General features: G+C 68.1%; 101 protein-coding genes, 1 tRNA gene and 1 pseudogene (2 of these 103 cut by a window edge). 65 read left to right on the top strand and 38 right to left on the bottom strand.

What is annotated here, in order from left to right:
* The 4 genes from GPX89_RS30280 to GPX89_RS30295 form a co-directional block, all read left to right on the top strand.
* Positions 1-422, top strand: partial view of a zinc-binding dehydrogenase gene (locus GPX89_RS30280; protein ID WP_157391073.1) — the end only. It extends 691 nt beyond the left edge of the window; 422 of the gene's 1,113 nt are visible here — the last part of the coding sequence; its start codon lies beyond the left edge, outside the window; the stop codon is at positions 420-422.
* Positions 423-491: 69 nt separating this feature from the next.
* Positions 492-1,805: a vWA domain-containing protein gene (locus GPX89_RS30285; RefSeq protein WP_157391074.1), complete on the top strand. Its 1,314-nt coding sequence runs from the start codon at positions 492-494 to the stop codon at positions 1,803-1,805.
* 91 nt (positions 1,806-1,896) lie between these two features.
* Positions 1,897-2,142 (top strand): hypothetical protein, encoded by a 246-nt coding sequence (locus GPX89_RS30290; RefSeq protein WP_157391075.1) that lies wholly within the window; start codon positions 1,897-1,899, stop codon positions 2,140-2,142.
* A 73-nt stretch (positions 2,143-2,215) separates the two neighbouring features.
* Positions 2,216-3,163 carry an ARPP-1 family domain-containing protein gene (locus GPX89_RS30295; protein WP_157391076.1) on the top strand — a complete coding sequence of 316 codons (948 nt, stop codon included), beginning with the start codon at positions 2,216-2,218 and terminating at the stop codon, positions 3,161-3,163.
* 147 nt (positions 3,164-3,310) lie between these two features.
* Here GPX89_RS30295 and GPX89_RS30300 read toward each other — a convergent pair whose 3' ends face one another.
* Positions 3,311-4,219, bottom strand: a complete 909-nt coding sequence (locus GPX89_RS30300) for an LLM class F420-dependent oxidoreductase (protein ID WP_157391077.1) — start codon at positions 4,217-4,219, stop codon at positions 3,311-3,313.
* Positions 4,220-4,303: 84 nt separating this feature from the next.
* Between GPX89_RS30300 and GPX89_RS30305 the strand changes: the two genes are divergently transcribed.
* A complete protein-coding gene (locus GPX89_RS30305; protein WP_157391078.1) occupies positions 4,304-4,738 on the top strand; it encodes a MarR family winged helix-turn-helix transcriptional regulator in 435 nt (144 codons plus the stop codon).
* Between the two features lie 164 nt (positions 4,739-4,902).
* Here the strand turns inward: GPX89_RS30305 and GPX89_RS30310 are convergent, their stop codons facing one another.
* The 4 genes from GPX89_RS30310 to GPX89_RS30325 all read right to left on the bottom strand — a co-directional run bounded on the left by GPX89_RS30310 (position 4,903) and on the right by GPX89_RS30325 (position 11,321).
* Positions 4,903-6,975 (bottom strand): MMPL family transporter, encoded by a 2,073-nt coding sequence (locus GPX89_RS30310; protein WP_198347660.1) that lies wholly within the window; start codon positions 6,973-6,975, stop codon positions 4,903-4,905.
* 2 nt (positions 6,976-6,977) lie between these two features.
* Positions 6,978-7,358, bottom strand: coding sequence for a nuclear transport factor 2 family protein (locus tag GPX89_RS30315; protein ID WP_157391079.1), 381 nt, complete (start codon positions 7,356-7,358; stop codon positions 6,978-6,980).
* A gap of 57 nt (positions 7,359-7,415) precedes the next feature.
* Positions 7,416-10,871 (bottom strand): BTAD domain-containing putative transcriptional regulator, encoded by a 3,456-nt coding sequence (locus tag GPX89_RS30320; RefSeq protein WP_198347661.1) that lies wholly within the window; start codon positions 10,869-10,871, stop codon positions 7,416-7,418.
* An 87-nt stretch (positions 10,872-10,958) separates the two neighbouring features.
* Positions 10,959-11,321, bottom strand: a complete 363-nt coding sequence (locus GPX89_RS30325) for a hypothetical protein (RefSeq protein WP_157391081.1) — start codon at positions 11,319-11,321, stop codon at positions 10,959-10,961.
* Positions 11,322-11,628: 307 nt separating this feature from the next.
* On the opposite strand from GPX89_RS30325, the gene GPX89_RS30330 reads away from it, so the two are divergent.
* The 4 genes from GPX89_RS30330 to GPX89_RS30345 all read left to right on the top strand — a co-directional run bounded on the left by GPX89_RS30330 (position 11,629) and on the right by GPX89_RS30345 (position 15,923).
* A complete protein-coding gene (locus tag GPX89_RS30330) occupies positions 11,629-12,762 on the top strand; it encodes an LLM class flavin-dependent oxidoreductase (RefSeq protein ID WP_328602462.1) in 1,134 nt (377 codons plus the stop codon).
* An 8-nt stretch (positions 12,763-12,770) separates the two neighbouring features.
* Positions 12,771-13,424 (top strand): FMN reductase, encoded by a 654-nt coding sequence (locus GPX89_RS30335; RefSeq protein WP_157391083.1) that lies wholly within the window; start codon positions 12,771-12,773, stop codon positions 13,422-13,424.
* A 28-nt stretch (positions 13,425-13,452) separates the two neighbouring features.
* On the top strand, positions 13,453-14,415 hold the full coding sequence (locus tag GPX89_RS30340) for a DUF5996 family protein (protein ID WP_157391084.1): 963 nt from the start codon (positions 13,453-13,455) through the stop codon (positions 14,413-14,415).
* Positions 14,416-14,549: 134 nt separating this feature from the next.
* Positions 14,550-15,923 carry a bifunctional lysylphosphatidylglycerol flippase/synthetase MprF gene (locus tag GPX89_RS30345; protein ID WP_157391085.1) on the top strand — a complete coding sequence of 458 codons (1,374 nt, stop codon included), beginning with the start codon at positions 14,550-14,552 and terminating at the stop codon, positions 15,921-15,923.
* A 56-nt stretch (positions 15,924-15,979) separates the two neighbouring features.
* Here the strand turns inward: GPX89_RS30345 and GPX89_RS30350 are convergent, their stop codons facing one another.
* From GPX89_RS30350 to GPX89_RS30360, 3 genes are all read right to left on the bottom strand, one after another.
* Positions 15,980-16,732, bottom strand: a complete 753-nt coding sequence (locus GPX89_RS30350) for an alpha/beta fold hydrolase (RefSeq protein WP_157391086.1) — start codon at positions 16,730-16,732, stop codon at positions 15,980-15,982.
* Between the two features lie 109 nt (positions 16,733-16,841).
* Positions 16,842-17,591: an SDR family oxidoreductase gene (locus GPX89_RS30355; RefSeq protein ID WP_157391087.1), complete on the bottom strand. Its 750-nt coding sequence runs from the start codon at positions 17,589-17,591 to the stop codon at positions 16,842-16,844.
* Between the two features lie 55 nt (positions 17,592-17,646).
* A complete protein-coding gene (locus GPX89_RS30360; RefSeq protein ID WP_328602463.1) occupies positions 17,647-18,027 on the bottom strand; it encodes a hypothetical protein in 381 nt (126 codons plus the stop codon).
* 186 nt (positions 18,028-18,213) lie between these two features.
* On the opposite strand from GPX89_RS30360, the gene GPX89_RS30365 reads away from it, so the two are divergent.
* The 7 genes from GPX89_RS30365 (at position 18,214) to GPX89_RS45600 (ending at position 28,304) form a co-directional block, all read left to right on the top strand.
* Positions 18,214-18,771 (top strand): sigma-70 family RNA polymerase sigma factor, encoded by a 558-nt coding sequence (locus tag GPX89_RS30365; RefSeq protein WP_157391088.1) that lies wholly within the window; start codon positions 18,214-18,216, stop codon positions 18,769-18,771.
* A gap of 74 nt (positions 18,772-18,845) precedes the next feature.
* Positions 18,846-19,292 carry a QcrA and Rieske domain-containing protein gene (locus tag GPX89_RS30370; RefSeq protein WP_157391089.1) on the top strand — a complete coding sequence of 149 codons (447 nt, stop codon included), beginning with the start codon at positions 18,846-18,848 and terminating at the stop codon, positions 19,290-19,292.
* A gap of 338 nt (positions 19,293-19,630) precedes the next feature.
* Positions 19,631-21,250: an N-acetylmuramoyl-L-alanine amidase gene (locus GPX89_RS46310; RefSeq protein ID WP_157391090.1), complete on the top strand. Its 1,620-nt coding sequence runs from the start codon at positions 19,631-19,633 to the stop codon at positions 21,248-21,250.
* Between the two features lie 346 nt (positions 21,251-21,596).
* A complete protein-coding gene (locus GPX89_RS30380) occupies positions 21,597-22,613 on the top strand; it encodes an Hsp70 family protein (protein WP_328602464.1) in 1,017 nt (338 codons plus the stop codon).
* 155 nt (positions 22,614-22,768) lie between these two features.
* Positions 22,769-23,773 carry an AurF N-oxygenase family protein gene (locus GPX89_RS30385; RefSeq protein WP_157391092.1) on the top strand — a complete coding sequence of 335 codons (1,005 nt, stop codon included), beginning with the start codon at positions 22,769-22,771 and terminating at the stop codon, positions 23,771-23,773.
* A 15-nt stretch (positions 23,774-23,788) separates the two neighbouring features.
* Complete coding sequence (locus GPX89_RS30390) at positions 23,789-25,393, top strand: FAD-dependent oxidoreductase (RefSeq protein WP_328602465.1); 1,605 nt, start codon at positions 23,789-23,791, stop codon at positions 25,391-25,393.
* Between the two features lie 691 nt (positions 25,394-26,084).
* A complete protein-coding gene (locus GPX89_RS45600) occupies positions 26,085-28,304 on the top strand; it encodes an Hsp70 family protein (RefSeq protein ID WP_198347662.1) in 2,220 nt (739 codons plus the stop codon).
* Positions 28,305-28,859: 555 nt separating this feature from the next.
* Here GPX89_RS45600 and GPX89_RS30400 read toward each other — a convergent pair.
* The 3 genes from GPX89_RS30400 to GPX89_RS30410 form a co-directional block, all read right to left on the bottom strand.
* Positions 28,860-29,621 carry an SDR family NAD(P)-dependent oxidoreductase gene (locus GPX89_RS30400; protein ID WP_157391094.1) on the bottom strand — a complete coding sequence of 254 codons (762 nt, stop codon included), beginning with the start codon at positions 29,619-29,621 and terminating at the stop codon, positions 28,860-28,862.
* Between the two features lie 116 nt (positions 29,622-29,737).
* The gene (locus tag GPX89_RS30405; protein ID WP_157391095.1) at positions 29,738-30,385 is read right to left on the bottom strand and encodes an HAD family hydrolase; all 648 of its coding nucleotides are present in this window, start codon (positions 30,383-30,385) and stop codon (positions 29,738-29,740) included.
* A 24-nt stretch (positions 30,386-30,409) separates the two neighbouring features.
* Positions 30,410-30,976: a hypothetical protein gene (locus GPX89_RS30410; RefSeq protein WP_235948346.1), complete on the bottom strand. Its 567-nt coding sequence runs from the start codon at positions 30,974-30,976 to the stop codon at positions 30,410-30,412.
* Positions 30,977-31,112: 136 nt separating this feature from the next.
* Between GPX89_RS30410 and GPX89_RS30415 the strand changes: the two genes are divergently transcribed.
* Complete coding sequence (locus tag GPX89_RS30415) at positions 31,113-31,820, top strand: TIGR00266 family protein (protein WP_157391096.1); 708 nt, start codon at positions 31,113-31,115, stop codon at positions 31,818-31,820.
* A 284-nt stretch (positions 31,821-32,104) separates the two neighbouring features.
* Here the strand turns inward: GPX89_RS30415 and GPX89_RS30420 are convergent, their stop codons facing one another.
* From GPX89_RS30420 to GPX89_RS46315, 6 genes are all read right to left on the bottom strand, one after another.
* On the bottom strand, positions 32,105-32,794 hold the full coding sequence (locus GPX89_RS30420; protein ID WP_235948505.1) for a sirohydrochlorin chelatase: 690 nt from the start codon (positions 32,792-32,794) through the stop codon (positions 32,105-32,107).
* Positions 32,795-32,975: 181 nt separating this feature from the next.
* The gene (locus GPX89_RS30425; RefSeq protein ID WP_157391098.1) at positions 32,976-34,292 is read right to left on the bottom strand and encodes a sulfate adenylyltransferase subunit 1; all 1,317 of its coding nucleotides are present in this window, start codon (positions 34,290-34,292) and stop codon (positions 32,976-32,978) included.
* 100 nt (positions 34,293-34,392) lie between these two features.
* Complete coding sequence (gene cysD / locus GPX89_RS30430; RefSeq protein WP_157391099.1) at positions 34,393-35,331, bottom strand: sulfate adenylyltransferase subunit CysD; 939 nt, start codon at positions 35,329-35,331, stop codon at positions 34,393-34,395.
* Positions 35,328-36,038 (bottom strand): phosphoadenylyl-sulfate reductase, encoded by a 711-nt coding sequence (locus GPX89_RS30435; RefSeq protein ID WP_157391100.1) that lies wholly within the window; start codon positions 36,036-36,038, stop codon positions 35,328-35,330. Before GPX89_RS30435 ends, cysD begins: the two co-directional genes overlap by 4 nt.
* Positions 36,039-36,053: 15 nt before the next feature.
* Positions 36,054-37,844 (bottom strand): nitrite/sulfite reductase, encoded by a 1,791-nt coding sequence (locus GPX89_RS30440; protein WP_157391101.1) that lies wholly within the window; start codon positions 37,842-37,844, stop codon positions 36,054-36,056.
* Positions 37,845-37,963: 119 nt separating this feature from the next.
* A complete protein-coding gene (locus tag GPX89_RS46315) occupies positions 37,964-38,056 on the bottom strand; it encodes an Ms4527A family Cys-rich leader peptide (RefSeq protein WP_354835468.1) in 93 nt (30 codons plus the stop codon).
* Positions 38,057-38,429: 373 nt separating this feature from the next.
* Here GPX89_RS46315 and GPX89_RS30445 point away from each other — a divergent pair, with 373 nt between their 5' ends.
* From GPX89_RS30445 to GPX89_RS30480, 8 genes are all read left to right on the top strand, one after another.
* Positions 38,430-38,717: a hypothetical protein gene (locus tag GPX89_RS30445; protein ID WP_157391102.1), complete on the top strand. Its 288-nt coding sequence runs from the start codon at positions 38,430-38,432 to the stop codon at positions 38,715-38,717.
* The gene (locus GPX89_RS30450) at positions 38,714-39,070 is read left to right on the top strand and encodes a hypothetical protein (RefSeq protein ID WP_157391103.1); all 357 of its coding nucleotides are present in this window, start codon (positions 38,714-38,716) and stop codon (positions 39,068-39,070) included. Before GPX89_RS30445 ends, GPX89_RS30450 begins: the two co-directional genes overlap by 4 nt.
* 5 nt (positions 39,071-39,075) lie before the next feature.
* On the top strand, positions 39,076-41,037 hold the full coding sequence (locus tag GPX89_RS30455; RefSeq protein ID WP_157391104.1) for a hypothetical protein: 1,962 nt from the start codon (positions 39,076-39,078) through the stop codon (positions 41,035-41,037).
* Between the two features lie 67 nt (positions 41,038-41,104).
* Positions 41,105-41,479 carry a YbaB/EbfC family nucleoid-associated protein gene (locus tag GPX89_RS30460; protein ID WP_157391105.1) on the top strand — a complete coding sequence of 125 codons (375 nt, stop codon included), beginning with the start codon at positions 41,105-41,107 and terminating at the stop codon, positions 41,477-41,479.
* On the top strand, positions 41,476-41,811 hold the full coding sequence (locus GPX89_RS30465) for a WXG100 family type VII secretion target (RefSeq protein ID WP_157391106.1): 336 nt from the start codon (positions 41,476-41,478) through the stop codon (positions 41,809-41,811). Before GPX89_RS30460 ends, GPX89_RS30465 begins: the two co-directional genes overlap by 4 nt.
* Before the next feature lie 13 nt (positions 41,812-41,824).
* On the top strand, positions 41,825-47,368 hold the full coding sequence (locus GPX89_RS30470) for a toxin glutamine deamidase domain-containing protein (protein WP_157391107.1): 5,544 nt from the start codon (positions 41,825-41,827) through the stop codon (positions 47,366-47,368).
* Entirely contained in the window at positions 47,349-47,990 is a 642-nt protein-coding gene (locus GPX89_RS30475) for a pentapeptide repeat-containing protein (RefSeq protein WP_157391108.1), read from the top strand. Before GPX89_RS30470 ends, GPX89_RS30475 begins: the two co-directional genes overlap by 20 nt.
* A 127-nt stretch (positions 47,991-48,117) precedes the next feature.
* Entirely contained in the window at positions 48,118-48,885 is a 768-nt protein-coding gene (locus GPX89_RS30480) for a DUF6585 family protein (RefSeq protein ID WP_328602481.1), read from the top strand.
* Here the strand turns inward: GPX89_RS30480 and GPX89_RS30485 are convergent.
* Both GPX89_RS30485 and GPX89_RS30490 read right to left on the bottom strand, forming a co-directional pair.
* Positions 48,875-49,717: an immunity 49 family protein gene (locus GPX89_RS30485; protein ID WP_157391110.1), complete on the bottom strand. Its 843-nt coding sequence runs from the start codon at positions 49,715-49,717 to the stop codon at positions 48,875-48,877. The two genes, GPX89_RS30480 and GPX89_RS30485, sit on opposite strands and share 11 nt — an antisense overlap.
* Before the next feature lie 119 nt (positions 49,718-49,836).
* On the bottom strand, positions 49,837-50,037 hold the full coding sequence (locus GPX89_RS30490) for a hypothetical protein (RefSeq protein ID WP_157391111.1): 201 nt from the start codon (positions 50,035-50,037) through the stop codon (positions 49,837-49,839).
* A 400-nt stretch (positions 50,038-50,437) separates the two neighbouring features.
* Between GPX89_RS30490 and hemW the strand changes: the two genes are divergently transcribed.
* From hemW to GPX89_RS30520, 6 genes are all read left to right on the top strand, one after another.
* On the top strand, positions 50,438-51,628 hold the full coding sequence (hemW, locus tag GPX89_RS30495; RefSeq protein WP_328602482.1) for a radical SAM family heme chaperone HemW: 1,191 nt from the start codon (positions 50,438-50,440) through the stop codon (positions 51,626-51,628).
* 290 nt (positions 51,629-51,918) lie between these two features.
* Positions 51,919-52,725, top strand: a complete 807-nt coding sequence (locus GPX89_RS30500) for an alpha/beta fold hydrolase (protein ID WP_157391112.1) — start codon at positions 51,919-51,921, stop codon at positions 52,723-52,725.
* Positions 52,726-52,754: 29 nt separating this feature from the next.
* Positions 52,755-53,342: a thioredoxin family protein gene (locus GPX89_RS30505; protein ID WP_157391113.1), complete on the top strand. Its 588-nt coding sequence runs from the start codon at positions 52,755-52,757 to the stop codon at positions 53,340-53,342.
* Between the two features lie 121 nt (positions 53,343-53,463).
* Positions 53,464-54,507 (top strand): heat-inducible transcriptional repressor HrcA, encoded by a 1,044-nt coding sequence (gene hrcA, locus GPX89_RS30510; protein WP_157391114.1) that lies wholly within the window; start codon positions 53,464-53,466, stop codon positions 54,505-54,507.
* A gap of 35 nt (positions 54,508-54,542) precedes the next feature.
* Complete coding sequence (gene dnaJ, locus GPX89_RS30515; RefSeq protein WP_328602467.1) at positions 54,543-55,700, top strand: molecular chaperone DnaJ; 1,158 nt, start codon at positions 54,543-54,545, stop codon at positions 55,698-55,700.
* A 4-nt stretch (positions 55,701-55,704) separates the two neighbouring features.
* The gene (locus GPX89_RS30520; RefSeq protein ID WP_157391115.1) at positions 55,705-56,445 is read left to right on the top strand and encodes a 16S rRNA (uracil(1498)-N(3))-methyltransferase; all 741 of its coding nucleotides are present in this window, start codon (positions 55,705-55,707) and stop codon (positions 56,443-56,445) included.
* On the opposite strand, the gene GPX89_RS30525 is transcribed toward GPX89_RS30520, so the two are convergent.
* Positions 56,429-56,974 carry a hypothetical protein gene (locus tag GPX89_RS30525; protein ID WP_157391116.1) on the bottom strand — a complete coding sequence of 182 codons (546 nt, stop codon included), beginning with the start codon at positions 56,972-56,974 and terminating at the stop codon, positions 56,429-56,431. The genes GPX89_RS30520 and GPX89_RS30525 overlap by 17 nt on opposite strands.
* 232 nt (positions 56,975-57,206) lie before the next feature.
* On the opposite strand from GPX89_RS30525, the gene GPX89_RS30530 reads away from it, so the two are divergent.
* The 5 genes and pseudogenes from GPX89_RS30530 to era all read left to right on the top strand — a co-directional run bounded on the left by GPX89_RS30530 (position 57,207) and on the right by era (position 61,544).
* Complete coding sequence (locus GPX89_RS30530; protein WP_328602483.1) at positions 57,207-58,277, top strand: PhoH family protein; 1,071 nt, start codon at positions 57,207-57,209, stop codon at positions 58,275-58,277.
* A 22-nt stretch (positions 58,278-58,299) separates the two neighbouring features.
* Positions 58,300-58,857: an rRNA maturation RNase YbeY gene (gene ybeY / locus GPX89_RS30535; protein WP_326307067.1), complete on the top strand. Its 558-nt coding sequence runs from the start codon at positions 58,300-58,302 to the stop codon at positions 58,855-58,857.
* On the top strand, positions 58,854-60,179 hold the full coding sequence (locus tag GPX89_RS30540) for a hemolysin family protein (RefSeq protein ID WP_328602468.1): 1,326 nt from the start codon (positions 58,854-58,856) through the stop codon (positions 60,177-60,179). Before ybeY ends, GPX89_RS30540 begins: the two co-directional genes overlap by 4 nt.
* A pseudogene (locus tag GPX89_RS30545) lies at positions 60,172-60,489 on the top strand (cytidine deaminase); the annotation flags it as partial. The gene GPX89_RS30540 and the pseudogene GPX89_RS30545, both read left to right, overlap by 8 nt.
* Positions 60,490-60,602: 113 nt before the next feature.
* Positions 60,603-61,544 (top strand): GTPase Era, encoded by a 942-nt coding sequence (gene era, locus GPX89_RS30550; RefSeq protein ID WP_157391118.1) that lies wholly within the window; start codon positions 60,603-60,605, stop codon positions 61,542-61,544.
* Between the two features lie 72 nt (positions 61,545-61,616).
* Here era and GPX89_RS30555 read toward each other — a convergent pair whose 3' ends face one another.
* Positions 61,617-63,032: an amidase gene (locus GPX89_RS30555; protein WP_157391119.1), complete on the bottom strand. Its 1,416-nt coding sequence runs from the start codon at positions 63,030-63,032 to the stop codon at positions 61,617-61,619.
* A 429-nt stretch (positions 63,033-63,461) separates the two neighbouring features.
* Here GPX89_RS30555 and recO point away from each other — a divergent pair, with 429 nt between their 5' ends.
* The 4 genes from recO (at position 63,462) to GPX89_RS30575 (ending at position 66,839) form a co-directional block, all read left to right on the top strand.
* Complete coding sequence (recO, locus tag GPX89_RS30560) at positions 63,462-64,235, top strand: DNA repair protein RecO (protein ID WP_328602469.1); 774 nt, start codon at positions 63,462-63,464, stop codon at positions 64,233-64,235.
* 97 nt (positions 64,236-64,332) lie between these two features.
* Positions 64,333-65,553 (top strand): arylsulfotransferase family protein, encoded by a 1,221-nt coding sequence (locus tag GPX89_RS30565; protein ID WP_328602470.1) that lies wholly within the window; start codon positions 64,333-64,335, stop codon positions 65,551-65,553.
* A gap of 78 nt (positions 65,554-65,631) precedes the next feature.
* The gene (locus GPX89_RS30570) at positions 65,632-66,435 is read left to right on the top strand and encodes an isoprenyl transferase (RefSeq protein WP_157391121.1); all 804 of its coding nucleotides are present in this window, start codon (positions 65,632-65,634) and stop codon (positions 66,433-66,435) included.
* Positions 66,432-66,839 (top strand): hypothetical protein, encoded by a 408-nt coding sequence (locus tag GPX89_RS30575; RefSeq protein ID WP_407939500.1) that lies wholly within the window; start codon positions 66,432-66,434, stop codon positions 66,837-66,839. Before GPX89_RS30570 ends, GPX89_RS30575 begins: the two co-directional genes overlap by 4 nt.
* 165 nt (positions 66,840-67,004) lie before the next feature.
* On the opposite strand, the gene GPX89_RS30580 is transcribed toward GPX89_RS30575, so the two are convergent.
* Complete coding sequence (locus tag GPX89_RS30580) at positions 67,005-67,643, bottom strand: TetR/AcrR family transcriptional regulator (RefSeq protein ID WP_157391122.1); 639 nt, start codon at positions 67,641-67,643, stop codon at positions 67,005-67,007.
* A 103-nt stretch (positions 67,644-67,746) separates the two neighbouring features.
* Here GPX89_RS30580 and GPX89_RS30585 point away from each other — a divergent pair, with 103 nt between their 5' ends.
* Positions 67,747-68,715, top strand: a complete 969-nt coding sequence (locus GPX89_RS30585) for an ABC transporter permease (protein ID WP_157391123.1) — start codon at positions 67,747-67,749, stop codon at positions 68,713-68,715.
* A gap of 265 nt (positions 68,716-68,980) precedes the next feature.
* On the opposite strand, the gene GPX89_RS30590 is transcribed toward GPX89_RS30585, so the two are convergent.
* The 3 genes from GPX89_RS30590 to GPX89_RS30600 form a co-directional block, all read right to left on the bottom strand.
* A complete protein-coding gene (locus tag GPX89_RS30590; protein WP_328602471.1) occupies positions 68,981-69,394 on the bottom strand; it encodes a Fur family transcriptional regulator in 414 nt (137 codons plus the stop codon).
* A gap of 3 nt (positions 69,395-69,397) precedes the next feature.
* The gene (locus GPX89_RS30595) at positions 69,398-69,793 is read right to left on the bottom strand and encodes an ArsR/SmtB family transcription factor (protein ID WP_157391124.1); all 396 of its coding nucleotides are present in this window, start codon (positions 69,791-69,793) and stop codon (positions 69,398-69,400) included.
* Between the two features lie 90 nt (positions 69,794-69,883).
* Positions 69,884-70,360 carry a hypothetical protein gene (locus GPX89_RS30600; RefSeq protein WP_157391125.1) on the bottom strand — a complete coding sequence of 159 codons (477 nt, stop codon included), beginning with the start codon at positions 70,358-70,360 and terminating at the stop codon, positions 69,884-69,886.
* 206 nt (positions 70,361-70,566) lie between these two features.
* On the opposite strand from GPX89_RS30600, the gene GPX89_RS30605 reads away from it, so the two are divergent.
* The 8 genes from GPX89_RS30605 to GPX89_RS30640 all read left to right on the top strand — a co-directional run bounded on the left by GPX89_RS30605 (position 70,567) and on the right by GPX89_RS30640 (position 91,893).
* On the top strand, positions 70,567-71,958 hold the full coding sequence (locus GPX89_RS30605; RefSeq protein WP_328602472.1) for a glycine--tRNA ligase: 1,392 nt from the start codon (positions 70,567-70,569) through the stop codon (positions 71,956-71,958).
* A 192-nt stretch (positions 71,959-72,150) separates the two neighbouring features.
* A complete protein-coding gene (locus tag GPX89_RS30610; protein ID WP_235948351.1) occupies positions 72,151-72,861 on the top strand; it encodes a DUF6875 domain-containing protein in 711 nt (236 codons plus the stop codon).
* 9 nt (positions 72,862-72,870) lie between these two features.
* Positions 72,871-86,559: a non-ribosomal peptide synthetase gene (locus GPX89_RS30615; protein WP_157391127.1), complete on the top strand. Its 13,689-nt coding sequence runs from the start codon at positions 72,871-72,873 to the stop codon at positions 86,557-86,559.
* A gap of 231 nt (positions 86,560-86,790) precedes the next feature.
* Positions 86,791-88,224, top strand: a complete 1,434-nt coding sequence (locus tag GPX89_RS46025; protein ID WP_157391128.1) for a molybdopterin-dependent oxidoreductase — start codon at positions 86,791-86,793, stop codon at positions 88,222-88,224.
* 89 nt (positions 88,225-88,313) lie between these two features.
* Positions 88,314-89,264 (top strand): ABC transporter ATP-binding protein, encoded by a 951-nt coding sequence (locus GPX89_RS30625; protein ID WP_157391129.1) that lies wholly within the window; start codon positions 88,314-88,316, stop codon positions 89,262-89,264.
* Complete coding sequence (locus GPX89_RS30630) at positions 89,261-90,031, top strand: ABC transporter permease (protein ID WP_157391130.1); 771 nt, start codon at positions 89,261-89,263, stop codon at positions 90,029-90,031. Before GPX89_RS30625 ends, GPX89_RS30630 begins: the two co-directional genes overlap by 4 nt.
* Positions 90,032-90,109: 78 nt before the next feature.
* The gene (locus tag GPX89_RS30635) at positions 90,110-91,291 is read left to right on the top strand and encodes a sensor histidine kinase (RefSeq protein ID WP_235948353.1); all 1,182 of its coding nucleotides are present in this window, start codon (positions 90,110-90,112) and stop codon (positions 91,289-91,291) included.
* Positions 91,288-91,893, top strand: a complete 606-nt coding sequence (locus tag GPX89_RS30640; protein ID WP_157391132.1) for a response regulator transcription factor — start codon at positions 91,288-91,290, stop codon at positions 91,891-91,893. Before GPX89_RS30635 ends, GPX89_RS30640 begins: the two co-directional genes overlap by 4 nt.
* 113 nt (positions 91,894-92,006) lie before the next feature.
* Here GPX89_RS30640 and GPX89_RS45605 read toward each other — a convergent pair whose 3' ends face one another.
* Positions 92,007-94,004 (bottom strand): TPM domain-containing protein, encoded by a 1,998-nt coding sequence (locus tag GPX89_RS45605; protein ID WP_157391133.1) that lies wholly within the window; start codon positions 94,002-94,004, stop codon positions 92,007-92,009.
* A 61-nt stretch (positions 94,005-94,065) separates the two neighbouring features.
* On the opposite strand from GPX89_RS45605, the gene GPX89_RS30650 reads away from it, so the two are divergent.
* From GPX89_RS30650 to GPX89_RS30665, 4 genes are read left to right on the top strand one after another with little or no spacing between them, the layout of a single operon-like run.
* Positions 94,066-94,761, top strand: a complete 696-nt coding sequence (locus tag GPX89_RS30650; RefSeq protein WP_157391134.1) for an MBL fold metallo-hydrolase — start codon at positions 94,066-94,068, stop codon at positions 94,759-94,761.
* Between the two features lie 44 nt (positions 94,762-94,805).
* The gene (locus tag GPX89_RS30655; protein ID WP_157391135.1) at positions 94,806-95,465 is read left to right on the top strand and encodes a YdcF family protein; all 660 of its coding nucleotides are present in this window, start codon (positions 94,806-94,808) and stop codon (positions 95,463-95,465) included.
* A 3-nt stretch (positions 95,466-95,468) separates the two neighbouring features.
* On the top strand, positions 95,469-96,737 hold the full coding sequence (locus GPX89_RS30660; protein ID WP_157391136.1) for a deoxyguanosinetriphosphate triphosphohydrolase: 1,269 nt from the start codon (positions 95,469-95,471) through the stop codon (positions 96,735-96,737).
* Positions 96,738-96,766: 29 nt separating this feature from the next.
* On the top strand, positions 96,767-97,471 hold the full coding sequence (locus GPX89_RS30665; RefSeq protein ID WP_157391137.1) for a HalD/BesD family halogenase: 705 nt from the start codon (positions 96,767-96,769) through the stop codon (positions 97,469-97,471).
* Positions 97,472-97,473: 2 nt separating this feature from the next.
* On the opposite strand, the gene GPX89_RS30670 is transcribed toward GPX89_RS30665, so the two are convergent.
* From GPX89_RS30670 to GPX89_RS30680, 3 genes are read right to left on the bottom strand one after another with little or no spacing between them, the layout of a single operon-like run.
* On the bottom strand, positions 97,474-98,151 hold the full coding sequence (locus GPX89_RS30670; RefSeq protein WP_157391138.1) for an energy-coupling factor ABC transporter ATP-binding protein: 678 nt from the start codon (positions 98,149-98,151) through the stop codon (positions 97,474-97,476).
* Complete coding sequence (locus GPX89_RS30675; protein WP_198347663.1) at positions 98,148-98,696, bottom strand: biotin transporter BioY; 549 nt, start codon at positions 98,694-98,696, stop codon at positions 98,148-98,150. Before GPX89_RS30675 ends, GPX89_RS30670 begins: the two co-directional genes overlap by 4 nt.
* A gap of 33 nt (positions 98,697-98,729) precedes the next feature.
* A complete protein-coding gene (locus tag GPX89_RS30680) occupies positions 98,730-99,320 on the bottom strand; it encodes an energy-coupling factor transporter transmembrane component T family protein (protein ID WP_198347664.1) in 591 nt (196 codons plus the stop codon).
* 97 nt (positions 99,321-99,417) lie between these two features.
* Between GPX89_RS30680 and dnaG the strand changes: the two genes are divergently transcribed.
* A complete protein-coding gene (gene dnaG / locus GPX89_RS30685; RefSeq protein WP_328602473.1) occupies positions 99,418-101,331 on the top strand; it encodes a DNA primase in 1,914 nt (637 codons plus the stop codon).
* A 213-nt stretch (positions 101,332-101,544) separates the two neighbouring features.
* Entirely contained in the window at positions 101,545-102,105 is a 561-nt protein-coding gene (locus tag GPX89_RS30690; RefSeq protein ID WP_407939501.1) for a class I SAM-dependent methyltransferase, read from the top strand.
* Here GPX89_RS30690 and GPX89_RS30695 read toward each other — a convergent pair.
* Positions 102,090-102,335, bottom strand: coding sequence for a hypothetical protein (locus GPX89_RS30695; RefSeq protein ID WP_033086249.1), 246 nt, complete (start codon positions 102,333-102,335; stop codon positions 102,090-102,092). The two genes, GPX89_RS30690 and GPX89_RS30695, sit on opposite strands and share 16 nt — an antisense overlap.
* 188 nt (positions 102,336-102,523) lie before the next feature.
* On the opposite strand from GPX89_RS30695, the gene GPX89_RS30700 reads away from it, so the two are divergent.
* A tRNA-Asn gene (locus GPX89_RS30700) sits at positions 102,524-102,596 on the top strand.
* 108 nt (positions 102,597-102,704) lie between these two features.
* Here GPX89_RS30700 and GPX89_RS30705 read toward each other — a convergent pair.
* The gene (locus tag GPX89_RS30705; protein WP_157391139.1) at positions 102,705-104,003 is read right to left on the bottom strand and encodes a tyrosine-type recombinase/integrase; all 1,299 of its coding nucleotides are present in this window, start codon (positions 104,001-104,003) and stop codon (positions 102,705-102,707) included.
* Positions 104,004-104,028: 25 nt separating this feature from the next.
* Complete coding sequence (locus GPX89_RS46320) at positions 104,029-104,277, bottom strand: helix-turn-helix transcriptional regulator (protein WP_198347665.1); 249 nt, start codon at positions 104,275-104,277, stop codon at positions 104,029-104,031.
* Positions 104,278-104,848: 571 nt separating this feature from the next.
* Here GPX89_RS46320 and GPX89_RS30715 point away from each other — a divergent pair.
* The 4 genes from GPX89_RS30715 to GPX89_RS30730 are packed head-to-tail and all read left to right on the top strand — an operon-like array spanning position 104,849 to position 107,311.
* Positions 104,849-105,178, top strand: coding sequence for a WXG100 family type VII secretion target (locus GPX89_RS30715; protein ID WP_157391140.1), 330 nt, complete (start codon positions 104,849-104,851; stop codon positions 105,176-105,178).
* A complete protein-coding gene (locus tag GPX89_RS30720; RefSeq protein WP_157391141.1) occupies positions 105,175-106,476 on the top strand; it encodes a phage head morphogenesis protein in 1,302 nt (433 codons plus the stop codon). The genes GPX89_RS30715 and GPX89_RS30720 overlap by 4 nt, the downstream gene beginning before the upstream one ends.
* Complete coding sequence (locus GPX89_RS30725; protein ID WP_157391142.1) at positions 106,473-107,009, top strand: LpqN/LpqT family lipoprotein; 537 nt, start codon at positions 106,473-106,475, stop codon at positions 107,007-107,009. The genes GPX89_RS30720 and GPX89_RS30725 overlap by 4 nt, the downstream gene beginning before the upstream one ends.
* 14 nt (positions 107,010-107,023) lie before the next feature.
* Entirely contained in the window at positions 107,024-107,311 is a 288-nt protein-coding gene (locus tag GPX89_RS30730; RefSeq protein ID WP_157391143.1) for a hypothetical protein, read from the top strand.
* A 463-nt stretch (positions 107,312-107,774) separates the two neighbouring features.
* Here GPX89_RS30730 and GPX89_RS30735 read toward each other — a convergent pair whose 3' ends face one another.
* From GPX89_RS30735 to GPX89_RS30745, 3 genes are read right to left on the bottom strand one after another with little or no spacing between them, the layout of a single operon-like run.
* Complete coding sequence (locus tag GPX89_RS30735; protein WP_157391144.1) at positions 107,775-108,320, bottom strand: DUF3558 family protein; 546 nt, start codon at positions 108,318-108,320, stop codon at positions 107,775-107,777.
* Positions 108,317-110,752 (bottom strand): WXG100 family type VII secretion target, encoded by a 2,436-nt coding sequence (locus GPX89_RS30740; RefSeq protein WP_157391145.1) that lies wholly within the window; start codon positions 110,750-110,752, stop codon positions 108,317-108,319. The genes GPX89_RS30735 and GPX89_RS30740 overlap by 4 nt, the downstream gene beginning before the upstream one ends.
* The gene (locus GPX89_RS30745; RefSeq protein WP_407939502.1) at positions 110,752-110,973 is read right to left on the bottom strand and encodes a hypothetical protein; all 222 of its coding nucleotides are present in this window, start codon (positions 110,971-110,973) and stop codon (positions 110,752-110,754) included. Before GPX89_RS30745 ends, GPX89_RS30740 begins: the two co-directional genes overlap by 1 nt.
* Positions 110,974-111,204: 231 nt before the next feature.
* Here GPX89_RS30745 and GPX89_RS30750 point away from each other — a divergent pair, with 231 nt between their 5' ends.
* Positions 111,205-111,639 carry a hypothetical protein gene (locus GPX89_RS30750; RefSeq protein WP_157391147.1) on the top strand — a complete coding sequence of 145 codons (435 nt, stop codon included), beginning with the start codon at positions 111,205-111,207 and terminating at the stop codon, positions 111,637-111,639.
* A gap of 80 nt (positions 111,640-111,719) precedes the next feature.
* Here the strand turns inward: GPX89_RS30750 and GPX89_RS30755 are convergent, their stop codons facing one another.
* Both GPX89_RS30755 and GPX89_RS30760 read right to left on the bottom strand, forming a co-directional pair.
* Positions 111,720-112,085: a DUF397 domain-containing protein gene (locus tag GPX89_RS30755; RefSeq protein WP_157391148.1), complete on the bottom strand. Its 366-nt coding sequence runs from the start codon at positions 112,083-112,085 to the stop codon at positions 111,720-111,722.
* Positions 112,086-112,172: 87 nt separating this feature from the next.
* Positions 112,173-112,367, bottom strand: coding sequence for a hypothetical protein (locus GPX89_RS30760; protein WP_157391149.1), 195 nt, complete (start codon positions 112,365-112,367; stop codon positions 112,173-112,175).
* Positions 112,368-112,562: 195 nt separating this feature from the next.
* Here GPX89_RS30760 and GPX89_RS45610 point away from each other — a divergent pair, with 195 nt between their 5' ends.
* From GPX89_RS45610 to GPX89_RS30775, 4 genes are all read left to right on the top strand, one after another.
* Positions 112,563-112,691: a hypothetical protein gene (locus GPX89_RS45610; protein WP_268893387.1), complete on the top strand. Its 129-nt coding sequence runs from the start codon at positions 112,563-112,565 to the stop codon at positions 112,689-112,691.
* A 119-nt stretch (positions 112,692-112,810) separates the two neighbouring features.
* A complete protein-coding gene (locus GPX89_RS30765; protein WP_157391150.1) occupies positions 112,811-113,290 on the top strand; it encodes a hypothetical protein in 480 nt (159 codons plus the stop codon).
* Positions 113,291-113,317: 27 nt separating this feature from the next.
* On the top strand, positions 113,318-114,094 hold the full coding sequence (locus GPX89_RS30770; RefSeq protein ID WP_157391151.1) for a class I SAM-dependent methyltransferase: 777 nt from the start codon (positions 113,318-113,320) through the stop codon (positions 114,092-114,094).
* Positions 114,095-114,443: 349 nt separating this feature from the next.
* Positions 114,444-115,010 carry an Imm42 family immunity protein gene (locus GPX89_RS30775; RefSeq protein ID WP_157391152.1) on the top strand — a complete coding sequence of 189 codons (567 nt, stop codon included), beginning with the start codon at positions 114,444-114,446 and terminating at the stop codon, positions 115,008-115,010.
* Between the two features lie 75 nt (positions 115,011-115,085).
* On the opposite strand, the gene GPX89_RS30780 is transcribed toward GPX89_RS30775, so the two are convergent.
* Positions 115,086-115,343: the 3' portion of a TY-Chap domain-containing protein gene (locus tag GPX89_RS30780; RefSeq protein ID WP_157391153.1), read on the bottom strand. It continues 747 nt past the right edge of the window; 258 of the gene's 1,005 nt are visible here — the last part of the coding sequence; the start codon falls outside the window, past its right edge; the stop codon is at positions 115,086-115,088.

The raw sequence follows: 115,343 nt of genomic DNA on the forward strand, positions 1-115,343 counted from the left end.
TGGCCATGGCGAAGGAGCTCGGGGCCACCGAGACCCACACGCCCGAGCGGGTCGCCGAGGAAGGCGTTCGGGCGCGCTATGTGGTGGAGTGTGCGGGTCACCCGGCGGCCTTCGAAACCGCTTATGCGGCAACGGAGCCCGGTGGTACGACGATCACCGTCGGTCTGCCGGGTCCGCACTCGACCGTGACATTGCCGCCGCTGAGCATCACCGCCGAAGCCCGGACCATCGTGGGCAGCTACCTCGGGTCGGCGGTACCGTCCCGGGATATCCCGCGCTACGAGCAAATGTGGCGCGAAGGTCGGTTGCCGGTCGAGAAATTGATTTCATCCAAGATCGAAATTGATGACATCAATGCCGCGATGGATCTGCTAGCCGATGGGAAAGCGGTTCGTCAAATTATTATGTTCGACCATTCCTGATCTCCAGAGTGACTGCGCCGCACCGAAAATCAATGGATTTCATCGGTGCGGCGCTTTCATACTTCAGGAGTGAACACCGCAGTAATTCTCGACCACTTCCGCACCCACGGCGCGCCCCTGACGCTGTCCCGGGCCGGAGTCGTGGCGTGGGACGACGCGGAATTCCACCGGGCCGCCCACGCCGCCGATCCCGAGCGCTACGTACTGCTCGCCCTCGTGCCCGGCGTGCACGAGAGCCAGCGCGCCCGCGCTCTGCTGCGGACGCTGCTGAGCTCGCGCGCCGAGCTGCCCGAGCCCACCCGGGTGATCATCGACAAGGCCACGCGCGCCCTGCTTTTCGGCCTGCCGCCCGCCCAGGTGATCACCGTGCTGCTCGCGGCCCGGCGCCTGCGCGCCAACCACAAGCACGTCACCCGCGCCATTCTCGCCTTCGTCCTCGACCACCCGGACGCCGAGCTGCTCATCGCCGCCCGGCGACCCGCACTGGTGGATTGCTTCGAGCACGCGCTCGGCAAGAACACCGCGCGCGGCTGCCTGCGCCGGATCGCCGACGGCGACTCCGATTCCGTCGAACTGCGCCGAAAGCTGCTGCGGTTCAGTGCGAATCCGGGACGGGCCGTCGAACGAGTGCGCCAGCTGTACGCACCCGGCACCCACGGGGCCCCCGTGCTCACCGAGCCCGTGACCCCGCTGGAACGCAAGCAGGCCCGTGAGCCCATCGTCACCGTCACCAACCGCGGCGACATCGCCTCGACGCTGGTCCACCTCTACCGGGGCGGCTCGGCGACCGAACTGGGTCCCGCCGTGGCCGCTTACGTGCACGAGGCCGTTCGCGGCCTGCCGGTGCTCGCCGACCACATCGCCCTGGTCCTGGACACCTCGGAGTCCATGCGCGGCTACGGCGACCGGGAATGGGCGCTGCTGTCGCAGGCCGAGGCGTTGCGGCTGGTGCTGGCGCGACTGTGCGAGACGCTGACCGTCATCGAGGTGGGCGCGGCCCAGGCCGGGCCCACGGACCTGGCCACCGGGGTGCTCGACGCGCTCGAGGCCGACATCGGCGACGCGGCGTGCCCACCCGGGCTGATCGTGGTCGTCACCGACGGCTACGAGAATCGCCTCCCCGGCGACCTCGCCCGCGTCGCGGCGACCCTGCCGGCCATCGGCGTCCACACCCCGATCGTGGTGTGCCAGGCCATGTTCACCGGCAGCGACTCCCGCGCCCTGCGCGACCCGGCCCCGGCCCTGCCCAGCGCCGGCTTCTGGCATCAGGACGATTTCGCCGCCCTGCTGCCGTGGCTGTTCGCCCGCACCCCGGCGGGCGCGGACTGGATCCGCACCGCCGCCCACCACTATCTGGACAATCTGCAAGGAGTCACACCGTGACACGACCGACCCCGATCATGCCGCGCCGTCACCCGATTGCGCGGCCCGAGAACGAAAGTCGTCCCGAACCGCGACTGCGGCGAGTGGCCCTATGACCCGTCTCGACATCACAGGCGATGCCGGTCGTCATGGCTCGGATGGGCCGTGGCTGATCGCGGCGGGTGGCAGACCCGTGCCGTCCGTACCGGCCGCTGCGCCGGAAACCCCTGCGAGCCCGGGCACATCGCCCGGACGCGGTGTCCGGATGCTCGACCTGCTCGAGGCGGTCGTTCATCTCGGCGGGCCGCTCTGGTTCGAGCGCCCTCTGATCACCCAACTCAGCGTGTTGCGCGGATAGGCGAACTCTCGTTTCAAGACGTCCGCCGCGCTCGACGCGGACCTCGGTCCAGCGACCGATCAAGGAGCACATCATGACTCGTCTCGACACTCTCGTCCGCGCACCGGTCGACCTGGCCGGCTACCGGCTGGGCGCACCGCAGGTCGCGGGTGCGCTCACCATGGTTCCGATCCACGGTCCCGAGCGGCCCGGCATCGTGCCGCCGCGCTCCGGGCTGAAGCTGAATCGCGTGGTGGGATACGGCAGTGTGGAGCTGCACAATGGCGCGCCCTCCGGGGTCGCCATCGTGCCGCTGCACATCGGCTACATCCAGGAGGGTGCGCAGAATCACGCGCTGTGCTCGGCCGCGCTGCTCGGTGCGGGGGAGACGCGGGTGTTCGAGGACGCCTGCTGCGTGCAGGCCGCCCAGGGCGGCTACCTGCAGGGGCGGGACCAGTGGTTCTTCGTGCTGCCGGTGGAGCTGCGCGCCAAGGCTCTGGCCCTGCGTGGCCAGCCGGGGTATTCCAAGCTGTGGCAGGACATCTCGGCGGTGAACAGCGGCTACGGCCTGCCCGCCCGCGGCCACCTCGAGCAGATCCTCACCCGCAAGCGCGCGGTCCTCACCCAGTTCCGCAGCCGCCTGGAACTGCTCCCGGCACAGCTGGGCGCCCTGTTCTTCGTCGGCCGGAAGTTCGCGGGCCTCGAAATCGCCCCCGACCCGCGCTACTTCGCCGAAATGTGGATGCCCCTGGTGTGTTTCGCCTACGGCGTCGCCGCCTGGCAGTCCGAGCCCCCGCGCTCGGACCCCGAGCCGTTCGCCGCGACCGACCTCGCCGGTCTGCGATCCGAACTGACCCGAAGCCGCGACCACCACACCGAGGACCTGGCGTCCTGGATGCCCACCGACACCGAGATGTACACCATCGAAGACGACCGCTACCTCGACCTGCGCCTGCAAACCCTCACCGGCACCCAGGTGGCGGGCCAAGTGGTCACCGAACACGACCGCCCGATCTACGCATCCCTCTTCGCGGTCCATTGAACGCCTTGCACAACAACTGAATATCGAATCGAATAGTGAGCACGGGAACTGAGCCGGGCACGGCGGGATCCACCTTGATCCCAAATCAAGCAGAATCGCCCTGAAGCGAAAAACGCCCCGCCATCGCGTCGGCCGCCTGTCCCGTTCTTACTCTCCGATTTTCGTGAGCAATTCGGTGGCGTCGGCGAGCGAGGCTTTGTCCCATGCGCCGGGCGGCGTCACGAGGGCATGATCGATGCCGAGTTCGGCGAGTGCCCGCAGGTGGTCCGCGACGGGTTCGATGCCGTTGCTGAAATCGACCGTGGTGACCACTGTCTTCTCGATCTCGGCCGGGTCTCGCCCGAGGTCCTCGCAATGACCGCGCAGCACCTCGAGCTTGTGGGTGAGGTTGTCCGCGAAACCGCTGCCCGGTAGATCGAAGAGGTTGCAGGCGTCGGCGTATCGGGCGACGAGGCGGAGGGTTTTCTTTTCGCCGCTGCCGCCGATCAGGATCGGGGGATGGGGGCGGCGGACCGAGTTCGGCGAGTTCAACGGCCGGGACAGGTTGTAATGCTTGCCGTGGAAGGGGGTTTCGTCGCCGGACCACATCTGGTGGGCGATCTGCAGGGTTTCCTCCAGGAGCTGGAAGCGTTCGGCGAGGCGGGGGAAGGGGATGCCCAGGCCCTCCGCCTCGAAGGTGGTTTCGGGTCCCATCTGCGGCGGGTCGAAGGGGGCGCCGGCGCCGATGCCGAAATACATGCGGCCGCCGCTGAGGACGTCGAGTGTGGTGACGGTCTTGATCAGTACGCCGGGGTGACGGTAGGAGACCGAGCCGACGAGTGCGCCGAGCATGATCCTGTTCGTGATGCCAGCCAGGAAGCCCAGGGTCGAATATGCCTCGGGCATGGGGGATTCCGTGGGAGCGCCCGAAATCCTGATCTGGAAGAAGTGATCCATCACCCACAGGCTGTGGAAGCCGGCGGTGTCGGCCGTGCGGGCGATGTCCTCGATGGTGGGTCCGAGCTGGTCCGCGGGGATGGGCCAGGAGAAGTTGGTGAGTCCGATTCCGATCTTCATCGGTGCCTCCGAAAAGTCGTTAGCTGCGCAACGATCGTATCGTTGCGCAGCTAACGATTGTCAACCCCTTACGCTGTTCTCGTTATGTCCAATCCTGCCGACCACGACTTCCAGACCGCCTTCTGGGCGGCCAAGCACGCCCTCGCCGCCGCGAACGCCGCCGCCTTCGCCCGCCACGGCATTCACGAGGGCCAGCAGTTCGTGCTGCGCCAGCTCTGGACCGAGGACGGCCTCACCCCGGGCGAGATCTCCCGCCGGCTGGGCCTGGCCACCTCGACGATCACCCGCGCCGCCACCCGGATGGAGGCCGCCGGTGTGGTCCGCCGCGAACCCCACCCCACCGACCGCCGCCTGGTCCGCCTGCGCCTGACCGACCGCGGCCGGGCCCTCGAGGAACTCGTCGAGGCCGACACGGCCGCCATCGCCGAGCGTGCCCTCTCGACCGTGCCACCCGAGGAGCGCGCCTCCTTCGTCCGTGTTTTGCGTGAAGTGAAGCGGAATCTCGACGCAGGCCAGTAGCCGGGTAAATCGGTTGCGCGACAACGGGGTAGGGGATTGAATGGTGAGTACGGGAACTGGGTCGGGCTCGGCGGGATTCACCTTCATTCCAGATGAATTGCTGAATCGTCCACCATTTTCGGGCGAGGATTGACCCGCCATCGCGCCGGCCACCTGTCCCGTACCTACGTCGGAATGCCCGGTGAGACGAGCTCTCGCCGGGCATTCTCCTTTTCCGACGGGCGGCGAGGCCACCACAGGCGGTCGCCCAGATCCCTCGCCAGTGCCGGGACCAGGATCGTGCGGACCACGAAGGTGTCCAGGAGAACGCCGAACGCCACGGTGAAACCGATTTCCGCGGCGAAAACCAGCGGGAGCGTGAGCAGGGCGGCGAAGGTCCCGGCCAGAACCACGCCGGCGGCGGTGATCGTGCCGCTGGTGGCGCGGGTGGCGATCAGGGTGGCGGTGGGGGTGTCATGATGCGCGGACTCCTCTCGGATGCGGGCCATCAGGAAGATGGAATAGTCGATGCCCAGGCTGACCAGGAAGACGAAGGCCCACAACGGGAATGCCGCGTCCGCACCGGCGAAGCCGAAGATCTTGTCGAAGACGAACGCGCTGACGCCGAGCGCCGCGGCCAGCGAGAGCACGACCGTCACCAGAACCAGCGCCGGTGCGACCAATGCTCGCAGCAAGGCCGCCATGATGAGGAACACGACCGACAACACCAGCGGCACAACAAGATTGCGGTCGTGGCGCGAGGAGTGCAGGGTGTCCGCCGCCACCGCGCTGCTGCCGCCGACCATGGCGCCGGGCACCGCGTGGACGGCCGTGCGGAGCCGCTCCACCGTCGCGAACGCCGCATCGCTGCCGGTGACATCGGCCGACGTGGCCTCCAGATAGGCCAGGCCACCGGATTGCACCGGCGTCGAAACCGACACCACGCCCGGCACTGCCGCGGCGAGCGCCCGCAGGTGATCGGACTCGGCGGCCGGTCCGACGATCTGCAGAGGGTCACCGGAACCACCCGGGAAGTGCCGCAGCAGTACCTGCTCGCCGACCACCGCGTCCGGCCGGGTTCGGAACGTGTCCTGCGCCTGCAAGCCGGACGCGTGCAGGCCGAACAACCCCAGCCCGAGCACCGCCAGGGCAGCCGCGGTGACCTGCCACACCCGGCGCGGACGGGAAGCCGTCAGGCGTTCGAGGATGCGACCCCACCGCCCACCGCGCGGTTCGGCATCGCCGAAAGACGGTGCGGCGGGCCAGAATATCCAGCGGCCGCACAGCACCAGCAGCGCCGGATACAGCGTGGTGAGCACGGCGAAGCTGATGATCACGCCGGTCGCCATGACCGGCCCCAGGCTCTTGGTCGAGTTCAGGTCGGCGACCACCAGGCACAGCAGGCTCAGCGCGACCGTGATCGCGCTGGCGGCGATGGTCGGTCCGGCCCGGCGGATCGCGGTGGCCATCGACTCGTACCGGTCCTCCCGGCGACGCAACTCCTCCCGATAGCGGGCGGTCAGCAAGAGCGCGTAGTCGGTGCCCGCGCCGAAAACCAGGACGGTGAGCAGGAATTCGGTGTCGCTGTTCACGGTCAGTCCCGCATGCGCGGCCAGCAGATAGATCAGGCCCTGCGCCACCGTCAGCGCCACGCCCACGCACAGCAACGGCAACAGCCACAGCACCGGACTGCGGTAGGTGACCAGCAGAATCACCACGACGATCGCGATGGTCACGTACAGCAGCGTCGAATTCACCCCCGAGAACGCATCGGCCGAATCCGCGCCGTAGCCCCCCGGTCCGGTGACGTGCACGCTCATCCCCGAGTCGGCGGCGATCGCGCGCACCGCCTTCACCGGCGACAGCGTGTCCAGGATTCCCTTGGCCCCCACGGTGATCGGCACGACCACCTGGATCGCCTTGCCGTCCTCGGACACGATCGGTCCCTCGACCGTGCCGTGGACCGCCGGCAGCGCGGTGAACCGGCCGACATCACCGGCTACCCGGGCGCGATCGGCCGCGTCCAGCACCGCGCCGCCCCGGTCGTACACGACCACCGCCGGATACACATCCGTGCCGGTGAACTTCCCGGCCAACTCCGAAACCTTCGTCGACTCGGCGCTTTTCGGCAGCCACGTGGTCGCGTCGTTCTTCTGGGCCGAACCCAGCTTGCCCGCCAGCCCCGCGGTGGCGACGACGGCCACCACCCAGCAGGCGATGACGACCCACCCGATTCGCCGTGACAGTCTGATACGCACGGCTATTCGCCCTCGACCGGGACGGAACGGGTGAGCTGATCGACCTCCGCGATCCGGCCGTCGGCGGCCAGCCGCCCGATCATGCAGATCTCGGTCGCGGTCGGGCCGGTCGTGCGCAGTGTGGCATAGAGCGTGTAGTGCGCGGCGAAGGTGTCGTTCGAGAGCAATGCCCGATGCACCTCGACGCGAACGGATTCCGCGTTCTTGCGCGCCGGACGCGCATGGGCCACCAGGGCGCGTCGATCGAAGCGGTACCCGTCATTGCGGAAGTCGATATCGGGGGTGAACCAGCGGTCGACGAGCACACCCGGCTCGTCGTCGCCGAAGGCCATCTGATGGGGATAGACGGTCAGATACTCGTGCAGATCGGATTCGTTTCGCATGGGCCCACACTGCGGGCCCACGCTCACACCGAACTCACATCACGCTCATACGGCGGCTCACACGCCCGGGCGCGGGGCGTTCTCCCGCACCGCCGACAGGCAGGTCTCGATCGCGGCGATGGCCTCCGTCCGGCTCAGCGCCCGGCCCTGCTCGTAGGCCGCGACCGCCGCCCCGGCTCCGATCGCCGCGTCCAATTCCGTTCGGAGCGACACGATGTCGGGGTAGCGGGCATCGGGCGCACCGCGCAGGGCGTGACCCGCTCCCAGCACCCGCGCCGCCTCCGTCGCGAGCCCGGCCGCCAGGCAGGTCCGCGCCACCCCGACGCTGACCTCGGCGACCATCGGCGTGTCCCGGATCGCCACCGCGTTCGCCCACGCGTCGGCGCAGTGCGCGGCCGCGGCGGCGACCCGCCCTTCCCCAGCGCGCAGCAAACCCATCCGCAGCCCGAACATGGTGCGATAGGACCGATCGTCACCCAGGCCGCGGTTCAGCTCGTCCGCCGCGATCCGCAAGCATCGCGCCGACTCGGCCGCGTCGGCGTCGAACCGCGCGATATCCGCCGCCAGCAACCGCACCATCACCGTGTCCCCGGCCGACAACGGCCCGGCCAGCAGCGCCCCCAGCTCCGCCCGCGCGGTCTCCACCGCTCCGGAATGCAACCGCACCATGACCAGCCAAACCCGCAGCGCGACACCATCACCCAACTCCTCGACCGCTGTCAGCGCCGCCGCCATCGCCTCCGTAGCCCCGTCGAAATCCCCGAGTGTCGCCCGCGCGAACGCCAGAAACGTCAGGGCCGTCGAAAAACCCCACCGCTCCCCGGCCGCTTCGAAACACGCCGCGGCCGTCCGCAGATCCCCATCCATCTCGGCCACCCCGCTCGCATTGGCGTGCAGGAACGACCGCACCAGCCAGAACATCCCCCGCGTCCACGCATCCCCGTGCTCGAGCCACGATCCCACCACCTCGAGCCCGGCCCCGGTTCGTTCGTCAGCCAATTCGACCAGCGCCCAGGCCAACTCGGCAGCCCCATCCCCAGCCGGTCCCGCCGCGCCCGTGCCGCCGACCACGTTCCGGTCGAGGGAGCCGTCCTCCTGGCGGACGTTGTTCCCGGAATCGGTCGCCTCATCCCCGGTCGCATCGGTCGCGGCCAACGCGATGTCGCTCGCCGGAGGGTGACCCGCGCGCTCACGCGGGATCGTGTGCACGGCGCCGGAAACCGGTGCGTCAAATGCGCCGGTGAAATCGTCCTGTTCCGAGTGGGTTTCGAGAGTGGTCGAAGGGCGGGGGCGGTCGGCGCCTGTCCAGCGGTAGATGTCTTCGGTGGCGGCGGTGAGTTCGGTCGCTTGGGCCGCGAGCATGGAATGCAGGGCGAAGGCGGCCGCCAGCGGGGGATGGGGGTGGTCGGTCGGAAGGCCGAGGACCGGGCGGAGCAGGCGGACTGCGTCGGCATGAGCGCCGTGCAGGGCCCAATACATGCCGAGGGCGGAGCCCAGGCGGGCGGCGGTGTCGGCGTCGCCGGATTCGTATGAGAAGCGCAGGGCGGCAAGGAAGTTGTCGCGATCGGCGTCGAGGCGGCGCAGCCATGGGAGTTGGTCGCGCCCGCGCAGCTGCGGTAATGCCCGCTCGGCGAGATCGAGAAACCATGTGGCATGGGCGGCGCGGATGACGTCGAGTTCGCCTCGGTCCGTGAGCTTTTCGAGGCCGTATTCGCGAATGGATTCGAGCATGCGGTAGCGCGGCGCGGGCGATCCGGGATCGGCGGGATCGACCGTGGCATCCTCCAGTAGCTGAAGCAGTGACTTGTCCAGGAGTGCTTCCAGCTCGTCGGCGGGCACGCCCAGCGCCTCGGCCGCGGGCTGGTCGAACGGTGCCGAGAAGACGCCCAGCCGGGCCAGCCCGGCACGCTCGTGCTCGGTGAGAAGCTCCCAGTCCCAATCCAAGACGGCGCGCAGGGCGCGATGGCGGGGGAGTGCGGTGCGGCTGCCGCCCGCGAGGACGGCGAATCGATCGCCGAGCCGGGCGCGCAGCGTGGCCGCCGGCATGACGCGCAGCTTCGCGGCGGCGAGCTCCAATGCCAAGGGCAGACCGTCGAGGTGTCGGCAGATGACGGCGATCGTCTCGAGGTCCGCCTCGGACATGGGGAGGTCGGCGCGGATGGCCAGCGCACGATCGAGGAACAGCCGCACCGCCGGATAGTCCGCGACATTCGAGGCAGCGGGCGGCGGAACCGGCAGCGGCGTTGTCTCCCACAGCGTTTCCCCGGTGATGCCGAGAGACTGGCGACTCGTGGCCAGAATGCGAAGCCCCGGCACCCGCCCGAGCAGATCCTGGGTGAAGCTCGCCACCCCGGCGATGAGGTGCTCGCAGTTGTCCAGTACCAGCAGTGTCGGGGCGGTCGGCAGGGCCTCCGCCAGCAGCCCGACCGGATCGATCCCCAGCGGCTCGTGGGTCCGCGACATCACCACGCCCAGCCCGGCCGCCACCGCCTGCGGCACATCCGACACATCGTCTACCGCCGCCAATTCCGCCACCCCGACCCCACCCGGAAACCGCCCGCTCACCTCCCCGGCGATGGCGACGGCCAGCCGAGTCTTCCCCGCCCCGCCCGGTCCCACCAACGTCACCAGCCGCGCCCGCTCCAGGCGCGCACCCACTTCGGCCCGTTCGCGCTCCCTCCCGACGAAACTCGTCAGCGGGGACCGCAGCCGCACCCTCGAATCCGGCGGCGGGGCGGGTGTCGCCGCGGTCGAACCGGGCTCGGCGCGCTGGAGTGGGGTCTCGCCGCGGAGGATATGGAGGTGCAGGTCGAGGAGTTCCCGGCCCGGGTCGGTGCCCAGTTCGGTAGCCAGGTGAGTGCGGTAGCGGTCGAAGGCCGTCAGCGCCTCGGCGGTGCGGTGGGCGTCGTGGAGGGCGCGAATGTGGAGCAGACGCAGGCGCTCCCGGAACGGACTGGCCGCGATCAGGTCCTCGAGTTCGGCGATCAGGAGCGAATCGTCCGGGCGGGCGGCCAGTTCGGCGGCTATCGCGGATTCGGCGGCGGTGATTCTGAGCTCCTCGTAGCGCGTGGCCGCCGCGGCGGCGAACGGGAGTTCCGCGAGATCGGCGAGCGCGGGCCCGCGCCAGAGCGCGAGTCCCTCGCGCAGTTGGTGGATCGCGCGTGCCGGGTCATCGCGGCGCAGGCTCAGCAGTCCGCCGCGCACCAGCTCCTCGAAGTGGTGGGTGTCGACGGCGAGGCCGGAGATCTCCAGCCGGTATCCGCCGTCGCCCGAGCGGATCACCGCATCGGCGGGCAGGGCGCGCCGCAGCCGGGAAACCAGCTCCTGCAGTGCGTGTTCGGGCCGTTTCGGGGGCCGGTCCGGCCATACCGCCTCACCCAGCGCGCCGACGCTCACCGTGCGCCCCGGATCGAGGGCGAGGCGGATCAGCAGTGCGCGCAGGCGCGTTCCGGCGACCGTCACCGGCCCGTCGTCGGCCATCACTTCCAATGGCCCCAGGATCGCGATGCGCACACCGTGAGTCTGACACGCCGCCGGCGCCCACCTCCCCATCCCGCTCGACCCCCCGAGCGGGATGGGGAGGTGGGCGCCGAACGGAGTTCAGCGCGTGGAGGACACCAGGCGGTTTCGCTGGCGGGTCTCGTCCTCGGCGCAGGCGGTGGCCAGCGCGCGGCGGCGGCTGGTGCGGACCGCCGCGCTGAAGAGTTGGTATTCCGCGGAGGGCACGCAGACCTCGCGGTAGGGATGTCGGGGAACCACGCGCCTCTGCGGGCCCGGAATGACGACGCCGCGGCGCGAGCCGGGGCCGTTCTCCTGGGCGCGCACCCACTTGCGCATGGTGTGGGAATCGATACTGGGCAGGTATTCCACCGCACGATCCCATTCCAGGCCCTCCACCTGCATAGGATCGGCGACCGCGGTGACGACAACGGCGTATGCCGTACCGACGGTGTTGTCCGCCATTGGATCTACCCCCTGTCCATGCTCGAGATCTCCGGCGTTGCGCGGGGAATGTTCAGGATACGTCGAAAGATCTTGCACTACTGAGTGTTTCGCTGTACCCGCAGGTAATTTGCGGGTACTCCGCAGTATCCGGAGCTCCGAACCGGGCAGGTGCGGCCGGAATTCGGGACCCGTGACCGGGGTTGCCCGAAGGGGGCGGGAGTGGTGCGAATCACGCTCCCGGCGAGCCTCGGAATAGGCCCGTGACCCCGTATGTTCATGTGGTTGCCATATCCACCAAATGGTGGAAGCGACCCGAGGAGGACCCGTGCAGTTCGGACTGTTCAGCGTCGGTGACGTCACCATGGACCCCACCACCGGCCAGACCCCCACCGAGGCCGAGCGCATTCAGGCCATGGTCGCGATCGCTCTGAAGGCCGAAGAGGTCGGCCTCGACGTCTTCGCCACCGGCGAGCACCACAACCCGCCCTTCGTGCCGTCCTCGCCGACCACCATGCTCGGCTACATCGCGGCGAAGACCGAACGCCTGCAGCTGTCCACCGCGACCACCCTCATCACCACCAACGACCCGGTCAAGATCGCCGAGGACTTCGCCATGCTGCAACACCTGGCCGGCGGCCGGGTGGACCTCATGATGGGCCGCGGCAACACCGGACCCGTCTACCCCTGGTTCGGCAAGGACATTCGCGACGGCATCCCGCTCGCGATCGAGAACTACCACCTGCTGCGCAAGCTGTGGCGCGAACAGCGCGTCAACTGGGAGGGCAAGTTCCGAACCCCGTTGCAGGGCTTCACCGCAACGCCCGCCCCGCTCGACGGCACCCCGCCGTTCGTGTGGCACGGCTCCATCCGTTCGGCCGAAATCGCCGAGCAGGCCGCGTATTACGGTGACGGCTTCTTCCACAACAACATCTTCTGGGATCAGCAGCACACCAAGCAGATGGTGACCCTGTACCGCCGCCGCTTCGAGCACTACGGCCACGGCGCGGCCGAACAGGCCATCGTCGGACTCGGCGGCCAGGTGTTCATGGCCGAGACCGAGGCAGAGGCCAAGAAGATCTTCCGCCCCTACTTCGACAACGCGCCCGTCTACGGACACGGCCCGTCCATGGAGGACTTCACCGAGCTGACCCCGCTGACCGTCGGCACTCCCGAGCAGGTCATCGAACGCACCCTGGGCTTCGCCGACAATGTCGGCGACTACCAGCGCCAGCTGTTCCTGATGGACCACGCCGGCCTGCCGCTGAACATGGTGCTCGAGCAGATCGAGATCCTCGGCAAGGAGGTTGTCCCGGTGCTGCGCAAGGAATTCGAGGCCCGCCGCCCCGCCGACGTGCCCAGCGACCCGCCCACCCACGCGAGCCTGGTCGCCGCCGGGCCCGACGCCCCGCACCACCTGGTCGAGCCCGCCCGCGAGCGCGCGCTCGCCGAAAAGAATTGAGGACGAGCATGAGTCGCAAACTGGTAGTGCTGACCGCCGGGCTGTCGCAGCCCTCGTCCACCCGGCTGCTCGCCGACCAGCTCGCCGCCGCGGTCACCGCGGCGGTGGGCGGGCGCGGGGAGAGCCTCGAGGTCGAGGTGATCGAACTGCGGGAACTGGCAAGCGATCTCGCCACCACCATGACCACCGGGCTACCCACCCCCGCGGTGGCCGCGGCCCGGCAAAAGGTCTCCGACGCGGACGGCCTGATCGCGGTGACGCCGGTCTTCACGGCGAGCTACAGCGGCCTGTTCAAGATGTTCATCGACGTCCTGGACACCGACGCGCTCAATGGCATGCCGGTCCTCATCGCCGCCACCGCGGGCACCGCCCGGCACTCCATGGTCCTCGACTTCGCCATGCGCCCGCTGTTCAGCTACCTGCGGGCAGTGGTCGTGCCGACCGGCGTCTTCGCCGCCACCGAGGACTTCGGATCCAGCGGGCTCGCCGAGCGCGTCCACCGCGCGGCGTCGGAGCTGGCCCAGCTGGTGGTCGCCGAGCAGACCGGCGTGCAGGGCTTCCTGCAGGACGAGCCCATCCGGCACCGCACCTCGGGCAACGGCGTCGGCGCGGTGCGTCCCTTCGCCGAACTGCTGGCCGGGCACACCGGCGACGGTCGGTAGCCAAACGGTAGCTAGTTAGGATGATCGAATGGCCGAGGAAATACTGCCCGCCATCCCGCTCGACTCCTGGCGGCCCACCAAGGAAACCCTCCACCGCTACGCCCAGATCGTGGGCAAGGTCGCCCTGGCCAAGGGCATCAGGCGCAATCACTGGTGGCACATGACCTACCGGCTCACCGCCCGCGGCTGGACCACCGTGCCGCTCGGCACCGCCGCCGAGGGGCCCGTGTTCACCTGCGCCTTCGACTTCTTCGATCACGTGCTGCGGTTGTCGAACGACCGCGGCACGCAGGAGGAGATCCCCCTGGCCGGGCAGTCGGTGGCGACCTTCTACGTCCAGACCATGAACGGGCTGCGCAATCTCGGCGTCGATGTCACCCTCGCCCACCCCACCCCGTTCGACCTGCCCGACCACGGGCGGCCCTTCGACGAGGACGAGGAACACCGCACCTACGATCCCGCCGCGGCCCAGCGCGCATTCCGCGTGCAGAGCCAGGTCGGCCGCGTCCTGGAACGCTTCAGCGCCACCTACTCCGGCAAGATCTCGCCGGTCCAAGTGTTCTGGCACACCTTCGATCTCGCGGTGCAGCGCTTCTCCGACCGCAAGATCACCATGCCCGACAGCGTGGATCCGGTGACCCGCGAAGCCTATTCACGCGAGGTGATCAGCGCCGGATTCTGGTTCGGCGACGACAAGGTCCCCGCGCCGACCTTCTACTCCTACACCGCACCCGAACCCGCCGGGCTCAGCGATCAACCCCTGCGTCCCGCCTCGGCGAAGTGGGTGAGCTCGGGTTCCGGCCACAGCGCCTATCTGCCCTACGACGACGTCCGCGCCAGCGCCGACCCCGTCGCCGCCGCCCTGGATTTCTTTCAATCCGCTTACGATGCCGGATCGCGTCTCGCGGGCTGGGATGCTGTCGGTCTGGCCTGCCACAATGGCATCACCGACCCGGTGTTGACCTCACCCCGTCTCGGCTGGCCGCGGTAGGACCGCCCGGACCCGCAGGAATAAGGGCGTGCCTCGAATCGGTTCCCGGGCATAGTGTGTCGATGAGGAGACGCGGAGAGTCACCATGGGGAGAGGGCGTGTGAGGCTTTCGCGCGTGGAGGAGAGGGGTCCAGATGCGTGAGGAACGCATACCGAATCCGACGTTGACGGCGTACCGCGAAACGACCTTCACCGCCGGGCCCAACACGCGGGTCGGGCTGATGGGTGCGCTGGTACTGGCCAGCGTCATCCTGGTGTGGGCGGCCGAGCGCGCGTCCAGGGAAGGCGACGACCACGGCTGGTTCGTGGCCGTGTCCTTCGCCGGGCTGTTCGTCGCCCGCGGCCTGTACCTGCGCCGCCCGATCACCCTGCCGCACCTGACCTACGCGGCCATGGCGCTGGTCGTCTCCAACTTCAGCTACCGCACCGACCATCCGGTCGTCGGCTTCGTGTTCCTGGCCGCCAGCGGCGCGATCCTGGTGCTGCCGCAGGGCAGCAAGCCGCAGCCCGAGCAGCTGCCCCGGGTCGCCGAACTGGTGCGCCGCAGCCAGGGGGATCCCTTGGCCCCCTTCGCGCTCCACTCGTCGAAGTCCTACTACTTCAATCCCGACGGCTCCGCGGCGCTGGCCTACCGGGCCCGCCTCGGAATCGCCGTGGTCGCGGGCGATCCCATCGGCGACGCCGACCGGTTCCCCGAATTGCTCACCGAATTCTCGCTTTTCGCGGGCAGCCACGGCTGGAAGGTCGCGATCCTGGGCGCGAGCCCGGAGGTCAGCGCGATCTGGCAGCGCCGCGCCGTCGACCACCGCGGGTTGCGCGCCATCGCCATCGGCCGCGACGTGGTCATCGACGTGGATCATTTCGACCTGGTGGGCCGCAAGTTCCGCAATCTGCGCCAGGCGGTGAGCCGCACCAAGAACTTCGGTGTCACCACCGAGATCGTGCCCGAGGTCGCGCTCACCGAGCCCCAGCGCGAGACGCTGCTGTCCATCGTGGACGAATGGGGCCACGGCCGTCAGACCCGCGGCTTCTCCATGATCCTCGACCACCTGCTGGACGGCCGGCACCCCGGGATGCTGGTGGTCATGTCGCGGTGTGCGGACGGGCATGTGGTCGGCTTCCAGCGCTACGGCATGTCCGGCAACGGCAAGGAGCTCAGCCTGGACGTGCCGTGGCGGCGGCGCGACGCCCCCAACGGGCTGGACGAGCGCATGATCGTCGACCTGGTGGAGTACGCGCGCGAGCACGGCATCAAGCGAATCTCGCTGGCCTTCGCGGCGTTTCCGGAGATCTTCGCCGACAAGCAGCGGTCGCGCACCATGCAGGCGGTGTATGTGGCTGTGCGGGCCGGTGATCCGCTGATCCGGCTGGAATCGCTGTACCGATTCCTGCGTAAGTTCAACGCCTTCAGCGATCAGCGGTACGTGCTGCTGCGCTGGCGTGAGGTGCTGCTGGTGGCTCTCGCCCTGCTGACCCTGGAATTCGTCCCGCACCGCAAGCAGTACTAGGCAACTCTCGTCACTCTCAGGGGTGAACCCCTGAAACCCCGTGTGGGCCCTGGTCGTCACTTCAGGAAGTCGACCAGGGCGGCGGAGAAGCCCGGATCGGCGACCGCGGCGAGATGATCGCCGGGGACCACAACGCATTGCGCGTCCGGCAGGGCGGCGGCGAGACGTTCGGGTTCGGCCGCGAACGGATCGGCGTCGCCCGCCAGCACCAGGGTGGGAATCGTGATGGTGGAGAGGGTTTCGATCGGGGCCTCGTTGATGCCCTGGGCCACGGCGGCAATGGCCTCGCGGTCGGTGCCCAGCGCGTCGGCCAGGATCCGGAACATGCGCGCCTGCGGAACCGCGTCGGTGACGTTGCCGCTCATGGCCGTGACGATGTCCTCGGCATTGATGACACGCCAGTCGATGCCGCCGCAGTCCACCACACCGGACCCGATGCCGCCGATCGCCAGCCGCTCCAGCCGTTCGTCTTCCGCGGCCACCAGCAGCGAGATGATCCCGCCCATCGAATAGCCCACCAGCGCAACCCGATCCAGTGCGAGATGGTCGAACAGCGCGCGCATATCATCGGCCATGAACCGCCACGAATAGCGGGCCGGATCGTGCGGCTTCTCGGAGCGCCCGTGCCCGCGCGCGTCCAGCGAGATGACCTGGTGCCCCGCCCGGCGCAATGCCGCGACCACGCCGACGCTCATCCAATTGGCATTGGTATCGGCCACGATTCCGTGCTGCAGCACCACCGGGACGCCCTCACCCTCCCAGACGGTGTAGTTGAGCTCGAGACCGTCCCAGGTGCTGAACTTCGCCATGGTCGCGATATTAGGCTGCCCCCTCGTCATCCCGGCATGCTTTTGGCCGGGATCCATGGTCGCGGGGTGGATTCCGGCCAAAAGCACGCCGGAATGACGGGGCGGGGCCTCAGCCCATTCGTGCCATGATCGCGCGAGGCAACAGCGGCATCACCAATCCCAATACGCGCCAGGGCCATTCGGGCACCGACGCGCGCACCGCCTCCCGCTCGATGGCGGCCACCATGGAATTGACGCCCTTGTCCAGCGGGACAACCAGTTTGGCGTCCCCGGCCTTGGCCGCCATATCGGTCGCGATGAATCCCGGCTGCACGGTGGTGACCTTGATCCGGGTGCCGCGCAATTCGATGGCCAGCCCCTCGCCCAGCGCCGTCACACCCGCTTTGCTGGCCGCGTAGGCCGCCTTCTTGCCCGGCAGCCCGCGGACCGCGCTCATGGACGAGATGAGCACCAGATGGCCGTGGTCCTGCTGCCGGAAGATGCTCATGGCCGCCTCGGTTTGGGCCAGCGCGCTCACGAAATTCGTTGTGGCGGTGGCCAGATTCGCGTCGGCCCGGCCGGTGCCGATGCGCGCGCCCTTGCCGATCCCGGCGTTGACGATGACCCGGTCCAGGCCGCCGAGTTCCTCGCGCAGTTCCTCGAAGACCTTCGGGATCGCCGCGTGGTCGTCGACGTCGAGCCCGCGCACCGCGATGGTGATGCCCGGGTGCGCGGCCAGCAGTTCGTCCCGCAGCGCCTCGAGATTGGACACGCGCCGCGCGCACAGCGCGAGATCTCGCCCGCGCCGCGCGAACTCGCGGGCCATGCCCGCGCCCAATCCCGAGCTGGCACCGGTGATGAGAATCTTCTGCCTGGTCATGCCGTCACCCTAGCCGCGCCCCGGGTGCGGCTCTGCCGCCCGGAGTCGGGGCGGCTCAGCCCGCCGACCCCGTGTTCGGCTGGGCGGGGGTCAGGTGCCAGGCCCCGCAGTTCACGGTCGAGAACCCGACGTCGGTCGCCTTGATCTCGACCGTGACCGGCTTGGTCCGGACGAAGTCGCTGGCGATGATGTAGTAGTTCGGATCCGGATAGTCCTGCGCGGTCTGGATCTTCCACAGCCGTCGCCAGAAGCAGCCGCCGTTCGCCGGATCCGGTGAACCGTCGCCGATATAGATCCCCGGTTTGATATCCACGTTGACCACATATGTCCCGTCCACAGTGATATCGGTGGCCGGTTCGGCGGCCGCAATTCCGGATGCGGCCATTGTCAGCGCGGAAGCGAAGGCTCCCGCGGCCACGAGCGCGCCTGCACGCACGGTGTTCCTCCCTGAGCAGCTCACTTGGCGCCGCACGGTTCCCGGCGTGCGGCGTTCGGGTGACCCCCGCGTCTCCCGGGGTCGGTGTCTATCAGAAAATTCGGTCTGTTTTCGGGAAATCGCCGGATTTCGGCCGATGCACAATCGGGAGCGATGCCCTTTTGGGCTTCGTAACGATATTCAGGCATGGGAAGTCTTCGCCCGGTCGCGACCGGATGCGCCACGCACTGCGCCCGGCTGTGCACCGACGCGGGCCTGGCGGCGGTGCTGGCCGCCGATCGGGGCCTGCTGTACTGGCGGGCGATGAGCCGCCTCGGCGATCCGGGCCTGGCCGAGCACGCCGTGCAGGAGACCCTGCTGCGGGGCTGGCGCGCCTGCGCCAGCTACGACCCCGCCCGTGGCAGTGTGCGCACCTGGCTGCTCACCATCGAACGCAACGTCCTCACCGACACCGCCCGCTTCCGGGCCGCCCGACCCGGCGACACCAGCTGGGACCAGATCGGCGAACAGACCGAAAACCACTGCGCCCGGCCCGATTTCGTGGAAGATCTGACCAACGGATTGCTGGTCGCCGACCTGCTCGCCCAGCTGCCGGCGGCCCAGCGTGACGCGGTCGTGCAGGTCATCCTGCGCGACCGCGCCTATCAGGACGTCGCCGCGGACCTGGGCATTCCGGTCGGCACCGTCAAGACCCGCGTGCACTACGCGCTGCGCTCCCTGCGCCGATTGCCCCTCAGCGCGTGAACCCGCAGCGCTCCCCGCACGTCGAACTAGAGTGGCCGCCCGGCAACCGGACGGCCCCCGAGCGAGGAGTTCCGATGACCGAGAACCTTTCCGGCTTCCACCTGGACCGACGCACCGCCCTGGCCGCCGGTGCGGTCGCCGCCACCGCGCTGACGGTGGCGGGCTGCAGCAGCGGCTCCAACCAGTCCGCGTCCGCCGCGCCCAACCCGGGCAACGGGAACGCGCAGGCCAAGAAGCAGGACGACGACGAGCTGGCTTACACCAAGGACGTCCCGGTCGGCGGCGGCGTCATCGCCGGCGACACCGTCATCACCCAGCCCACCGCGGGTTCCTTCCAGGGGTTCTCGTCCACCTGTACGCACCTGGGCTGCAAGGTGAACGAGGTGACCAACGGCCTGATCAAGTGCCCGTGCCACGGCAGCAGCTATCACTTGGACGGCACCGTCGCCGGTGGGCCCGCGCCGCGGGCGCTGGATTCGAAGGCGATCCGGGTCGACGGCGACAAGATCGTTTCGGCTTGATCCGCGGGTGACCGCCGGGGCTCGGCGTCGGGGGATGCGCCGAGCTGCCGGGGTGAATGAATTCTCGCGGCGGGTCGCCGCGATTTCTCCGGGCGCGCCATCGCCGTGCCGACCGGCCGGTGCGGGATAGTGGGGCGCGGTGGTCGTTTGCCCATTGCGCTCGACGACGCCCTGAACTGCTATTTCCGGGCTTCTGACCACAAGTAACGGTTCCATCACGAAGGCTTGCCAGACGGTAACTGATGTTGCCAGAGTGCTGTGTGTGCTTAAAGTGAATGGCTGAGTCTGGTGTTACTAGTGGGAAGGGAGGGGCGCTCAGCCCCGAGCGCCGTCCGCTTATGAAGCCAAGCATCACCAAGGCCGGAATCTGCACCGCCGTCACCGCGGCGGCCATCACCACCGTGGCCGGGATCGTCCCGGTCGCCGCCCTGGCCGCGCCCGCGCTGCCCGAGCTGCCCCAGAAACTCGCCGGGAAGACCGTGTTCCTGGACCCGGGCCATCAGGGCCCCAACCACACCCAAGACGTGAACAAGCAGGTCAGTGACGGCCGCGGTGGCACCAAGGCGTGCCAGACCACCGGCATGACCAGCCTGCACGGCATCGCCGAGCACACCATCAACTGGAATGTCGCGGAGCTGGTGCGCACTTCGCTCGAGGGCCTCGGCGCGAAGGTCGTCATGAGCCGCCCGGACGACACCGGCTGGGGTGGCTGCGTCGACGATCGGGCCAAGGCCGCCAGCGCCTCGGGCGCGGACGTCGCGCTCAGCATCCACGCCGACAGCGGTCCCGCCGACGGCCACGGCTTCCACCTCATCGTGCCGCAGCTGCCGGTGCCCGACGCCAAGGTCACCGAGGTGCAGTCCGGGCCCGGGCTGACCGCCACCAAGGCCATGCGCGACGCCTATGTGCAGGGCGGGTATCAGGCCGCCACCTACAACGGGGCGGTCGACGGACTGCAGACCCGCTCCGATATCGCCGGTCCCGCGCTGACCACCGTGCCGGACGTGTTCCTCGAAATGGGCAACGGCGCCAATGTCGAGGACGCCCAGCAGCTGGAGAGCCCCGAGGGGCAGCTCAAGCACGCGGTCACCATCGTCACCGGGATCGCCTCCTATCTGCTCGGCGTGCCGGTGCCCGCCGAGCACGCCGCCGACTCGGGAACGCCACCGGGACAGCAGGTTCCGGCGCAGCCCGCGCAGGTCCAGACGCCGCAGGCCCCCGCCCCGGCGCAAGCCGCCCCGGCCCCGCAGGCACAGTCTCCGCAGGTGCAGCCGCAGGCTCAGGTTCCGGCCCAGTCGGCACCGGTGCCCGCCCAGACTCCGGCGCAACCCGCGCAGGTCCCGGCGCAGCAGCCATCGGCCGCCGCACCGCAGGCGCAGGTCCAGACCCCGCAGATTCCGACTCCGGCGCAGGTGAATCCGGAACGGGCGGGTCAAACGCCGGCCGATAACGGGCTCGGCGTCTTCCAGCAGCTGGCCGACCAGTTCCTCAACTGGGAGCAGTCACAGGCCACCCAGCCGCAGTCCGCGCCGCCCGCCGGGCAAGCCGCCCCGCAGGCCCAGCCGGCCCCGGCCGCACAGCCGCAATCCGCTGCGCCGCAAGCTGTTCCGGCGGCGGTGAAGCCGGTCGCGGACAAGCGCGCCCCGCAGCGCCCCGCTCCGGCACCACAGCCGCAATCCCCGGGCACACCGGGCGGCCAGCAGACTCCGTCCCCGGCCAGCCCCGGTGTACAGGCGAATCCGGGCTCGCAGACGCCGTCCACCGATAAGAACTCCAAGTCCGACGGCCTCGATGTCGACACCATGAGCACCCTGGTCCAAACGGCCATCAAGTTCTTCGGCCCCCTGGCCAAGATGCTGATGGGCAACACCGGAGTCGCTCCGGACCTGATCAACCTGGCCTACAGCGTCGTGTCGGTGTTGAGCTCCAACATGCTGAAGACGCCCACCACCAACTGAGTTCGCGCACCGTCGAAGCCCCCGCTCCGGAACAGTCCGGTGCGGGGGCTTTTTCGTCGTCACCCGTCACATCCGAACCGTTCGGCACCCGCTGTCCCGCAACCGGCGAACGGGCGAAGGCGGGCAAACATTGCGCGACCCGGACGCACGCGGGCGTGTCCGCCCTCGCCTGCCTGGACAGCATGGTTCTGACCGGAAACCGGCGCACGTGCGGACAACCGCGTGTCCGGTGGTTGGCAAGCATCCGGCGCAGGAGTTGCATGAACTCGGGTCGGGTCAGACGGACTGGTGAAACGCTCAGCCCGATTAAGTGCGTGGCAGATCGAGGTGGATGATGGCGTTCGGCGTGGGTTTGTCTATCGGTACGGTCAATACGGTTTGCTCCACGGCGGCCGAACGATCCGGAAAACATCCTCCCGGGCGCAAGGGTTTCGCCGGTCCGCCGACGACGTGGCGCACCACCCTCACCTTCGACAGTTCCGGTACCGCGCGGGTCGGCCGCATTCCCCGGCACGGGCGGGTGATCACCGAATTCGCGGATCTCAGCCAGCGGGGCGCTCCGGTCGCGCGGGTCGGGCACCGGGCGCTCTCGGCCGCGGATCTCGTTGCGACGGTGGCCTACAGCGTGGTCGCGGAGGTGATGGGGGAGCCGCCGGCCGGACGGCTGGCCAACGGGGACGCCGGGGTCGCGGTGACCCATCCGGCCGGTTACTCGGCCAATCTGGTCGCGGATCTGCGGACCGCGCTCGACGGTGTCGGGCTCACCACCGCCACTCTGGTGGCCGAGCCGATCGCCGCCGCCGCCTGGCTGGCGGCCGAACGAGGCCCGCTCACACCGGGTTTGGCGTTGGTCTACGACCTCGGCGGGTCCGGGCTGGACATCACACTGCTGCGGGTGGGCATGGGTGCGCCGAGCAATCCGGTGGTCGGGTTGCCGCTGCACTCGGTCGAATACGGCGGCCGGGCCTTCGGTGACCTGGTGGCGCGCAAGTTGCGGCGCACGGCGGGGTCGCAGGTCGTGCCGCGCGGGCTCTCGGACGCGGATTCGGGGGAGTTGCGCGGCGAGCATATTCGGCGGTCGCTGGGTCTGGTCTACAAATGCCTGCGTATCGCGGACGTGACCATGGCCGATGTGGATCGGATCCTGGTGGTCGGCGGCGCGGCCCGCCCGCCCGAGGTGGCGCAGGTGCTCGCCAAGGAATTGGCGCGGCCGGTGGTGGTGGCCTCGGATCCCGAGCGCACGATCGCCGACGGCGCGGCCATCGCGGCCAGGCAGGCCCTGCTCGATCAGGATTCCGGCGCACATCGCCACCATCCCTTCACGGGCCTGTTCCGGCGTGTCACGAGGGTGGCCGCACTCTGAATCGATCATTTGTCCTGCTACTGGCGGGTTCGGGCGCCCGAGCGTGCCAATCTCCGCTAACTTCTGCAAGCATCTTGCGAACGGGTTGTTGACGCCTCTCCAGTTTGGTGTAACCATGGGGCACAGATAAACGCTCTACTGGAGAGGTGACGACGATGTCTCCCACCACGACACCCGTCGAAGACCCGGTGGTTGCCGAAGCTCAGGAGTATGCCAACAAGCTGCTGCTGCTTTCGGAAGGGTCGGTGAACAAGCATTTCGATCCTTACGAGGACATCGACTGGGAGAACCCGGACTTCGACGCCAACGCCAAGCCCGAGCGCTGGATCCTGCCCGCGTCCGCCGATCCGCTGGGCCGCCACCCGTGGTATCTGGCGCTGAGCGACGAGCGGAAGATCGCCATCGGCAAATACCGTCAGGCCAATGTCGCCAAGGTCGGTCTGCAGTTCGAGTCCATCCTGATCAGCGGCATGGTCAACCACACCTTCTCGCTGCCCAACGGTGACGCGGAGTTCCGCTACTGCACCCACGAGATGTCCGAGGAACTCAACCACACCCTGATGTTCCAGGAGATGGTGAACCGCATCGGCGCGGATGTGCCGGGCATGGGCCCGCTGGTCCGGCAGCTGCGCTTCCTCGGCGTACCGATCGCGGTCCTGTTCCCCAACCTGTTCTTCATGGCCGTGCTCGCCGGCGAGGAGCCGATCGACCACATCCAGAAGGACATCCTGCGTTCGGGTGAGGAGGTGCACCCGATCATGCGCGGCGTCATGAGCATTCACGTCGCCGAGGAGGCGCGCCACATCTCCTTCGCGCACGAGTTCCTCAAGCAGCACGTGCCCGAGGGGAACGTGGCCAACCGCTTCGTGCTCTCCATCGCCATGCCGATCGTCATGTTCATCCTGGGTCGCTCCATCGCGACGCCGCCGAAGAAGTTCTTCCGCGAGTTCGACATTCCGGAGCAGGTGCGCAAGGAGCTGTTCTACGGCTCCAAGGAGGCCAAGCAGGTCTTCAGCGACTACTTCATCGATGTGCGCGCGCTGGCCACCGAGATCGGCCTGATGAACCCGATCTCCAAGCGCGTGTGGAAGTTGTTCGGCATCGGGGGCGCGGCCTCGCGTTACCGCTCGGAGCCGATTCGTTCCGGCAAGGTCGCGTAGGAAGGGGACCGTCCAGTGCCGTACGTCGTCACCCAATCCTGTTGCAGCGACGCGTCCTGCGTCTACGCCTGCCCGGTCAACTGCATCCATCCCACGCCCGATGAGCCGGACTTCCTGACCGCGGAGATGCTCTACGTCGACCCGCAGGCCTGTGTGGACTGCGGCGCGTGTGCCACCGCGTGCCCGGTGGACGCCATCACCTCGACGAAAAAGCTGACGTCCGAACAGCTTCCGTTCATCGAGATCAATGCCGACTTCTACCGGCAGGAGCGGCCGCGGCCGCTGCTGGCCAGGCCGGTGCCCGCGGCGGAGGTCAAGCCCGGACGGGAACCGTTGCGGGTGGCCATCGTCGGGTCGGGCCCCTCGGCCATGTACGCGGCCGACGAACTGCTCACCCAGCCCGGCGTTTCGGTGACCGTGTTCGACAAGGTGACCACGCCCTACGGCCTGGCCCGTTTCGGCGTCGCGCCCGATCACACCAAGACCCGCAAGGTGGGCAACCTCTTCGACGTGATCTCGGCGCAGCAGGGATTCGGGTCATACCTGAATGTGAATGTGGGCGAGCATGTTTCGCATGAGGAGCTGCTGGCGCACCATCACGCGGTGATCTACGCCGTCGGCGCGTCCTCGGACCGCAAGCTCGGCATCCCCGGGGAGGGGCTGCCCGGCAGCGCCTCGGCCACCGACTTCGTAGCCTGGTACAACGGGCATCCTGATCAGGTGGGCCGATACTTCGACCTGTCGCACCGGCGCGCGGTGATCGTGGGCAACGGCAATGTGGCGCTGGACGTGGCGCGGCTGCTGACCACCGATCCGGAACTGCTGGCCGACACCGATGTGTCGCAGCGGGCGCTGATCGCGTTGCGGCGCAGCAATATCGAGGAAGTCGTGATCCTGGGCCGGCGTGGCCCGGCCGAATCCGCCTTCACCGTGCCGGAATTCGTCGGCCTGCTGGGCGCGGATGTCGACATCGTGGTCGAGGGTGAGATTCCCGAACCCGTCGAGGGCATGTCGCAGAAGGTCGAGCACAAGCTGAAGTTGTTGCGCGGCTTGGCCGAAAGGTCCAAAGACAGAGCCGATCGCCCGGTGGGCGGCCGCAAGCGCATCGTGTTCCGGTACCTGTCCGCGCCGACGGCGTTCGCCGGGGTGGATCGGGTGACCGGTGTCGAGGTGGTGCGCAACGAGCTCGTCACCGGTGACAACGGCGGCGTGCACGCCGTGTCGACCGAGGAGGTCGAGACTCTCGAGGCCGGGCTGGTGCTGACCTCGGTCGGCTACCGCGGTGTGGCGCTGCCGGGTCTGCCCTTCGACGAGCGGGCCGGGATCATTCCGAACACGGACGGCCGGGTGACCGAGGAGTCCGGTGGCGCGGTGGTGCCGGGTGCGTATGTCACCGGGTGGATCAAGCGCGGGCCGACCGGTTTCATCGGTACCAACAAGTCGTGTGCGCAGCAGACCGTGCGTCAGCTGGTCGACGACTTCAATGCCGGACGGCTGGCTCAACCTGCCCGCAGTGCAGGCGATTTCGACCGACTGGTTGGTGAGCGTCAGCCGCACGCCGTTCGTGGTGGCGCGGTGAACCGCCCCCGCCGCAAGCTCCCCCTCTTGGTGCGTCGCTGACCACCCCTTTCAGGGACGCCCCACCGGAGGCCGTCGTACGCAACCCCCTGTGCGTGCGGCGGCCTTCGTCGTTCCCGGCCGGGGTGCCGCGATGACGGCGTCCGGCACCGCAGTCCCGTGCCTTGTCCGCTGACTTTTTGTGCCTGGCAACGTATCCGGGTGTGGCCCGGCTGCGAATCCATCAGGCCCCTGCGTACGCAACGTACCGATGCTGTTGTGCGAGTTGTAATGCCGAGTTTGCTCGGAACGACATCACCGGTAGTACTGAAGATTTCATTGCGAATCACGGACGGTGAAGCGGCCCGCGTGGGGAATTCCGGGGTAGCTACCGACCAGTGATCGGTGATTCACACTCCCGAACTGACGTTGCGGTTTTATTTTCCGGACACTCCTTGCCTACCGGTTGGTATGAATTTTTCGTTCGCTAGGTTGTAGCCATCGAGAAAGACTGTTCGGTTGCTTTTGTCGGGCATCCGGATTCGATCTTGCTCGTGCAGTTGCCTGACCAGTAGATTCGCCAACTTCGCTACTGGACGCGAAATCTTTTCTCCCGATTCGATATTCAAGTCCCGCAAACGCCAGCTAACCTGAACGCGCTGTTTGGAAAACGACCGCGACCACATGGTTGGTACGCCCGTGGAGGCCGTGGTCTCGGTGCGTTGACGGGATAGCAATGACAGTTGGCTTTGGCATGAGCATCGGCACAGTGAACTCCGTATGGGCGACCTCGGCTGGTGATCGAACCCGGCCCGCGGTGCGCGTTCGCCGGACCGCCGTCACCTTCGACAGCGCCGGCGGGCCGCATATCGGGGGAATTCCCCGGTTCGCCCCCGTGGTCACGGACTTCGCCGATCTCACGTCGGAGCCGGACCCGGTGGTCATCGGCGGTCGCATCTGGTCCCCGGCGGACCTGGTGGCGGCCGTGGTGAACGGGCTCATCGAATCCAACGCCCCCGAAGCCCCCGCCGTAACCACCTATCCCGCTTGCTATTCGGACAAACACGTCACGCGGCTGCGGCGCGCGCTGGACTGGTCCGGCGCGGCGGATGTCACCCTCATGCCCGAGCCGGTGGCCGCGGTGGAGTGGCTCGACAGTGAATACGGCATCTCCGAATACGGGTTGACGCTGGTCTACGACCTCGGCGGCAATGCCCTCGACATCGCCGTCGTGCGCACCGAGGCCGACCGCGACGAACGCGGCATCCTCGGCCGCGCCGAACGCTCCCACGAATACGGCGGCCGCCCGCTGGGCACCCTGCTGGCCCGCTACGCGCGCAGCATCGCGCCCGGCGCGACCCAGCCGGTGTCGGCGGTGGTGCCGGCCTCGGACACGAATCGCCTGCGCAGCTGGCACATTCGCAATTCGCTACGGCTGGTCCGGTCCGTCGTGCACCGTGCGGGCCTGCACATGGAGGACATCGACCGCGTCCTGCTGATCGGTGGCGCGGCCCGGCCCGCCGAGGTGGCGCGGGTGCTGGCCGACCTCGGCCGCCCGGTCGTCATCTCGCCCGATCCCGCGCACACCGTCGCCGTGGGCGCGGCCATCGCCGCCTTCCGCAGCATCGACACCGGATCGGCCATCGGACGCTACGCGCCCCGCGCGGCCGTGATCTCCGGTGCGGCAGTGGCTTCCGCGCTGGCCATGTCCGCCGCCACGGTGCTCGGCGGCCCCGTTGCCGGACCGCCCGGTCTGCAAGCCGCTCCCGAACCGGCCGATCCGACCGCGGGCACCGCGGCGCTCGGCACCGGCGACGTCATCATGCTGGAAGACGTGAGCGCGCCGCCCGGTACCGGCAGCCACGCCATCGCCACGGTGGCCGCCGTCCGCACTTACGCGCCCATCGCTGCCACGGTGACCCCCACCTGGGTGCACGGCCGCCCGGTCGACACCACCGGCGGCGGCACCCACTGCGAGACCCGCATGCTCGCGGATAACGCTGTCACCTACGCGAATCCGGCGCAGTTCATCAATCCGCTGCCCTTCCAGAACCCGGCGCTCAACGGCTGGAACGTGGGCTCGTTCGGCAGCCAGGTCCCGAAGGTCAGCGTGCCCGACGGGACCGTCGGGCCGATCTCCGGAACGCTGCCCGGCGTAGGCGCGCCCGGAAGTTCGCCCGGCGCAACACAACCAGGTACGGGTTCGCCCGGGGCGGGAGATCCCGGTAGCGGCCTGCCCGGTGCGGGCCAGCCGGGCGGCTCGACCCCCGGAAGCGCGACGGGTGGAACGCAGACCGGCACCCCGGGTGGAACGACCCCCGGCGACGGCACGCCCGGCACTTCGGCCCCCGGTACCAGTACCGGTGGGATCGACACCGGGGGAACGCCTTCCACCGGGACCCCGGGCAGCTCGACTCCGGTTGGCGGCACGCCGACCGGTGGCGGCACATCAACCGGTGGCGGCAGCACGCCCGGCGGCACGACCGGAGACCCGGCCGGAGCCACGACCGGTGGTGCTCCAGGTGGCTCGACGCCCGGTGCTTCGACGCCCGGAGGTTCCACTCCCGGTGGCGGAACCGGTACCGGGGCAGGCTCTCCCGGTGGTTCGGCTCCCGGTGGCGGGACCGGTGTCGGCGCGGGTTCACCCGGTGGTTCGGCCCCCGGCGGTGGAACCGGTGTCGGCGCGGGCTCTCCCGGCAGTTCGACTCCGGGTGGGGCGACCGGCGGCGCCAGTACCGGCGGAAACCCCTCCGGCGGAGGATCTCTCGGTGGCAGCCCGCAGGGCGGCGGCATCGGCGGCGCGGGCAGCCCGGGCGGCGGGTCTCCCGGCGGTATGCACGCCGGTGGCGGCGGCATGGGCGGCGGGGGCATGGGCGGCGGTATGGGCGGTGGCGGCGGCATGGGAGGCGGCGGCATGGGAGGCGGCGGTGGCGCCGGCGGCGGCAAGGGGGGTGGTGGCGGTGGGCACCGCTGATCCCGTGTTGCGCTGCGTATCCCGGCGTTCCGCGACCTTCCGGCACGACGAGCTCGGTCCGGTCGGCTCGCTGCGCACTCCGCTTCCCGGCTGGTCCTGTCCGACGGTCGATTCGACCCCGCTGGTGCTGGCGGCGCTCATCCTCGCCGGTCGCCTGCACCGCGACGGGGCCGGTCCGGCCCGTTGCGGCCGAAGGCTTTTCAGCAGATCCCGCGCCAGGCGTGCTGTCCCACACGCCGGTTCGGGTTGCGGGGGAGACGAGGCGATGGAGTCCCACCATCCGCCCTCTCCCCACGGCGACGCAGGTGGCCGGCGGGCCTGACCACCCCGCCCCCACCTCGTCCCCGATTCCGGGCGAGCCGATCTCGGCCCGCCCCACGAACCGGCGGCGGGCGAGTGAGGGACCTGCAACCTCTCATCCCGTCGTCGAAAGTGACCGGCCCACCCCGCGTTTCCAGTGCCCGGACGCGGTGGTGGGCCTGTCGCGATGAAGGGCGCGGCAGTTGCGGTGTGGGTGGTGTGCAGGCCCGCGATGCGGTGGTGCACCTGCGCGGTTCAGCGGGCGGTGAAGCCGCCGTCGATGGCCAGCGCCGCACCCGTGATGAAGCTCGCTTCGGTGCTGAGCAGGTAGGCGCAGAAGGCGGCGATCTCCTCGGGGTGGGCGATGCGGCCGACGGGGTGCAGGGCGGCGATGGCGGCCTCGCCCTCGGGGGTCGCGCCCATGGAGGCGCGGAAGGCCGGGGTGTCGACCGCGCCGGAGATCAAGGCGTTCACCCGGATCGAACGGTCGGCCGCCTCCAGCGCCACGGCCCGGGTCAGGCCCACCACCCCGTGTTTGGCGGCGACGTAGGGCGCGACCTGGCCCATGCCGACGACGCCGAGGTTGGAGGCGTTGTTGAGGATCGCGCCGCCGCCGCTCGCCGCCAGCGCCGGAACCTGGTGCCGCAGACCGTAATAGACGGCCGTCAGATTGAGTTCCAGATCGGCGCGCCAGCCCGCCTCGTCGATGTCCTCCACCGGCCCGAAGGCGTTGACCGCCCCCGCATTGTTGAAAGCCGCGTCCAGGCGGCCGAATTCGGTGACGGCCACGCCGGTCAGGCGTGCCACGTCGGCCTCGACGGTGACGTCGGTGGGCACGAACAGCGCGTTCCCGCCCGCGTCGCGGATCTCCTCGGTGATCCGGTCGCCCGCCTCTTTGCCGCGCGCGCCGAGCACCACGGTTCCGCCCTCGGCGGCGATGCGGCGGGCGACGGCCGCACCGACTCCCGAGGTCGCGCCGGTGATGAGAACGACCTTGCCTGCGAAGCGAGCATCCATGACTGCATTCCCCTTGCGGTAGAGCTGATTTCGTTGACGTGTCATAGTCAACGCCGCGCAGGGGTCGGGCGCTGGCGGAAAACGGCCGTCACACTTGATGTGTCATGGAACTGGAATCAGGCCGGGGACAGCAGGTCCGGCAGCTCGTCCAAGCCGTCGATGACCGTCGCGCGGGCGGCGTCGGGCAGTTCGGACGTGAGGTAGCCCCACGGGCCGCGGCGGATCAGCACCGGCATCATGCTCGCCGCCAGCACCGGCACGACGTCGTTGTCGACCCGGTCGCCGATGTAGCAGATCTCGGCGGGCGCGACACCCGCCACCTCCGTCACGCGGGTGAAGAACTTGGGGTCTGGTTTCTCGAGGTCCCACTCGGCCGAGGTGTAGATGGCGTCCACGGGAAGCGTCATCCGCTCCAGCGCCGATTTCGCCTGTGGCGGCTGATTTCCGGCGATGATGACGGTGATTCCCCGTCGCCGCAGCTCACCCAGGGCCCGGCGGACATCCGGGTAGAGGTCGTCGGCGTCGAAGTTGTTGCGCAGGCTGTGGGGTTCCTCGGCCGCCCACGCGATCTGCTCGGCGTCGACGTCGAGGCCCGGCCGCACCAGCTCGAAGGCGTCGGTGAGCGGCCGGCCGGTGGCCGCCATGCCGCCGATCGCGCCCAGGAAGGCGAAGCGCGGCACGCCGAGCCGGTCGGCCCACCGGCACCAGATGCGCGTCTCGTCGATCAGCGTCTCGCCCACATCGAATACCGCAGCCTTGATCATTCGCCCAGCGTATCGGGCGGTCGTTCAGTGCCGGGCGTTGAGGAAGCCGATGACGGTCGCGCCCCACCAGCAGATCTGCGAGACGAGCCCGGTGGCCGCGCCCCAGGCCAGCAGTCGCGGGGTCAGCGGGGCCGCGCCGCGGGCCTGCAGGCGGCGGTTGAGCGCGCACGCCTGAATGCCGTTGAGGGTCAGTGCGAATACCAGGGCCAGCTTGGTGCGGGTCATGGTCGAGGCGAGATTCGGCTCGAGCACGCAACCGCTGGCCACCAGTCCGGCCAGTCCCAGCCAGATCGGGACGTGCAACCGGCCCACGGCGCGCAGCGTCTCGGGCAGGGTGAGACGTCCTGCGGCCCAGCGCAAAACGAAGGAATCGGCCAGCAGCACGCCGCCGAACCCCACCACGAGGGCGGTGAGATGGACGGCGAGTCCACCCGTGCGCACGGTCGCGCTGGCGGTGACGTGGGCGGCGATCCAGATCGCGGCGGCGAGGGTGCCGGTGGCCAGCACGGCGTGGCCGGACACGATTCCCCAGGAATCGTGCGGAACGCCCGCCGTCCCGGCGCGGGGCCGGGCGCTGCTGGTCATGAGCATGATCGAGCCTTCTAGATTAGGTAAGGAAAGCCTAAATTACTAAGAAGGTCGGCTCGATGGCAAGTCGGCAACGATCCCACGTCCTCGCCGCAACGGGCACACTGGTGAGAGCCGCGACCCGTGGGAGGGGAACCTGATGGACGCCAGAATCCGGGGAACCGTGATGCCGGTGCTCGAAGTCGCGCTGGAACCGGGCGACCGCCTCATCGCCGAAGCCGGGCAGCTGTCCTGGATGACCGATTCGATTCGCCTGAGCACGTCCACCCGCGGCGCGGCCGGCGGAGTCTTCGGGGCGGTCCGCCGCGCGATGGCGGGAGCCGGGCTCTTCATGACCGAATACACCGCCCACCGCGAACCCGGCCGCGTCTCCTTCGCGGCCAAACTGCCCGGCCAGATCCTGCCGGTCCAGCTGCACAAGGGCCAGGAGTTCATGGTGCACCGCCACGGATTCCTCTGCGCCGCAGGCGATGTCCGTGTCGCACTGAGCTTCCAGCGCCGCCTCGGCGCGGGCATATTCGGTGGCGCGGGCTTCACCCTGCAACGCCTGTCCGGCGACGGCTACGCCTGGGTGGAACTCTCCGGCGAGGTCGTCGAATACAACCTCGCCGCGGGCGAGACCCTGCGCGTCCACCCCGGCCACATCGGATTCTTCGACGCCTCGGTCGATTTCGACATCACCATGATCCGCGGCGTCCGCAATCTCCTCTTCGGCGGCGACGGCCTCTTCCTGGCCGCCCTCACCGGCCCGGGCCGGGTCTGGCTGCAATCCCTCACCATCACCAACCTCGCCCACACCCTCATCCCGTACCTCCCCATCCCCGAACCCGGCACCCAGTCCCGCTGATCGGTGGCTGGGTGTTCACCGGTTTCGAGACCTTCGACGTTCCGACGGCAGCCACGTCCACGGTCGCCGCAACGGCAGCGGGCCACCGATATTGCTGCTGCAGGGGATCCCCGAGACCCAGCTCATATGGCAGCCGATCCCCTCCGGATCTGGCAGTCCTGGTGTGAAACGGTCACCGGAGAGCCGGTGCCCTGCGGACATTCCCTGCCGGAGGAGGCCCCGCAACGCACGGTCGATCGGCTCCTCCGCTTTCCGACCGCATGAGCCGAGCTTGACGGCTGCGGTCAGGCGGAGAGTTCGAGGGGGAGGGCGGCGGTGACGTAGCGGTCGAGGGCGACCTCGGCCAGGAGGGGGTGTGCGCCGAGGGTTCGGGCGTGCGGTAGTTGGGGGAGGCTGTCGCGTAGGCGGTCGGTGAGGAGGCCCGGGGCGAGGAACCAAGGGGCGACGATGATTCGGTCGGCGCCGCGGGCGCGCAGGCGGGCGAAGGCGCGGTGCAGGGTGGGTTCGGTGGTGGCGAAGCAGGTTTCGGTGTCCCACCCGGTCATGGCCGAGAGCAGGCGTGCGACGTCCGCGGTGCGGATATTGGCGGTGGGGGACGAGGAGCCTACCGCGGCGACCGCGATTCCCCAGCGAGGGACGGCTTCTCGGGCCGGGCCGGAGTCGGCGTCGGGCATGGCCGCCACGATGCGGTCGCGCAGGGCGACGATCAGGTGCGGGTCCGGGCCGAGGACGTCGGCCTGGGTGAGGCTGAGCTGGGGGTGCCGGGCCCGGGCGGCGTCGAGCAGTCCGGGCAGATCCACCCGGGCGTGAAAGGCGCTGCCCAGCAAGAGCGGAACCACGACAGCATGCGAATGGCCGTCGGCGGCAACGGCATCCACGACCTCATCGACCGAGGGTGAGCTCAGGTCCAGGAAGGCCAGGCGCACATCGAGATCCGGGCGCTGGGCCGCGATCTGCGCCACGACGGCCCGCATGGTCGCCGCCGAGCGCGGATCCCGGCTGCCGTGCGCGACCGCGATGAAGGCGGGTGCGTGTTCGAGCCGGATGGGGCGGGCCGGGCCGCCGCGCACGGTGGACAGGGTCCAGGGCGCGCGGTGACCGGCCGCTGCGCCCGGCGGGACGGCCGGAACTGCGCCGTTGCCGGGCGGATTCATCTCAGACCCCGACTTCGGCGCCGACTTCGGCCTCGCCGACCTCGACCGCGGTCAGGGCGTCGCCGACCAGGCCGGCCGCGAGGGTGTTGCCGCCCGCCGGATCGATCAGCAGAAACGAGCCGGTGTGGCGGTTGACGCTGTAGTCGTCGGCCACGATGGCGTCGGCGACGCGGATCGAGATGCGGCCGATGTCGTTGAGCGACAGCGACTCCGGGTTGGGGTCGGCGGCCAGGTGCTGCTCGTCGAAACGCTCGAGCAGCGCGCCGACGATGGCCTGGGTGGTGCGGGTGCCGTGCTTGAGCAGCAGGCGCGCGCCCGGGCGCAGCGGCTTGTCGCCGAGCCAGCAGACGGTGGCGTCGAACGAGTCGATCGGCTCGGGAGCGTCGGTGGCGGCGGCGATCACGTCGCCGCGGGAGACGTCCACGTCGTCGGCCAGGATCAGGGTGACGCTGCGGCCCGGCTGCGCCGAGGCGAGTTCCCCATTGGGGGTGTCGATGCGCTCGACGGTGGTGCGGGTGCCCGACGGCAGCACCACGACCTCGTCGCCCTTCGAAACCACGCCCGCCGCGACCTGTCCCGCGTAGCCGCGGTAGTCCGGGTAGTCGGCGGTGCGCGGCCGGATCACGTACTGCACCGGGAAACGCAGCCCGACCTGGTGGCGGCCGTGCGCGTCCGCGTCCACCGGCACCGACTCCAGGTGCTCGATGAGCGAGGGCCCGTCGTAGTAGGGGGTGTTCTCCGAGCGCGAGGCGACATTGTCACCGTGCAGCGCGGAGACCGGGATCTCCTGCACGTCCTCGGGCGACCAGCCGAGTTTCGCGGTCAGCTCGGCGAATTCGGACTTGATCTTGTCGAAGACACCGGCCGGATCATCGACTAGGTCGATCTTGTTCACGGCCAGCACCAGCTTCGGCACGCCCAGCAGCGCCATGACGGCGGCGTGACGGCGGGTCTGCTCGATGACGCCCTTGCGAGCGTCCACCAGCAGGATCACCAGCTGCGCGGTCGACGCGCCGGACACCGTGTTGCGGGTGTACTGCACGTGGCCCGGGGTGTCGGCGAGCACGAAAGACCGTGCGGGCGTGGCGAAGTAGCGGTACGCGACGTCGATGGTGATGCCCTGCTCGCGCTCGGCGCGCAGGCCGTCGACGAGCAGCGACAGGTCCGGGGTGGACAGACCCTTGTCGACCGAGGCGCGGGTGACCGCGTCGATCTGGTCTGCCAGCACCGATTTCGTGTCGTAGAGCAGCCGCCCGACCAGGGTGGACTTGCCGTCGTCGACCGATCCGGCGGTGGCCAGTCTCAGTAGGTCGGACATCAGAAGTAACCCTCTCGCTTGCGGTCTTCCATGGCTGCCTCGGACACGCGGTCGTCGCTCGCCCAGGATTGGACGCTGTGCGCCACGTTCGGTGCCCTCATCAGAAGTACCCTTCTCGTTTGCGGTCTTCCATCGCCGCTTCGGACACGCGGTCGTCGCCGCGGGTCGCGCCACGTTCGGTGAGGCGGGATGCCGCGACCTCGGCGAGAATCGCCTCGTTGTCGGCCGCCTCGGAAAGAATTGCGCCGGTGGTGGATCCGTCGCCGACGGTGCGGTAGCGCACCGACTTGATCAGCAGCTCCTCGTTGTCCGAGGGCCCGCCCCAGGTGCCGGGGGTCATCCACATGCCGTCGCGCTGGTACACCGGGCGCTCGTGGGCGTAGTAGATGCTGGCCAGCTCCACGTTCTCGCGGGCGATGTAGCGCCAGATGTCCAGCTCGGTCCAGTTGGAGATGGGGAACACGCGCACGTGCTCGCCCGGAGCGTGGCGGCCGTTGTAGAGGTTCCACAGCTCCGGACGCTGCCGCTTCGGATCCCAGCGGCCGAACGCGTCACGCAGCGAGAAGATCCGCTCCTTGGCGCGCGAACGCTCCTCGTCGCGGCGGCCACCGCCGAAGACCGCGTCGAAGCGGTTCTCGTTGATGGCGTCCAGCAGCGGCACGGTCTGCAGCGGGTTGCGGATGCCGTCCGGGCGCTCCTGCAGGCGACCGTCGGCCAGGTAGTCCTCGACGGACGCGACATGCAGTCGCAGCCCGTACTTCTCGACCACCTTGTCGCGGAACTCGAGAACCTCGGGCAGGTTGTGCCCGGTGTCCACGTGCAGCAGCGCGAACGGCAGCGGCGCGGGCCAGAAGGCCTTGATCGCCAGGTGCAGCAGGACCGTGGAATCCTTGCCGCCGGAGAACAGGATCACCGGCCGCTCGAATTCGCCTGCCACCTCACGGAAGATGTGGATGGACTCCGATTCGAGCGCAGCGAGCGTGTCGAATTCGGTGTCGAGCGCGGCGAGAGTGTCGAATTCAGTCTCGAGTGAGGTCATGAGGCGTGCAACCCGCATTCGGTCTTGGCGAGCCCGGCCCAGCGGCCGGATCGCGGATCGGATCCCGGTTCCGGCTTCCGCGTGCACGGAGCGCAACCGATCGAGGGATAGCCCTCTTCCACAAGGGGATTGACGAGAATGCCATTGGCCTCGATGTAGGAGGTCATCTCGTCATCGGACCAGGCGGCGATCGGATTGATCTTCACCAGGCCGAAGCCCTCGTCGTAGGAGATGAGGGGTGCGTTGGCGCGAGTCGGCGCCTCCACTCGACGGATGCCGGTCACCCAGGCGTTGTATCCGACGAGGGACTTCTTCAGGGGAACCACCTTGCGCAGGCGGCAGCATTCGGCGGCGTCACGGGCGAACAGATCCTTGCCCAGCAGCTGATCCTGTTCGGCGACAGTGTTTTCCGGCGTCACGTTGACGATGTTCACGCCGTAGACCAGCTCCACCGCGTCACGCGTGCCGATGGTCTCGGCGAAGTGGTAGCCGGTGTCGAGGAACAGCACATCCACGCCCGGGCGCACCTGGGAGGCCAGCTGCACCAGCACCGCGTCCTGCATGTTCGACGCCACAATGTAATTCGAGCCGAAGGTGTCCTCGGTCCACTGCAGCAGTTCCTGCGCGGTCGCGTTCGGGCCGAGCTCGGCATTGCCCTTCTCGACCAGGGCGCGCAGCTCGTCTTCCGCGAGTTTCGTTGTGGTCATTGCTGATTCCCCTAACTACCGCAGGTCTGCTTCGTCGGCGCGAACGGCCCACTGCGCGAAACGCTCACCCTCGTCCCGGTTCTTGACGAAGTTGCGGACCACGCGCTCGATGTAGTCGCCGACTTCCTCGCCGGTGACCTTGTGCTGGCGCAGCTTCCGGCCGAACGCGGAGTCGAAGCCGAGGCTGCCTCCGAGGTGAACCTGGAAGCCCTCGATCTGATTCCCGTCACCGTCGTCGACGAGCTGGCCCTTGAAGCCGATGTCGGCGATCTGCGAACGACCGCAGGAGTTGGGGCAGCCGTTGATGTTGATGGTGATCGGCACGTCGAGCTCGGCATTGATGTCGGCCAGCCGCTTCTCCAGCTCCGGAGCCAGCGCCTGGGACCGCTTGCGGGTCTCGGTGAACGACAGCTTGCAGAACTCGATACCGCTGCAGGCGAGCAGGTTTCGCCGCCAGTGCGACGGACGCCCGTGCAGGCCCAGCGGTTCGAGCTCCTCGATCAGCTGCTCGACCTTGTCATCGGGCACGTCGAGCACGATGAGCTTCTGGTACGGGGTGAAACGGACGCGGTCGGAACCGGCCCGCTCGATGGCTTCGGCGGCCTTGGTCAGGATGGTGCCCGACACGCGACCGGCGATGGGGGAGAAGCCGATCGCGTTCAGCCCGTTGCGCAGTTTCTGCACGCCGATGTGGTCGATGGGCCGCTTGGGCTGCTCGGGCGCCGGGCCGTCGATCAGCTTCCGCTTCAGGTACTCGGTCTCGAGCACCTCGCGGAACTTCTCGATGCCCCAGTCCTTCACGAGGAACTTCAGGCGCGCCTTGGTGCGCAGGCGGCGGTAGCCGTAATCGCGGAACAGCGAGACGACCGCCTCCCACACGTCCGGCACCTCGGCCAGCGGCACCCACACGCCGACGCGCTGCGCCAGCATCGGGTTGGTGGACAGGCCGCCGCCGACCCAGAGGTCCAGGCCCGGACCGTGTTCGGGATGCACGACGCCGACGAAGGCGACGTCGTTGATCTCGTGCACCACATCCTGCTGGCCGGAGATGGCGGTCTTGAACTTGCGCGGCAGGTTGGAGTACTCCTTCTTGCCGATGTAGCGCTTCACGATCTCGTCGATGGCCCAGGTGGGATCGATGATCTCGGTGAGCGATTCACCGGCCAGCGGGGAGCCCAGCACCACGCGCGGGCAGTCGCCGCACGCCTCGGTGGTCTGCAGGCCGACCGACTCGAGCCGCCGCCAGATCTCCGGCACGTTCTCGATCTCGATCCAGTGGTACTGGATGTTCTCGCGGTCGGACAGGTCCGCGGTGTCGCGGCCGAACTCGGTGGAGATCTCGGCGAGGGTGCGCAGCTGCTTCAGGTTGAGTGCGCCGGCATCACACCGCACCCGCATCATGAAGTAGCGGGCCTCGAGGATGTCGATGTTCTCGTCGCCGGTCCAGGTGCCGTCGTAGCCCTGCTCGCGCTGGGTGTACAGGCCCCACCAGCGCATGCGGCCGCGCAGGTCGCTCTTGTCGATGGAGTCGAAACCCTGCTTCGAGTAGATGTTCTCGATGCGCGCGCGCACGTTGAGCGGGTTGTCGTCCTTCTTGCTCTGCTCGTTGGCGTTGAGCGGCTCGCGGTAGCCGAGCGCCCACTGCCCCTCCGACTTGCGCTTGACCGGACGCGCGGTGCGTTCCCGCGGCGCGACAGGCGCTTCCGAGCGCGGACGATCCGGACGCACGCGTCGCTCCGCGACAGGCTTTGCGGGCCGGGCGGAGTGAGCGTTATCGGAACTGGTGGCGTCGGTGCTCGACGTCATGGGGGTCGCTCCTGAAGGTCTTGCGGGCAGGCGGGAGGGGCTGGCTCACGCCTCCGATATCAGAGAACCGGCTCTTACAGCGTCAGAAGGACGCTGGATTCCGGGGAATGGGAGCCGATCTACCGGAGGCTTCCCGGCAGACAGCTCGCGCTGCAGACGCGCTTGAAGTCGACATGGCGACGCGCCACGAGTCGTACTCCAAGTCCAGTCATGAGGGTTATTGTGCCACGTCAGACGGGTCGTTCCGACTGCTGGATCGAATTTTCCGCAGTTTTCCGGGAAATCCCCTGGATATATGTTCCGTTTTGTGACAGGCGTCATAGATCGATCACGTTCCGATCATCGGGAAGTTGATCTCGGGTGTGATCTCGGTCGCGGGGTTCGGGGGGATTCCGGGTTGTGGCGGTGTCGCGGTCCGCGGGCCCGGTGGTGTTCTGGGCTGGGTCTGGGAGTTGAGCAACCGATCGGCTCGTTTTCGGTGTGCGAATTGCACCGCTGATCAGGGGTGCGAAGTTTCGCTGCGGTGATCGCGGGACTCGATCGTCTGCAATGATCGAGCGAACACGGAGACCATCGGGAGGGGTTGTGGACTGGACTGCCCGCATCGATGCCGTCCGAGCGGCCCATCAGGCCGCCGTCGGGCGCTTCGAGCAACACATCGAGGAGATCGACGCGGCCGCGCGGGCGGGCCTGCGGCGGCTCGGTGAGCAGTCCCGCGCCGAATCCGAGTCGGCCGAGGCGACTTCCGGGCGCGTGGTCCGGGAGGAACGCGAACGGCTGCTGCGGCAGGATGCCGTGGCGCGTCGGGGCGGGGACGTCTTCGTACTCCCGACCGATTGGACCGAGGCCGACGAGGCGAGGTGGCGCGCGTGACCGAATGGCTCAGCATGGACGCGGAAGGCGTTCGGCAGCAGGCGGATTCGTTCCGTTCGGCGGCGTCGGAGCTATCGGCGGTGGCGGGCTCCTGGAACAACATGCTCGATGCCGGGACCACCTTCCACGCCGGTGACCTCGGATACGAGTACGCCGCCGAGGCCCAGCAGCTGGTGGCGGGGTTCGGTCATGTCACCGACACCGTGAAGAAATGGTCCGCGGCTTGCGAGGCGTTCGAGAACGCGTTGCGGCACAGCGCCGACACCGTGCAGTCGTCCGACCAGCAGTTCGCGGGTGATATCGCGGGAGTCGGATTCGACGGCACTGGCGGCCTGACCATCGGCGGGAAGTGACCGGCGTGGCGGACAATTCACCGATCGGTCTGGGCTCGGGCAATGACGCTGCCTGGGTGACCGTGCACGGCAGCGGTGACGGGGCGACAGCCGTGTGGGCCGGGTACGGCGATCATGGGCCGGGGGACGTGGCCGTGGACGCGGCCGTCCGATCCGATAGCGGGGCCTACGATCCGCGCAAGGATGTCGATGAGATCCTCGCGGACGCCAAGGGCGGGCTCGAGTGGTTCAAGCTGGTCCGGGAGCGCTATTTCCTGGCAGGCGGGGCCGCCGATATCCCTGGCCTCGGGCGCGGCGGTATGGACGAGTTGTACTACCAGCAGCGCGACATGCGCATGAACAATCTGTTCGGGGCCGGACAGCGAATCCAGGACATGCTGCCCAAGATCGACCAGGCCCGCGGTGACCACCAGCAGGCCACCGCGCGGCTCGGCGGCTACTGGCAGGGGCCCACCGGAGAAACCGCGCGCACCAAGCTGTCCGGACTCGGCGACTGGTCCGATCAGACCTATGACACCGTGCAGGTCGTACCGGGTGTGCTGTCCGGCGTCGTCGACGGGGTCAAGAGTTGTGTCCAGCGCAAGGCCGACGCCTTCGCCAAGCTCGACAAAGTGCGGCACATCAATAACGTCGACATGGGCGGCGGCGACATCAACAGCAGCCACAAGGACGACGCGGCCGCCGACAGCGACGACGTCACGCTCATCATCCAGTACGCCAAGCGAGCCGGGATCGGTGACAACGCGCGGCGACGCATCCAGGTGCTCGCCGAGAACGGGGCGTTCGGGGGCGCGCGGTTGCCGCACTACATTCCCAAGGCGGCCAACGATTCCGGTGGTGCGGGTTCCACCGAGGCGGGCATGACCAAGTTCGACGATGCCGCGCAGGCGTTGTGCAAGGTTTGGACCGGGCATTTCAAGGAGAGCGTGGAAGGGTACTTCCGCGCGTACTCCACACTGTGCGAGGAGACCCATACCGCGATCAAGGAGTACCTGGGCGTGGCCACCGACGCCCTCGGCAAGGTCGGCCGGATCGAAGCGCCGCCGATGCCGAAAGATACTGGTGCGCCCGGTGGTTGGGTGCCCTCGGGCGGCGGCGATTCCACTGGCGGCGGGGGAACGCCGTCGATGCTGTCGACGAGTCCCGCGGGGGTGCTCCCGGACGCCACGGTCCCAGCGTCGGCGGTGCCTGTCGCACCCGCGACGCCTACGCCGACTTCGGGGCCGGATGTACTCTCCACCCTGAATTCCGTTGCCGGCGGCGCGGGACAGTTCATCCAGCAGGGTTTCTCACAGCTCAGCTCGACCTTGGAAGGTCTCACCAAGACCGCTTCGGTCGGGACTACTCCCAATGCCGCGGGTGAAACATCCATGGTCCCTGGGTCTTCCGCGTCGGCGGTTCCCGGCTCAACGACACCGGGTCAGCTGCTCAGCGTGAATCTTCCGGGCGGTCGTCTCGTGCTGACCCGCTCGGGCGATGAGGCGCTGACCGCCACCCTCACCACCCCGGACGGCAAGACCCAGCGCTACACCCTCGCCGTCAAGGACGGAAAGCCGGTCCTGACAGCGGAATCCGACCCGTCCACCACCGCGGCCGCCACGGAGTCCAGGTCCGGCAACGACACCGACCCCCAGAGCGCCGCCTCCCACCCGGCGCCGGTCGATGCCCATCACACGGCCACCCCGGACAACACCGTCTACCAACAGCCTTCGACCGGCCTACCCATGGGCATGGGTGCGGCGGGCGCCGCGGCCAAACCCGCCGAGAACGACTCCGCTCGCGGCAGCATCGCCCCGCCCCGGCCGCTGTGGACCGATGACCCCGGCCGTGAGGCCCGTCCTGTCCCGAGTGAGGACGAAAACCCAACGACAGCAACGCCTCCCGTGGTCCCCACTGTCCGTGCGGACGGCGTGAAGATCGAGATCGAGATGGGTGGTGACCAGCGTGGAGCAATGGGAACGCGATGAAATCCGCTCGGCCAATGACTCATTGAAGGCGGCCCTGGGATCCGCACAGGCCGATTTCGATCGGGAAATGGCTGAGATCGGCGACATTCACGCCAAGCTGGCCGCATTGAAGGTGCACGCGACCACCCCGAACGGCCTCGCCCGCATCACCGTGAACGCCTCCGGCATGGTCACCGAGATCACTATCGCCGACGACGCCTTCCAGCGGTGCACACCGAAACAGCTGACGGCCGAACTGAACACGACGATCCGCGGCGGCGTCGAGGCCGCTGCGCAGGCTCGCGCCCAGGTCATGCAGCCGGTGCAGGCGATCGTCGACGGGATGGCGGATCTGAGCGACATCATTCCGGGCGCGCCGAACCTGAAGGAACTGCGCGAACAGTTCGCGCCGTCGACCCTGCCGCCGGTCGCGGACGAATCCGCCGGAAAGGCCGATCGATGAGCAAACTGTGGTCGGACCCCGAACGATTGCACGCCGTCGCACCGCGATTCGAGCAGCTCGGCGAGGAAGTGAACACCGCGCTCGAGACGTTGAAGAGCGGTATCGACGCCGAAGGTCGCTGCTGGGGTGGCGACGCGCCCGGCAAGTCGTTCGAGGCGAAGTATCCGCAGGGTGACACGGACGGCGGTGTGGGGCAGGCGCTTTCGCGTCTTTCCCAGCTCATGACCCTGCTGAAGGGCACCGGCGACCGGGTCAGCACCGTCGCGACGGGCCTGCAGACCCAGGACAAGGCGAATGCCGATCCGCTGATCGCCAAGCAGGGCGAGGTCTGACCGGGGTGGCTTCATGACGTTGACGCGCCCCCCGGTCCCCGGCATCCTGCTGGATTTCCTGGCCGGGCATTGGCCCGAAGGCGACGAGGACGCCATGCGCCGCCTCGCCGAACACTGGTCCACCATGTCGAGCTCCCTGCAGGCGCTGCAGCAGCCCGCGGAGGCGTCGATGAACGACGCGCTCTCCGCCATCGACGGTCACATCCACGACGCCATGACCACCTACTGGCAGGAGATCGCCGGCGGGGACGCGGGCGAGCTGGCGAAACTCATCGCCATCTGCGACAGCTTCGACTCCCAGCTCGAACACGGCGCCACCGACGTCGAATTCGCCAAGTACACCATCTACGGTGCGCTGATCGTCATGGTCGCCATGCTGGCTGTGCCTTTCGGCGGGATCGCGGATCTGGCGGGGCTCGCGGCGGTGAAACTGCTCATCCGGCAAACGATCATCAAGCTGATCGGTCGCCTCGCCTTCAAGGGAAGCACTGCACTCGCGGAACGCGCCGTCCTCAAAATGGCCACGAGCCTCGCGGAAAAGGCGGCTCTCAGACTGGCACTCAGCGTCGGAAAGAACGCGGCCATCGGCGCCGGGATAGGTAGCGGCATCGACCTGGGTGCCCAAGGCGTACAGGTTGCCCAGGGCCACCGTGACGGCATCGATTGGGGCCAGGTCGGCACCTCCGCCGGTGCCGGAGCCCTGGCAGGCGGGATCGCCGGCCCGATTGCCGAAGGCATCGCCCCCGCGGTCGGCAAGCTCGGCGGGATCACCGCCCCGATGGCCGACAAAATCGGAACGGTGTTCGGCGACAAGGCCGCAGGCATCACCACCGCCGCCGTCAGCCTGACCGGCCAAGGCGTCGCCCAAATCCCCGGCAACCTCGTCGGCAACGCCGCCGCCTCCACCACCCTCTCCGCCGCCACCGGCCAACCCGTCGACTTCACCCACGTCACCGACGGCGCGGGCGGCGGCTTCCTCGGCAAACCCCATGGCGGAGCGCATCCCGGCGAAGTCGCCGCCATCAGCGAAACAGGCGGGGCCCCAGCCGCATCCGTCCTGCCCGCACATGGCTCAGCCGATGTGGTCCTGCCGAATCACGCCCAGGTGGACGCGGCGTCGCCGAACCATGTCCCAGCTGATGCGGTCCTGCCGAACTCGGGCGCGCATGGGGGTGACTCGACAACCCTGGCAGCTTCGGCTGCCGCCCCCGCCGATCCTGGCACCTCCCTTGGTGCACAACCACATTCGCCGGTTGAACCCGCTGCCACCCCAGGAAGCCCGGACCCCGCGCCACACGGCGGTGCAGGTCCCACCTCGGGTCCCGGCCACCCCGTCCCGGCCGCTCCGACCCCGTCCGGCCCGACGCTGGTCGATCGCGCCCCGTCCGGTCCGGTCGCACCCGGCGTGACCGCATCCGCACCATCGGTCACCGACCGCCCCGTCCCGTCTCACGGAACCCAGACGCCCGCAACAACTTCGGTGCCCAACGATCGCGCCCTCGCCGCGCCGGCGAGTGATCGCGCACCGGCCGCGACACCGGGTGATCGGGGTTTGCCGTCGGCGACGCGGGCCGCTTTCCCAGGTGATCGCGCGGTGCCCGTCCTCAACACCGGCGATCGCCTGCCGGTTCCACCGTCGAGCAACCACCCGTCGGAGACACCGCTGGGTGACCATGTGTCGTCGCCCGGATCCATTCCCGACAACATTCGACACACGTCCGGCACCTCGGCGGACGGCGTCTTGTCGAAGTCGGAAATACCTGGTGGAGAAGGTCATCCGCAGCAACGGGCCGACAACCGCGTCGCCGATTTCGGTTCCCCCGCCGGACCCGTCCATCCCGGGGCGGAACCGCCACGGCACGAACCCTCCGCCCTGCCCGTCCCGGGCAATGCCGCCGACCGCTACTGGCCGAAGCTCCCGGTCGAAGACAAGCCCTATTTCGCCAACCCCGCCTACCACGACCCGGCAGTCGCCCACGAGTATGCCCAGCACCACCCCGGTTCCGCGGAGGCGCGAGACATCCGCGCCCGCAACGCCGCCCAGCATCCAGAACTGGGCCGTCTCTCCGACCCGGAGATCGACCTCATTCGCCGCAACCAGTACATGACGTTGAACGAGCCGCTGAACCGTGCGGCTCGCGACGGTGAATCCGCGCTGCTTGCCCGGCACGACCTGGAGTTACGTGCGCTGGTCAACGCTTACAACAAGCTGCCGGACCATCAGGGCGTCGTCTTCCGCTCGTTGCGCATCGACGACCCCGCACAGCTCAGTAGGTTCCTCGACTACTACGACCCGAATCGTCCAGGTCCGGTGACAGTCGATCCGGGTTTCGCGTCGTCGGACAAGTCGGCGTCGATGGCCGGCGGCAACATCGAACTGGTCATCAAATCTCAGTCCGGCAAGGACATCTCGTGGGCCAGCCTGAACCAGGACGAGGTCGTCTTCGCGCCCGGCACCCGATTCCTTGTGGAGGGCCGGTCATTCGAGCCGGGCACCCGCCCGTACGAGGACAAGTACGTCATCAACCTGATCGATCTCGGAAGGGGTCACGATGCCTATCAGTCCGGAGGAGATGCGGCGCATCGCCTTGGAGAAACTCGGCCCGACGCTGAAGCAATCCAGGAACACCCCCGAGTACCGCGAGATCATGGCGGAGATGGACGCCCGCAGAGCGGAACTGAACGCCCAGGGCCGCCCCGAACCGACCGAGGAACAGAAGAAGATCTGGCAAGCCTGGGGCGAGGCGGAACTGCGGAAGATCGCACGGGAGACCGGGGATCCCACGGAGTAACCCCCCACCCCGCGCCCAACCGCGAGCTGCCCGAGCCGACACCGGACCGCCTCCTGTCGCACCCGGCACCCGACCATGTTCAGCCGGATCAGTCGATCCCACCGCGGCCATCCTGGCCGACCCCCGCACCCGAAGTTCCTGCGCCGCAGCAGATAACCCCTGATCCGGTCGCTCCGCGCTCGATCACTCCCGAGCACGCCGCGCCCGAGACGCCGGTGCAGCCCGTTCCGGATCGCGGTCCGACCCCCGGCCAGGCGTCTCCCTACCCCGCGCCGCAGCAGTCCCCGCAGCACGCCGACGCGGCATGGCTCCACAACCGAGCCCCCGAGTCGCTCACCCAGCCGCACACCCCGGCCCCGCCACGTCCGGAACCGGTACCGCCCCATCGAGGCCAGCCCGATCACCCTGCGCCCGAACACGCTGCCCACCAACGCGATCCGCAGCCCACTCACCCCCTGGACTCGATTCTCCCGTCTTGGCCCCGAGACTCGGTGAACCAGGCAAACGCCGTCCGCCAATGGCGCGACACCTACCGCCCCCACCCTCCCGAAAACGGCCGCACAACCCCCGTCCGCCCCGACCAAACCCCCACGGCCCCACCCACCTTCGACTTCTCCCGCCACACGGACATCCCCGGCGCCCCCATCGCCATGGTCCGAGTCAAGGTCGCCATCACCCACGACGGCACCCTCACCCCCGACCAACTACTGAAGGTCTGGGAAAAAGCCCAACTGGCAACCGACATCACCTTCAACCGAGGCCAAAAACTCCTCTCCGGCGACACCCTCGTCCTCGACCTGGTCCCCGCCCCCGACCCCACCACCGCCAACCTCCACCTCCACCTCACCAACACCCCCGGCCCTTGGCACCCCGACGCCCCGCTAGCCGCCACAGCCCGCGAACTCCGCACCCACCTCGGCCTCGACCCGACCCAAAACATGGCCCCCCTAACCCATCTCGAACTCCGCCACGTGAGCGACGACATTGCCGCGGCGAACACACCGGCGCGGTTCCGGGGTTTGGATGGGACTCGGGCTTATCGGCCGAAGAGTCTGAGTACGCTCGAGGATCCCGTGTATCAACATGCGGTCCGTGATGCATTGCGAGACGGTAATCGGTTCCTGATCGGAGCGGATCCGCGGACGAATCCGTACGGCGTTCTCATCAATGATGGTGGCCCACATCAACTCGGACGGTCGAACGACTGTGTGGACAATGCCCTCGCGGCTCTTGCGTCGTTCCACGGTGATCCGCAAGTCGCCATGCCGCGATGGCCGGACCTGAAGGAGAATGGCACAGTCGACACGATTTCGGGTGAGGCAAACGGCTCGATGCGCGCCGCGAGATTTCTCGGCGGCAAGTGGGAGGGCGTATCGCCAACCGACGCTCCGATCGAGAAGCAGTTCGCTGATCTGCATGAGCGTATGACGAAGCTGGGGCCGGGCTCGTCGGCGTACGTCATCAATGGCTGGCATGCCAAGGACGGCGTGACCGGTGAATTCCTGTACGAGCCCAACGGTTCACCGGTGATTCGCAGCAGCCATGCCACCGTCGTCGTCTATCCGCACGACGCGAAGGGGCCGGTGTGGTGGGACCCGCAGCAAGCCCGCATGACCGATCACCCGCCCCAGCAAATGGTCGATCGCTCAGCGGGTTTGGCGTACATGATCACCCCGGACGAACGAGGAGGAGCGCATGCCCCAGATCCACACCCGGGAACGAGCCGCCGAGTACCTGAATCAGATCTTCCAGTCCAACCGGGAATGGGAGATCCACCAAATCGCGAACGGCTGGATCTGCATCAGGATACCGACGCCCGAGGAGATGGCAGCGGGCCAGGATCTGGGCCAAGCCGTCCTGGTGATCGATTCGGAGACCGGGAGGGTACTGCAGTACCCGAGTATCTCGACCCCGGACGTCGAGGAGGATTACACCCTCAGCAAGCAGACCGGCCGACAACCGATGGCCGCCCAGATCTTCCCGTACCGGGAGCGGATAACGATGCACCGAACCCGGGAGACTCCGGAAATGATCGAGTACCGCATCCGAATCGATTCTCTGACCGAACCTCCTTCCCCGCCAACGGAATACCGGGTAACGATCACCAAACATCCCCTGTCGTACACTCCGACCGGCTGGATCCCGGCGCGCGTGACGTCCTGGGCGGAGTTCCAGAATCGCCAGACCGGAGCCTGGCCGGAACAGGGGACGTTCGAGCAGTAGCCGGTGACGCCGCATCTACGTCTCTGCACGCTGAGTCCGGGCCACGCCACGAGTTGACGGTGGACGAGCGTACTGATCATTGGCGACATCTCGAGCAGCTCGAGCATCGATACCCCGACGACTTCGATGGGCTGCAACGGGATCCGGACAAGAACGGCGGCATCTCCGACTCATCCAAAGATGAGGCTCGGGTCGGTCTCGACCTGCGTGAGCAGGGCCGGTTGCCGGACGATATTCGACGCCCGGCCGGTGCTAGTCAGGGAGAATTCGAATCGCCTGGGACGAGGCGATTCTTCGATATCAAAGGCCTGCACTCGGATTGGCCTCCCTTCAATAACGTGCGCGATAAGTCGCAACCGTTCAAGGGGGCATATGATCCAGCTCGCAGGGATCTGTGGAGGCAGAAACTCCATTGGCAGATCAAGGATTTGAAGCGGACTGTGATCATTGATACGAGAAATGCCAATCAGGCCGCGATCGACGATGTGAGGCGCATTGTCGAGGAGAATGGATGGGAAGCGAATGTCATCTGGTATCCGTGATCATTGGTCTCCTCGCGCATGGCCGTCGGATGCTGCGGCGGCGGATCGGCTGCGAGGCTGGTTGAAGGATGGCGGTAAAGCTGGGCTCGATGCGGTCGGCCTCGATTTCCGGGATGCCGATCTGTCTGGCGGAGACTTTTCCGAATCCTGGTTCACCGAGGCGAACCTGACAGGCGTAAAGCTTGTCGGCGCGGAGTTCTATCGAGCGGACCTCCAGTTTGCCGAGTTGACTCGTGCGGACTTGACGGATGCTTCGTTGGTGCGAGCCAACTTCGACGATGCCGTTTTGGCAGGTGCGACACTGGACGGTGCCGATCTCACCAGCGCATCGATGTACGGAGTCGATGCGGGCGGCAGTTCGCTGAAGGGAGCACTCCTTCGCGGCACGTCGCTGCTTCGTGTCGACCTTCGTGGCGCAGACCTTTCCGGCGCCATCGTCGAAGAGATCGGCTTCAAAGTGCTCGTGGATGCGGATACCACCGTGAATCTCATGCGGGGGACACTTTTCGGGCCGATCGAGTTGCACTCGACGGCCGGTGTCGTCGAACTGGCCGGCAAAGAAATGGAAGCCTGGATGCGTGCGCGAGGTGCAGATGTTTGCGTCCTCGAGCCCCGGGGGTAACGGCGAAGTGTGATCGAAGAACTGTCCGGGGTGCCACTGCGAAGAATGAGCCCGGTCAACAACTTTTCGACAAGAGGAGAATGCGGTCGTGGCGGTTCGTGGTGGGGCCGAGGATCCAGTGCTGTTGGTGCAGATTGGGGAGGCTGCGGAGCGGGCAGGGTTGGGGACACATCGCGCGGGGTACCTCTCGAGGCGATCGAATTCGGAGAAGGGGGCTATCCGGACCGGCGTGATCGCAGCAGTTCTGACGCCGCTGGCTGTCATCGGGTATGCGGCGAAAACGGGGTGGGCAGACTTCGTGGCGATGGGAGCGACAGTTTTCGCTGCGTTGTTCGTGCTTACCGGACTCGGGAGTTTGCGCTATCGCGGCAGGAATCGGGCAGTGCGACTCGATCTGTTCGAGAGCGGGTTTGTAGCCACCCGAGGTGAGGGGTTGCGTGTGGTGAGATATGCGAATACTGCTGTGCGACAGAGGATTGTGCACTACGTGCGAACGAATGAGACGTACTACAGATATTGGGTCACCGATATCAATGGTGCGACCTTGCTGCTGCGGGAGAACTTCGTCGATCCGCAGCAGTGGGGTCCGGCAATCCAGGTCGGGGTGACCGATGTGCAGTGGCCCGATGTGTGGGCCGATCTGGAATCCGGTCGGCGCGTGGAGTTCGGCTCATTGTGGTTGAGCAACACCGAGATCGGTTCGGATCGGTACTCCGAGCCTTGGGCTGAGATCAAGCAGATCAAGATTGCTCCGAACAGGATCCGGATAGACGTCGAAGGCAAACCGGGCCTCCCCGGTCCGGCGACCGAAACTGTTCCCAACGTCTACCTTTTCCGGGCGGTAGCGGACCGGTTGTGCTCGATTCACGGTCGCGCGGGTGTGGTTACCCAGTGACGCGGGCTCGGGCGGATTCGAGGAGGCTCAGTTCGTCGGCTAGTTCTTGGGAGTGGAACCAGTCGGGGCGGTCTATGAAACCCGGTGGGAGGTAGGGGGATTGGATGGGGGTGCGGTAGCCGAGGTCTCGAGCCCAGCAGGTTAGGGCCAGGAGGGGGAGGGAGAGGACGGCTTCGGGGTCGTGGGACCAGGTGGGGGTGTCGAAGAAGGTGCGGTGGAGGTGGAGGGCTTGGGTCAGTTGGCGGTCGAAGCCTTCGGAGTCGCCGTCGGATAGGTGGGCGAAGAGGTCTATGGCGGGGCGGGTCAGGAGGGCGGTGACGTGGTCGGCGCCCAGTCGGGTGGTGGTGTCGAGGGCTCGGGTGGATTGGTAGACGGTTTTCGGGCCGAAGCGCCAGGCGGCTTGGAGGAGGCGGACCCATTCGTAGTGGAAGTCGTCGAAGGCTCCGGCGCCGAACTCGCGGAGGCGGTCGACGGGGTATTCGGATAGCTCGCCGAGGGCGTCGAAGTCGCGGGCGATGAGGGCCCACCAGAAGGCGGCTCGCCAGCCGGAGACCTTGTCGTGGCGGTCGAAGCCGTATTCGATGCCGCTCGCGCGGAAGCGGCGGGTGATGGTCTGTTCGGTGGAGTGGGCGAAGAACCAGGTGCGGGAGCGGAGGGCGGACGGGTCGGTGATCAGCATGCGGGCCAGGACCGCGCCGTCCATCGAGCGGGAGAAGTTGGGGCCGTCGGGGCGGGCCGGCATGCGGGAGCGGTTGACGATCGGGGCGACCGAGCCCGCGTCAACTTCCCGGATCGACCTGGCGTCGATAGCGTGCCGCGGCACCTCGATCATCGGATTCCCCAATCCGTCTCAGGAGCCTCCACCCGGCTCACCGAAATCGTTTGGAATGTACCCGGATTCGCACCGGTCCGCTGAGTTCGGGATCTGCAGGCGACGCCGAGCAGACGGTGTCAGCTGCCCTGGGCCGCATCGGGTTCGAGATCGACCTTGTGCCCGGCTCGAGGCGAGCCGTCTTCATCCTGCGTGGTGCGCCGGTTGTCTTGGTCGCCCTCTTTGCCGGACCGAATTTCAATCCGCGGTGGAAACACCTGGACGATCACGGTGTCGCCTGACCGCGGCTTGTGCTTGCCGAGAACCAACTTGACCAGCATGTACACGAAAACGAGGAGTGCGATGAACGCAACGATCGTCGTCCACGCTGGGGATCCGGATATAGCTGTCCACACAACGACCCGATCTCGCAGTCGGTCCGGGGCCGGTGCTCAGGAGGCGGTGTTGGTCGGTGGATTACATATACGAATAGGTCTTCCCGGAACATGGGCGGTGCGACGCCCATGCAACGACCTGTTCGACTAGGTATCCAGCTGATCAGTGTTGCGGCGACCACTGTTCAGCAAGACAACCAGTGGCTTCAGCTTAGTGTCTGGAACCTCTGTGGCGATGTACTCGGGGGATTTTGCCGTCGCCGAAAGGCAGGTTGCCTGAGCTGCCTGCGGTGTGACTGTGGTTACTCGTCACACTGGTTGGGTGACCTCGACTGCTCCCGATCGTATCCCCGGTACTGCTGACGCGAACGTGCCGGTGCTCGGTGACTTCGGCGGGGGACCGTTCGGGATCTACGTGCACGTTCCGTTCTGTGCGACGCGGTGCGGGTACTGCGATTTCAATACCTATACGGCGGGCGAGCTGGGCAGCTCGTCCTCGCCGCAGTCCTGGTTCGAGGCGCTGCGCGGTGAACTCGCCACGGCCGCACGGGAATTCGACGCACTGCCGTCGGCGACACCGGCTGTGCAGACGGTGTTCGTGGGCGGCGGCACCCCGTCGCTGCTCGGTGGTGACGGCCTGGCCGGTGTGCTCGACGCCATCCGCGACAACTTCACTCTCGCCCCCGGCGCCGAGGTGACCACCGAGTCCAACCCCGAATCCACCTCGCCCGAATTCTTCGACCGCATTCGCGCGGCCGGATACACCCGCATCTCGCTGGGCATGCAGTCCGCCGCCCAGCACGTGCTGAAGATCCTGGACCGCACCCACACTCCGGGCCGCGCGGTGGCCGCCGCCCGCGAGGCCCGTGCCGCGGGCTTCGACCATGTGAACCTCGACCTCATCTACGGCACCCCCGGCGAAACCGACGCCGACCTCGACGCCAGCCTCGACGCCGTGCTGTCCGCGGGCGTCGACCACGTCTCCGCCTACTCCCTCATCGTCGAGGACGGCACCGCCCTGGCCCGCCGGGTTCGCCGCGGTGAACTCCCCGCCCCCGACGACGACGTGCTCGCCGCCCGCTACGAACGCCTCGACACCCGCCTCGAAGCCGCGGGCCTGCGCTGGTACGAGGTCTCCAACTGGGCCGCGACCGACGCCGCCCGCTGCCGCCACAACCTCGGCTACTGGGACGGCGGTGACTGGCTCGGCGCGGGCCCGGGCGCGCACAGCCACGTCGGCGGCGTCCGCTGGTGGAACGTGAAACATCCTGCGCGCTACGCGGATCGGGTCACCACCGGCGTCCTCCCCGCGGCGGGCTGGGAGTCGCTCACCGACGAGGAGCGCTACACCGAACGCGTCATGCTGACCGTCCGCCTCCGCACGGGCCTCCCGCTGGCCGACCTCGACGCTGCCGGGCGGGCAGCCGCCGACCGCGTCATCGCCGACGGCCTCGCCGAAATCTCCGCCGACCACCTGATCCTCACCGACCGCGGCCGCCTCCTTGCCGACGGCGTCGTCCGCGACTTGCTCGGCTGACCGCCTCGGCCGATCGTTCGTCAGCAGGTCACCGCCTGATTCCGGCGTTGCCGGTCGGAATCTCGGTGCCATCGCATCCGGCCGCGTCCATGCCGCAATGGCGAAACGACATGCTGGAACGGCGGAGCGCTCGGGCGTCGGGATGACAGAACCCATCGTGCGCGAGGTGAATTCGGGCTAGATTCGTGGGCGGAGATCTCGTGTAGTCGGCTGACGATTCGCGACGTCGGGTCGGCGGCCGTGACCCGCGCATCGGCGCGCCCGAATATCCCTCGGCCCGAGGACATCTCATGTCGAAGTCGTTCGTATCCTTCCCCGCCATCACAGCCGGACTGGCGCTCACCCTGGTCGCCCCGGCACTGGCCGCCGGACAGGCGGCCGCCGACCCCTCGCCGACGATCGTGCTCGTGCACGGCGCGTTCGCCGACGCGTCGAGCTGGGACGGCGTCGCCGCGCGGCTGCGAGACGACGGCTACCGCGTCGTCACGCCGGAGAATCCCCTGCGCGGGCCCGCGAACGACGCGGCGGCCGTGCAGCGGACCCTGGACGGCATCTCGGGTCCCGTTGTGCTGGTGGGGCATTCGTACGGCGGCACGGTGATCAGCAACGTGCACGATCCGAAGATCGAATCACTGGTCTACATAGCGGCTTTCGCGCCCACTCAGGGTGAAGCGGCGCTGCTGGAGATCAATCCGATCCAGTACCCCGGATCGCAGCTCACTCTCGCGCTGCGGCCGAAGGTGGTCGACGATCCGACGGGAGTCGCGGGCAAGAACCTGGACGCCTACGTCGATCCGGCCAGTTTCCACGATGTCTTCGCCCAGGACGTCGACCCCGCCACCGCCGCCGACATGGCTGCCCGCCAGCACTCCCTCGCCCTGTCCGCGAACCTCGAACCCTCCGGTGCCCCCTCCTGGTCCGGCACTCCCAGCTGGTATCTCGTCTCCACCGCCGACCGCGTGATTCCCCCTGCCGCGCAATGGGATATGGCCAAACGCATGGGCGCGCACGTCTCCTCGATCGACGCCTCGCACGCCGGCCTGGTCTCGCACCCGGCCGACGTGGCGGCGATGGTCGAGGCCGCCGCGACGCGCTGACATCCGCCGCCGGTCGGCGACAATGGGGTATGGCGCTCGAATCCCTCATGGTGCCGATCGGCACGCCCGCACCCGAATTCACCTTGCCGGCCGTGGACGGCACCGAGGTTTCGCTGGACAGTTTCGCCAAGGAGCCCGCGCTGCTGGTGGTGTTCCTGTCGAATCACTGTCCCTACGTTCGCCGGATCGAGAGCGGTCTCGGGGCGGTCGCCGCGGAGTTGGCCGAGCGCGGCCTGGCCACGGTCGCGATCTGCAGCAACGACACCGCCAACTATCCCGACGATGACGCCGCGCATTTGCGAGATCAAGCGCGGCGGGCCGGATTCCGCTTTCCCTATCTGATCGACGAGTCGCAGGAGGTGGCCCGGGCCTATCGGGCGGCCTGCACCCCGGATCTGTTCCTCTACGACGCCGAGCGCCGCCTGGCCTATCGCGGCCGGTTCGACGCGGCGACTCCCGGCAACGGCGAGCCCGTGGATGGCTCGTCGCTGCGCGCCGCCGTCGACCTCGTGCTCGCCGGGCAACCGGTCCCCGAACCGCACACTCCGAGCGTCGGATGCGGCATCAAGTGGAAGCAGGGCGGAACCCCGGGTGGCTGGCTCACCGCACCCCGCTGACGGGCGGTCGCGCAGCAACTTGCCAAGGGGCAACTAAACTGGAGTGGATAATCCGGGAACCACTGCGGGGAACTCGGGTGTGCACGAGGCGAACCCGAAGGCGAGCGAGGAGGTGGGGCCCATGTCGAGCACCGAACAGCGTCGGCTCGAGGTCCTGCGGGCCATCGTCGCGGACTACATCGCGACGAAGGAGCCGATCGGCTCCAAGACCCTGGTCGAGCGGCACAATCTGGGTGTGTCCAGCGCCACGGTCCGCAATGACATGGCCGTGCTGGAGGCCGAGGGCTACATCGCCCAGCCGCACACCTCCTCCGGGCGTATCCCGACCGACAAGGGCTACCGGCAGTTCGTCGACCACATCGCCGAGGTCAAGCCGCTGTCCAACGCGGAACGCCGGGCCATCATGGAATTCCTGGAGAGCGGCGTCGACCTCGACGACGTGCTGCGCCGCGGCGTCCGCCTGCTGGCCCAGCTGACCCGGCAGGTCGCCATGGTCCAGTACCCGACCGTGTCGGCCTCGACCGTGCGTCACATCGAGGTCGTGGCATTGAATCCGGCACGCCTGCTGCTGGTCGTGATCACCGACACCGGACGCGTCGACCAGCGCCTGGTCGATCTGGGCAATGTGATCAGCGAAGAAGACCTGGCCGCCCTGCGCGGCATGCTCGGCAAGGCCATGGAGGGCAAGCGCCTGGCCGCCGCCTCCGCCTCGGTCGCCGAGCTACCCGAGCACTCCCCGCCCAAACTGCGCGACGTGCTCATCCGGGTCTCGACCGTCATGGTCGAGACCCTGGTCGAGCATCCGGAGGAACGCCTCGTCCTCGGCGGCACCGCCAACCTCACCCGCAATGCCTCCGACTTCGCCGCCGGCAACGGCTTCCCCGGTTCGCTGCGCACGGTCCTCGAGGCCCTCGAGGAGCAGGTGATCGTGTTGAAGCTGCTGGCCGCGACACAGGTCCCGGGTACGGTGACGGTGCAGATCGGCGAGGAAACCAAGCTCGAGCAGATGCGGGGAACGGCCGTGGTGTCCACCGGTTACGGGATGCCCGGTACGGTGCTCGGAGGTATGGGGGTATTGGGGCCGACCCGCATGGACTACCCGGGGACCATTGCCTCGGTGGCGGCCGTCGCCCGATACATCGGTGAAGTGCTCGCCGAACGGTGAGCAAGTACGAGACGAAACAGGACTAGAGAGCGCACGTGGCACGGGACTACTACGCACTGCTCGGCGTCGCACGCAACGCGACCGACCAGGAGATCAAGCGCGCCTACCGCAAGTTGGCGCGTGAACTGCATCCCGACGTCAATCCGGAGCCGGAGGCCCAGGAGAAGTTCCGTGAGGTCTCCAGCGCCTACGAGGTGCTGTCGGACCCGGAGAAGCGACGCATCGTCGACCTCGGCGGCGACCCGCTGGAGTCCGGCGGCGGCATGGGCGGCGGCTTCTCGGGCGCCGGCTTCGGCGGCCTCGGCGACGTGTTCGAAGCCTTCTTCGGCGGCATGAACGCCTCCGGCGGCGGCGCGCGCAAGCCGCGCGGCCGCGTGCAGCCGGGCGCGGACTCGCTGCTGCGCACGCGACTGTCGTTGCAGGAGTGCGCCGTCGGCGTCACCAAGCACCTGACCGTCGACACCGCCATCCTCTGCGACCTGTGCCAGGGCGCGGGCACCAACGGCAACTCCAAGCCGGTGCGCTGCGAGACCTGTGGCGGCGCGGGCGAGGTGCAGACCGTGCAGAGGTCCTTCCTCGGCCAGGTCATGACGTCGCGGCCCTGCCCCACCTGCCGTGGCGCGGGCGAGACCATCCCCGACCCCTGCCGCAAGTGCGGCGGCGACGGCCGCGTGCGCTCGCGCCGCGAGATCGCCGCGCCGATTCCGGCCGGTGTCGCCAACGGCATGCGGGTGCGGCTGGCCGCGCAGGGCGAGGTCGGCCCGGGCGGCGGTCCCGCCGGTGACCTGTACGTCGAGATCGTCGAACAGCCCCACGACACCTTCGTGCGCGACGGCGACGACCTGCACTGCACGATCCGCGTCCCCATGGTCGACGCCGCGCTCGGCACCACCGTGGTCATCGACACCATCCTCGACGGCCCGGTCGAGCTCACCATCCCCGCGGGCACCCAGCCCGGCGAGGCGTCGGTGCTGCGCGGCCACGGCATGCCCAAGCTGCGCGCCAACTCGCGCGGCGACCTGATCGCGCACCTCGACATCGTGGTGCCGACCAAGCTGGACGCCAAGCAGTCCGACCTGCTGCGGAAGTACAAGGGCATGCGCGTCAACGAGCACACCGAGGTCATGACCGCCCAGTCCGAGCACAACTCGGGCCTGTTCGCGCGCCTGCGCGCGTCCTTCAGCGGACGCTGATCCGTTGGCCGCCACCGTCTTCTACCTCGACGACATCCCCGAACCCGGGGCGACCGCGGTCCTGGACGGCCCCGAGGGCCGCCACGCCGCCACGGTCCGCCGTATCCGGGTCGGGGAACCCATCACCCTCTCCGACGGGCACGGGATCCTCGCCGACTCGGAAGTGGTTGCGGCCGCCAAGGATCGCCTCGAACTGAAGGTCCTGTCCAAGCGGGTGGCCGAACCCTGGACGCCGCAGGTGACGGTGGTCCAAGCCCTCCCGAAGTCCGACCGCTCCGAACTCGCGGTCGAGCTGATGACCGAGGCGGGCGCCGACGCCATCGTCCCCTGGCAGGCGCTGCGCTGCGTCTCCAACTGGGAAGCCAAGGCCCGCAAGGGCGTCGAGAAGTGGCGCGCCGCGGCGAAGCAGGCCGCCCGCCAGTCCCGCCGCGCCTACATCCCGGACGTGGCGGAGCTGCACACCACCCGCGAACTGCTCGAGTTGGTCCGCACCGCAAAGGCGAACGGCGCTGTGGTCGCAGCTCTCCACGAGTCCGGCGAATCCCGTTTGACCGAACTGTCTTTCGACGGCGTCCCCGAAGTCATCCTCATCGTCGGCCCCGAAGGCGGCCTCGACGACTCCGAACTGAAGTCCCTCACCGAAGCCGGAGCCGACGCAGTTCTCTTGGGCCCCACGGTCCTTCGCACCTCCACGGCCGCCGCCGTCGCCCTCGGAGCCCTGGGCGCACTCACTCCTCGCTGGTAGCCGCGCTCCGCCAGCGATCGAACGCCCCGGACAGCAGGAGCACAGGCCCGAGGACGAGCAGAGCCAAGGCCGGCTTCACATGGACGAGGGTCTTGACGGGCAGGTTCTCCTCCAGCCATGCGGATGACCACTTCTGGTTTCCGTAAACCGATTCCGCCACCGCGAATCCGATGGCCAGGTCGAGCATGAGGCAGAGGGTCTCGGCCAGCGCCAACGCGATCAGCCACTGCCCGATCCGAATCGGTCGCAGTACTGCGCCTTCTGGAAGCAGGAACTGCACCGCGTCGTCGGAGAGCAGGCCCAGGACCAGCAGCACCGTCGCGCCGACGACCATCAGCGGCACCACCGGCGCTCCCATGCGGCCGAGTTCGAGCAGCGTGAATGCCTTGCGCTTCAAACCGTCGATCGAGAACAGCGGTGTAAAGGTGCCGACCAGGATCGCCACGGCGCCCAGGGCGATCCTGATTCGCCCCGCGGTCGGGTACTCGCGCTTCCGCTGACGTCGTAGCGGTATCCAGGATTCCGACACGGCCGGAGTCTACGGTCGGGTTCCGGCATCGCCCGGGTACGCCACGGAATGGATTCGGGGGTGCGGCAGTTGCATGACGCTGGATCGTTTCGCCTGTTGGTAGCGGCTTATTCACTGGGCTGTGTCAGTGGGCGGCGGTAAACTTCTGTCAACGAAAGCGGCATCGAGACCGGAAAGCAGGCCATAGTCACTTTTGAGAAACCCAGGCGAAATCGGCGATCAGAGCACTCCCATTGCCGGCATCGGGGCCGGCGTCAACGGGTCCGGACCGGCGGGGCGGACCGTTCGTTCCAGCATCGAATTGGCACCGGAGTCGGTGTTCGGTTTCCTGGGTTCGGCTGACGAGAACCTGCGTGAACTCGAGCGCCTCCTGGATGCCGACATCCACGTCCGCGGCAATTCCGTCACGCTGACCGGCAAGCCCGCCGATGTCGCGCTGGCGGAGCGGGTGGTGGCCCAGCTGGTCGCGCTCACCGCGCGCAACCGGGTGGTCACGCCCGAGGCGGTCCGGCACACCTATTCCATGCTCACCGAGGGTTCCTCGGATTCCCCGGCGGAAGTGCTGAGCCTGGACATCCTGTCCCGGCGCGGCAAGACCATCCGGCCCAAGACCCTCAACCAGAAGCGCTATGTCGACGCCATCGACGCGCACACCATCGTCTTCGGTGTGGGCCCGGCCGGTACCGGCAAGACGTATCTGGCCATGGCCAAGGCCGTGCAGGCGTTGCAGACCAAGCAGGTCAACCGCATCATCCTGACTCGGCCCGCGGTCGAGGCGGGTGAGCGGCTGGGCTTCCTGCCGGGCACGCTGAACGAGAAGATCGACCCGTACCTACGCCCGCTCTACGACGCCCTGCACGACATGATGGATCCGGAGGCGATCCCGAAGCTCATGCAGGCCGGTGTCATCGAGGTCGCGCCGCTGGCCTACATGCGTGGCCGCACCCTGAATGATTCGTTCATCATTCTGGACGAGGCGCAGAACACCACGGCCGAGCAGATGAAGATGTTCCTCACCCGGCTGGGCTTCGGCTCCAAGATCGTGGTGACGGGTGACATCACCCAGGTCGATCTGCCCAACAACTCGAGATCGGGTCTGCGGGCGGCGACGGAGATTCTGCACGGCATCGATGACATCCATATCGCGGAGCTCACCAGCGCCGATGTGGTCCGCCATCGGCTGGTCGGGGAGATCGTCGACGCGTACGAACGGTTCGAGGCGGAGTCGCGTCCGCCCGCGGCTGTCCACTATCCGGGCAACCGGGCGCAGCGACGTGCCGCGAGCCGGGGAGACCGGCACTGAGCTCGCCAACTACGCTGTTCGGGTGAGCATCGAGATCGCCAACGAATCGGGTATCGAGGTATCCGAAGAAGAACTGGTCAGCGTCGCGCGCTTCGTGATCGGGCAGATGGACGTCCATCCGGCGGCGGAGCTGTCGATGGTGCTGGTCGATCTCGACACCATGGCGGATCTGCACATGCGCTGGATGGACCTACCGGGTCCGACCGACGTCATGTCCTTCCCGATGGACGAGCTGGAGCCGGGCGGGCGGCCCGATGCCGCCGAGCCCGGCCCCTCCATGCTCGGCGATATCGTGCTCTGCCCGGAGTTCGCGGCCCAGCAGGCCGAGAAGGCCGGGCACTCCATGGATCACGAGCTGGCGCTGCTGACCGTGCACGGCGTCCTGCACCTGCTCGGCTACGACCATGCCGAGCCGGAGGAGGAGAAGGAGATGTTCGCGCTCCAGGCCTCCCTGCTGGAGGGCTGGTACGAGCATGTCCGCCAGGAAATGCGCCGTGCCGAACTGGCCGACCGCGATCAGCAGCTGCTGGGCAAGACCGGATTCACCGATTCGACCGGTGATCCGCTGGGCCCGGCGTGAATTCATTCGTTCTGCTCCTGCTGGCGATCGTCCTGGTCCCGGCGGGCGGCGTCTTCGCGGCGCTGGATTCCGCGCTGAACACCATTTCGCCCGCGCGCGTGGACGATCTGGTGCGCGCGGATCGGACCGGGGCGGCGCGGCTGGCGCGCATCATCGCCGATCGGCCGCGGTACGTGAATCTCATGGTGCTGCTGCGCCTTACGTGCGAGATCACGGCGACCGTGCTGCTGGCGGCGGTGCTCATGGACTGGCTGGACGAGGCCGCGGCGCTGTTGATCACCGCGGCGGTCATGGTGCTGGTCGACTATCTGGTGATCGGTGTCGGGCCGCGCACGCTGGGCCGCCAGCACGCGTATTCGCTGTCGCTGGGCGCGTCGCTGCCGCTGCAGGCCATCGGCTCGCTGCTGGGCCCGATCAGCAGGCTGCTGATCCTGATCGGTAATGCGATCACCCCCGGTAAGGGATTTCGCAACGGCCCCTTCGCTTCCGAGATCGAGCTGCGCGAGGTGGTGGATCTGGCGGGGGAGCGCGGTGTGGTGGACGCCGACGAGCGCCGCATGATCCAGTCGGTGTTCGAACTCGACACCACTCCCGCGCGCGAGGTCATGGTGCCGCGCACCGAGATGGTGTGGATCGAGGCGGAAAAGACTGCGGCGCAAGCGATGTCGCTGGCCGTGCGATCCGGGCACTCGCGGGTGCCGGTGGTGGGTGAGAACGTCGACGACATTCTCGGCGTCGTCTACCTCAAAGACCTTGTCCCGTACGCGGATCGCAGCCGCAAGGTGAAGGTGCGGCAGGTGATGCGCCCGGCCGTGTTCATGCCCGACTCCAAGCCGCTGGACGCGCTGCTCGACGAAATGCAGCGCCGCAGAAACCATATGGCGCTGCTGGTCGACGAATACGGCGGTATCGCCGGGCTGGTCACCATCGAGGACATCCTCGAGGAAATCGTGGGCGAGATCGCCGATGAGTACGACAAGGACGAGATCGCGCCGATCGAGAAGATCGGCCACGGCCGCTACCGGGTCTCGGCGCGCCTGCCGGTGGACGATCTGGGCGAGCTGTTCGACATGGAGATCGAGGACGAGGACGTCGACACCGTCGGCGGCCTGCTCGCGCACGCGCTGGGCCGCGTGCCGCTGCCCGGTTCCAAGGCCGTCATCCACGGCCTGCAATTGAAGGGGGAGGGCGGGGCCGACGCGCGGGGCCGCATGCGCATCCACACCGTGGTGGTGCGCAAGGCCCCCGAGAAGACGAGAAACGAGTCCGCCGAACACGAGCCGGTCGGCGGCGCGCACGAGGATGGAGAGGCCGATGATTGAACTGGACGCCGAGGACAGCAAGCTGGCGGTCCTCGCTCGTGGCGCCATGGGACGGACCGGCGGCAACGGCGGTGCGGCCGTGCGCGATACCGACGGGCGCACCTACGCGGCCGGGACCGTGGAGCTGTCGGCGCTGAAGCTGACCGCCTTGCAGGCGGCGGTGGCGGCCGCGATCTCCAGTGGCGCTGAGGGTTTCGAGGCGGCCGTGGTGGTCGCGGGCAAGTTCTCCGATCTCGGCGTCTCGGCGGTGCGTGAGGTATCGCCTTCCGCGCGAATCATTTTCGGCGATGCCAAGGGCGCGGTGTTCGACGTGCTGGAGGCGTCCGACAGCTACGGCGTTGAGAATCCCATCGCCGCGCAGGGGCCCGAGGCGGGGGAAGTCCCGGCGGCGCTCGACATCGCTACCGAATCGGAGGTCTTCGAATGAGTGGCAAGGACGAATTCCGTTCCGGCTTCGTGTGTTTCGTCGGCCGGCCGAACACCGGCAAGTCGACGCTCACCAATGCCATGGTGGGGCAGAAGATCGCCATCACCTCCTCGCGCCCGCAGACCACCCGGCACACCATTCGCGGCATCGTGCATCGCGAGCACGCGCAGCTGATCCTGGTCGACACCCCGGGCCTGCACCGGCCGCGCACGCTGCTCGGCCAGCGACTCAACGACCTTGTCCGCGACACGTATTCGGAAGTCGACGTGATCGCGGTCTGCATTCCGGCCGACGAGAAGATCGGCCCCGGCGACCGCTGGATCGTCGAGCAGATCAAGACCATGGCGCCCAAGACCACCCTGCTCGGCGTGGTCACCAAGATCGACAAGGTGAGCCGCGACCAGGTCGCCCACCAGCTGATGGCCGTCTCCGCGCTGCTGGGTCCCGAGGCCGAGGTGGTTCCGGTCTCCGCGGTCAAGGGCGAGCAGGTCGAGGTGCTCATCGACGTCATCGCCTCGCAGATGCCCGAGGGCCCGGCCTTCTATCCGGACGGCGAGCTCACCGACGAGCCCGAGGAAGTCCTGATGGCCGAGCTCATTCGCGAGGCGGCCCTCGAGGGCGTCCGCGACGAGCTCCCGCACTCGCTGGCCGTGGTGATCGAAGAGGTCCTCGAGCGCGAGGAGAACGAGGACACCGAAACCGACGGCCGCCGCTCCCACGAGGGCATGCTCGACGTCCACGCCCTGCTGTACGTGGAACGCCCCAGCCAGAAGGCCATCATCATCGGCAAGGGCGGTGCGCGCCTCAAAGAGGTGGGCACCAACGCGCGCAAGCAGATCGAGCACATCCTCGGCACCCGCATCTACCTCCACCTGCACGTGAAGGTCGCCAAGGACTGGCAGCGCGACCCGAAGCAACTCGGCAAGCTCGGCTTCTAGAGCACCCGAACACCGATCGGGCCCGCCGCGAATCTCGCGGCGGGCCCGACCTTTTCCGGAAATGGGGTGGGTTCAGGGCTGGGGCCACCAGGGGGTCGGGCGGGTCTTGTGCCACTCGAGCTCCGATTCGAGCTGGGCGGCAACGGAAACCAGGAGGGGTTCGGAGTTGGCCGGGCCCATCAGCTGGGAGCCGACCGGGAGGCCGGTGGCGGTGAAGCCGGAGGGGACGTTGACCGCGGGCCAGCCCAGGACGTTCCACGGCCAGGTGTACGGGCATGCGGCGGTGATCAGCTCGTCGGTGGCCCAGTTGCCGATGCTGTCGATTTCGTGGACACCCGGGGGCGGGGTGGCGGTGGTCGGGGCGAGAACCAGGTCGAAGTCGTCGAAGATCCGGCCGATTCGCCTGCGCAGCAACGGTTCTGCCTGGCGGGCCGCGAACAGCAGGGGAGAGAGCAGGCGGCCGACGGCGGCATTGTGAGTGGTGCGGGGGTCGACCTGTGCGCCCTGGAGGCGTTGGAGCGCCTGGTTGACGCCGGTCAGGGAGCGGGGGAGGAAGCTCGCGCCCGCGAGGACGCCGTAGTGCACATCGGCGATGGTGACCTGGTGGCCGAGGCGGCGCAGGGTGTTCGCGGTGGCGTGGACGCGGGCCTCGACCTCGCGATCGAGCCGGGTCTTGGTGGCGGTGAACGGGATTCGCAGCGACAGCGCGATGCGCAGGCGGCCCGGATCGCGGCCGACGGCGTCGGAGACGCGCACGGCGGGCGGGGTGTGCAGATCGCCCGGGTGAGGTCCCGACGCGGCGTCCAGGAGCAGCGCGGCGTCGGCGACGGTGCGGGCGAGGGGCCCGTTCACGGTGAGACCGTAGAAGGCTTCCGGCAGGGGCCAGGTCGAGATGCGGCCGCGCTGGGGCTTGATGCCGACCAGGTTGTTCCACGCGGCGGGGATGCGGACCGAGCCCGCGCCGTCGGAACCCAGTGCGGCGGGCACCAATCCGGCCGCCACGGCCGCGCCGGAGCCGCCCGAGGAGCCGCCGGGGGTGTGGTCGCCGTGCCACGGATTCCTGGTGTGCCCGAAGGCGTCTCCGCTGGTGAACGGCAGTTGCCCGAGTTCGCAGGTGTTGGTCTTGCCGACGATGACCGCACCGGCCGCGCGCAGTCGCCGAACCGATTCCGCGTCTTCGGTTTTCACCGGGAAGTCGCCGCCGCAGCCGAAGGCTGTCGGGGTTCCGGCCAGATCGGTGTCGTCCTTGATGGCGAGTGGCACACCGAGCAGCGGATCCCGTTGTCCGGCAGCGAGTTTGCGATCCGCTTCGGCCGCCTCGGTGAGCGCCTCGGCCCGCCGGACGATCCGGAATGCGTTGAGCGCGTCCTGGCTTGCCTCGATCCGATCGAGGACGGCGGTGGTCGCCTCCACCGAGGTGAGTGTGCCGTCCGCCAGTGCCGCCGCGAGTTGCGCCAGTCCGAGCTCGCCAACCGACGCCATCGTCATGTGAACCCCGTCTCTTTCGTACTCGGGGGTAACATAGCGCGATTCTGGTCACACGTCCAACGTCTGATGGCGTGATCGGCCGGGCAGTGGCCGATCACGCCTCATCGGCAACGCGGGCAGGGCGCAGCCGATGGCTCGGACGACCTCCGGCCCACCCCTCCGGGGCCGGAGGGCAGACGGGAAGACTCGGGCGTCGCGCAGGCCGCACCCGCGGGGCGGGCGAGGCGCAGCGATCGGGGAGCGGAGGCCCGGCCGAAATGAGCGGGGGTCGGGCGCATGAGAGCTCCTCCGGGAGGGACGGATCCGAGTCGGCTCGGTGGTCACCCACAGCATCCGAAGTCCCACCAACCACTCACCAACGAACTTCTAATCGGCACACGCGCGGTGACTCGTCACCGCCCGGTCGGTCGTGCGTGCGAGACTGTTGCGGTGCGGTTGTATCGGGATCATGCGGTGGTGCTGCGCCAGCACAAGCTGGGCGAGGCGGATCGCATTGTCACGTTGCTGACCCGCCAGCACGGTCTGGTTCGCGCGGTGGCCAAGGGGGTTCGCCGCACCCGGTCCAAATTCGGTGCGCGGCTGGAGCCTTTCGCCTACGTGGACGTGCAGCTGCATCCGGGCCGCAATCTCGACACCGTGACCCAGGTCCACACGGTCGAGACCTTCGCCGCCGACATCGTGGCCGACTACGGCCGCTACACCACCGCCTGCGCGGTCCTCGAAACCGCCGAACGCCTGGCGGGTGAGGAGGGCGCACCGGCCCCCCGCCTGCACACGCTCACCGCGGGCGCGCTGCGCGCCATCGCCCTGGGCCGCCGCCCCCACGAACTGATCCTCGACGCGTTCCTGTTGCGCGCCATGGGTTTCGCGGGCTGGGCCCCGGCGCTGGACGACTGCGCCCGCTGCGCCACCCCCGGCCCCCACCGCGCCTTCCACGTGGCCGCGGGCGGCGCGGTCTGCGTGCACTGCCGCCCGCCCGGCGCGGCCACCCCCATGCTCGGCGTCCTCGACCACATGAGCGCCCTCAACCGCGGCGACTGGTCCGGCATCGACACCATCCCCGACACCCTGCGCCGCCAGGCCAGCGGCCTCATCGCCGCCCACCTGCAGTGGCACCTCGAACGCCAGCTCCGCACCCTCCCGCTCATCGAACGCACCCGCCCCCACGCGGCCGTCGAGCGCGCCGAAGCCGCCCTCGGCTGACCCTGGGAGTCCCGGTCAGCGGGTGCGTGAACGGGGTTCCGGATCAGTGAGATTCGATACAGAGACCTCGCACGCCGGTCGGCCTAGAGTTCACGGCGTGTTCGTGTCGGATAGTCGAAAGTTCTCGCGCCGCCTGCCGGTGTCGTTGGCCGCCGTGTCCGTTCTCGTCGCCGCGTGCGCCGGGGCGGCGGGGGCCCAGCCGGTCGCGCCGAGTCTGCCGTTCGGCGGGTTCGCGTACACGGTGAAGACCGAGAACGCCGGGGAGCAGGGTGACGGGTACGTCTACTACACCAGCGGTGTGAGTGCCGCGGCGCTGGTGCCGGGGGCCGGGACCGTGGCGCAGGCGCTGCCGGGCGGGCGGCCCGCGAATATCGTCGCCGATCGGTCGGGCAAGGAGATCAAGCGGTACGAACCGCCTGCGGGGCAGGATGTTTCGAACTTCCGGACGCAGGTCTACCAGGGGCGGAAGGTGTTCACCTGGTGGCAGGGGAGCACCGTGGCCGGGCACGGGGCCGGTGTGGGGATCATCGCCGATGAGAATTTCGATGTGCTCGCGACCGTCGATCCGGGTGGGGCGGGCGCGGATGTGCACGAGTTCCGGCTGACGCCCGACGGGCATGCGCTGCTGACCTCGTACCCGCAGGTCCAAGCCGATCTCACGGCCATCGGCGGTCCGGCCGACGGGAAGATGTTCGATACCGTCGCGCTGGTCATCGATGTCGCCTCGGGCAAGCAGCTGTTTCGGTGGAGCGCGGCCGAGCATGTGCCGCTGAGTGATTCGGAGACCTCCGGCAAGCTCACCGGGGACGTCTACGACCCGTACCACATGAACTCGATCAGCCTCGATCCGTCGGGGAATCTGGTGGTGTCGCTGCGCAATACGGCCGCGGTGTACGACGTCGACCCGAATTCCGGGGATATTCGCTGGCAGCTGGGCGGCAAGCATCCGACGCTGACCGCCGATCCGGGAGTGGAATTCGCTTTCCAGCACGACGCCGAATTCTCCGACGCGTCGACGCTGCGGCTGTTCAACAACAATTCGAGCGGTCCGGCCGAGACTCGCGGCGCGTCGAGTGTGGAGTGGATCCATATCGACGAGGCGAACCACAGCGCCACCCTGGTCCGCAATCAACAGCATCCGGAGGGACTGGTCTCCATGGCCATGGGCAATGCCCAGGCCCTGCCCAACGGTGACACCTTCGTCAGCTGGGGCATGACCCCGCGCATCTCGGAATTCAGCCCCACCGGGGAACTGGTCTACGACGCGGCGCTGCCGTTCGGTTCCTACCGCGCTTACTTCGACACGCTGCCGGGCTGAGCGCTGTTCGTGGCGAAAATGTAGAGGTCCGGTGGGAATGGAGTGGGTGCCGTTCGGCGGCCCGGGGCGTCGGGCAGGATGGTGGGCGTGATCGGTAACCGCAAATCCTCGACTGAACAGCGCACCGTGCGTCCCCCGTCGCCGCATCCCTCCGGCGCGACGCCGCCCGCCATCCCGGCCGAGTTCGTGCCCAGGCATGTGGCGCTGGTGATGGACGGCAACGGGCGCTGGGCGCAGGAGCGCGGGCTGCCGCGGACCGCGGGCCACGAGCGCGGCGAGGCAGTGCTCATGGACACCGTCGAGGGCTGCATCGAGATCGGCGTGAAGTGGCTGTCGGCGTACGCGTTCTCGACCGAGAACTGGAAGCGCAGCCCGGACGAGGTGCGGTTCCTCATGGGCTTCAACCGCGACGTGATCCGCCGCCGCCGCGACGAGATGCACGAGATGGGCGTGCGGGTGCGCTGGGCGGGACGGCGACCGCGCCTGTGGCGCAGCGTGATCAAGGAATTGGAGATCGCGGAGGAGCTGACGCAGGACAATACGGTGATGACCCTCACCATGTGCGTCAACTACGGCGGTCGCGCCGAGATCGCCGACGCCGCACGGGAAATCGCGCGCCGGGTGGCCGCCGGGGAGCTCGACCCGGAGAAGATCACCGAGGCCACCGTGGCCCGCTACCTCGACGAACCCGATATGCCCGATGTGGATCTGTTCCTGCGGCCTTCCGGCGAGCTGCGCAGCTCCAACTTCCTGATCTGGCAGTCCGCGTACGCCGAATTCGTGTACCAGCACACGCTTTTCCCCGATTTCGACCGCCGCAATCTCTGGGACGCCTGCCTGGAGTTCGCCAAGCGGGACCGCCGCTTCGGAGGTGTGAAGTGACCGATCAGCTCACCCCGGCCGAGGAGCTCCAGCTCCGCGCCAAGAACCTGCTCGAGCGCTACGGCGTCGACGTGCGCGAGGAGGAGGCGGCGCTCGGCTTCGAATACGAAGGCGCGCTGTGCTCGCTGCGTGCGGTCAACCTGTCGCCGGGGCTGGATGTCCTCGCCCTCATGTGCATCCTGGCCTGGGACCGCCCGCTGAAGCCCCAGCTGCACAAGCGCGTCGCCGAACGCAACGCCACTCTCCAGTTCGGCACGCTCACCGTGGTTTCCCGGGAGAAGGAGGCCGACGTCATTCTGCGCTACACCTTCCCGGCCGCGGGGCTCGAGGATGAGCCCCTGGCGACGATTCTGCTGCTGACGCTCTCCGGTGCGAGTCGCGCGCGACAAGGGCTGCTGCCGTAGGGGATTCGCCCCCGTCCCGGGGTTTTGCGTTCCGAACCGCTCGTCGGTCCGGCGTGCCTGGAAAAAGATACAAAACAGCCCCGTGGATGCCCTCCCGGGGCTGTCTTCATCGGTTTTCAAGATCAACATGCGATTTGGTGTGGCATTTGTCTGGTTTGCCGACACTTATTGCATGTTGATCTTGGTTGCGGTCGCGGTCGCGGTGGCGCGGCGGTAGTCGGGGAGGATCGCGGTGATGCCGCGGGCGAAGGTCTCGGGGTCGGCGTCGCCGAGGATGAGGTGCTGGAGGATGAAGCCGGGGAGCAGGCCGAGGAAGATCTTGGCTACCGCGTCGGTGTCGGCGTCCGGGGGGAGCCAGCCGGCCTCGCGCATGCGTTCGGCGTAGTCGAACCAGAGGCGGCGGATGCCGAGGATGTTGGTGCGGATGTAGTCGGCGATATTGGGATCGGTGAGGGCCAGGGACCAGGACTGCGGGATGATCCGGACCGGGCCGCCGGGGACGCTGAGGCGGACGATCTCGTCGCACATCAGGCGGACCAGGTCGGGGGGAGTGGGTAGCGGGTCGCTGTAGACGGCCTCGGTGAGGGAGGCGCGCAGGTCGACGGTGGCCTCGCTGGCGAGGTCCTTGATGATGTCGTCCTTGGACTTGAAGTAGCGGTAGACCGCACCGGCGGAGAGCCCGGATTCGGCGAAGACGTCCTGCATGGTGGTGGCGTGCAGGCCCTTGCGGGCGAAGCAGATCTGGGCGGCGTCGAGGATCTGCTGCCTGCGGCGTTCCAGGTGTTCCTCGCTGACTCTGGGCATGCGCCCAAAGTAAAACGAATATCCGTTCTTGACAAGGTGACAGCCTGATGTCAGCCTTGTCCCAACAAAAAGAACGAACCTTCGCTTTTCTTTGGGATCGGACATGAAACCAGTGCAACGCGCGGTCGCGCTCGGCCTCGCCGCGGCCGTCATCCAAGCCCTCATGCTCATCGCCTTCGCGTGGCCCGCCGCTCGCATCGCGCCCCGCGATCTCCCCATCGCCATCAGCGGCCCGCAGGCGACCGCCGTCGCCCAACAGCTCGAAGCCCACGAACCTGGTGGGTTCGACATCCGCACCGTCGCAGACGAATCCGCCGCTCGTGACGCCATCGCACACCGGGATGCCTACGGCGCCATACTGACCGGCGGCCAGCCTCGCGTCCTCATCGCCTCGGCCGCGAGTCCGATTGTCGCCCAGCAGCTCTCGGGCTTCGCCCAGCAGTTGAACGGCGCCCAACCGGCTCCGGTGCAGGATGTGGTCGCCGCCGATCCGCACGATCCGCGCGGAACCGGCTTCGGCGCAATGGTTCTCCCGCTGGTCATGTCCGGCCTGGCCGGAGGAGTCCTGCTGAGCCTGTTGGTGCCGTCGGTGCGGGCCCGCGCTCTCGGCCTGCTCATCTTCGCGATCGCCGGTGGCCTGCTGAGCATGTCGATCGTCCAGGGCTGGCTGCACCTGCTGCCGGGCTCCTACCTGACCATGGCCTCGATCAGCGGCCTGGTCTCGTTCGCGGTCGCCGGAACCGTGGCCGGTCTGGCCGCCGTGATCGGCCCGGCGGGCATCGGAATCGCGGCCCTCACCATGCTGTTGGTCGGAAACCCGTTCTCCGGAGCCACTTCCGCGCCGGAACTGCTCCCCAAGCCCTGGGGCACCCTCGGTCAGCTGCTCCCGCCCGGCGCCGCCGCCACCCTGCTGCGCTCGGTCGCCTTCTTCGGCGACGCCTCGATCACCGGCCCGCTGACGGTCCTATCGGGCTGGGCCGCAGCCGCTCTGGTTCTGCTCGGCATCGGCCATCTGCGGACCTCGCGCCCGGCCGCTGCCGAGGCTGCCGCGGACCTCGTCCCCGCCTCCTGATCGCGAGTCCATCCTCGATCCGGCGTGCATTTGGCCGGAATCCACCACCGTGACTGTGGATCCCGGCCGAAAGCGCGCCGGTATGACGATGTGGTGCGACCCGGGAGACGATGGGATGGGACTCGGGGAGACGATGCGGTGCGGTCCGGGATGACGGAGTGGTGCGACCAGGGTGACGGAGTGGTGCGACTCGGGATGACCAGGTCGTGCAGCGAAAGAGAGCGCGCCCCTGCGTTTTACGCAGGGGCGCGCCTTCTCGTCGTGCTCAGCCCTTGGCGTGGCAGCAGTCCTTGCAGGTGCCGAAGATCTCCATGGTGTGGCTGATATCGGTGAACCCGTGCTCGGTGGCGATGGAATCGGCCCAGGCCTCCACCGTTGGCCCCTCCACCTCGACGGTCCGCCCGCACTGCCGGCAGACCAGGTGGTGGTGATGTCCGGTAGAGCACTGCCGGTACACCGATTCGCCGGTGTCGGTGCGCAAGACGTCGACCATCCCGGCGTCGGCCAGCGACTGCAGCGTCCGGTAGACGGTGGTCAGCCCGATGCCCTCACCGCGCTTGCGGAGTTCGTCGTGCAGTTCCTGCGCGGAACGGAATTCGTCGATGTCGGCCAGCAGCGCGGCGATCGCGCTGCGCTGGCGGGTGCTGCGGACCCCGACGGTCTTCTCGGACGTTCCCACGAATCACCCTTCCTCGGCGTGCGCGACGGCGTCGATGACGATGTGCGCGAGATGCTCGTCGACCAGTTCGTAGATGACCTCGCGCCCGGTGCGCTCGCCGCGCACGACCCCGGCGGACTTGAGGATCCGCAGGTGCTGGCTGATCAGCGGCTGGGTCACCCCGAGGGTGTCGACGAGTTCGTGGACGCAGCGCGGTGATTCGCGTAGTTGCAGCACGATGGCGATGCGCACCGGCGCGGCGAGCGCGCGCAGCAGTTCGCCGGCGGAGTCGAGAATGGTGCGCGAGGGCACCGCCGGTGGCTGGGGCGACCGGTACGGGTACGGGTCGTGGGGGATCGCGGCCGGGGTCTCCGTCGCGACGTGCGAGCGCCGGATGGGTGCGCCGCTGTCCGTGGTCATCGAACCAACTCCTTATTGGAAACCGATGCCATTCTTATATGCACGGGTACGCATGTCAAACAAGGGCTCGGCGAGTCGGTCCGGCCGGGTTCAGCAGCCTTTGTCCTGCGGGATCGGGACGTTGGGGTCGAAGTAGTACTCGTCCGAGTGCTTCTGCGTCCCCAGCAGCCGCTTCGGATCGCTGTAGCCGGGATCAACTGTTTGGCGCGGTCCGCGGTCCATGGCGGTGGCGACGGTCTCGGCCGAGTACCGCCCGACGGGGGCGGCCGGTGGCGGCTGGATTCCGGCCGCGCCTTCGAGCCAGGCCGCGGCGGGCGTGTTGTCGAACGGATGCTTCGGGTCGACCGGGTCGACCTTGTTCACGGTGGGTGAGACGGTCGCGCTGGATCCGTCCGAAGGGGACTGGAACATCGACAGCAGATAACCGCCGCCGAACAGGAGACCCAGCACCCCGCCCACCCAGAGCACCCCGGCGATCCAGGGTTTGAACCGATGAGCGCGGCGTGCGCGGCGCTCGGCGCGCCGAGCCCAGTCGTCGTCGAACTGCCCGCTGGGGAAATCCCTCATCGCACCGACCCCCGTCGTACCGCCGTACGGTCGCGACCACCGGTCGGTTCGGCGGAACCGACCGGTGTCGCCGTTCCACTATCGCGGGTCGTGACGGCGATCGCATCCCCTGCTTGTAGGGGCACTGGGTGCAAACTCGATTGCTGCGGACCGATAGTCTGGTGTCAATCCTTTCAATCTTCCGGACACGGATGGAGAACTGTTCAGTGGCACCCAAGTCGAAGGTGGACACCGTCGCCAATCTCGCCAAGCGTCGGGGTCTCGTGTACCCGAGCGGTGAGATCTACGGCGGAACGAAGTCGGCCTGGGATTACGGCCCGCTGGGCGTGGAGCTCAAGGAGAACATCAAGCGGCAGTGGTGGCGGTCCATGGTGACCAGCCGCGACGACGTGGTCGGCCTCGACTCGTCGATCATCCTGCCGCGTCAGGTGTGGGTGGCCTCGGGTCACGTCGCGGTGTTCAACGACCCGCTGGTGGAGTGCCTGCACTGCCACAAGCGGCACCGGCAGGACCACCTGCAGGAGGCGTACGCCGAGAAGCACAAGATCGACGACCCGGACTCGGTGTCCATGGAGCTCATCGTGTGCCCCGACTGCGGCACCGTGGGCCAGTGGACCGAGCCCAAGGACTTCAACATGATGCTGAAGACCTACCTGGGCCCGATCGAATCCGAAGAGGGCATGCACTACCTGCGCCCGGAGACCGCGCAGGGCATCTTCGTCAACTACGACAATGTCGCCACCACCGCGCGCAAGAAGCCGCCGTTCGGCATCGCGCAGATCGGCAAGTCGTTCCGCAACGAGATCACGCCGGGCAACTTCATCTTCCGCACCCGCGAGTTCGAGCAGATGGAGATGGAGTTCTTCGTCAAGCCGGGCGAGGACGAGCAGTGGCACCAGTACTGGATCGACACCCGCATGGCCTGGTACACCGACCTGGGCATCGATCCGGAGAACCTGCGGCTCTACGAGCACCCGAAGGAGAAGCTGTCCCACTACTCCACCCGCACGGTGGACATCGAGTACCGCTTCCGCTTCGCGGGCAGCGAGTGGGGTGAGCTCGAGGGCGTCGCCAACCGCACCGACTTCGACCTGAAGACCCACTCCGAGCATTCGGGCAAGGACCTGGTCTACTTCGACCAGCAGACCGGCGAGCGCTACACCCCGTACGTGATCGAACCCGCGGCCGGTCTGACCCGCTCGCTCATGGCCTTCCTGGTAGACGCGTACCACGTCGAGCAGGTGCCGACGGCCAAGGGCGGGGTCGAGGATCGCACCACGTTGCGCCTGGATCCGCGGCTCGCGCCCGTCAAGGCGGCTGTACTGCCTTTGTCGCGGAATGCGGACCTCTCGCCCAAGGCCAAAGACCTTGCTGCGCAGTTGCGCCGGAACTGGAACGTGGACTTCGACGACGCCGGGGCGATCGGCCGCCGTTACCGTCGCCAGGACGAGATCGGCACCCCGTTCTGCATCACGGTCGACTTCGACACGCTGGAGGATCAGGCCGTCACCGTGCGTGAACGGGACTCGATGGCCCAGGAGCGCGTGGCTCTCGATCAAGTAGAGGGCTACCTGGCCGCGCGCCTCATCGGCGCCTGAACCAGAGTTCACTGAAAAGACCGGTCAATGCCTGACCGGTCTTTTCTTTATTCCATTGCCCCCGAAATTCGGGGCGGTATCTGGAAATTGGGTACCCCACTACTCGTGTTAACGGCCCATGACCGGGGGACTATTTAGGGGTGTGGGCAACGGCGCCAATCTATGCCGTAGCTCGATCATCCGAGGTGAGTCATGAGCGAGCGTGTTATCGGCCCCCGCTCGGGGCTGCAATGGGTCTCATTGGGGGACACCGGATCATCCTGCCCAGCCGCCCGGTCCACGGTGACGGCTTTTCGATCTTGGGCTGATTCCTTTCTGACCCAACCCAGTGACGAACTGGGAAGAGACGGGCCGGTGTGCCCGTATGTCAGGCCGTCGATGCGGCGCGATCTGCTATGGATGGCGCAGGTCCCGGCGGCGCGGCCGAGGCCGATGTGGTTGCGGGCCATCATTCGCGACGCATTGGAGGTTTATCCCGAACTGCCCACGGGGAACGGCAGTTCCACGTCCGTGTTACGCGGGCTGATCACCGTATTTCCGAATATGACGGATTATACGCTGATCGATGAAATACATTCGGAATTCAAGAGCAACTTCGTCGAACGCGGCTTCATGCTCGGGCAGTTTTATCCGGGCTGCGATCAACCGGGCTTGTGGAACAAGGAGTTTCGGCCATTGGACGGCCCGCTGCCAATGTTGGTGGTGCGCAGCATGATGACGACCGATTTCCCGTTCCTGCTCGACCGACCGGAATGGGCCGACGCCTATGTGCGCAAGTTCGCGCCGACGCTGCCCGCGCACGTGCGCTCGGTCATGGTGAGCCGCTTGACATCTCGGCCCGCCTCCTGGGTGCCCGCCTACGAGGTGCAGCCAGAAGACGAATCCTGCTCGACCAGCAGATAGGTCTGTGCGATGACGCGCTATCTCGCGGCGGCTTCGACCGCCACCGTCTTCCCGCTTTCCCCGGCTCAGCTGGGTATGTGGTATGCGCAGCAACTGGATCCGACGGTGCCGCTGTCGGAGGCCCAGTACATCGAGATGCGCGGACCACTGGACCCGGCGGCGTTGCGCCGGGCGGCCGTGACGGCCGCGCGTGAATTCGGTTCCGGCGTCCTGCGATTCGTCGAGACCGAGGGTCGGCCGCTGCAGGTGGTCGATACCCGGAACGAACCGGTGATCGGGTTCCTGGATTTCGGGGACCGGAACGATCCGGTTTCGGACGCGCTGGAGTGGATGCGGGCGGATGTGGCGGCGCCGATCGACATGCTCGGTGCGCGAGCTGGGGTATCTACGGTGATCCGGGTCGGGGAGTTCCATCACCTGTGGTACACCAGAGCTCACCACATCCTCATCGATGGATTCGGTTCGGTGACCATGCTGTATCGGGTCGCCGAGCTGTACAACGCCGCGGTGCGCGGGCAAACGGCGCCTCCCGGCACCGCGGCCTCGCTGTCGGAAGTGCACGAGGCGGAGATGGCGTACCGGGAGTCCTCCCGGTACGCCACCGACGAGCACTACTGGCGCGAGGCCACCGCGGGCATGCCGGACCGGTGCAGCCTGGTCACGGCCACCGCGCCGGCGAGCGCGCTCGCCCGGGAGGCGCGCGCCCAGCTGGGCGAGGAGACGGCCGCGCGTCTGGAGCGCGCGGCCCGCCGCTTCGACACCAGTTCGGCGACCGTGGTCATGGCCGCGGTCGCGCTCTACTACGCCCGGCTGACCGCCACCGAGGACGTGGTGCTGAGCCTGCCCGTGTCCGGCCGCACCACCGCGGTGCTGCGACGCTCCGGCGGCATGATCGCCAATGTGGTGCCGCTGCGCGTGCCGGTGCCGCGCGCCGGGCGGGTGGGGGAGGTGCTGGAGGCCGTGCGGGTGGCCGCGTCGGGGGCCCTGCGGCACCAGCGCTTCCGCCACGAGGACATGCGCGACGCGGACGGGCGCGAGGAATTCGGGCGCGGCATGGTCGGGCCGGTCATCAACATCATGCTGTTCCCGGCCGGAATCGACTTCGCGGGCGTGGAATCGAGCCTGCACGTGGTGACGTCGGGACCGATCGAGGACCTGTTCGTCAACTTCTACCAGCACGGTTCGGGCGCACCGATTCACGTGGACTTCGCGGCGAATCCGCGGCTGTACGACGAGGATTCGCTGAGCAGGCATCACCGGCGATTCCTCGGATTGCTCGATTCGCTGCTGGAGGCGGACGCCGAGACACCGGTCGATGCGCTGGATTACGCGGTGGCGGACGAGAAGTCGCTGCTGGCGGGTTCGCACGGGGCGCCCGCACCACAACCGCGGCTGCTGCCGGAGATCCTGGCCGAGGGGCTGCGTCGCGCAGGGGGCGATGCGGTCGCCGTGCGGGGGCGAGGCAGGCAGCTGACCTACAGCCAGCTCGACGCGGCATCGAACCGGCTGGCACGCAGTCTCTTACGCGCTGACATCGAGCACCCGCATGCCGATTCCGATGCCGGGACCCCGGAGCTTCCGGCCATCGGACCGGAATCGACAGTGCTGCTGGCGTTGCCACGGTCGATCGAGGCTGTGGTCGCGCTGTGGGCGGTGGCCAAGACCGGGGCGGCGTTCGTGCCGCTGGGGACGGCCCTGCCCGCCGAGCGCGTGGCCCGGATCGCCGCCGAATCCGGTGCGACGCTGGGGCTCACGCTGACCGCTTCCGGGGCTTCGCTGCCCGACTCGGTGCGTTGGATCGCGCTCGAAGAGCTGTTGGCAGACGAACTTCCCGCGCGGCCGGAGGACGGTTCCGGTGGTGAGGCGCCGCGGAACGGCTGTGCGGCACCATCCTTCGGCGCGGTGTCCGATCGACCGCTGCGCGCGGACGAATTGCGCGGACGGCCACGGGTGTCCAATCCGGCGTATGTCGTGTTCACCTCCGGTTCCACCGGGGTGCCCAAGGGCGTGGTGGTGACCCATGCCGGTCTGGCCGGGCTGGCGGCGGGAATCGTGGACGCCTACCGGGTCGAGCCCGGGGCGCGCGTATTGCAGTGCCTGAATCCGAGCTTCGACGCGTCGGTGCTGGAGTGGCTGATGGCCTTCGCCTCCGGGGCGACGCTGGTGGTGGCCGAGTCCGATCCGGTGGTCGGCGCCGAACTGGCCGCCCTGGTACGGGATTACGGCATCACCCAGGTGTGTTCGACACCCGCGGTGCTGTCCACCCTCGACGCCGATGCGCTCGACGGTGTCCGGGCGGTGTCCTCGGGTGGTGAGGCGACACCGCCGGATATCGTGGCGCGCTTCGGTATCGGGCGCGATCTACTGAACTCCTACGGGCCCAGTGAGACGACGGTGGCGCTCACTTACACGCGGGGGCTGGTCCCGGGCGAGAACGCCGGAATCGGAGATCCGATCCCCGGTGCGGGCATGCTGGTGCTGGATCGCTGGCTGCGCCCGGTGCCGATCGGTGTGGCCGGGGAGCTGTACGTGACCGGGCCCGGTGTCGCGCGCGGGTATGTGGGACGCCCGGGCCTGACCGCGGAACGCTTCGTCCCGGCGCTGGACGGTCCGGCGGGAAATCGCATGTACCGCACCGGCGATCTGGTCCGCTGGACCGAGTCCGGGGTGCTGGAGTACGTCGGCCGCGGTGATTTCCAGGTCAAGATGCGCGGTATGCGCATCGAGCTCGGCGAGATCGACGCCGTCCTGGACGCGCACCCCGGCGTCGAGATCGCGGTCACCGTGGCGCGGACCGCTCCCAGCGGCGGCACCGTGCTGGCCGCCTACGTGGTTCCCCGCGCCGGTCACGACCTCACCGAGCCTGAACTCCTCGACCACGCCGCCCGCCGGCTGCCGCCGTACATGGTGCCCGCCACGGTCACCGTGCTGGGCGCGCTCCCGCTCACCGCCAATGGCAAGGTGGACCGCGGCGCCCTGCCCGAACCCGCTGTGGCGCAACCGATCATCCGCCGCGCCGGCACCGAGGCCGAACGACTGCTCTGCGCCCTGTTCGCCGAGATCCTCGGCGCCCCGGAGGTCGGCCCCGGCACTTCCTTCTTCGCGCTCGGCGGTGACTCGATCATGGCCATCACCCTGGTGTCCCGGGCCCGCGCCGCCGGTCTGATCTTCTCCGCCCGTGAGGTTTTCGAGCACCGCACCCCGGCCGCGCTGGCCGCCGTGGTCGCCCGGGTGGAGGACCGCCCGCGGGTGCTGCCCGAACTGCCGGGCGGCGGCGTGGGCCGAATGCCGTTGACCCCCATCGCGGCCTGGTTGTCGAGCCGCCCGGGCTGGGCGCATTTCTCCCAGTCCATGGTGGTCCAGGCACCGGCCGGTGCGGAGCCCGACCTGCTGCGTCGCACGTTGGCGGCCCTGGTCGCGCGCCATGACATGCTCCGCGCGCGTGTGGTCGAGACCGAGGCGGACCTCCAGTTGGAGGTGCCCCCGCCGGAGCTCACCGAGAACGCCGGCGCGCTGGACGTAATCGACTGCACATCAGGTGATTACGTGGAGTCCGACGGCGAGATTTCCGGGCGGGTGATCGAACGCGCGCTGGCGGAGACCGCCGGGCGGCTGGACCCGCACGCCGGTGTGATGGTCGCCGCGACCTGGCTGAACACGGGTCCGACCCGGCCGGGCCGATTGGTGATCGCGATCCACCACCTCGCGTGCGACGCGGTGTCCTGGCGAATCCTGTTGCCCGACTTGATGTCGGTGTGGAGTCAGGTGTCGGCGGGCGTCGAGCCCACCTGGGACGACGCCGGAACCTCGGTGCGCACCTGGGCCCATGCCCTGGCCGATCTCGCCACGCCCATCACCGGGCCGCACGGTGCGGATGATGCCGATGCGGGCCGGTCTGCCGCCGAGACCCGATGGCCCGTGAGCGAGCTCGGATACTGGCGTGGCGTGCTGGCCGAGGATCCGCTCATCGGGCGCCGTCGGCTGGATCCGGCGGTGGACACCCGCCGGACCGCGGGGCGGATCGATGTCGAGGTTCCGGGCGAGGCGGTGTCGGCGCTGGTCGCCAGGATCGCCGCCACCTACCGCTGCGGCGTCGAGGACGCTCTGCTGGCAGCGCTCGCAGTGGCCTTGGCGCGGTGGCGCTTCGGGCACGGGGACGACCGCGCCGCGGCCGGGAGCACCGTCGTCGCGCTGGAGCGGCACGGTCGTGACGAGCAGGCCGTGCCGGGGGCCGATCTGTCGCACACGGTGGGCTGGTTCACCACACAGGTGCCGGTGCGGCTGGGAGCCGTTGCCGTGGGCGGCGATTCGGCGGGAACGGATGCCGGGGCCGACTTCGTGGAAACGGCGTTGAAGACGGTGAAGGAACAGCTGCGCGCGGTGCCGCGCGGTGGGTTCGGGTTCGGGCTGCTGCGTCACCTGAACGAGGCGACGGCCGCCGAGCTGGCGACCTTGCCGGAGCCGCAGCTGGGGTTCAACTACCTCGGTCAGATTCCCGACGTGGCGGTCGAGGGGGAGTGGCTGCCGGTATCGGTGGCCGATCGCCTGGGTGGCCACGCGGATCCGGAGATGCCTCTGGCGGCGGCGATTTCGATCGATGCCGTCACGCTGGAATCGGAGAGCGGGCCGCGGATCCGGGCGGTGTGGCAGTTCGCCCGCGAGGCCGTGGACGAGGCGGACGTGGCGGCGCTGGCCCGGGAATGGCTGGCGGCCGTGGGGGAGATCTCGGAGCTGGTCCGGCGACCCGACGCGGGCGGGCTGACGCCCGCCGATCTGCCGCTGCTGAGCGTCTCGCAGCGGGAAATCGACGGGTGGGAGCGGACTTTCGGCCGCCTGGCCGACGTCTGGCCGGTGACTCCGTTGCAGCGTGGACTGCTGTTCCAGGCACAGCTCGCCGAGGGCGGACCGGACGGGTATTCGGTCCAGGCGGTGATCGATGTGGAAGGCGATCTCGATCGCGACCGCTTCGCGGCCGCCGCGCAGGCGCTGGTCCGCCGCCACGAGGTGCTGCGCGCCGGATTCGCCGCCACGGATACCGGTGCGGTGCAAGTGATTCCGGCCGAGGTCACGGTGCCCTGCGACTATCTCGAGGCGCACGGGGCGACACCGGGGGAACTCGACGAGATCGCCGCCCGGGAACTGCGCACCCCCTTCGCGGTCGACACCCCGCCCCTGATCCGGTTCCTGTGCGTCGCGGCGGGAGCGTGGCGGTTCCGGCTGGTCATCACCAACCACCACCTGATCCTCGACGGCTGGTCCATGCCGCTGTTGTTCGCGGAGCTGATCGGCCTCTACGAAACCGTCGGCGACGACACCGGATTCGCGTCCCCGGTCTCCTTCCGCGGCCAGCTCGAGTGGCTGGCCGACCGCGACCTCGAGCGCGCCCGAGCGGCCTGGGCCGAATCGCTGGCGGGTCTCGACGGCCCGACCCTGATCGCGCCCACCGCTCCCCGCACCGACGCGCCCGCCGCCCCGGTCGCCCACCAGGTCCCGCTCCCGGCCGACCTGCCCGACGCGCTGCGCCGCACGGCCGCCGCCTGCCAGGTCACCGTCAACACCCTGGTCCAGGCGGCCTGGGCGCTACTGCTGGCCGAGCAGACCGGCGCGACCGACATCGTCTTCGGCGCAACGGTTTCCGGCCGCCCGCCCGAACTCCCCGGCTCCGACCGCATGATCGGCATGCTGGTCAACACGGTCCCCGTCCGCATCGCCCTCGACCCGGCCGAATCCATCGCCGACCTGCTCTCGCGCATCCAACGCGAGCAAGCGGCCCTCACCGACCACCAGCACCTGGGCCTGGACGAGATCCAATCGATCACCGCCCTCGGCCCCCTCTTCGACACCGCCACGGTCTTCGAGTCCTACCCGGTCGACGCCGCCGCCCTCGCCGCCGCCACCCGCCAAGCCGCTCTCACCGTCACCGCCCTCCGTGCCCAGGACGGCACCCACTACCCCCTCTCATTGGCCGCCTACGCCAACAACGGCCTCCGCCTGGAACTCACCCGCTCGCCCCACCATTTCGACGCTCCAGCGGCCGATGAGCTCGCCGCCTCCCTGTCCCGCCTACTGGTCGCACTCACCGGTGATTCCCGCCGCCGCACCGCCCACCTGCGCGGCACGGCCCCGGCCGACAGCGTCGCGCAGCGCACCGGTGGACCGTCGCACCGTGCGCGCCTCCTACCGGACCTGTTGTCGGCCAACGGCCGGCCGGACGCGATAGCGGTGACAAGCGCCGTGTCCCCGGACTCGGCGGAGCGATCAGGTACCGCTGCGGCGCAGTCGGTTTCGCTGTTGGGTCCCTCCGCTGACACAGCCGGGTTGACCTATCGTGAGCTGGATGCCGTATCGAATCGGCTGGCCCGCCATCTGATCGCCGCCGGGGCGGGGCCCGAGCGGGCGGTACTGGTGGCACTGTCGCGGTCGGTGGCCTCCATGGTGGCGGTGTGGGCGATCGCGAAGACCGGTGCGGCCTTCGTGCCCGTGGACGTCACTCAGCCGACGGCCCGGACCGCCGCCATCGCCGTCGAATGCGGTGCGGCACTGGGTATCACCATCGGGCGCGGTGACGGGTATGTCGCCGGGGGAGCCGATGACCGGGCAAGTGCGGGGGCCGCCGAGGTGGCATGGGTGCGGCTGGATGATCCCGCCCTCGAGGCCGCCTGCGCCGACCTGTCCGCCGAGCCGGTGACGGATGCGGACCGGCGTGCCCCGCTGCGGCCGGAGCATGCGGCGTATGTGGTGTTCACCTCGGGCTCCACGGGGACCCCGAAGGGTGTGGTGGTTTCGCACCGCGGGCTGGCCGATATGGTCGCCGCGACGGCGGAGCGCGGGCGGATCGATCGCGAATCGCGCGTGATGCATTGCCTCAATCCGGCTTTCGATGCGGCCATGCTGGTGTGGATGTCGGCGTTCGCGGCCGGTGCGACGCTGGTCGTCGCGCCGCCGGAGGCCAGTGCGGGGGCGGAGTTGGCGGCGGCGATCCGAGCGGGCGCGGCCACACATCTGACGTGTACGCCGAGCGTGCTGGCCACTCTCGACGCCGCCGATCTGCGAGGTGTCGCGACAGTCGTCATGGGTGGCGAGCCGTGTACGCCGAGCTTGGTGGAGCGGTTGGGTGCGGGTCGGGCGCTGGTGAATTCGTACGGCCCCGCGGAGACCACGATTGCGGCGAGCTTCGGTGATCCGATGACGGTGGCGACATCGACGCTGCTGGGGACGCCCGTGCCCGGGGCGACGCTGATGGTGCTGGACGGCTGGCTGCGGCCGGTGCCGCCCGGGGCGGTCGGTGAGCTGTATGTGCGCGGGCCTGGGCTGGCTCGCGGTTATGCCGGTCGCGCAGGGCTTTCCGCGAGCCGGTTCGTCGCCGACCCGTTCGTGGCTGGGCAGCGCATGTACCGCACCGGAGACCTCATGCGATGCACCGCAGCCGGTTTCGAGTACGCGGGCCGCAGTGACTTCCAGGTCAAGATTCGCGGCATCCGGGTCGAGCCGGGTGAGGTCGACGCCGTCCTGCTGACCCATCCGCGGATCGATGCCGCGGTGACCGTCGCCCGACGCAATAGGGCCGGGGCGATGACGCTGTGCTCGTATGTGTCCCTGTCGGATCCGGTATCGGTCCCTGAGCTTCTGGCGTGGTCTTCCGGCCGGCTGCCGCGCTATCTGATGCCGTCCAGCCTGCAGGTGCTGCCCGAACTGCCGCGGACGTCCAGCGGCAAGGTCGATCTGCGGGCGCTCCCGGAACCCCAACTGGCGCAGGCGGAATACGTCACACCGACCGGCGCCGAGGTGATGATCGCGGAGACCTACGCCGAGGTCCTCGGCCTGGACCGAGTCGGTGCCCGCGACGACTTCTTCGCCCTCGGCGGCGATTCGCTCATCGCCACCCGTGTCGCGGCCCGCCTGGCCGCGCAGCTCGGCCGCGCGGTGCCGGTCCGGCTGTTGTTCGAGGCCCCGGTCGTCGGCGAGCTGGCGACACGGTTGGCCGACACCGATACCGACGCCGACACCGCCGCCGGTCCGGCCCTGGTCCGTGCCGAGCGGCCCGAGTTGGTCCCGCTGTCCCCGGCCCAGCAGCGCATGTGGTTCGTCAACCGCTTCGACCCCGCCTCCCCGGCCTACAACGTGCCGGTGGCCCTGCGACTCTCGGGCCACCTGGATCACGCCGCCCTGCGTGCCGCACTTCGCGACGTGATCGACCGTCACGAGTCCCTCCGCACCGTCTACCCCGACATCGACGGCGTCGGTATGCAGCGTGTGCTCGCGGCCGAGAGCGTGCCGCTCGATCTGGATCCCGTCCCGGTCCCCCTCGACCGGCTTCCGCAGGCCGTCGCCGACACGATCGGCGCGGGCTTCGACGTCACCGCCGGTGTTCCCCTGCGGCTGCGACTGTTCCGAGTGGAGACCGCCCCTCCGACACCGTTCGGCTCGCAGGGGCTGGAGCCCACGGCGAGTTACGGACCGCGTGCGCTGCCGCCCGGGCGGATCGCCGGGAACGGGAGCCGCACCGCCCCGGTCCCCGAGCCCGAGCATGTGATCGTGCTGGTCGCGCATCATATTGCGACGGACGGGTTCTCGATGGCTCCGCTGACGCGCGATGTGGCCGCGGCCTATGCGACTCGCGCGGAGGGAGCGTTGCCCGAGTGGGAGCCGCTGCCGGTGCAGTACGCGGATTACACGCTGTGGCAACGGGATCGGCTCGGGGCGGAGTCGGATCCGGAGTCGATGGCCGCGCGGCAGGTCGAGTACTGGTCGCGGGCACTCGCCGGAGTTCCCGATCACCTGGAGTTGCCGACCGATCGTCCGCGCCCGGCTCGTGCCTCGCATCGCGCCGCGGAATGCGTCGCACGGGTCGATCGCGAGCTCACCGACGCCATCGATCGGTGTGCACGCGAGCATCGGGCGACGCCGTTCATGGTGGTGCACGCGGCGCTGGCGGTGCTGCTGGCCCGGCTCGGCGGCAGCGGGGACGTGGTGATCGGGACGCCGGTCGCGGGTCGCGGGGTGCGTGAGCTCGACGACCTGGTCGGCATGTTCGTGAACACGCTGGTGTTGCGCACCGACATTCGCCCCGGCGAGGGCTTCGGCGCCTTGCTCGACCGGGTGCGCGACACCGACCTGGCCGCCTTCGAGCACGCGGACGTCCCGTTCGAGCGGCTGGTCGAAGTGCTCGCCCCCGCCCGATCGGAGGCGCGGCACCCGCTGGTCCAGGTCATGCTGGTGTTCCAGAACCTGACCATGCCGGAACTGCGCCTGCCCGAGCTGACCGTGTCACCGCTCGAATTGCCGCAGACCAACAGCCGTTTCGACCTGAGCCTGACGGTCCTCGGTGACACCGACGGCATGGAGGTGCGCTGCTGCTACGCCACCGATCTGTTCGACGCGTCGACGGTCTCGGCTTTCACCGGCCGCCTGCTGCGGGTGCTGGCCGACATCACCGCCGACCCGGCCCGACCGGTGGGCGATCTCGATCTGCTCGCCGCGGCGGAACACGAACGGCTGCACGCGCCGGTCGAACCCGTGGCCGCTCCGCGCTTGCTCGCCGACCTCCTGGCCGACGCGGTCGCCGCGAACCCCGACGGTATCGCGGTGGTGTGCGGCGATCGGCAGCTGACCTACCGTGAGCTCGACGCCGAGTCCGAAATGCTGGCACGGTGGTTGGCCGAGGCGGGTGCGGGACCGGAAACACTTGTAGCCGTGGGTATTCCACGGTCGATCGAATCGGTGCTGGCGGTCTGGGCCGTCGCACGCAGCGGCGCGGCGTTCGTGCCCGTGGATCCGGCGTACCCGCCCGAACGCATCGCCCGCATCATCGACGTCTCCGGGGTCCGCCTGGGCCTGACCGTGACCGCGCAGCGTGACCGGCTGCCCGCCACGGTGGACTGGTGGTCCCTCGATGACGGTGGCCGGGAAGGGTCCCCGGCCGCGATTCGCGAAATCGGCATGAGCACAGCACATCCGGCGTACGTGATCTTCACCTCGGGATCCACGGGCGCGCCCAAGGGTGTGGTGGTCTCCCATGCCGGACTCGCGAATCTGGCGGCGGCGCAGCGGGAACGGGATCACCTCACCTCGGAGTCCCGGGTCCTGCACGTCGCCTCGCCGAGTTTCGACGCCTCGGTCGTCGAAATTCTGATGGCGGTGGGTGCGGCCGCCACCCTGGTGGTCGCACCGCCCACCGTGTTCGCCGGCCCCGATCTGCGGGAACTGCTGGCCCGCGAACGCGTTTCACATATCGCGCTGACACCGTCGGCCTTGTCCACGGTGGACCCGTCCGGACTCGACGACCTGCGCCTGATCGTCACCGGCGGCGAGCCCTGCCCGCCCGAACTGGTCGCCGCGTGGGCGGCACCGGGGCGCAGGCACTTCAACGATTACGGTCCGACGGAGGCCACGGTGTGGGCCGCGGGCGGGCCGCTGAGCCCGGGAGAGCCGATCACCATCGGACGCCCGGCGCCCGGCATCGGAGCCCTGGTCCTCGACGACCGGCTGCGTCCCGTGCCGGACGGCGTGATCGGTGAGCTGTACCTGTCCGGAATCGCGCTGGCGCGAGGCTATTTCGGCAGAGCCGATCTGACCGCCTCCAGGTTCGTGGCCGACCCGCACCGCACCGGGGAACGCATGTACCGCACCGGCGATCTGGTGCGCCGACGCGCCGGCAATCTGGAGTACCTGGGCCGCACCGACACCCAGGTCAAACTGCGCGGCCTGCGCATCGAACTCGGCGACGTCGAGGCCGCGCTGAGCGCCGAGCCGACGGTGGCGCGGGCGGTCGCCGTGGTCCGCGACGACGGCCGCGGCGGGATGCTCGCCGCCTACGTGGTCGCCGCGCCGGACGCGACGCCCGAGCCGGCGGCTCTGAAGAAGGCGGTAGCACAACGTCTTCCGTCCTACATGGTGCCCTCCTCGATCACAGTGCTGGCTGAGCTGCCGCGCACCGCGAACGGCAAGCTGGACCTCGACGCCCTTCCAGCCCCGCAACCGTCGGCCGGAGACCAGCAGCCCCCCGAGGGGCCCGTGGAAAACGCGGTGGCGGCAGCTTTCGCCGAGGTGCTGGGCATCGACCGGGTCTGGCGCGAGGACGACTTCTTCGCCCTGGGCGGCAACTCGCTGATCGCGACCCGGGTGGTGGCCCGGCTGAATGCCGCACTGGGCGCGGCTGTTCCGGTGCGCGCGCTCTTCGACGCCCCGACGGTGTCGGAACTGGCCGCGCTGGTCGCCTCGGGCGGCCTGTCGGACCGGCCGCGCCCGGGCCCGCGCCCCCGACCGGATCGGATTCCGTTGTCGGCGGCGCAGCAGCGCATGTGGTTCCTCAACCGCTACGATCCGGGATCGCCGCTCTACAACATCCCCGGAGCCTTCGAAATCACAGGCGCGCTGGATGTTTCGGTCTTGCGCGCCGCGATCGACGACGTCGTGGCCAGGCACGAGACGCTGCGAACGACCTATCCCGCTGGTCCCGACGGCAGGCCGCATCAGCACATCCACCCGGCCGTCGCGGGTTCCACCCGGATGACCGAGATCGAGGTAGCGGCCGAGGACGTCGACACCGCCCTGATCACATTGTTGTCCAAGGGTTTCGACCTCACCAGGGAAACCCCGCTGCGGGTCGGCATACTTCGCATCGCCCCGGACCGCACGGTGCTGACGCTGGCCGTCCACCACATCGCCGCCGACGGCTGGTCGATGGCCCCGCTGGCGCGAGACGTCATGTACGCCTTCGCCGCTCGCGCCGCCGGTACCGTGCCGGAGTGGACCCCGCTCCCGCTCCAGTACGCCGACTACGCCCTCTGGCAGCAGGAACTGCTCGGCTCCGACGACGACCCCGACAGCCTCGCCAACCGCCAGCTGGAATTCTGGCGCACGACGCTGTCCGGGCTCCCGGAAGTCCACGCACTCCCCACCGACCACCCCCGGCCGACCACACCGTCCGGCACCGGCGGCCGGATCGAATTCACCGTTCCCGCAGCGGTTCACGACCGCATCCAGGTCCTGGCCCGCGCGCACGGCGCGAGCCCGTTCATGGTCGTGCACGCCGCCCTGGCCGTCCTGCTGGCCCGGCTGTCCGGCCGCGCCGACATCGCCCTCGGCTCGGTCGTGGCCGGCCGCGGCGACGGCGAATTCGACGACCTGGTCGGCATGTTCGTCAATACCGTCGTCCTGCGCACCCGCATCGACCCCACCGCCGGCTTCGCCGACACCGTCGATGCCGTGCGCCGAGCCGATCTGGCCGTCTACGGCAATCTGGACCTGCCGTTCGAGCGTCTGGTGGAGGCGCTGGCCCCGATCCGCTCCACCGACCACCATCCGCTGTTCCAGGTGTTGCTGGCCTTCCAGAATGTCGCGACCGAGCAGACCCGCCTGCCCGGCCTGGAGATTCGCCCGCTGGCCGCTCCCGCGCCCGGCTCCAAGTTCGATCTCGAATGGATGCTGGCCGAGCAGTTCGGCGCGGCGGGGGAACCGGCGGGCCTGACCGCCTCCCTCACCTACGCCGCCGACCTGTTCGACCGCGTCACCGCCGCCGCCATGGTGGACGGCTTGCTCGCGCTCCTGGACGCGGCGAGTGCCGATCCCCTGGCGGCCGTCGGCGGCATCGAGGCGACCGGACTCCCCGCGCTCGTGGTGAATCCCCAGGACGAGCCCGGCACCGTGGTGAACCCTCGCCCGGCTCCGGCCCGCCGCGTCTACCGGGCCCCGCGCACCGACGCGGAACGCGCACTGGTCGAGGCGTTCGAGACCGTCGTGGAGTCCCCGCGAATCGGCGTCGACGACAACTTCTTCGACATCGGCGGCAACTCCATGGGTGCGGTGCGCCTGGTCACCCTGATCCGGGAGCGGACGGGCATCCCCATGCCGCTGCAGTGGATGTTCCTCGACCCGACCCCGGCCGCGCTGGCGCTGCGCCTCACCGAGGCCGCCGATCAGCCGGACGTCGACGCCTCCCTGCGGGTGCTGCTGCCCATGCGCCCGCAGGGCGAGGCGCCCGCCCTGTTCTGTGTACACCCGGCCATCGGATTGGCCTGGTGCTACGGCGGACTGGTGCGATACATCGATGGCGCGCACCCGATCTACGGCATCCAGTCGCCGGGCGTCAGCGACGGCGGCACCGCCGACCGCACCGTGCGCGACCTGGTCGTGCGCTATGTCGACGAGATCCGCCGCGTCCAGCCGGAGGGCCCGTACCACCTGCTCGGCTATTCGGCGGGCGGACCGCTGGCGCACGCCGTGGCCGTCGAATTGCGCCGCCGCGGTGCGGAAGTGCCGTCGCTGATCATGATCGATTCCCGCGCCGACGTCGCCGTGCCGGACGACACCGCGCTGCCGCCGCTGTCGCTGCTGCTGGCCGAGTTCGGCGGCATCGACGTCCCACCCGAACTCGCGGACCTCACTCCCGCCCAGGCCGCCGACCTGCTGGAAGCCTCCGGAATCAGCTTCACCGCAGCCGAACTGGAGAACTTCTACAGCGACCTGCGGCACCTGCTGCGCCAGATCTCCGCACACGAGCACGAGGTCTTCGACGGCGACCTGCTCTTCTTCACCGCCGCCCACAACCCGGACCCGACGCCGAATGTCGCCACCTGGCGGCCCTACATCGCCGGAACCATCCACGACCGCCCCCTCTCGTACGGCCACAACGAGATGATCACCGCCGAGGCACTCGCCCTGATCGGCCCGGCGGTCGACGACTATCTCGCTCGTTGAATCCTCGCTGTTCCGGCTCGCACCCGGCCGGAATGCATCGCCCGCGATATGGATTCGGGCGATGCATTCCGGGACGGTGAGGGCCGGCGGGGCTGGCCGATGGCGGGTGCAGAGTAACGGCCGGTGACAGGGAACGGCCGGTGGGCATCCTGCGACTGGGGAAGAATGGGCGCTGGAAACCCCGTCGGCTACGGAAGGTTCGAGCGAGTGTCGGTGAGCGGGCAGGTGTCGGTGAACAAGAGACAGCGACTGCTGGGGGCGGCGGCGGTGGGGCTGGGCGCGCTCGGCGCGGGCGAGTTGCTCGCCGCGGCCAGGGGCGGGTCCATGCTCGACGGGCTGGGGCGGCTGGGAGCCGACTACGTACCCGTGCAGGTGGTCGAGACCATGGTGGCGCGGGCCGGTGAACACGACAAGGAGATGACGCGTCTGGGCGTCGCACTGGGCGGTGTCACCGCGGCGGCCGTCATGGCACGGCTGCCGCGAAGGCTGCGGACGCCCGCCGCGGCCGCCTTCGGGGCCGGGACCGCGGCCGCGGCGCTGCGCAGCGCCAACCGTTCGGTGCCCGGGGCGCTCGGCGGTATCGCCGCCGCGGCGGTGCTGCGGGCCGGACTCCGGCGGCAGCCGACCGGTCCGGTCCGCGAATTGCTCTGGGCGGCAGCCGGAACCGGGATGCTGGCGGCGGCCGAAGTGCTGGTGCGGCGCGACGACCTCCGGCACAGCGAGCGGGCGCGCCGGGTCGGCCCGATGGGTGCGCACGTGCCGGTCCCCGAGGACGGCATCGGCACCGAGCCCGGCCTGTCGCCGTTGATCACCGCGGCGAGCAAATTCTATGTGGCGGACGTGAATTCGCGTCCGCCACGTATCGACCCGACCCGCTGGCGGCTGTCCATCGGCGGGCTCGTCGCCCACGATCTGCGGCTGTCGCTGGCCGATCTGGCCGAGCAGGCGGTCGAATTCGACGCGGTGATGGTGTGCGTGCACAACACCGTCGGCTCCGGCCGCTGCGGCAATGCCCGCTGGTTCGGCGTCCCGCTGACCGCGCTGCTCGACCACGCCGTACCCGACTCCACCGCGACCCGCCTGGTCACCCGTGCCGTCGACGGCTACACCATCTCGCTGCCGCTGGAGCCGCTGCGCACCGGAGAATGGCCCGGCTACCTGGTCATCGGCATGAACGGCGAACCGCTGCCGCCCGAACACGGCTTCCCCGCACGGGTTTTCGTGCCCGGCATCTACGGCCAGTACTCCGGCGCGAAATGGCTCACCGAACTCGAACTGGCCGACGACAGCCACGTCGACTACTGGTGGAAGCGCGGCTGGCCCGCCGAACCGCTGTGGGTGCGCCCGCAGGCCCGCATCGACGTGGCCACGGCCCGTTCGGGTTCGAGCAAGTTCACCGTCGCGGGCGTGGCCTGGGCTCCGCCGCGAGGGGTTTCGGCCGTCGACATCCGCATCGACGAAACCGACTGGCTGCCGGTGGAACTCGGCTCCGAAATGGCCCCGGCCGCCTGGCGGCGCTGGAGCACCGTCGTCGACCTGCCGCCGGGCATCCACACCATCCAGGCCCGCGTGACCAGCCGCTCCGGCGAGGTCCAGGACGCCGGGGAACGCCCGCCCTTCCCGCTGGGGCCGGGCGGCCTGCACACGGTCACCGTCACCGCGTAGCGATCGGGCGCGCGGGCATGACATCTGTCATGCGGTAGTGGTGACGGACGTGCGAGGTACCGGGGCCCGGCTCGGCCGACAGTAGAGATATGAACGCTACTGCCAATGGCATAGAGGCCGGTCGGCCCGTGCACACGGCTGTTCCGGCCATCGAGTTCCGGGGACTGGTCAAGACCTTCGGCTCACCCGGTGGCACGGTGCGGGCCGTGGACGGACTGGACCTGACGGTGCGTCCGGGGGAGATCGTCGCTTTCCTCGGACCGAACGGCGCGGGCAAGACGACCACCATCGACATGCTGCTCGGCCTGACCCGGCCGGATTCGGGGGAGGTGCGGGTATTCGGCGGATCGCCGTCGGATGCCATTGCGGCGGGCCGGGTTTCGGCGGTCCTGCAGTCGGGCGGCCTGCTCCCGGATCTGACCGTCGGCGAGACCGTGCGCCTGATCGCCACCCTGCACGCCCACCCGCGCCCGGTCACGGAGGTGCTGGTGCGGGCCGGTATCGACGACATCGCCGACCGGCTCGTCGGCAAATGCTCGGGCGGACAACAGCAACGGCTGCGCTTCGCCCTGGCGCTGCTGCCCGACCCGGAACTCCTCGTGCTGGACGAACCCACCACCGGCATGGATGTCGAAGGGCGGCGCGACTTCTGGCACGCCATCCGCCAGGACGCCCGTCGCGGCCGCACCGTGCTGTTCGCCACCCACTACCTCGACGAGGCCGACGCCTACGCCGACCGCATCGTGCTGGTGCGGGCCGGGCGAGTGGTCGCCGACGGCAGTGCCGCGCAGATCAAGAACCTGGCGGCCGGGCGCACCGTCAGCGCCACCCTGCCCGCCGCCGACTCCGCGCGGCTGCTGGCTCTGCCGGGCGTCGACCGGGTCGAGCAGCGCGGCGATCGAATCATCGTGCGCGCCAAGGATTCCGATGTGGTCGCCCGGTACCTGCTGACCGCCACCCCGGCCGTCGACCTGGAGATCTCGGCCCACAACCTCGAGGACGCGTTCCTCGCCCTGACCACGACGGGAGACCAGCGATGACTACCCTCGAGACCCGGCCCGCCCGGACCGTCGGCGGATTCCAGCCCGCCTTTCTGGGCTTGGAACTGCGCCGCACTCTCCGCGACAAGCGCACCTTGATCTTCGCCTTGGTGATGCCGCCGCTCTTCTTCATCATCTTCGGAACGACTTCCGCGAACAGGACCGAATCGGTGGGGTCCGGCAACGTCACCGGCTACGTGATGGTTTCCATGGCCGTGTACGGCGCGCTGCTGGCCACCACCACGGGCGCGGCCCGGGTCTCCGTGGAGCGCGCGGCGGGCTGGAGCCGCCAGTTGCGCCTGACCCCGCTGCAACCGCTGGCCTATATCGCCACCAAGATCGCCGTGGCCATGGTGCTCGGATTGCTGTCTGTCACCGTGGTTTTCGTAGCCGGGGCGTTCCTCGGCGCGCAGCTGCCCGCCTCGGCGTGGGTGAGCTGCTTCCTGCTCGCCTGGATCGGCTCGCTGGTGTTCGCCGCCTTCGGCCTGTTCGTCGGCTACCTGCTGCCCGCGGAGAACGTCATGCAGTTGCTGGGTGTGAGCCTGGCCCTGCTGTCCTTCGCGGGCGGGCTGTTCATGCCGCTGCACGGCTGGTTCGACACCGTCTCGAAGGTCGTGCCCACCAATGGCATCGCGACCCTGGCCCGCGCGCCCTTCGCCGAGCCCAGCGCCGCCGGGGTGGTGCTCGCCATCGTGAACGTCCTGGCCTGGGCGGCCATCTTCACCATCGGCTCCGCGGTGCTGTTCCGGCGTGACACGGCGCGCTGAGATGCCGACCGCTCCCGAACCCGGATGCCTGCCGCCTGCGGTAGCGTCCGGGTTCGTGAACTGGCGAGACGAGGTCGCATGAGATCCAGTCTTTCGGCACGGGTGTCCGCGCTACTGGACCGGGTCGCGGGAGTCAATGCGAGCGGACCGAGCCGGACGCGCAAAGGGGTCTTCAGCAGTGCGATGGCGACATTGTGGCTGGTCTGGCTGTACGCGCCACTGCACGAGATCTGGCGGGAGGGCCATCACCTGAGGGCTGGGCTGGGCGGCGCGACGGTGGTGCTGTTCGGGCTCCTGGTGGTGGCCGCGTTCATCGTCTTCTGGCAGCCGGACTCGGACGACGAGCCGCCGCGACCGGCCCCGGCGAAGTCCCGGGTGTGGCTGTTGCTGGGAATCATGTCGGTAGTGGCCGTGGTATTGATGCTGCTGGCGGGCGCCACCGCGGTACCGGTCTTCATCTATGTCGGTGTGGTCGCCTCCATCATGCTGCCGAGCCGGCAGTCCGCCGCTGCGGTCGGGCTGGTGGTCGTGATCATGTTGGGCACGACCGTCCTCATCGTCGGGATGCACGGTCCGCCGTTCTATCTGGCTTTCATCCCGCTGGTGGTGTGGCTGCTCCGCGAGGTCGGCAAACGCGGCCAGCGGCTACAGGCCACCGCCCGCCAGCATCGCGCGGAGCTGGCCATCATCGAGGAACGCAACCGGGTGGCGCGCGACGTGCACGACATCCTCGGGCATTCGCTCACCGTCATCACCGTGAAAACCGAACTGGCACAACGGCTGCTCGAATTGGACCCGGAGCGCGCCCGTGCGGAGATGGCCGATGTCGAGCGGCTCGCCCGCGAAGCGCTCGCCGGAGTGCGCAGCACCGTCGGCGGATTGCGCGAGGTGTCGTTGCCGGGCGAGCTGGCCAATGCCCGTACCGCCCTGCGCGCCGCCGAAATCGAGGCCGAGCTCCCGGAATCCGGTGACCTGCCGATCCGCCACGGCGTGGTGTTCGGCTGGGTGCTGCGCGAGGCCGTCACCAATGTGGTGCGGCACAGCGGCGCCGAACACTGCTGGGTGCGGGTGACCCCCACCAGCCTCGAGGTGTCCGACGACGGCGTCGGCATGGCCGACGCCGCCCAGAACGGCTCGGGCCTGTCCGGCTTGCACGAGCGGGTCCGCGCCACCGGCGGCACCCTCACCCTCGCCAACCGCCCGGAAGGCGGATTACGCGTGCTGGCAAGCTTTCCGGAGACGACCAAGGAGCCGGAATGATCAAACTGCTGCTCGCCGACGACCAGGCGCTGGTCCGCGGCGCCCTGGCCGCCCTCCTCAATCTCGAACCTGACCTGGACGTGGTGGCCGAGGTGGGCCGCGGCGACGAAGTCCTCGCCGCGGTCGAACGCACCACCCCCGACGTGGCCCTGCTCGACGTCGAAATGCCCGGCCTGGACGGCATCTCCGCCGCCGCCCAGCTCCACGCCGCCCACCCCACCGTCCGCATCCTCATGGTCACCACCTTCGGCCGCCCCGGCTACCTCCGCCGCGCCATCGACGCGGGCGCCTCCGGTTTCGTCGTCAAGGACACCCCCGCTCGCGAACTGGCCGACGCCGTCCGCCGAGTCCACATGGGCCTGCGCGTAGTCGACCCGGCGCTGGCCACCGAAACCCTCACCGCCGGAACCTCCCCCCTGACGGCCCGCGAACGCGAAGTCCTCGCCGCCGCGGCCGACGGCGCCACCGCCGCCGCCATAGCCAAGCAGCTGCACCTGTCCGAGGGCACGGTCCGCAACCACCTCTCCTCCGCCATCGGCAAAACCGGCACCCGCACCCGGGCCGAGGCCGTCCGAGCCGCCGAACGCCTCGGCTGGCTCTGACCCCGCAGCGCAGTGGGCCCATTGATGCACAATTCCCTGCCGGAAGACGGTTTACCGCCAATTTCGGTGCTTCGGTGCACGTTCAGGCCCAATCGACCCGATCGGCGGGTGGGTCAGAAGCGGCCGCCGCGGCTGATGCGGCGGGAGCCGTCGGAGCCGCCGAAGGAGCCGGGGCCGTAGGATCCGCCGCTGAAATTGCCGCCGCCGCGGCGGGATTGGTTGCCCATGCCGCGGAGCATGCCGTCGATGAGGATGCCGCCGAGGATGGCGCCGGTGGGGGACCCGGAGGGGGGACCGGCGAGGCGTTGTTGTTGGGCCTGCCAGTCGCGGACGGCGGCTTGGGCGGTGAGGAGGGCGCGGGAGCCGAGTTCGGCTGCGCGCTGGGCGGATTGCAGGGCCCGGGTGGGGTCGGAGGTCGAGAGTTGTTCGGCCTGTTGCAGACTGCGCTGGGCTTCGGCGAGGCGGGTGCGGGGGTCGGCGTCGATGCCGCCGCGGCGGGTGCTGATGAAGTCGGCGGCCGCGGTGATCTGACTGCGGGCGGCGGTCAGGGTCTGGTCGAGGCGGCGGCGCAGTTCGTCGGCCGCGCGCTTGCGGTCGGTGGCGGCGGCTATGGCCTGGTCCAGGGCGGTGTCGGCGGTGACGGCCTGATGGAAGACGCCCAGCGGGTTGGTGTTCGCGTCCGCGGTGGCCCGGTCCAGCGCGGCGCGGGCGGCGGCTGTGGCCGTGGACAATTCGGTGTCGCCGTGTGGGGACAGTTCGGCCGCCTGGGCCAGGTCGTGGCGGAGTTCCTCGATCATGCCGGGCAGTCCGGCGCGCGCCTGGTCGATATCGGTGGCGGCGTTGTCGACCGCGTCGAGCAGGGTTCGTGCGGCGTCGACGGCGGATTCGGCGGCGCGGATGTCGGCGACGGCCGCGCCCTGCTGCCCGACGGGTTTGGCCACCGCGTCGCGGCCGTCATCGATCGTCCGCTCCGCGAAGCCGATTCGCTCCTGCGCCATGGTCACGTTGTCGTGGATCGGCTCCAGCACCGACGCGGGATGGTCGGCCACCAATTGCCTCAGCGTGGCTTGCGATCCGGGTAGGCGGGCGGTCAGCTCCACCAGATCCCGGGTCAGCGCGTCGAGCCGGTCGCCGGCATTGATGAGCAGGTTGCGCATGGCGTCGAACTCGCTGACCTTGGCGTCGAGATCCCGATCGGCGCTGCCGCAGCTCGAGATCAGCTCGATCAGCATGCGCTGCTGCTGATCCGGGGTCTCGGGGATGTCGTCGTCGAGCTCCTGCCGGATCGAGAACGCCTTGGCCAGCGCCTTTTTCGCGGCCTCGAGCGCGGCGGTGAACGGCGCGGTGGCCACGGCCCCGAATTCGTCGGTGGCCAGCCGCAATTCCTCGGTGCTGGTGCGGATCGCGTTGTCGGTGTCGACCAGCGTCTCCTTGGACAGGGCGTCGAGGATCACCAGCGGGAGGGCCTCCAGCGCGGCGGTATCGGTCGGATCGGTCTGGCGCGCCGATTTCATGACCGCGTGCTCCCGGCGAACCGTGCGCCGCCGCGACCACAGCCAGACCGCGAGCACCGCCAGCACCACCACGAGCGCGATCAGCAGCAGCTTCCCGATCCCGACCCCGCTCGAACCGCTCATGGCGTGCGAGAGCCCGTTCGCCGCGGCCAATCCGGCTCGGGCCCAATCCCCGGCTCGCAGCTTCGGTTCGACCTGGTCGATCAGGATCCGGTCGAGCTCCTTGTCGCTGACCGATTTCGGGATCGTCCCGGTGAAGGCGTACGCGCGATCGTCCACCGCCACCGACAGCAGCACGTCCCGATCCCCGAATCCGGACAGCCGAGCCGTCTGCTCGCCCCACGAATGCGAGTCCATCCCATGGAAATTCCGCACGTAGACGACCCACAGCCGTTCGTGGTCGCGCGAGTACAGCGAGTCGATGGCCTGCTGCAGCTCCGCGGTCTGCCCGCGATCGAGCGCACCGGCATTGTCGGTCACGTAACCGGGTAGCCGCAGCGGCTCGTCGGCGAACGCCGGTGCGGCGCGCCCGCCGACCAGAGCCAGCGCCAAGAGCAAGCCGGTGACGACGAGGCACAGCTGCTTCGATAGCCGCATCCTCTGAATCTAACTGTGGAATGCGAAGGGTCGGTTTCTTCCGCACACTGTGTCGGCGGCCATGACTACGATCGGTGGCGTGATCACGATCGATTCTCCCTACACGGGACACGTCACCCCCGGCTCCAACCCCCAGCGGCGTGAGGTCCCGGGCGCGCGCATCGTGAAAATGTCCGTCGGCGGCATGGACAACAACACCTACCTGGTGCAGTGCACCGCGACCGGCGCGACGCTGCTGATCGACGCGGCCAACGAGGCGGAGCGGATTCTCGAGCTCATCGGCCAGGAGGCCCCCGGCCGCGTGGAGCTCATCGTCACCACCCATCAGCACCGCGACCACTGGGTGGCGCTGCCGGATGTGGTGTCGGCGACCGAGATTCCCACCGCCGCCCACAGACTCGACGCCGATCCGCTACCCGTGAAACCGGACCGGCTGCTGGCCGACGGCGACAAGGTCCAGGTCGGCGACCTCGAACTCGAGGCCATCCACCTGCGCGGCCACACCCCCGGCTCGGTGGCCCTGGCGCTCACCGACGGCGCGGGCCGCACCCATCTGTTCACCGGTGACTCGCTGTTCCCCGGCGGCGTGGGCCGGACCCTCAGCCCCGAGCAGTTCACCTCGCTGCTCGGCGATGTGGAGTCCAAGCTGTTCGACCGCTACCCGGACGACACCGCGGTGTACCCGGGCCACGGCGACGACACCACCCTCGGTGCCGAGCGCCCGCAATTGCCCGAGTGGCGGCGACGCGGTTGGTAAAACTCCGCAATCGTCCCGTCGAACCGGATTGGCTGGTTCGCGATATGACCGAACCCACCCCCGCGCAAGGATGCGTGAGCGGCGTCTGGCGCTGGACGCGCCGGCTGCTGCTCGGCGCGCTCGTCATGGGTGTCCTGGTGGTGGGCGGTACGGCCGTGCGGGTCTGGCAGGTGGCCCGCATCGACGACTACTCCCCGGCGGACGCCATCGTGGTGCTGGGCGCGGCCCAGTACGACGGCACCCCGTCCTCGGTCTTCCAGGCGCGGCTGGATCAGGCGGCCAAGCTGTACCGCAAACAGATCGCGCCCATGATCGTCACCGTGGGCGGCAAACAGGTCGGCGACAACTACACCGAGGCGGCCTCCGGCAAGAACTACCTCAAGGACCACGGCGTGCCGGAGGATCGGATCCTGGCCGTCGAGACCGGTTCCGACACCCTGCAGAGCATCGAGGCGGTGTCGAAAGCCCTGCTGGCGCGCGGCAAGACGTCGGTGGTACTGGTCAGCGACCCGTGGCATTCCCTGCGCACCCGCACCATGACCCGTGATGCCGGGCTCCGCGCCTGGACCGCGCCCACCCGGACGGGTCCGGCGGTGTACACCCGGGAATCGCAGGCGCACGGCATCTTCCGCGAGACCTTCGCGCTGCTGTGGTATCAGCTGACCCACTACTCGGCGGACTTCAAGTACACGGCGGATCAGTGAGTTATGAACGCGCGCATCGACTATGACCGGGTGTACGGCGAGGCCGATCGGGAGCGCATGGTGCCCGAGCCCGACAAGACCGCCGGACTGAGCTGGTCGCCGTGCCCCGCGCGGCGCAGCGAGTTCGCGCGGGATCGAGCGCGCGTGCTGCACTCCGCGGCGCTGCGGCGGCTGGCGGACAAGACGCAGGTGATGGGTCCGCGCGACGGCGACACCCCGCGCACCCGCCTCACGCATTCGCTCGAGGTCGCGCAGATCGGGCGCAGCATCGCCGACAGCCTGGGCTGTGATCCGGATCTGGTGGATCTGGCCGGGCTGGCGCACGATATCGGGCATCCGCCCTACGGCCACAACGGCGAGAAGGCCCTGGACCAATTCGCCGACCGGCACGGCGGTTTCGAGGGCAACGCCCAGAACCTGCGCATCCTGACCCGGCTCGAGCCGAAGGTGATCGACGATCAGGGCAACAGCTTCGGGCTCAACCCGACCCGCGCCGCCCTCGACGCCGTCATCAAATACCCCTGGGGCAGAACGGGTCCCGGCTCCAAATTCGGCGCCTACGGCGTGGACATGGACCGCCTGGACTGGGTCCGCAAGGGCGCGCCCGACCGTCGGCAATGCCTGGAATCGCAGATCATGGACTGGTCCGACGATGTCGCGTACTCGGTGCACGACGTCGAGGACGGGGTGATCGTGGGCCGCATCGACCTGCGCGCGCTGGCCGACCCGGTCGAACAGCTGGCGCTGGCCGAACTCGGTGCGCGCCAGCACCCTTCGCTGACCGTCGACGAACTGGTGGCCGCAGCCCAGCGGCTCTCCGAGATGCCCGTGGTCTCCGGCGCGGCCGAATACGACGGCTCGCTGCGCGCCTCCGTGGCGTTGAAACGCCTGACCAGCGATCTGGTGGGCCGCTTCGCCACCGCCGCCGTCGAGGCCACCCGCGCCGCCTGGGGCGGCCGCCAATTGTCGCGCTACGCGGCCGATCTGGAAGTCCCGCGCGTCGTGGCCAGCGAGGTCGCGGTGCTCAAGACCATGGCCTTGCGCTACGTGCTCTCAGACCCCATCCACCGGGTCCGTCAAGCCGGGCAGCGCGAACGCATCCTGCTGGTCGCCAACCGCCTGCTCGAGGCCGCCCCGCGCGGCCTGGACCGGCTGCTGCTGCCCTGGTGGGAGGAGGCCGGCGACGACACCGCCCGCATCCGCGTGATCGTCGACCAGATCGCCTCCTACACCGAGAGCCGCCTGGAACGCGTCGCCGCCGCGATACCCTGAGTCCGGCGAATCCAGCGGCAGGGGGCGCGATGACACGCGAGGTGGACGGCATTGTCGACCTGGACAGATACCCGCTGGACCGGCGGTCGGTCGCACGCCTGCGCGAGGTGATCGAACGGTCCCAGGCGGACTTCCTGGTCAGCGGTGTCACCGTGCTGCCCGAATTCCTGCGGCCCGCGGCGGTCACCGAGATGGCCGCGGACGTGCTGTCCGACGGGCTCGGCGACGCCATGCGATTCGAATACACCGTGGCCTACGACCGGATTCCGGACTCCTCGCCGTTGAAGGCGCTCTACCACTGGGAACCGTTGCGGGAGTTCGTGTCCCATCTGGTGGGGGAGCAGGCGTACCGCTCGGCCGACGAACTCGGCGCGATGACCGTGCAGATCCACGAGAACGGCGACGTGCAGGACTGGCATTACGACATGTCGGATTACACGGTGATGCTGCACGTCGTCGCGCCGGAGCGGGGCGGCGGGCTCGAATACATACCGCTGCCCGGGGCTTTCATCGAGCGCGGGGGTGGGCTGCCGATGCGGCACCGGCACATGGTGAAGATGCTGCCGACCGTGCCGGGAACGCTGGTGCTGCACGCCGGGCGGCGCTCCCGGCATCGGGTGACGCCGGTGCAGGGGGAGATTCCGCGGGTGAGCGTGCACATGGCGTTCAATTCCCGGCCGGGGCAGAAGCTGAACGCGCATGTGCGGCGGCATCTGTTCGGGCGGGAGGACTGAGTTCAGTTCGCGTGCATGGCCACGTAGCCGGGGATGGTCGCGGCGGGCGGGCCGTCGGCCACCAGGCGGCCCTCGTCGAAGACCAGGACGCGATCGAAATCGGCGAGCAGGTCCAGATCGTGCGAGACCACGATCAGCTGCTGCGGAAGCTCGTGCAGCAGGCGGGAAATGCGGCGCTTGTTGCGCAGGTCCAGCAGGGTCGTCGGCTCGTCGAAGACGATGTACTTCGGGCGGACCGACAGGACCGCGGCGATGGCCAGCAGCTGCTTCTGCCCGCCGCTGAGCAGATGTGCGGGGTGATCGTGGAATTCGGCCAGCCCGTACTCGGCGAGCGCGTGCGAGACCCGCTCGGGGATCTCGGATTTGGCGACGCCGTGGTGCTTGAGCCCGAAGGCGAGGTCCTCGGCGACCGTCGGCATGACGATCTGTACATCGGGATCCTGGAAGACGAATCCGACCAGTTTGCGAACGGCCTTGCCCTGCTTGCGGGTATCGAGACCGTCGACGGTGACCCGCCCTTCGCTGGGCACCTGCAGGCCGTTGAGCAGGCGCGCGAAAGTGGACTTGCCCGAGCCGTTGGCGCCGATGACGGCGATCCGGTTCTCGTTCAAGGTCAGCTCGAGGCCGCTGAGGACTTCGCGCTCCCCGAAGCGGTGGGAGACGCCCTCGATCTCGATCATGCGCGAGCCGGAATCATCGGATACGCCCGGCGGACCGCCACCGCGGCGGCCGACCCGATCACGGTCTTGACGATGTCACCCGGGAGGAACGCGACGGAGGTGGTGAACGCCTTGGCCAGCGAGATGTGCGCGGCGGCCGCCATCCACGGAATCCCGATGGCGTACAGCACGATCGCGCCGCCCAGGAAGTTGATCGACAGCGCGAAGTAGATGTTGTAGTGCCGGTACACCCGTTCGGTGAGCCACCCGATCACGAACGCGCCGATCGGATAGGCGATCACGAACCCACCCGTCGGACCCATGATCACCGACAGCCCGCCGCGCCCGCCCGGCAGCACCGGCAGGCCGATGAAGACGAGCACATCGAACAACAGGATCGCCAGCGCGCCGCGCTTGGCGCCCAGGATCGACCCGGCGAGGATGACGCCGAGGGTTTGCGAGGTGAACGGCGCGAACGCACCCGGCAACTGGATCAGCGGGAAGAAGCCCAGAACCACCATGATTGCCGCGAACAGCGCGATCTGCGCCAAATCCCTACTACGCACCGAGGCATCCTAAATGGCGGGTGTTCGGACGGTTCAGTCCAGGCCGCGAGCGTCGAGCGCCTCGCCGACGCCATCGGCCATGCGGAGTGTGCGGATCAATAGCGGAACCAGGAAGACCGTGCTGCGTTCGATGCCGCGGGCGCGCTGGGCGTCGCGAACCAGCTGGGCCTGCTCACGGATGACCGGGATGAATCGAATGGTCATGGCGACCAGCAGTCCGACGCGTTCGGGGCGCACGCCCAGCGGCCGCAGCGGCTGGAGCAGTCGCTCGATGGTCTCGATCATGGCCGAGGTGCGTGTGGTCAGGGTCACCAGATTCGCTAGCAGAACCAGGGTGAGCAGGCGTTCTCCGACCAGGATCGCGCTCTGCCAGCCGGTGAAGATCACCTGCGCGACCATGATCAGCGCGAGGAACGGCGCGAGCCCGAGTACCTGCCGCCCGGTCGTGCGCCACGGAATGCGGGCCACCGCATACGAACCCAGCACCACCGCGAGCGCGACCGCCGGCCACACGATCGACGGCACGAAGAACAGCGCCGTCCCCGCGACCGCCAGCACCAGCAGTTTCGCGCCGGCGGGCACGGTATGCACCGGCGTCCGGGCGTCGTGGTACAGGCTGAGCACCGATAGATCCTGGCATGCGCCGGAACGGGCATTCGGTCCGGCGTCCAGGCGTGCGTCCCGGTCCAGTGTGTCGGTGGGGCGAGGCTAGACTCGTCGCGTGGCAGGCCGTATTCCGGACCGCGATATCGCGGCGATTCGTGAACGTGTCCGGATCGAGGATGTCGTGGGGGAGTACGTCACCCTCAAACGCGCCGGTGCGGACTCGATGAAGGGGCTGTGCCCGTTCCACGACGAGAAGTCCCCGTCGTTCCACGTCCGCCCGAATCACGGCGTCTTCCACTGCTTCGGCTGCGGTGAGGGCGGCGACGCGTTCGCGTTCCTGCAGAAGCTCGAGCACATCGGGTTCGTCGAGGCCGTCGAGCAGTTGGCCGACAAGGTCGGCTACAAGATCACTTACGAGGGTGGCGGCACCTCCGTGCAGCGTGACCGCGGCACCCGCGCCCGCCTGGTCGCCGCCAATGCCGCCGCGCACGAGTTCTACATGGCGCAACTCGGCGAGCATCAGGCCGAGGCGGCCCGCAAGTACCTCACCGACCGCAACTTCGACCACAACGCCGCCCGCCAGTTCGGCTGCGGCTACGCCCCCAGCGGCTGGGACACGCTCACAAAGCACCTGCTGCGCAAGGGTTTCGACTTCAAGGAGCTGGAGGCCGCGGGCCTGTCCAAGCAGGGCCAGCGCGGCCCCATGGACCGCTTCCACCGCCGCCTGCTGTGGCCCATCCGCAATCTCGGCGGCGAGGTCATCGGCTTCGGTGCGCGACGGCTGTACGACGACGACACCATGACCGCCAAGTACATCAACACCTCGGAAACGTTGCTGTACAAGAAGTCCCAGGTGCTGTTCGGCCTCGACCACGCCAAGCGCGAGATCGCCAAGGGGCATCAGGCGGTCGTCGTCGAGGGCTACACCGATGTCATGGCCATGCACCTGTCCGGGGTGAAGACCGCGGTCGCGTCCTGCGGCACCGCCTTCGGCGACGAGCACCTCGCGATCCTGCGCCGCCTGCTCATGGACGACAACTTCTGGCGCGGCGAGATCATCTACACCTTCGACGGTGACGCCGCCGGTCAGGCCGCCGCCCTGAAGGCGTTCTCCGGCGACCAGAAACTGGCCGGGCAGACCTATATCGCCGTCGCCCCCGACGGCCTGGATCCGTGTGAGCTGCGTCAGCGCAACGGCGACGGCGCGGTCCGCGACCTGGTCGCCCGCCGAGTCCCGTTGTACGAGTTCGTCATTCGCGGCCTGCTCGCCGAGCACAACCTGGATTCGCCCGAGGGGCAGGTCGAGGCGCTGCGTCGCGGCGTCCCGGTGGTCGCCCAGATCAAGGACTTCGCGCTGCGCAAGGCCTACGCCACCAAGCTCGCGGGCTGGGTCGGCTGGGACGACATCCAGCAGGTGGTCCGCCGCGTCGGCGACGAGGCCCGCAAGGGCGCCCGCGGCGGCAACGGCGCCAAACCCGGCATCCCCGAACGCGCTCCGCGCCAGGAGGCCGCCGCCCAGCCCGCCACCCGCCCCAACCCCAACGACCCCACCCTGCTCCCGCAGCGCCAAACCCTCGCCGCCGCACTGCAATACCCGGCCTACGCGGGCCCCGCCTTCGACTCCCTCGAGCCCGAAGCCTTCACCCACCCAGCCTACGTCGCGGTCCGCGCCGCCATCGTCGAAGCGGGCGGCACCGCCAGCGGCGTCAACGGCGCGGAATGGGCCGCCCTGGTCGCCGACAACACCGACGACCTCACCATGCGCGCCCTGGTCTCCGAACTGGCCGCCGAGCCGCTCCCGGTCAAGACCGCCGACGACATTCCCCGCTTCGTCACCGGCGTGCTGGCCCGCACCCAGGAATCCTGGGTGGGGCGTCAGGTAGCCGAACTGAAGTCCAAGCTCCAGCGCATCTCCTCGACCGAACAGTCCGAGGCGTACATGGCCTTGTTCGGCGACCTGGTCGCCCTGGAGCAGTACCGCAAGAGCCTCCTCACCCAAGCCATGGGCAACGGCGGCGAATTCGCCTAGCCCGGGGAACCGCGATGTACCCGGTGTCAGGCATATCGCGGAATACGGTTGGTGTAAAAGCCAATCGGTGAAGGAGCCGGAGATGTCCGTGCGGGGAAGAAGCGGGGCCTACGGGATCGACGCACCCTACGTCCCGATCGGCTGGGGGCTCGGCGGAGTGGTGGCGCTGGCCGCCGGCATCGTGATCTCGGTGGCGGACAGTCCGATTCATGTGTGTGGCCGTTGGCCATCGGGGTCTTCCTGCTACTGGGCGCGGGCCTGTATCTGCGCACCACGCTGCGCGGCAAGTTCGAGATCTGGGCGGACGTGCTGGATCGGCTCGGCCTGGAAGAGGGGCAGCGGGTACTCGATCTGGGATGCGGTCGGGGCGCGGTACTGCTCGCCGTGGCCGCGCGGGTCGGGTCGCACGGCCGGGCGGTCGGCGTGGATCTCTGGCGCAGCGTCGACCAATCGGGCAACGCTGCCGAGGTCACCGAGCGCAATGCGGCCGCGGAAGGCGTCGCCGACCGGGTCGAGTTGCACACGGCGAACATGACCGCGCTGCCGTTCCCCGACGAGTCCTTCGACGTCGTGGTCAGCAGCCTGGCCATCCACAACATCAAGGGCGACCCGGGCCGCGCCGAGGTGATCCGGGAGGCGGTCCGGGTGCTCGAGCCCGGCGGCAAGCTCGCGATCGCCGACATCAAATCCGCCGACCTGTACCGCCGCAAAGCCGGGATAGTGCGTATTCTCTTGACGGGCAACGATTCCCGGCAGCCTCAGCGACGCAACTGATCCTGCGGCACGAGAATGGTGGTCCGCTCGTCCAGCGGCACCATCGGCTCCAACTTTGGCTGGGTGCTCAACTTGTCCGAGAGCTTCTGCCGCCCCATCATCACAACCTTCCGTGTGACAGGACTCTCACTGATCGCGCGGGTCGTCTTACTGATCTGCTCATACCGAGCCCGCCCGGCCTTGGCGCCCAGCACATACCCAGCCGCCACACCGATGATCAACCGCAGCATCCCGAGAAGCTCCCTCCATAGACCATTCCGCCCCCACATCCTGCCCGACCCCACCCCCACCTGTCGATCCGGCACCCCGTGTCCCCAACCCCCATGTTCCCGCAGGTAGAGCCGCGATTTGGGAACTGTACAACCGATACGCTAAAGTTTTCTCCGGCCGGTCCGAGAGGCACCGGCCAGGGAAACAATCCCCTATAGCTCAATTGGCAGAGCAGCCGACTGTTAATCGGCAGGTTTCTGGTTCGAGTCCAGATGGGGGAGCAAGAATAGGCCCCTGACCAGGGAATCTGGTCAGGGGCCTGATTCGTTTCATCGGTTAGATTCGACCATTTCCAAGAAAACACCAAAAATTCAGCGCCACACCGTTCGTCAGCGGGTAGCCGTGCCGAATCCCTGTTCCAGCACGGCCGATGAGTCCGGTGCCTGCTGGGGTGACGCGATGTAGTGCCGCTCGGTGATGCCCTCGCGGGAGTGCCCCAACTGTTTGGCGGCAGTCTTCGAATCCGACGCTTCGGCGATCTGTGTTGCGACCGCTTTCCGGAACGTGTACTGTGTCACGTCCTTGTACAGCGTGCCACGGGCAGCCCGCCATGTCCGGTTGAAGTTGTGGGGATCGCGAAGCACCCCACCGCGGCCAGGAAAGACGAGCGCGACCTTGTCCTCTTCCTCCACCACGTTGCCGCCCACCTCGCGCAGCGCCTTTACCTTGCACATCCGGCCATGCGTTGGGTCGTCGCGCAGCCGCTTCAGCATCTGGATTGTGAACGGGGGCAAGGCGACGATCCGGTACCCGGCATCGGATTTCGTCCACTCCTGCCGGAAGAGCCCCTTCCCGTTCAGTCTGACGACGGTCGCCGAGACGGTGAATGTCGCTGGCTCCGCAGCGAAATCGAACTGATCCCAGGATGCAGCCAGCGCTTCTCCGGGGCGCACGCCGGAGCCGAGGACCAGATCGGCTACATCGAGCACGAGCCGATCTCGTTTCGGGCCATGGGTATACGCAGGGGTTCCCGGAATCTCTTTCCCCGCCAGCCACTCCCGAAGCTGAGCACGCAGGCCGTCCAAGCGGTCGCGCTCGATGGCTTTGGGCTTGGACTTACGTCTGCGCATGCGGGAGGTGTCGCGCACCGGGTTCTCCGTCAGGGCCCCGTACCGGACGGCGACTCCCATGATGCCGGTCAGAATGACCTTGTGTAACCGCGCCTTTGATTTCAGTCCGGCGGTGACGATCGACTGGATGTGTTCATCGAGTCGGCCTGTATCCGCTTCCCACACACGAAGATTCCCCAGAGTGGGACGCAGCTTGATCGTATCCTTCTTGGCCCGCGTGTCCTCGCTGGCCTCGATCTCCCTCTTGTACAAGTCGAAGGACTGCTGACCGATGCCTTCGTCTTGTTTCATCTCATCGAGCCACATATCCATGAGGAGCGCGAGACGCGTATCGCGGTTGACCTTGCCACGCGCGCGGCCTTTGTACTGCTTCTGGCGTGCCGTGAGTTTCTTGCGCAACTCCGCCTTCGCCTTGCTCTCGGTCGGCCCGTATGCCTCCACTAGACGGCCCTTGCCGTCGTAGTCGCGGAATGTGGCCCAGGCTCTCCACCTGCTGTCCTTCTGCTCTTTGGCACCGATGTCACCGTAACTGCCGAGTTCGGTTACTGGCCTTGGCATTCCGGTCCCCTTCGTCGCGGTCGGGTCATGCTGCTTCTGGTTGCTCCTCGGTATGCACCATGTGCATCTCGAGGTAGGCGTCCAGATCCGCGAGCCGATACATGCACGACTTGCCGGATGGCTTCGAGTAGCGGGGCCCGTGCCTGTCAGCGGCCCAGTTCGCGAGGGTGCGAGGGTGGACACCGAGGTATTCCCCCGCTTCCTTGCGAGTGAGCCACCGCTTGCCGACGAGGTCAGCTTCAGCGTCGCACTCGTAGTCCGGTCGGGCCGTCACAGTCGCGTTCCCGTCTGATCGGCCGGTTGGGATCCGGACGCGGCACGATCAACCCTCCCTACGGCCTGAATCGTCAAGTCGCCCCTGAGCAGTCGGTCTTCGCGCGGCCCGGCGTGGACCCGGCGCATACTGTGGGGCCTGCTGGGTATGTAGCCCGGGATCTGCGGCCTGCCTGCCGCACACGACACCCACAACGCGTGGCGGTGGGGGTTGCCTACCACCGGTACCGGCGGGCGGTCAGCTACGTGTATGAGCTGGTGACAGGGCCTGGACATAAGGGCCGCCTTTCGGGTGAACGAGGCTGTGCGTGCACCCAGTACTGGCACCTCTGACCCCGAAAATCCGGGTCGGCTTTCCTGAAACTTCGAAAGATGACAAAAATCGAGTATTCGGGAAGCCTCGAGCTGGCCGTTTGGATCCGCCAGAGTGAAGTCGCGAGAAGTTTGCTCCAATCTTGTGTGGTGAGGTCAGTGGCGGTTAGGGTGGCGGAAATCCGATGTTGATCAGTGCTGCGCGGAGTTGAACCGAATGGTTGCTCGGCCAGCAGAGGGAGAAGTTCGGGGGTTGCCGCGTGGCCGATGAACTGCACGCCCGATTCGCCGACATGCGCTCGTCGGCCAGTCAGCTGACCCAATGGGCGAACGAAAGCGCGGGGATCTTCGCCTCAGGGCACAAGGAGATCGAGGACGCAGCCTCCGGGTGGGTCGGCAGCTCGGCAGCGGCATTGAGCGGCGCGCTGGAGAAGCTGCACTCCTCTGCGAACGCGTTGACCGGCAACCTCGACAACCACTCGACCCACATCCACACGGCGGCGACGGAACTGCACAGGACAGATTCCGAGTGGCGGGACCAGCTCAATCAGTACGTTGATGAGCCGGGGCGGAGCTCGCTCGACTTATGATCACGATCGCCGACATCGATCGCTGGAGCATCGATGACCTCGACCGGGTGTTCCAAGTCTGCTCCGCGCACGCCGACCACTGCGGCGAACGCCGCGAGGATCTGGGCAATCTCCAGACCTTCCAAACCTGGGGCGGAGGTGCCGCGGAGGCGGCCAAGCTCTCGGTCGGCAAAACACGGGTCGATTTCGATGCGCACGGCGATCACGTGTCCGCCATCGCCACCGCCGCCAGCACGGCATCGATCGAAGTGACAGCCGTCAAGCAGAAGCTGGCCGCGCTGCGGGCCACCGCGCAGCAACAGTCGCTGCTGATCGGTGAGGACGGCAAGGTCATCGCCGCGGTATGCGCGGTCGACGCCAAAGAGCAGGCCAAGATCGAAGCCAACCGTGCCGCCCTGCAACTCGAGGTCAACCAGCTGTTGATCAACGCCCAGGCGGTCGACGACGATTTGGCCGAAGCCATCAACGGCGCGGACGGACAGATCAGCGAATCCGCAGTCGCAGCACACAATCACACGCCGGAGATCGCCGGCGTATACGGGCTCGGGTCGCTCGGGATGCCCGATTACCCCGACGGCTCGCTGACCAACGAAGAGACCCGAAACTACTACGCCGAGGCCGAGAAACGACTCAAGGCGCTCAACGACCAGTTGGCGCATTCCGATCTCACCACAGAGCAGCGAGCCACGATCGCGCAGGAACTGCGCAACGAAATACGGTCCAAGGCCCGCGAACTGATGGCCGACCGAGATGCGGCGGCCGCCCTCAACCAAGGCGAGCCGAACAAGACCCTCGACGAGCTCGTCGACAGCAAGATGGCCCGCAAGGGCATGACTCGCGAACAAGCGCTCGAGGACATCATCAAATCCTCGAGCCAAAGCCGAGGATCGGTGAACGCAAGTTTGGGCGTCGATCCGGAGAATCCGAAGCTGCCCAATCTGGACGAGGTGCGGGCACGCGTAGGAGCCGCACCACCGGGTGCCGATCCGCCGCCGATCGAGCTCGGGGCCGGCTCCCGGGCGCTGCGCATCGCGGGCAAGGCTGCGCTCCCGCTCGCCGTGGCCTATGAGGCGTGGGATGGCTACAACCAGGTGAAGGCCGGGACCGAGTCGATTCCCGAAGCGGTCGGCACCGGAACGGGTGCGGTCGGCGGCATGTTGATCGGCGCCGAGTACGGCGCGACGGTAGGTGCTTTCGGCGGGCCGGTCGGTGTCGCGGTCGGCGGGCTTCTCGGCGGTGTCATCGGAGGAGTCGGTGGCGGCATGTTCGGCAAAACGATCGGTGGGTGGTTCTCGTGAACGAGCAAGCCACAACCATCTACGCCGCTTTGAATTCCATTGCGCACCAGCCGCACCGGATCGTGGACCCCTCCATCATTCCAGGGCGCATCCTCATCGACCTCGATCCCACCGTTTGGGCGGAATTCGATGGTCGAGACGCGGGCTACCTGATGGTGTTCGCCGCGGAAAACGAACCACCACAACAGTTCCGGACCAATCTCGTGGTCGTCTTGACGCGCGCGATCGTCAACAGCGGCGTCGACCTCTTCACGACTGTCATCGGGCACGCGTTCACCGAAGCACGCGGGCTACCGGGATGGGAAGAGGAACGCGTGCTCACCTGTCTGCCGGAATACCGCCACAGCGGATGGTCCATCCAATCCGGCACTTACCGCGCCGACGACCTCACCCTGTACACAGTGACCCGGTACGCGGCCTACGAGCGCGGCAACATCGCCTACCTGTTGCAGGTGACCGGCACGACCGCCGACCGGTCGCGCTTCGGTAGCCTGCTCGATGACATCGTCTACAACACCGCCTTCGAGGACTGAGAGGCCCGGAACCGATGGTCAAACGCTCGGACCGAGTAACCGATCTCGAAGCGGCCCTCGCCGCCACCGTCACCTTCACCAAAGACCCCGACGACAGCTACTGGATGATCGGACACACCCCCGACCAGACCTTGTACGTCCGCATGGGCAACTTCCCCGAGGAAGACATGTGGTCGCTGTGGCTGGGCGATGACCGATGGATGGACTTCACCACCCCACCCGCGGGCTGGACACTGAAGCTGACGCCCGGCTGGCCGGACACCGCACGCCCTCGACTCCCGAAGGGCGAATTCCACAGCTGACACAGAAGTCGTCCGGTCAGCGCTCCTGTCGTGCGTGAGAGGTCCACCTATATAAATAAGGGGCGGGAGGTCCTTCACGAGGCGAGGCTTTGAAGCTGGGGTTTCAGATCAGCCGCGTGCGATAGCCGGACAGAGGTAGCGAAATAAGGTCCAGCGAGTTATACAGCCGGTAACAGCGGTGCCGCATCGGCCGCAAAAGCGGTCAGCAATTTGCATGGATCCGCATTGTTATTGGCCGTATCAAAAGATTGCGGCAACGAAGTGTTCAGCGTGAGCTTCGACGACGTGTCGGCCGTCGTGCACGCCGAGCTGCCAGCTAGCAGCAGCACCATGACACCCGCCGAAACAAGCGACGACAGAGTCGAACGTGAGGAGGTGCGCGCATATGATCTCATTTATTCGGCACTTCCACCCTGCATCCTCCGTTGACAAAAGCTGTGGCCTTGCCGGGATCTTCCGTCCACTATTGGAGTTGCGGTACCCCAATGAGCTTGGTGGCGATGTCGGTTGCGAGGTCGCAGGATTTGTTGGGAAAGCTGCCGTCAAGCAAGAGGCGGTAATCGCTCATCGAGACCAGCAGCATGCATTCCCCAGGAGAGCCATGGGGGGTTGCGAGGGTCGCGTCGTGGGTGCCGATCTTGACCTGATGGAAGGTTCTCGACTTCGCCAGAGTCGCCTGCAGATAGTCGCTGGTGATGTTGGTGGCCTGTAGGTAGAACTCCACATCTGGGTTCGACATGTACCTCACCAAGCAGCCGGCGAACTTCAGATTCGGTTCGCTGAACGGACCGTTGTAATGGTTCGGTATCCGCACCTCGAGCCCCACGGCAGACAACTGATCCGGTGGAACGGCGGTGCATGGGTCGAGCCTGAGCGGTTGACTGCTTAGACTCGCGGACAGCGGTTCGGAAGGACCGGTAGCTGTTTTGGAGCAGGACGTGACCGCTGCAACCAGAAGCAGCAGTAGCAGGATCAACTTCCCGCGGAAGCGGGTACGGGCATTGGTCATTTCGATCCTGCCTGGAGCTTGTAGCCTCCGTCGACGAGAGCATTGATTTGGTCAGGGTTCTCGGCAAGTAGATTCTTGACGAGCTCGTTGTAGGCGGTGCCGTACCGGTCCTTATAGCCGTCGACCTGGTCCTGGTTCTGGTTTCCGCCCGAGGCGTTGGCGTCAGTGATGCGATGGTCGAAGTCGAAGTCGCCAGTGGCTTGGACATTCTCGGCCTGTGGGAACTGGGCGATGACTGCGTTCGGTTTAGGATTCCATTCTTCGATCGCGGAGTCCCAGCTATCATCGCGCATCTTTTCAACCACGCCATGGACGATGTCGCCGCCTGGGATTTTATCAACCGCTTCTTTCGTAATGCCCTTGAAGACCTCTTTGGCTATGTCGGCGGCCTTCTGCTTGGTGTCCTGCACCTCCTGCTGGTGGGTTAAGCCCTCCATCTTGTTGTGCACATCTTGGTAGGTTGCGGCGTTGAGGATCGCAGTATCGATCCTGGCATCTACCCCAGCAAGAGCACGGGTCGTGTCGATCTTGCTGGGGTCCTGTCCCTGCACAATCTGATCGATGACGGCGTGGTCGTACAGCTGCCGAGAGGTCTCCAGATAGATCTTGCCTTGGTCGGATTGGGCACTCAGGAACAGCAGTCGCTCGGCATCTGTGGTAGCGAGGTGCGCCACCCCGTTCTCGACTCCGCTGGCATTCGGGTTGTAGCCAACGAGGGAATCGATGTTCGGGGCGAGGGTCTTCGCCAATCCGGTTGCCAGCTCGGGGTTCTTGATGAACGCGTCAGTATTGAGTTTGAAGACCGAATCGTCACCCTGAGTGAGCAGCTTGCCGGTGCTGTCGTGCGGCGCGAGCACATCGGGCAGTTTGGTGTAGGCACTGCGGGAGAGGTCTCCGAGCTGCCCTTGGTCATGGGTGTGCTCGCCGATCCAGTCCACCAGTCCCGCTGCGGTTTTGCCCTTGTCGTCCCATTCGTGCTGGATGGTCTCCGAGGTAAATTTCAAGGGGTCATAGTCGCCGGAGTGCTTGAAGGCGTCGCCGACGGCCCCGAAGGACAGGTCTTCGGGCAGTTTCGAGCCCGTGTGGCAGTCCAAGCCGGTCAGCAGCTGATAGGCGGACTGATGGTTGGCGGCGGCGAGACCGACGTACTGGTTCGCGGCGGTCTCGAGTGCATTGCTGTCGGGTTGGTTGAAGAAGCCTTCGGGTGTGATGGGTTTCCAGTACTGGTTGATCCACTGGTTCATGTGCTCGTCCTTGCCGTCCATGAACGCGGCGAGACTGGCTCCCTGACGGCCGAGCTCGGTACCGAAGGTGGTGCCCGGCTGCATGCCTTTGTCCCCGTGGGACATGATGTTGGCGAATTTCACTTCGTCGCTGAGCCGATTCTGGAAGACGAACGGGCCGTCTCCGGCCATCTTGCCCCAGTCGGCGTCGTCGAGCCGCTCGGACACCAGTTTGCGGATATCGGTGGGGAGCTGGGTGTAGTCACCGGGCGACTTGAGGTTTCCGTTGCTGTCGAAGCCGGTGCCGATCTTCTCGTTGGACAGCATCATGATGCTGTCGCTGATCGCGGTCTGCTCCTTGGCGGCGGTATCGGCGTTGGGGTTTCCGGGCTGGTTCTGGCTGTCGAGGTAGTCACCGAGGGAGATCAGGCCGTCTTTGCCGAGGTTGTTGTAGAACTTCTTGTAGTAGTCCTGCACGTCGGCAGGAACGACCACTTCGCGTCCGTCGTCGAGGTCCTGGATATCGGCGGGCGACAACACGTTCTGCGGCATGTGGGAGAGGATCTCGTCGATCTTCGCCTGGTCGTGGTTCTTCAACGCGTTGGCCAGGTCAGTGCCGTCCTGGTCGCCGGCGTGGTCGACCTTGTCCTTCGGGTCCGGCGGCGTGGTCTGTGTGGTGGTCAGATTGGCGAAGGCGTTGTTGACCGCGGTCATCGCGTCGTCGTCGGCAGTGCCGCAATCGGTCAGTGCGGCCTGGATCGCCTTCTGGTATTCCTCGGCTCGGTGTTCCAGGCTGGCTTGCAAGGTGGCCTTGTTGTCACCGGCGTACTGGAGGATCTGCTGCCAGCCGGTGCTCGCCTTCACCTCGCCGGTGTCGCTGACGGTGAAACTCGAACCTTCAGCGTCGGAAACTTTGCTCAGCAGAACCGTTTTGGCTGCATCGATCGCTTTCGCTCCGTTGCGTGCGGCGGTGGCACCGTTTTCCAGAGCGGTCTTGACTGTCGTTGCGTCGCCGTGGATTTCGTCGTGCCGGTCGCGCATCGCGTCCCCGGCGTTGCCGATCCAGTAGTGATAGGAGCCGTCGACCGAGCGTGCTGCGGCATCCAGTGTGTCGCCGAGGGTCTGGGCTTTTTGATCCCACTCACCGGCTTGGGTGTTGAGTACGCCCGGATCCCATGCCTTCACCTGAGGGATGGTCGGCGTACCCATCAGACCGCGTCCCCCAGATTGGTGAACTTGTCGACCGAGACGTCCTCGGTCTCGATGTAGTCGTTCGCGCCGTTGTGGGCATGGGTGTGAAGCGTGTCGTAGTGGCCGGAGATGGCAGTGAACGCCCCGCCGATCGCGGACGCCACCTCGGTGCAGGCTCCCCCGACGGCCGTATCGGCCAGGCCCGTGGTGATCTGGTCTGCCGAATCGTGGTCGGTCATGCCCCCGAGCGTGGTCGAGGCATCCTTGAACCCCGAGGCCAACGCGCGCACGCGCTCCGGATTTACATCTAGTCGCCCACCCATGTCCTAAGGCCCCCTTTGTCGCCGACACAGAACGATCGGTGCAAGTGATGCTACAAACTTAGTTCCGCGTACTTTACAACGCCATCCAGCGGCGCTCCGCCCTCTCGACGAGGTCGGTTGCCGGGACCAGCGAGTAGGGGATTCACCATGGCTGATCAGACTCCTGCGCGTCACCGCTCATTGCTCGATGCGGTCGCCGACGAGACCGAACGCGTGCACGCGGCGATCGGGACCCGCACCGTCACCGCAACCTCAGCCGACGGTGGGATCAGCGTGGCCGTGAGCGCCGACGGCACCGTGCACGATTGGCGCATCGCCGGGGCCGACGCTCACACGAACCGACTCGTGGCCAGCCTGGTCGGGCTGATCGGTCAGGCCCACACCGCCGCGCAGCAGGCCATCCGAACCGAACTCGACGCGATCTCCGATCGAGAAGAGGTTCGAGCCGCTACCGACGCCGCCCGTGACGCCCTCGCTCGAACGCCCGTCACGCCATCGTCCGCCGCAAGCAACGACACGTGGGACGAGGATTACTACGAGTACGAGTACCGCGGCAAGTCCCGCATTGCCGCCCCCGAATGACAGCCATACAGCGGGCACTCCGAGACCATCTTAACGAATCACTGAGTGCACGAGCATTATTCGCACTCCGTAGCTCCAGTTCAGTGCGGGTCGAACTCGCCGTCAGCCACACCCTTGATGAAGGCGTCCCATTCTTCAGTGGTAAATCGGAGTTCTACCCGCTGAGTGCCGCTTACGACGACTGCCTCGCCGTTCATCGAAAGTTCGACCGTCAGGGCATCTCCGGCATCAAGGCTTCCCAAGGCCACGGTGCCTGGCTGTTTGCTCAGGGCCAGGCCGAGGAACTGGTTCCAGCAATCTATGGGCACAGTGAGGTAAGGCTGCCTGTGCGGGTCGTTCGCGGGGTTGCGCAGGTACTTGCTGTCACGGATGCGGACCACGTGCGGGCCGAAGCAGACCTCGACACAGGATTGGTCTCGGAAGATCGAGATGACTTGTACCAGCATGTATTACGTCCGGAACCCGACTTGCTCATGTGACCGACTCTATCCCACGCGTAATCGCCTTCACCCGTTCCAAACTGGCTTCTCGGCTCAGCGCGTTGGATATCGCCGTGTCATAGATGACACCCAGATCCCGTACAGCGTCTCAGTATCGCGGTCCTCGAGGATCTCGCCAGTCACTGTCGTCTCATGCCACGCAAGCGTCGGCAGCCGTGGGTTGGCGAAATCGATCAAATGAAACGTCGCGCCGCTGAAGATGACTCGCTCTGTAACGGTGACCGCCATCCGGACAGCATGGACGGCACCCGACGGGCCGACAATGGGGACACACGTCGCAAATATCGAGCAATGGCGACTCGACAAATCACCACGGCACGGTGCTTGCTCGGATACCGCCCGTGTGAGCAGCTCAAGCCCTGCATCCAACGACAGCGGAACCAAGGACGCCAAACCGGTTCCGCGGAATGCGCGGAACAGTCGATGGAACCGGTGCGGCCCCTCGCCATCGACGAGGACCGTGGGCTCCAGACTCGGCCCCGCCAGGCATTCCAGGAGAAGCTGGTGCCCCTCGCCGAGATCGCGGGATCCGGCGACGCACGGATCAGTTGATTGCTCGCGGCGTGCGGATACCAGATGCAGAGGAAGAGGCATCCGCGTGAGGTCCTTCTGACCACTGGACCGCCTAGCGCGGAGATCTTGTTGGTTCCATGGCGAACCTCCCTGCGATCGTGTCCACGACTCGATGCCGTGCGGTAGCCGTACCCGTACAGATACCGGCCGTCGCAGGCGAGCGGAGTTCCGCCTTCGCCTATCGCAGCAGTGTCATCGGAATTCTCCTGCATACCAACGACGTCGAAGCGGCCGTTGCCTACCAACGGGAGTTGGACGCCCGGCCCCTGCTGCGGCGAAACGAGCTGTGGTCGTTGGCCACCTTCTGCGGTGACGAACCGCAGACGCCGCAGTTCGCGCTCACGGCCAAGCAGCTGAAGCGAACCGCGGCCGAGGTGATCCGCGATCTGTCCAACCTCAACGACGCCTATCTTCACTACCTGGTTACTGCAGCGATCCCGGCTGTGCTGGAGCATGATCCGTCGTTCGGATCCCTGCGGGCACAGCTCGGTACGACAATGGAGCAACGGGTCGAGCACGGCATCGCCGATGCGCGCCTGCGGGCAGCGACCATGGCGTTCATGAAGTCGATTCGATAGCCGATGACACAACAGCGAGGAGTGGCAGTGCTGGGTGACGAACGGGTGTCCCGCGCTTACGCGCACAATGCGGACTTCTGGATCGGCATCATCCGCGACAGGCTCGACCCTTACCAGACGTTGCTGACCGACCCGGCTCTATTGGACTTGATCGGGGATTGCACCGGCCTCCGCATCCTCGACGCGGGCTGCGGCGAGGGGTACCTAGCACGAGAACTAATCAGTCGCGGTGCCGCCCACGTGCACGGTGTGGACACCTGTGAACAATTCATCGCCGCCGCCCGATCCCACCCCGACTCCCAGTCAGGCACTACGACTTTCGACCACGCCGACGTCGCTCAGCTACCACTGACCGACCACAGCGTGGATCTCGTCGTGGCCAACCGGCTGCCGAACGGCATCGCCGATCCAGGTCGCCGCTTTCACGAGTTCGCGCGAGTACTTCAACCGTCCGGACGGCTGATCCTGCTCAGTATGCACCCGTGCTTCTACGGTGATCGCGCCGAACGAGTCTCGGCCTCGGCCACCGATTTGTCGGTAGATTCTTACTTCGGTGTACGGTCGGTCGAGCAGAACTTCAACGTGGCCGGCCGAGTCTCGCCCGTGCCCTCGGTTCAACGGTTCTTCTCCCTCGAAACCTACATCGGCATGATCACCGCCGCCGGTTTCGCCGTGACTGGCCTTCGTGAGCCTCACCCCACACCGGAACAGAGACAACAGAACCCTTGGTGGAACCAGAACTTCGTTCGACCACTATTCCTTCTACTCGAGTGCCGACTGTCGTGGGTCCATGATTCGCCCTAAGCGCACTGTTCCCGGGGCTGAGGCATGCTTCAATCACCGGTCCGCGGCCCACATTTCTCCTTGAGCGAGGGCCCCAACTGTGTGGGCGAGTGACGCGCTGAACCGCTGGTGTGACTATGTGGCCCGCGCCCGTCGAATGTGCTCAATTCGGCTGGTTCGGTGCGTTCGCCAACACGAGCCGAGGCGGCCCCGAACCGAGCGATCAGCGGCAGTTGAGTGCGTTCGCCATTTGCTTGCGTGGCGGATGCCGGGCCGTGTCGCCTTCGCTCAGAATGGCATTGCCCACCTGAGGTTGTTGGGCTCGTGAAGAGAAGGCGGTATCCCATCATCTGGAAGGTGGCAGTCAACGGTGATCGTGGGCGATCCGGACCGGTTTGCTGTTGAGTTCGAGCTCGATAGCAACAGGATGTCCGAGCCGGACTTCTTCCGGTGGCTGTGGGGACGCATTCGCTGGTGGTGCGGCGGTCAGTCGGTCGGCATTTTCGAGCCGCAAGCCCAGCTGATCGATGCCGTCGTCCCGATGCAGTTTCGGCTGCGTCGAAGGGGAGGAGGCCAGGGCGAGGGGCTGATCGACGAGCCAGCCGAGGTGGCCTTTCGCACGGTGATGGCGGCGATATATGAGGACCGCGGACAGACTTTCGAGCAAATGCGCGAGGAGGGCGCGTCCGTTGGATCAGTTCCGGTTGGACCGCAAGTGTACGAGTTCGATCCGTGGCGGTTGTTCCTGTTCGAGGACGAGACTCGTGGGCGGTTGATGTGGATGTCGCGTGATCACTACGAGTTCGATGCCCTGGTGCCCGGGGTGCCTCTCCAGGAGGTCTGGCTGAGGGCCGGGGAGTTCGACGAAGTCCAGAAGAGGTTCCTGGACGAGATCGCAGCCGCGGAACGCGAGTTCACCTCACGTAACGGTCAGTAATCCAGAAACCGGCAGGCGCAGCCAGTTCACCGCGCCCGGGTCGCGGCAATGTAGTGCGTTCGGAGAGGGAGACACCTAGTCGTTTGGTTGGCGTGTTAGGCCCAGTTCGGCGTCCAAGTACGCCAGGGACGAGTCGTCCGTGCAGGAATCCGCAGCGAAGGTCAGCTCTTTCGGGTGCATCACGCCGAAGACGTCACGCAGTGTCGCGACAACGCGTGGAATAAGGCTGCCCAGCGTGGAATCCAGCCGTGTCCGCGATGGCGGCGCAAGCCAGCCCGGGTACTCGATTCCCCGACCGGAATAGGGGTCCCATCGCCATCCGAGCCCGCTCAT

The organism is Nocardia terrae (assembly GCF_009760405.1).
GTDB classification, from domain to species: domain Bacteria; phylum Actinomycetota; class Actinomycetes; order Mycobacteriales; family Mycobacteriaceae; genus Nocardia; species Nocardia terrae.

What these genes read in the sequence shown, in the direction of transcription:
- GPX89_RS30290 (WP_157391075.1), top strand. Translation starts at nt 1,897, where the DNA reads ATGACCCGTCTCGACATCACAGGCGATGCCGGTCGTCATGGCTCGGAT.
- GPX89_RS30295 (WP_157391076.1), top strand. Translation starts at nt 2,216, where the DNA reads ATGACTCGTCTCGACACTCTCGTCCGCGCACCGGTCGACCTGGCCGGC.
- GPX89_RS30300 (WP_157391077.1), bottom strand. Translation starts at nt 4,219, where the DNA reads ATGAAGATCGGAATCGGACTCACCAACTTCTCCTGGCCCATCCCCGCG.
- GPX89_RS30305 (WP_157391078.1), top strand. Translation starts at nt 4,304, where the DNA reads ATGTCCAATCCTGCCGACCACGACTTCCAGACCGCCTTCTGGGCGGCC.
- GPX89_RS30315 (WP_157391079.1), bottom strand. Translation starts at nt 7,358, where the DNA reads ATGCGAAACGAATCCGATCTGCACGAGTATCTGACCGTCTATCCCCAT.
- GPX89_RS30325 (WP_157391081.1), bottom strand. Translation starts at nt 11,321, where the DNA reads ATGGCGGACAACACCGTCGGTACGGCATACGCCGTTGTCGTCACCGCG.
- GPX89_RS30335 (WP_157391083.1), top strand. Translation starts at nt 12,771, where the DNA reads ATGAGTCGCAAACTGGTAGTGCTGACCGCCGGGCTGTCGCAGCCCTCG.
- GPX89_RS30340 (WP_157391084.1), top strand. Translation starts at nt 13,453, where the DNA reads ATGGCCGAGGAAATACTGCCCGCCATCCCGCTCGACTCCTGGCGGCCC.
- GPX89_RS30345 (WP_157391085.1), top strand. Translation starts at nt 14,550, where the DNA reads ATGCGTGAGGAACGCATACCGAATCCGACGTTGACGGCGTACCGCGAA.
- GPX89_RS30350 (WP_157391086.1), bottom strand. Translation starts at nt 16,732, where the DNA reads ATGGCGAAGTTCAGCACCTGGGACGGTCTCGAGCTCAACTACACCGTC.
- GPX89_RS30355 (WP_157391087.1), bottom strand. Translation starts at nt 17,591, where the DNA reads ATGACCAGGCAGAAGATTCTCATCACCGGTGCCAGCTCGGGATTGGGC.
- GPX89_RS30365 (WP_157391088.1), top strand. Translation starts at nt 18,214, where the DNA reads ATGGGAAGTCTTCGCCCGGTCGCGACCGGATGCGCCACGCACTGCGCC.
- GPX89_RS30370 (WP_157391089.1), top strand. Translation starts at nt 18,846, where the DNA reads ATGACCGAGAACCTTTCCGGCTTCCACCTGGACCGACGCACCGCCCTG.
- GPX89_RS46310 (WP_157391090.1), top strand. Translation starts at nt 19,631, where the DNA reads ATGAAGCCAAGCATCACCAAGGCCGGAATCTGCACCGCCGTCACCGCG.
- GPX89_RS30385 (WP_157391092.1), top strand. Translation starts at nt 22,769, where the DNA reads ATGTCTCCCACCACGACACCCGTCGAAGACCCGGTGGTTGCCGAAGCT.
- GPX89_RS45600 (WP_198347662.1), top strand. Translation starts at nt 26,085, where the DNA reads ATGAGCATCGGCACAGTGAACTCCGTATGGGCGACCTCGGCTGGTGAT.
- GPX89_RS30400 (WP_157391094.1), bottom strand. Translation starts at nt 29,621, where the DNA reads ATGGATGCTCGCTTCGCAGGCAAGGTCGTTCTCATCACCGGCGCGACC.
- GPX89_RS30405 (WP_157391095.1), bottom strand. Translation starts at nt 30,385, where the DNA reads ATGATCAAGGCTGCGGTATTCGATGTGGGCGAGACGCTGATCGACGAG.
- GPX89_RS30410 (WP_235948346.1), bottom strand. Translation starts at nt 30,976, where the DNA reads ATGCTCATGACCAGCAGCGCCCGGCCCCGCGCCGGGACGGCGGGCGTT.
- GPX89_RS30415 (WP_157391096.1), top strand. Translation starts at nt 31,113, where the DNA reads ATGGACGCCAGAATCCGGGGAACCGTGATGCCGGTGCTCGAAGTCGCG.
- GPX89_RS30420 (WP_235948505.1), bottom strand. Translation starts at nt 32,794, where the DNA reads ATGCGGGCCGTCGTGGCGCAGATCGCGGCCCAGCGCCCGGATCTCGAT.
- GPX89_RS30425 (WP_157391098.1), bottom strand. Translation starts at nt 34,292, where the DNA reads ATGTCCGACCTACTGAGACTGGCCACCGCCGGATCGGTCGACGACGGC.
- cysD (WP_157391099.1), bottom strand. Translation starts at nt 35,331, where the DNA reads ATGACCTCACTCGAGACTGAATTCGACACTCTCGCCGCGCTCGACACC.
- GPX89_RS30435 (WP_157391100.1), bottom strand. Translation starts at nt 36,038, where the DNA reads ATGACCACAACGAAACTCGCGGAAGACGAGCTGCGCGCCCTGGTCGAG.
- GPX89_RS30440 (WP_157391101.1), bottom strand. Translation starts at nt 37,844, where the DNA reads ATGACGTCGAGCACCGACGCCACCAGTTCCGATAACGCTCACTCCGCC.
- GPX89_RS46315 (WP_354835468.1), bottom strand. Translation starts at nt 38,056, where the DNA reads ATGACTGGACTTGGAGTACGACTCGTGGCGCGTCGCCATGTCGACTTC.
- GPX89_RS30460 (WP_157391105.1), top strand. Translation starts at nt 41,105, where the DNA reads ATGGCTGAGATCGGCGACATTCACGCCAAGCTGGCCGCATTGAAGGTG.
- GPX89_RS30465 (WP_157391106.1), top strand. Translation starts at nt 41,476, where the DNA reads ATGAGCAAACTGTGGTCGGACCCCGAACGATTGCACGCCGTCGCACCG.
- GPX89_RS30470 (WP_157391107.1), top strand. Translation starts at nt 41,825, where the DNA reads ATGACGTTGACGCGCCCCCCGGTCCCCGGCATCCTGCTGGATTTCCTG.
- GPX89_RS30475 (WP_157391108.1), top strand. Translation starts at nt 47,349, where the DNA reads ATGTCATCTGGTATCCGTGATCATTGGTCTCCTCGCGCATGGCCGTCG.
- GPX89_RS30485 (WP_157391110.1), bottom strand. Translation starts at nt 49,717, where the DNA reads ATGATCGAGGTGCCGCGGCACGCTATCGACGCCAGGTCGATCCGGGAA.
- GPX89_RS30490 (WP_157391111.1), bottom strand. Translation starts at nt 50,037, where the DNA reads ATGCTGGTCAAGTTGGTTCTCGGCAAGCACAAGCCGCGGTCAGGCGAC.
- GPX89_RS30500 (WP_157391112.1), top strand. Translation starts at nt 51,919, where the DNA reads ATGTCGAAGTCGTTCGTATCCTTCCCCGCCATCACAGCCGGACTGGCG.
- GPX89_RS30505 (WP_157391113.1), top strand. Translation starts at nt 52,755, where the DNA reads ATGGCGCTCGAATCCCTCATGGTGCCGATCGGCACGCCCGCACCCGAA.
- hrcA (WP_157391114.1), top strand. Translation starts at nt 53,464, where the DNA reads ATGTCGAGCACCGAACAGCGTCGGCTCGAGGTCCTGCGGGCCATCGTC.
- era (WP_157391118.1), top strand. Translation starts at nt 60,603, where the DNA reads ATGAGTGGCAAGGACGAATTCCGTTCCGGCTTCGTGTGTTTCGTCGGC.
- GPX89_RS30555 (WP_157391119.1), bottom strand. Translation starts at nt 63,032, where the DNA reads ATGACGATGGCGTCGGTTGGCGAGCTCGGACTGGCGCAACTCGCGGCG.
- GPX89_RS30570 (WP_157391121.1), top strand. Translation starts at nt 65,632, where the DNA reads ATGGTGGGCGTGATCGGTAACCGCAAATCCTCGACTGAACAGCGCACC.
- GPX89_RS30580 (WP_157391122.1), bottom strand. Translation starts at nt 67,643, where the DNA reads ATGCCCAGAGTCAGCGAGGAACACCTGGAACGCCGCAGGCAGCAGATC.
- GPX89_RS30585 (WP_157391123.1), top strand. Translation starts at nt 67,747, where the DNA reads ATGAAACCAGTGCAACGCGCGGTCGCGCTCGGCCTCGCCGCGGCCGTC.
- GPX89_RS30595 (WP_157391124.1), bottom strand. Translation starts at nt 69,793, where the DNA reads ATGACCACGGACAGCGGCGCACCCATCCGGCGCTCGCACGTCGCGACG.
- GPX89_RS30600 (WP_157391125.1), bottom strand. Translation starts at nt 70,360, where the DNA reads ATGAGGGATTTCCCCAGCGGGCAGTTCGACGACGACTGGGCTCGGCGC.
- GPX89_RS30610 (WP_235948351.1), top strand. Translation starts at nt 72,151, where the DNA reads ATGAGCGAGCGTGTTATCGGCCCCCGCTCGGGGCTGCAATGGGTCTCA.
- GPX89_RS30615 (WP_157391127.1), top strand. Translation starts at nt 72,871, where the DNA reads ATGACGCGCTATCTCGCGGCGGCTTCGACCGCCACCGTCTTCCCGCTT.
- GPX89_RS30625 (WP_157391129.1), top strand. Translation starts at nt 88,314, where the DNA reads ATGAACGCTACTGCCAATGGCATAGAGGCCGGTCGGCCCGTGCACACG.
- GPX89_RS30630 (WP_157391130.1), top strand. Translation starts at nt 89,261, where the DNA reads ATGACTACCCTCGAGACCCGGCCCGCCCGGACCGTCGGCGGATTCCAG.
- GPX89_RS30635 (WP_235948353.1), top strand. Translation starts at nt 90,110, where the DNA reads ATGAGATCCAGTCTTTCGGCACGGGTGTCCGCGCTACTGGACCGGGTC.
- GPX89_RS30640 (WP_157391132.1), top strand. Translation starts at nt 91,288, where the DNA reads ATGATCAAACTGCTGCTCGCCGACGACCAGGCGCTGGTCCGCGGCGCC.
- GPX89_RS45605 (WP_157391133.1), bottom strand. Translation starts at nt 94,004, where the DNA reads ATGCGGCTATCGAAGCAGCTGTGCCTCGTCGTCACCGGCTTGCTCTTG.
- GPX89_RS30650 (WP_157391134.1), top strand. Translation starts at nt 94,066, where the DNA reads ATGACTACGATCGGTGGCGTGATCACGATCGATTCTCCCTACACGGGA.
- GPX89_RS30655 (WP_157391135.1), top strand. Translation starts at nt 94,806, where the DNA reads ATGACCGAACCCACCCCCGCGCAAGGATGCGTGAGCGGCGTCTGGCGC.
- GPX89_RS30660 (WP_157391136.1), top strand. Translation starts at nt 95,469, where the DNA reads ATGAACGCGCGCATCGACTATGACCGGGTGTACGGCGAGGCCGATCGG.
- GPX89_RS30665 (WP_157391137.1), top strand. Translation starts at nt 96,767, where the DNA reads ATGACACGCGAGGTGGACGGCATTGTCGACCTGGACAGATACCCGCTG.
- GPX89_RS30670 (WP_157391138.1), bottom strand. Translation starts at nt 98,151, where the DNA reads ATGATCGAGATCGAGGGCGTCTCCCACCGCTTCGGGGAGCGCGAAGTC.
- GPX89_RS30695 (WP_033086249.1), bottom strand. Translation starts at nt 102,335, where the DNA reads ATGCTGCGGTTGATCATCGGTGTGGCGGCTGGGTATGTGCTGGGCGCC.
- GPX89_RS30705 (WP_157391139.1), bottom strand. Translation starts at nt 104,003, where the DNA reads ATGCCAAGGCCAGTAACCGAACTCGGCAGTTACGGTGACATCGGTGCC.
- GPX89_RS30720 (WP_157391141.1), top strand. Translation starts at nt 105,175, where the DNA reads ATGATCACGATCGCCGACATCGATCGCTGGAGCATCGATGACCTCGAC.
- GPX89_RS30730 (WP_157391143.1), top strand. Translation starts at nt 107,024, where the DNA reads ATGGTCAAACGCTCGGACCGAGTAACCGATCTCGAAGCGGCCCTCGCC.
- GPX89_RS30735 (WP_157391144.1), bottom strand. Translation starts at nt 108,320, where the DNA reads ATGACCAATGCCCGTACCCGCTTCCGCGGGAAGTTGATCCTGCTACTG.
- GPX89_RS30740 (WP_157391145.1), bottom strand. Translation starts at nt 110,752, where the DNA reads ATGGGTACGCCGACCATCCCTCAGGTGAAGGCATGGGATCCGGGCGTA.
- GPX89_RS30745 (WP_407939502.1), bottom strand. Translation starts at nt 110,973, where the DNA reads ATGACCGACCACGATTCGGCAGACCAGATCACCACGGGCCTGGCCGAT.
- GPX89_RS30750 (WP_157391147.1), top strand. Translation starts at nt 111,205, where the DNA reads ATGGCTGATCAGACTCCTGCGCGTCACCGCTCATTGCTCGATGCGGTC.
- GPX89_RS30755 (WP_157391148.1), bottom strand. Translation starts at nt 112,085, where the DNA reads ATGCTGGTACAAGTCATCTCGATCTTCCGAGACCAATCCTGTGTCGAG.
- GPX89_RS30760 (WP_157391149.1), bottom strand. Translation starts at nt 112,367, where the DNA reads ATGGCGGTCACCGTTACAGAGCGAGTCATCTTCAGCGGCGCGACGTTT.
- GPX89_RS45610 (WP_268893387.1), top strand. Translation starts at nt 112,563, where the DNA reads ATGGAACCGGTGCGGCCCCTCGCCATCGACGAGGACCGTGGGCTCCAG.